This is a genomic window from Pseudooctadecabacter sp. (genome assembly GCF_965657175.1).
GTDB lineage: Bacteria > Pseudomonadota > Alphaproteobacteria > Rhodobacterales > Rhodobacteraceae > Octadecabacter.
The window spans coordinates 1-114,212 of the sequence record NZ_CBFHNH010000008.1 but is presented as its reverse complement, the minus strand read 5'-3'; the positions used below and the strand labels follow the sequence as shown (position 1 = coordinate 114,212).

Here is a 114,212-nt window from a genome sequence, read left to right as displayed (position 1 = left end):
CGTGCTATCAGATGAAACGGTGATCCCAGATGAAGTCGCCCTGCGGGACGATTTGGCTGCGGCCGCTGTGGCGCTCGAGGACCCGACTGATGCCCGTACACTGCGCTATCTGACCCAGTTTCTGGGGGGGATCGCCCGCAGCGCGGGCGACACCAACCTTGAGGCCGAGGCGAAAACACTCGCCACCCTTCAGACCAATGGAAATGCTGTGCACGGACAAGTCGCGCGAATTGCGCAGATGGTCCATGACCGCATCGCGCGGACGGCGGCACTGTAACGGGTCAGGCGGAGGATGACTGGGCAGGATCACTGGCGACCCGAACCGGCCCCGTCAGGGCCGCCAAAGACTGCCGCTGCGTACTCTGCCCGTCAAAGTTCCCGGGCGCGAGCCATGTTTGAAATGCGCCATCCAAGGCGGGCCAGTCGCCATCGGTCATGGCAAACCATGCCGTATCGCGATTGCGGCCTTTGACAATCAGGTGTTGGCGAAAAATGCCTTCCCATGAGAACCCCAGCCGCTGGGCCGCGCGGCGCGACGGCATGTTCAGCGCGTTGCACTTCCATTCATAGCGCCGGTAGCCCCGCGCGAAGGCCGCGCGCATCATCAGATACATGGCCTCTGTCGCGGCCGGTGTGCGCTGTAAACGGGGTGAGAAATTGATGTTGCCGACCTCAATCGTGCCCATGGCGGGCACCGTGTTGAGGTAGAACGCATAGCCCACCGGCCCCAGATCCGGCAGGCAGATCGCATAGCCGTGCCAGCCCTCTTTGGCGCAGGACACGACCAAGGTTTCAACAAACGCCGCCGCGTCCTCGGGCGGAGCTTCATACAGGTAATCCCAAACCTGCGGATGATCCTTGATCTGTGCCCAAAGCGCCGGCCCATGGTCGGGGGGCGAAAGAGGTTCGAGCCGCACAAACGCCCCGTCCATGGGGGTGTCGTCAGGGACAATCGCCCCCTCAAATTCAACTTTTACCCCAAGGGGTCGCATATCAGAATTCTCCATCATTCCCTCAAATGCCCCGACCTTCGCCGCCGATCCGGCAAAAAGCTGCCCCAATTGCCCCGCATACCGATCCCAGTCTCGTCACTTGGTACAAGGATTTTAAGTATGGAAAATATCGTCAAACGATTTTGGACCGAAGACGATGGCAACACCACCATTGATTGGATGGTTCTGACGGCAGGTTTGGTCCTGCTGGGTGCGGCAGTGATGGCCACAGTGGGCACGCCCGCGCAGGATTTGGCCGAAGACACCGATGCTGTGATCGAACAGATCGCCCCCTCAACCGGCGTCTAAAGCACCAAACGCGGCTCGGCCCCCATGTCGAGACCGGGGAAGATGTCGCGTTCCAACAGGCCGCGATCCAGCCCGATCAGGCCACGCATGGCCCACGCCGCATAGGCCCGCACATCGCGCGTGGGCAACAGATCACGCCCGTCATAAAGATCGCCCGACGCAAGGCCGGGCCATTGCCCCATGACCTGCCCGCCGCGCAGCGCGCCACCTGCATAAAACAGCGCCCCGCCCGTGCCGTGATCGGTTCCGCCGCTGCCGTTTTCACCTGCCGTGCGGCCAAATTCCGTCATACACAGCACCGCCGTCTTGTCCCAGACCGGGCCAAGATCGGCCTTGAGCGTTAAAATCACGTCGGCCAGCGCCTGACCACGCCGCCCCAGAATGCGCCCCTGCCGCGAATGGGTGTCCCACCCGTTGACCGAAAACGACGCAATTCGCGTGTCCCGCCGCAACCGTGACGCCGCAAACCGCGCAAGCGCCGTGGTATTGCTGGACCGGCTGGTGGACCCGGCCATCATCATCTCGGCCGCGTCCGCATCATCAGCGGCGGCGGCCTCCGCTGCGGCGGCCTCGGCGGCGATTTGCTCAACAATCTCAATGGCGTCTTCGGACGCATCGCGGAACAACGGATCATCGTGGTGCACCACATTCAGCAACGCACGCGCATTGGCCGAAATCCGCAATTCAGCCTCAGGTGACCAGCGCGCGGCGCGGGCCTCACCGGACAGAACCAACATCTGTTCGGGCCCGATGGCATAGGCAATTTCAGGCTCCAACCCCGGCGTGGTCTGTAACAGCCGGTTCAGCCAGCCATCACGCAGGCCCCCACCCTGAAGCCCCGGCAATCCGGCCTCGAGGATGTCTTGGCCGTCAAAATGGCTGCGCTTGTCGCGATAGGGCGTGGACACCGCGTGCACCGCACCAAACTCGCCCGCGTCATAGAGGGGTTTGAGGGCACCAAAGGCCGGATTGAGCCCGTAGAACCCATCCAGATCCAGCGCGCCAACGGCCTCCCCCACAGGCAAATTGGGCCGCAAGCCCGCCAAATGCGGGTCGCCATAGGGTTGGATCACATCCAACCCGTCGACGCCGCCGCGCAGGATAATCACCACCAGCCGCGTGTCCCAAGGCGCAGCCGCCAAAGCCACCGGCGTGATCCAGGGCGAGGCCGCAGCAGAGCAGCCCAAAACCGTCGCGCCGGTCAAAAAACGTCTGCGGTCCATGGTCATCTCCTTTGAAAGGCCGAGGATGCCAGTACCAACCCAATGCCGTCGGACACGGTTTCGGCGGCATGGGCGGCAAAGATCACGGCCTCGGGCGGGTTCGGGCCAAGGGCGTGAAAGACAAAATCGCGCGGGTCCGGCAAGCGGTCCAGCATCCGTTCGGGCATCTGCATGGCCCAGGTGATGCGCCCGGCCATGCCTTGTGGCGTGATCCAGGCCTCATCCTCTTCGGCCCAGCCATCGGGGCCAAGCGGTTGGTGAATGGTTTGGCCCATGGCCGTAAGGGGGCGGAAAAATTCGCGCGCAACAACGCGGTAGTCTTTGCCGGTCAGCTCCTCCGCAGGCACCGCCAGCGCCCGCAGGGAGGCGGCCACAAAACCAAAGGGCTGTTTCACGCGGCGCAATTCAGGCGCCCACGCAGCCGCGTGGGTCAACATCGCCTCATAGAGCGCGATCAACTGCCCGCCGCTGTCCAGATAGCGCGCAGCCATTGTCGCCACGAGGTCCGGATCAGGCGCAGGGCCGATAAAATGCACTACCAATTTTTGCGCCAGATGACGCGCGGTGTCGGGATGCACGGCCAGATCGTCCAGCGCCACCAACACTTGATCCAGCGTGGCCTCGCCCCCGCCGTAGGATTGGCCCAGCACGACCTCAGCCCCCGGTTCGGTCTTGTTGACCTCATAGCTGAAGCCGCGCCGCGCGGTGTAGGTCAGCCCGGTCAGAAGTTCCGCAAATTCGCGGACGTCCGTCTGGGTGTAGCTGCCGCCCGCGCCCAAGGTGTGCAGTTCCAAGACCTCACGCGCCATGTTTTCATTCAGGCCGCGCCCCGTGCGTTGGCCGACCTCACTGCCTGGACCGATGGAATGGGTCTGGCTGAGGTATTGGATCATCAGCGGGTTCATCACCGCCGCCCGCAGCATGTCTGAAAACCGGCCCGAGATATGGGGTCGCACCCGTTGTTCGATCATGGGAAAGACGTGATAGCGCCACGCGCCGTTGGTCGGGGGCGCGGTGAAATGATCCGCCCAGAACCGCACCAGGCGTTCGCGCATGCCGTCTTGCGTGGTCACATCGCGTGACAGTTGCTGCATGGTGCTTTGGGCCCAAACCTCACTCGCCTCGGCGCGCATGTCTTTGAGGGCCTGTTCCGCTGCGGCCTTCGCCTCCTCGCCTTCGGCGTTTTGGATATCGGCGGAGGCGAGCCGCATATCCCATTGGGATGGATAGAGGTCGTCAAAGATCGGGATCGGATGAGCTGCGGCGGCCACGTCCGGCCCTGACAACAGACCCAACATATCCGAAACAGAGGCCGGGGCCGCCACATCTGGCGACAAACCGTTGCCAAAGCGGACGGCAGCAAGGATCGGATCGAAGGTCATCGCGGGTCTCCTGTCTGGGGTCTAATGTGTGGACCGCCGGTGGCGCAGACAAGAGATATCCGCAATTGGCAGCAAAATGGGCGGGGAATTGTCTGCCCCGCCCACCACAACATGCGCTAAAATTCCGGAATTTTAGCCCGCCCTATGTCCACTAGGCCTAGTCCTCGGGCGGCAAAACGCGCAAGCGCAGTTCGCGCAGTTGTTCGTTCTGCGGTGCGCTTGGGGCGTTCATCATCAGATCTTCGGCGCGTTGGTTCATGGGGAACATCATCACGTCGCGCAGATTGTCCGCATCCGCCAGAAGCATCACAATCCGGTCAATACCCGCCGCACAGCCTCCGTGTGGGGGCGCGCCATATTGGAAGGCGTTCACCATGCCACCGAACCGCTTTTCGACTTCGTCCTTGCCGTAGCCTGCGATTTCAAACGCTTTGAACATGATCTCGGGGCGGTGGTTCCGGATTGCGCCGGACACCAGTTCGTAGCCGTTACAGGCCAGATCATATTGATAGCCCAGCACATCTTCGGGATTGCCCATGAGCGCGTCCATCCCGCCTTGCGGCATGGAGAACGGGTTGTGTTCAAAATCAATGGCACCGGTCTCGGCGTCGCGTTCGTAGATCGGGAAATCGACGATCCATGCAAAGGCAAAGCGGTTCGTGTCGGTCAGGCCCAACTCATCGCCGATGACCTGACGGGCTTTGCCCGCCACGGGTTCAAACGCCTTGGGTTTGCCGCCCAAGAAGAAGGCCGCGTCGCCCACGCCAAGGCCCAGCTGCTGCCGGATGGCTTCCGTGCGTTCTGGTCCGATGTTCTTGGCCAAGGGGCCTGCGGCCTCTTCGCCCAGCGTGATCTCTCCGGACTTAATAAGGGCGTTGACCTCTTTCACGGTGATCCCACGCTCTTGCGCGATGCTGTCGGGGCTTTCTTTCCGCCAGAAAATATAGCCCATCCCGGGCAGCCCTTCTTTCTGCGCGAATGCGTTCATACGGTCGCAGAACTTGCGGCTGCCGCCAGTGGGGGCGGGAATGGCGCGGACCTCGGTGCCCTCTTGTTCCAGCAGCTTGGCGAAGATCGCAAAGCCGGAACCACGGAAGTGTTCGGAACAATCCTGCATCTTGATCGGGTTGCGCAAATCGGGCTTGTCGGTGCCGTACCACTTGGCCGCATCGCGGTAGCTGATCTGTTCCCAAGTTTGGTCGACTTTACGGCCCTTGCCGAATTCTTCGAACACGCCTGCAAGAACCGGCTGGATCGTGTCGAAGACGTCCTGTTGTTCAACAAAGGACATCTCAAGGTCCAGCTGGTAAAAATCGGTGGGGGAGCGGTCGGCGCGGGGGTCTTCGTCGCGAAAACAGGGTGCGATCTGGAAATATTTGTCGTAGCCCGACACCATGATCAGCTGTTTGAACTGCTGAGGCGCCTGCGGCAGCGCATAGAACTTGCCCGGATGCAGACGGCTGGGCACCAGAAAGTCGCGCGCGCCTTCAGGGGAAGATGCCGTGATGATCGGCGTCTGGTATTCGCGGAACCCCTTGTCCCACATGCGTTTGCGCATGGAGGCCACAACGTCCGACCGCAGTTTCATGTTGTCCTGCATCACTTCGCGACGCAGGTCCAGATAGCGGTATTTCAGACGGGTTTCTTCGGGGTATTCCTGATCGCCAAAGACCATCAGGGGCAGTTCTTTGGCCGCGCCGAGGACTTCGATATCGCGGATGAACACCTCAATCTCACCGGTGGGGAGTTTGGGGTTCACAAGGCTTTCGTCGCGCGCCATGACGTTGCCGTCGATGCGGATGCACCATTCAGAGCGGACCTTTTCGATCTGCGAAAAGACAGGGCTGTCAGGGTCGGCCATGACTTGCGTGATGCCGTAGTGGTCGCGCAGGTCGATGAACAGCAAACCGCCGTGGTCGCGCACGCGGTGGACCCAGCCCGACAGGCGGACGGTTTCGCCCACATTGTCCTTGTTCAGGTCGGCGCAGGTATGGCTTCGGTAGGCGTGCATGGCGTTTCCTTCGGGCATCGGCAATCTCGTCGCGCCGATACATACCCTGACGCTTAAGAAGTCAACACATAGCGCCCGTTTTGAAAGGCTTTCGTCGCCCCGTCAGGCGGCGGCCATGGTGAATTCGAAAACGCAGGCCTCATCGCCGACGGCGTTGCAAGACACTTCGTTGCACACAAGGCGCGGATGGATCAGCGTGCTGAACAGCTTTTCAAAGAGGCTGGCGTGAAAATGGCAGACGGTCGTTTCCGCCTCTTCCCCCAAAACGATGGGGTTTTCGCGCAGAATGAAGCGGGTTTCACTTTCGACCACAAATTCGCCGGACCCCGAAAAGGTCCATGCGTTTTGCCGTGCGGTTTTGGCCAGCAACCATGCGCCCGTGGCGCGTGGCATCTTGGCCAACATCCCTTGGGCCTTGACGGTGATCTGGGTGTCCATGATCCGCTGGGCTGCCCCCGCACCCGCCTGCATTCCGATGTCTTCGGACTGATCAGGCCACAAACGGCGCACGGCCTGATGCACACGGGCGACTTTGTCTTCGCGCACCGGTTCATCGTTGTCGGGCAGGCGAAACACCTGCGCCTCTTTCAAGACCATGTCCAGATCGTCCTCCCCGCGCACATCCCTTACGGCAGCTGCCATTTCCAACAAAAGAAACGGAGCCATAAATCCGGGCCGATTGGGTCGGCGTAGTGGGGCGACTAACGGTTCTGCCATGTATCCACCTTGCAATGCGGGACCGACCACACCCGAAGGGCGACCGGATTGTAATGCTATGAAAAATAAGGGTGTCTATGGGCAGACTGCAAACTTAAAGTGACACTCAAACTGTCAACTAAAGTTTACACATTGCATGTCAGGGAACGCTGCACCGCAGCACACACGCCACATCCGATCACAGATATGGCGTATGGTTCGCTTGGTTTACAAGGTCAAAAACAGGCTAGGCGGCGGCTTTCTGCACCAGCACATCTTTAACGCGAAGCGCGTCGATGACTTTCACCCCATCTGGGAATGCGCGACCTTGGGCCAATGCGTTGGCATAGCCCAAAGTGAACAGACCAGCGGCACGGGCGGCCTCTGCGGCCTCGGGCGTGTCTTCGATCGCGATGGCGTTTTCGGGCGCCACGTTCAGATCGGTGAGAGCACGCAGATAAATGTCTGGCGCGGGTTTGCTGTGTTCAACCATCGTGGCATCCCCGATGAAATCAAAGACCGACCGCGGCAATGCGGGAAACAGCCCGCTCAGCATCAGCTCCACCGTGCGGGGCGTTGTGGACGTGGCCCAGCCCAACACCATCCCCGCATCGCGGGCGGCTTTGATCGCCTCAATCACGCCGGGACGTGGGACAATGCCTTCGTCCTCCACCATCTGTTCAAAAAATTCGACTTTGGCCTCGTGGATGGCGTCAGCGTCAACGTCCTCACCCCGGGACGCCGCGAAATCCGCAATCCGGTTCCGGCCACCGGGCTTTTGCAACATGTCCTTATAGTCGTCCTCTGACCACTCCCAATCCAGACCCGCCGCCGCAAAGGCTGCGTTGAACGCGCGGCGCTGGATATCTGACGTTTCGGCGATGGCCCCGATGGACCCGAAAATCAAAGCGGATGGTGTCATGGTGGTCTCCTGAAGGTGGGAAGGTATAGAGCATTACGCGCCAGTGGCCCGATCGGTTCCCGCCCTAGGGCATCGACGGCAAAGATTCCTACCCCGACAGCGCCCATTCCCCCTTGCGCCCTGCCCACCCATCCCTATAACGCGGACAATTTGAAAATTTCAGGGGGCGCTGCCATGCCAAAGAGAACCGACATCAAGTCGATCATGATCATCGGCGCGGGACCCATTGTTATCGGACAGGCCTGCGAATTCGACTATTCGGGCGCACAAGCGTGTAAGGCACTGCGCGAAGAAGGCTACCGCGTCATTCTGGTCAACTCCAACCCCGCCACGATCATGACTGACCCTGGTCTGGCCGATGCGACGTATATCGAACCGATCACGCCCGAGACTGTTGCCAAAATCATTGAAAAAGAACGCCCCGATGCGCTGCTGCCCACCATGGGCGGGCAGACCGGTCTGAACACCTCACTGGCGTTGGCCGACATGGGCGTGCTTGAGGAATTCGGCGTTGAGATGATCGGCGCCAAGCGCGAAGCCATTGAGATGGCCGAGGATCGCCACCTGTTCCGCGAAGCCATGGACCGTTTGGGGATCGAAAACCCCAAAGCCACCATCGTCACCGCCCCCACCATCGACAAGGATGCGGCCCGCGTCACCGACAAATTCGACATCAATGCCGGTTTGAAAATCGCCCTTGAAGCCCTCGAAGAGATCGGCCTTCCCGCCATCATCCGCCCCGCCTTCACCCTTGGCGGCACCGGCGGCGGCGTGGCCTATAACCGCGAAGAATATGAACATTTCTGCCGCACGGGCATGGAAGCCTCCCCCATGGCGCAGATCCTCGTGGACCAGTCCCTGTTGGGCTGGAAGGAATACGAGATGGAGGTGGTCCGCGACACCGCCGATAATGCCATCATCGTTTGTTCCATCGAAAACGTGGACCCGATGGGCGTGCACACCGGGGATTCCATCACCGTTGCTCCGGCGCTGACGCTCACAGACAAAGAATACCAGCTGATGCGCACCCATTCGATTAACGTGCTGCGCGAAATCGGTGTGGAAACCGGCGGATCGAACGTGCAATGGGCCGTGAACCCCGCCGACGGGCGCATGGTTGTGATTGAGATGAACCCGCGCGTGTCGCGGTCATCGGCGCTGGCGTCCAAAGCCACCGGTTTCCCGATTGCGAAAATTGCCGCCAAGCTGGCCGTTGGCTTCACGCTGGATGAATTGGACAACGACATCACCGGCGTGACGCCCGCATCGTTCGAGCCGTCGATCGACTATGTCGTCACCAAAATTCCACGTTTTGCCTTTGAGAAATTCCCAGGGTCCGAACCTTACCTGACCACCGCGATGAAATCCGTGGGCGAGGTCATGGCCATCGGCCGCACGTTCCACGAATCCATGCAAAAGGCGCTCGCGTCGATGGAAAACGGCCTGACCGGCTTCGATGATATCGTCATTGAGGGTGCCCCAGACCGCGCCGCCGTCACCAAAGCACTGGCCCAACAAACCCCCGACCGCATTCGCGTCATCGCGCAGGCCATGCGCCATGGGCTGACCAACGAGGACATTCAGGCGGTTACATCCTTTGATCCATGGTTCCTTGACCGGTTCCGCGAAATCATCGACGCCGAGGAAGGCGTCCGCGGATCCGGTCTGCCGACTGACCCCGCAGACCTGCGCGCGTTGAAAATGCTGGGCTTCACCGACGCCCGTCTGGCGACCCTTGCGGGTCTCAGCGAAGCTGAGGTTCGCAAGGTCCGCCACGGCAGCGGCGTCACCGCCGTGTTCAAACGCATCGACACCTGTGCGGCGGAATTTGAGGCCCAGACGCCCTACATGTATTCCACCTACGAAGCCCCGATGATGGGCGACGTGGAATGTGAGGCGCGCCCGTCAGATCGCAAAAAGGTCGTGATCTTGGGCGGCGGCCCGAACCGGATCGGTCAGGGCATCGAGTTTGATTACTGCTGCTGCCACGCCTGTTTCGCGCTGACCGATCAGGGCTATGAGACGATCATGGTCAACTGTAACCCTGAAACCGTGTCGACCGATTATGACACCTCGGACCGGCTGTATTTCGAGCCTCTGACGTTTGAACACGTCATGGAAATTCTGCGTGTGGAACAGCACAATGGCACGCTGCACGGCGTCATCGTCCAGTTCGGCGGGCAGACCCCGCTGAAGATCGCACAAGCGCTGGCCGACGAAGGCATCCCGATCCTTGGAACCTCGCCCGACAGCATCGACTGGGCCGAGGACCGTGAACGGTTCCAAGCGCTGGTGAATGATCTGAACCTGTTGCAACCCAAGAACGGCATCGCCTCTACCGATGCCGAAGCCCTTGAAATTGCGAAAGATATCGGCTTTCCGCTGGTAATCCGCCCGTCTTATGTGCTGGGTGGCCGCGCCATGGAAATCGTGCGCGATATGGCACAGCTTGAACGCTACATCGCCGAGGCAGTCGTGGTCTCCGGCGACAGCCCCGTGTTGCTCGACAGCTACCTGAGTGGCGCGGTCGAGGTTGACGTGGACTGCCTTTCCGACGGCAAAGACACCCATGTCGCGGGCATCATGCAGCATATCGAAGAGGCGGGCGTCCACTCCGGCGACAGCGCCTGCTGCCTGCCGCCCCACACCCTACCCGAAGACATCGTGGACGAAATCAAACGCCAGACCCGTGAACTGGCGCTGGCCCTCAAAGTCGTCGGCCTGATGAACGTGCAATTTGCGGTCAAGAACGGCGATGTCTACCTGATTGAGGTCAACCCCCGCGCCTCTCGCACCGTCCCCTTCGTCGCCAAGGCCACGGACTCAGCCGTCGCCTCTATCGCCGCGCGCCTCATGGCCGGTGAGCCGCTGTCGAACTTCCCGCTGCGAGAACCCTATGCGCCCGCCGATGATCCGATGGACGTCATGCCGCTGGGCGATGCGTTCACATTGGCCGACCCCAAAACCCCGTGGTTCAGCGTCAAAGAGGCTGTCCTGCCGTTCAACCGCTTTCCTGGCGTTGATACGATCCTCGGCCCTGAAATGCGCTCCACCGGTGAAGTGATGGGCTGGGCACGGTCATTTGACCGCGCGTTCCTAAAGGCACAGATGGGCGCAGGCGTGGATTTGCCCACCGAAGGCTGCGCGTTCCTGTCCATCAAGGACGCGGACAAAACTGGCCAACTGGTGGAAACAGCGACCATCCTGCGTGATCTTGGCATGACGCTTTACGCTACCCGTGGCACGGCAAAATGGCTGCAAGATCAAGGGATTGAGGCCACGGTCGTGAACAAAGTCTATGAGGGCGGCCGCACGGTTGCGGACCTTTTGAAAGACGGCGAAATCGCACTGGTCATGAATTCCACCGAAGGCACAGCCGCCGTCGAAGACAGCCGCTCCATCCGCGCCATCGCACTGGCCGACCGCATCCCCTATTACACAACGCTGTCGGGATCACATGCGGCGGCATTGGCGATCCGCGCCAAGGTGTCCGGTGATGTGAAGGTACGCGCGCTTCAGGGCTGATCAAAGACAATCAAGGCCCCCAACGCGGGGGCCTTGGCACATCCTGTGTCGCGAAGGTATGGGCGTTAACCGCCCAGAAGTGGCCCATTCATCAAATCATATTCCAGTTGGGCTGATTCAACGTCGTCAACCAGCGCATCAGCTGTCTGAATATGCCAATCCAGTCCGGTTTGACCGCGCTGCGTCGCCGCGCGCAGGTTTGCCGCTGCCGTGCGAGCATCGCGCGCACTGAGTTCGAGAGCACCGCCCAGATCCAGCCGCTGCTGCTGGATCTCAAGCACGGCAATATCATGTTCCTGCTGGGTGATCTGACCCTTGATCTGCTGCATGGTCAGACGGTTCAACTCCGCCTCTTGGTCAGCCAGATAGGCCGGCAAGGACTGGCGCAGCGCCGCCATTTGACCGGTTGCAGCGTTCAGCTGCCGTGCCACGTCGCCCTCAGCCACCAGCGCCACGCGCCGTGCGACCTCACGCTCACCACGCTGCGTGCCTAAAACCGCGCCTGCGGCCCCGCCAAGTGCTGCGGCGGCCACGCAATCGCGCGTACTGCTGCTGCCGGTCGCCAGTGTCACACCACAGCCCAAGGCCGCACCGACCAATGCCCCATTGATCTGCGACCGCCGCACAAGCCGATCTGCCGCTTCATTCAACGCGGCGACCTGATCTGGCACCGACGCGCCCTGAACCGTATCATCATAAAACAACAAGGCGCTGTTGTTCATCCGAGTGCTTTGCGCCACGTCGGGGGCTTGCCCGCAGGCCGCAAGCGTTAATCCCGCAGCCGCGATCAAAGAAAGCTTTAAATTCAACGCCATGCAGGTGCCTCATTGGTTCTTATTGCTCAACAGTCACCGCCCTAGGGGTGCACTGTGTCCAATGTTGGGCGTTGATTGGACATATTTCAGCACCGCATTCGCCGCCAAAACCATACGCCCCGTCATGCTTGCAATTCCCGCCTGAAACAGGCCCAATGTGCGCCAAACCTAGGGGGCAAACATGTATTCAGCAGCCATCACCGGATCGGGCGTTTTTACCCCCGAACACGTTATAACAAACGACGAATTGGTCGCGGCCTTCAATGCCCATGCGGACCTGTTCAACGCTGAAAACGCCGACGCAATCGCGGCGGGTGACATCGCAGAAAAACCCCATTCGTCATCTGACTTTATCCTTGCGGCATCGGGCATTGAGCGGCGCTATGTCCTTGATAAAACGGGCGTCCTTGACCCTACGCGCATGTTTCCGTCCCTTCCGGACCGCCGCGATGATGAACCGTCCCTAATGGCGGAAATGGCCGCTGACGCAGCCCTTCAGGCACTGGCACAGGCAGGTCGCGCCGCAGACGATGTAGACGCTGTCATTTGTGCCGCCTCCAACCACGAACGCGCCTACCCCGCGATTGCCGTGGAAATCCAACAGATGCTGGACATTCAGGGCTTTGCCTTTGACATGAACGTGGCCTGTTCTTCCGCGACGTTCGGCATTCAAACCGCAGCTGACATGATCCGGTCAGGCTCGATCCGCAGCGCACTGGTGATCTGCCCCGAGATTTGCTCCGCCCATCTGGAATGGCGCGACCGCGACTGTCATTTCATCTTTGGTGATGTGGCCACGGCGCTTTTGATTGAACGGGACGAAGACTTGCAAACCCCGCATTTCAAAATCAAATCTACCCGTCTGGCGACGCAATTCTCCAACAACATCCGCAACAACAACGGCTTTTTGCGCCGGACCCGCGACAAGATGGAAGACCGGCGCGACATGCAGTTCATGCAAAACGGCCGTAAGGTGTTCAAAGAGGTCTTGCCGCTGGTCAGCAAACACATCGCAGGCCACATGGACGACGAAGGCGTGAATGCCGATGATCTGAAACGGTTGTGGCTGCATCAGGCCAACAAATCCATGAACGACTACATCGGAAAAAAGGTCTTGGGCCGCACACCGGAAGAGGGCGAACAGCCCAATATTCTGCAGGATTACGCAAATACCTCCTCCGCCGGTTCGATCATCGCGTTTTCCAAGTATTCTGACGACCTACAGCCCGGCGACCATGGCTTGATTTGTTCGTTCGGGGCGGGCTATTCCGTAGGCTCAGTGATCTTGGAGAAAGCCGAATGAGGACTGCCCTTACACTTGCCGCTCTGACCCTGCTGGCCGCCTGCGGCGTGCCTTTCGTGCCGTTCATCTAGAATTAAGGTTAACGCGCCGCCGCCCCATCTCGCGCGCCCCGTTGGAGGCTTTCAGGGACGGCTGAAACTCTCTGGTTTTCAAATACCTCGGGGGGAGGCCGAAGGCCGGGGGGCAGCGCCCCCTTACGAACTCACCCGCTTGTGGACGTCCTCAAGGCTTTCAACCCGTTCCGAATACCGATCCACCAACATGTCCTTGCGGCCTCGGGTCATGACAGTGAACCGCGCAAGTTCTTCCATGACGTCAACGATCCGGTTATAGAGCGATGAGGGTTTCATCCGGTCGCCGTCAAATTCCTTCCATGCCATCGGCACCGAGGATTGATTGGGGATTGTCACCATCCGCATCCAACGCCCCAGAATACGCATCTGATTGACCGTGTTGAACGACTGCGAGCCGCCCGACACCTGCATCACCGCGAGCGTTTTGCCTTGAGTGGGCCGGATGCCCCCGATGGGCGCCAGCGGCAGCCAATCGATTTGGGTTTTCATTATGCCGGTCATGGCACCGTGACGTTCCGGCGATGACCAGACCATACCTTCGGACCAAAGCGCCAATTGCCGCAATTCTTCAACTTTGGGGTGATCCGCACCTGCGTCATCAGGCAAGGGCAAGCCGCTGGGATCAAAAAACTTTGTTTCACATCCCAAAGCGCGTAAGACCCGTGCGCCTTCTTCGGCGGCAGCGCGGGAATAGCTGGTGTCGCGCAAGGACCCGTACAAAAGCAGGATTCGCGGCGGGTGGTCCGGCTCATCCGGTCCGACAAGGGCCGCCATGTCCAACGGCTTAAGCTGCCCAGCCACAAGGTTGGGCATATCGGACGAGTCGATCTCAGCCACTTTCATCTTCAAGATGCAGCTTCATGTCGATCAGGACCTTTTGCAACTCAACCGTTTCGCGCAGCAGTCGTTTTGCCTCGTTCACGGTGATGATCCCGTCTTCGATGGATTGCTGGTATTCGGCCATCAACATGGCGAACCGTTGGCTAAGCGCGATGACGTCCGCGTTGATCCCGCCTTCGGAATTCTTGGGCGCGCTGTCTTTGTTTAGCGTGCTGCCATGCAATTCAGCCAAGGCGGATGTCACATGGGGATAGCTTGCGGCGGCCTCAAGCTGGGCAACAGCATCCACAGGCATGAACCGGTCCGAATGTTCGTCGGAATCGGAATAATAGCGCCCAAGCGTTGCTTTCGATTTGCCCGTCAATTCGCAGGCAGGTTCAATACCCACATCTTTCACCAAGGCTTCGGTGTGTTTTTTCAAGTAGCTGCCAATGCCAGCCATATGTCTCGTCCCTCATTTTGGTGGTGAGGGGAATGACCCCAATCTTTTCCCATAAACCACCCCATCCATTTTTGACAGATATAGAGCAATGGGTCGGTTTGAAAGACCGAACTCGACCAGATCGGCGTCCCCAACGCCGTAGGACCAAGGGAAGCGGACCCCATCCAGGGTTGAATGACAAACATTTGACTTCCGCGACCCTTGGGCCGCTGTTTCGTAAAGGCGTGTATTTGCCTGCCACTCACGGACGAAACGTCGTCGCTGGCCCTTGCAACGGGGTCAGCGGCGGGTCATTTAACGGGCCCATGGCGAAGCTCTATTTCAACTACTCCACAATGAATGCCGGCAAATCGACGGTGTTGCTGCAGGCCGCGCACAATTACGCGGAACGCGGCATGCAAACCTATTTGTTGACCGCGCAATTTGACAACCGGGCGGGCGAAGGCCGGATCGCAAGCCGGATCGGCATCGGGGCTGAGGCGGACACCTATGCCCATTCCGACGATCTGTTCCGCAAGATCGAGGCGCGTCTGGCCGCAGGCCCTTGCGCCTGCGTTTTCGTGGACGAGGCGCAGTTTCTGTCTGCCGATCAGGTCTGGCAACTGGCGCGAGCTGTGGATGATCTGGGCGTTCCGGTGATGGCGTACGGGCTGCGTGTCGATTTCATGGGGGAGCTTTTCCCCGGGTCTGCCGCCTTGCTGGCGCTGGCCGATGAAATGCGCGAGGTCCGCACGATCTGTCATTGCGGCAAGAAGGCCACCATGGTGATCCGCACGGACGCGGACGGCACTGTCGTCACCGGTGGCAATCAGGTGCAGGTGGGCGGCAATGAAACCTACGTCAGCCTATGCCGCCGTCATTGGCGGGAGGCGATGGAGGGCGACGGAGACACTTTGGTCTGAGCGCAATGCGCCTGCGGCGGGCGGGGGGCCAAAATTCTACGAATTTTGGCGGGCCTCCGGCGGGAGTATTTTGGGCAAAACGAAACAGGGGGAGCGTTAGTTCACCCGTTGCGGTGGGTCGCGCCCTTCGGACCAGGCGATGATATTGTCCAGCGCCATTTGCGCCATGGCCTGCCGGGTTTCCGCTGTGGCAGAGCCCAGATGCGGCAGCAGCACGCAGTTTTCGAGCGCGCGCAACCGTTCGGGCACGTGCGGTTCGTTTTCATAGACATCCAGACCCGCACCGGTGATCTGGCCGTCTTCAAGGGCTGCGATCAAAGCGGCCTCATCCACGACCTCACCGCGGGAAATGTTCACGAAGATGCCGCTCGGTTTCATCTGTGCCAAAGCATCAGCGTCGATGAGTTTCGTGGTGCCAGCGCCTCCCGGTGTGGCGACCACGACAAAGTCTGCGGCGGCCATGACCTCATGCAGGGACCCAAGTTGGGTTGCGGGCACCGCCGTCACTTTGGGGGAGCGGTTGTGGAACACCACGTCCATGCCGAACCCGTAGTGACACCGCGCCGCAATCGCCTGCCCGATCCGGCCCATGCCGATCACCCCAAGGGTTTTGCCTGTCACATGGGTGCCCAGCAGGCCCTTCACATCGAACCCGCCCCACGCGGCGGAGCGCACCATGCGTTCGCCCTCGCCCGCGCGTCGTGCGGTGGCTAAGAGCAACGTCAAGGCGATGTCGGCGGTGGCATCGGTGAGAACATCGGGGGTGTTGGACACGGTGACGCCAGCCGCCGCGGCCGCCTTCGTGTCGATGTGGTTGTAGCCCACACCGAAATTGCCCAGCATTTTGCAGCGGACGTCACCGGCAAAGGCGTCAGCGGTGAAGGCATCGCCCAAGGTCGGCAGGATGGCGTCGTAGGTGGCCAGCGCTTGCGCGCAATCCCGCGTGGACAGTGCGCCGCCTGCGTGGACGGTCACATCAAACAGGCTGCGGGCCTGATCCAGAACGGGGTCTGCGATGGGGCGGGTGATCAGCAGCTTCAGCACATGCGTTCTCCGATAGGGATTTCTTTGTCGGGCGCGATCAGCACAACGCCGCCGTCTGGGTCATGGGCGCCCAGCACCAGAACCTCGGACATGAAGGGGCCGATCTGGCGGGGCGGGAAATTGACGACACCCATGACCTGCCGCCCCACCAGCGTGTCGGGTGTGTAATGGGCAGTGATCTGGGCGGAGGTTTTACGCTCCCCAATCTCAGGGCCGAAATCGATCCACATTTTGATGGCGGGTTTGCGCGCCTCGGGAAACGGTTCGGCGCGGATCACACGACCCACGCGGATGTCGACCTTGAGGAAATCGTCAAAACTGATGTCAGCCATTTGCAAGCTCGCGTGATCTGTCGGCGGCGGCTTTGACCGCGCGGCGTATCAGGGCGGGGAAGCCTTCGGTGTCGTTCGTCAAGACCTCCAACGCGGCTTGGGTGGTGCCACCGGGGGAGGTTACATTGATGCGCAACTGGCTGGGGTCCTCATCCGCGTCCTCGGCCAACTGCCCTGCCCCGCCGACGGTTGCTTTGGCCAGCGCTAGGGCGAGGTCTGCGGGCAGACCCTCGGCCTCACCCGCCTGTGCCAATGTTTCAATCAGGTGGAAGACATAGGCGGGACCCGAGCCGCTGAGGGCCGTCACAGCGTCCATCTGGCCCTCGCCCTCCAGCCGGACGACCTGCCCCACAGCGGACAGCAAGGCATCGGCCATGTTCATGTCGGCGTCTGTGGCGTGGGCATTGCCGACGATCGCCGTGATCCCGCGCCCGATGGCAGCAGGCGTGTTGGGCATGGCGCGAATGATAGGGCTTTGTGCGCCCAGCGCCCCTTCAAACGTGGTGATCGCGGTGCCTGCGGCGACGGAGAGGAAGACGGTCTTACTATTGCCAAGGGCGGCCATCGTGGGCAGCGCATCACCCATCATCTGGGGTTTTACCGCGATCAGCGCCACGGCGGGCGCATCTGGCACGCCAGCGTTGATGTGCACGCCCGTGCCACGCAGCCAGTCCGACGGGTTCGGGTCCAGCACCCAGACGGAGGAGGCAGGCAGACCGCCCTTGAGCCAACCCGCAAGCATCGCGGACCCCATTTTGCCACAGCCGAGCAGGACCAGACCGTCCTGCGCCACACGTTCCATCGACATGAAAACCCCCGCTTGTTCGGCCCGACGTTAGGCCGCACAGAACGGGGGGTCAAACGGTTGTGACTGTAGGTTTAGGCCGTGCCGTAGGCTTCGGTGATGGCGACCTCAAGGGCTTCTTTGGGGGTGCGCTCGGCCCATGTGACCAGCTGGAACGCGGGATAGAACCGTTCCGCGCTAAGAACGGCGGCGTTGATCATCGTGTCGATCTGTTCGGGTCCTGCGACCTGTTCGCCGGCCAGCACCAGCCCGTAGCGGTAGACCATCAGTTTTTGTTCGGCCCAATAGGTAAACGCCCCCGCCCAGCATATGTCGTTCGTGCGGTTGAGGCATTCATAGAGCGCAGGCAAACGGTCCGCGGGCGGTTCCATTTCAAAGGTGCAGATCAGGCGCAGGGTCTGGTCATAGGCCGACCAAGCCAGCGTGATCGAATAGGTCCGCCACTGGCCTTCGACCGCGAAAGCGATCTGGTCATCGTGGATGCGGTCGAATTCCCAGTCGTGATGTTCGGCAATGTGTTCCACCAGATCAATCGGGTGAATGTCATCAACGCTGTCGTAATGTTCGGTGAGTGCCATGGGCCTGAACCCTCCTGTCCATCCAGAGCGCCCTGGCAGGGGCGGATATCTGGTGTTCTGCTCAAGGGAGTGGGTACATAGCCGCACTCCTTACCACATATCGTGGGGGCTGAGGCGGGGTTCTGTAAAGTCTTTTCTTGGGGATAAGCGTCGCGATGCCCGAATTTTCAGGGGATAAGCCTGTTTTTTCATGGGTTTGTTAACCTTTGCGGGGTCTTGTGGTCGCTTGGTACCTTGGGCAGGGTGCTTGAGACGGATTTGCGAAAGGACGCCCCATGAACATCGATCTGCTGCGCACATTGTGTCAAACGCCTGGCGTGCCCGGCCATGAGGACCGGGTGCGCGACCTGATCAAGGCGGAAACCGAGGGCCTATTTGATGACGTGACCGAAGACCCGATGGGGTCGCTGCACTGCGTGCGCCGCGCCAAAGGGGACGGTGCACCCAAGATCATGTTGCTGTGCCACATGGATGAAATCGGCTTTCTGGTCAGCCATATCAGCGACAAGGGCTTCTTGTACCTGCAGCCGGTAGGCGGGTTCGATCCGCGCAACCTGTTTTCGCGCCGCGTGCTGGTTTGCACCGAAGATGGCGATCTGAAGGGGGTGATGAACCCCGGCGGCAAGCCCATCCATATTTCGTCACCCGAAGATCGCAAGAAGGTGCCTGAGGTCGGGGAATTTTTTGTCGACACGGGGCTTGGGGAAGCCGCGAAAGAGCGTGTGAAGATCGGGGATTTCGTCGTCATGGATGAGCCGCTGATTGAGATCGGTGATAAGATCGTCAGCAAGGCCTTGGACAACCGGATCGCATGTTGGCTGGGGATTGAGGCCATTCGCGCCCTCAAGGACAGCGGTCGCGGGGCGGAGGTTCATGTGGTCTTCACCAGCCAAGAAGAAGTGGGCCTGCGCGGGGCGCGGACAGCCTCACACAGGGTGCAACCCGACATCGGGATCGGGATTGACGTGACCCTTTCCTGCGACACACCGGGCGTGCCGGACCATCTGACGACGACCGTTCAGGGCAAGGGCGTGGGCCTGCACATGCGCGACAGCAGTTTTATCGCGGACAAAGCGCTGGTGCGTGAGATGGAACAGATCGCCCAAGACAACGACATCCCCTATCAGCGCACCATGCTGGCCGCAGGCGGGTCGGATTCAGCCGCAGCGCAACAGGCAGCTTCCGGCGCGCGGGTTGTGGGGATCGCGGTGGGCACACGGTATATCCACACGGTGACCGAAATGGTCCATGCCTCCGATCTGGAGGCCGCGCGGGATTTGCTGACGGCCTATCTGGCCGCACAGGACTAGGCGTGGACGTGGCCCCAGACCTTTGAAATCACGACGGAGCCTTCGCCCACGGCGGAGGCCACCCGTTTCACCGACCCCGACCGCACATCGCCCACAGCGAAGATGCCAGGGTGCGAGGTTTCATGCCCGCCCCCAGTGGTGATGACAAACCCCCTATCGTCCAAATCCACCAGTCCCGTTAACCAACCGGTGTTGGGGGCCGCACCCACCATGACAAAAACCGCGCGGCTGTTGACCGTCCAGTCCTGTCCGGCCGCCTTGTCGCGGATCGTGACCTTTTCCAATGCGTCCCCGCCGTGCAGGCCCGTCAGTTCCGTGCGGTAGTGGATCGTGATGGCGGGGTCGGCCTCAAGCCGGGACAACAAATAGTCTGACATCGAAGACGCAAGAGACGTCCCGCGCACCAGAATATGGACGTTTTTGGCGGTTCGCGACAAATACATCGCCGCTTGTCCTGCGGAATTTCCCCCGCCGATCACGACCGCTTCGGTCTCTCCGCAAAAACGGGCTTCGGCTTCGGTGGCCGCATAATAGACGCCGATGCCTTCGAAATCTTCGAGCCGGTCAATGGGCAGGCGGCGGTACTGGACACCGGTGGCCACGACGATGGCTTTGGCGCAGACGATATCGCCATCGTCCATGGTGACACAGAACACACCGTCATCGCGTTTTTCGACGCCCACGGCGCGGCGCGGGACGGCAAATTTGGTGCCGAACTTCATCGCCTGAACTTCCCCCCGCCAGCACAAGTCGCCGCCGGAAATACCGGTGGGGAAGCCCATGTAGTTTTCGATCCGGCTTGAGGTGCCTGCCTGTCCGCCAATGGTGTGATTTTCGATCACCAAGGCGCGCATCCCTTCGGCGCCAGCATAAACGCCAGCCGCCACCCCCGCAGGGCCACCGCCCACGATCAACACGTCGAAATCGTCTTCCTTGGACACATCCACATCAAGACCCAGTAGGCGCGCCAAACCACGCGGGGTGGGGTCTGTCACAACCTCTGACGTGCCAAAGATCACCGCCGGTTCCGCGTGACTAAGGTTGCATTCATGGGCCAGCGCCTCGGCCTCATGTTCGCCCAAAGTGAGAGACCGAAAAGGAATGCGGTTGCGGCTGGCAAAGGCCGCCATATTGCGGATATCGCGGCTTTGTTCGGCGCCAATAATGGTCAGCGACGCTTCGCCGCTTTCCAGCAGACGTCGCCTGCGGGCGGCGAAAACAGTGATGATGATATCGCTCATCTCAGGCACTTGGGACATCAGGCGCAGCATGTCGTCGCGCGGCACGCAGATCAGTTCGGTGTCTTTGACGGCCCGTGCGCCCAGCAAAGCCTTCGCCCCGCTGAGAAAACTGATATCGCCAAAGAACTGGCCTGGCCCAAGGGTCGCGCCATCGCCGTAGCGGTTTTGGGTGCGCGGATCGATCGCCTCGACCTCCCCCGATATCAGGTAGTGAAACTCGTCGACGTGTTTGCCCATCTCTTGCAACACGTCCCCCGCCTTAAGGTGCCGCCGTGTGCCTGCCTTGTCCAAAGCGCGCACGTGGCTGTCGTGCAGGGGCGTGCGGATCATGGTGGCCAGATCGGCGGCAAGGGTTTCCATAGGCTATCCTTTCGTGGCGCTGAACAATCCCGTCAGGCTGCGTTGCACCAATGAGGTAATACGCGGTTTGCGTTCGGCCACAAAGGGAAGCGGGCGGCAGACCTCCATGGCAGCGACGCCCACGCGGGCGGTCAACGCCCCGTTGATAATGCCCTCACCGAACCGGCGGGACACCTTTGACAGGACCCCGCCACCGGCCACCGAACTGATCAGGTCATCGCCCACGGCCACAGCGCCCGTGGCCACCAGATGCGACAGCACCTGACGGGTCAGCCGCCATGACCCCAGCGTGCCGGACCGCCCGCCATAGATTTCCGCCACCCGGCGGATCATGCGCATATTGGCCGTCAGCGCCGTGATCACATCCGCCAAGGCCAGTGGGACAATGGCCGTGACGGTGGCGACTTGGCGGGTCGCGGCCTCGACCTCTGCGCGGGCGCGGGCATCAAGGGGCGCGAGGATCGTGGTTTCGGCCAGTCCCAACAGCCCATCCGCGTCGAAGATATCCGTCTGGCGTTCGGCAAAGGCCTCTCGCCCCCAGCGGGTGTCATCGCGACTGCGATAGAGCGCGTCGATCTGGGCGGCGGTGATGCGGGCGGCCGCAAGGCTACCGTCGGCCAAAGCCTCCGCCGCGCCTGACTGGATGCGATCCACACGGCGCAGGCGCCCGAAGGCCGCCAGTTCGCGCACCGTGATCAAAAGCAAAACGAGGCAGAACAGCGCCACCAGACCAGTGGCGATCCAGCCCAAAACGGGCGCGCGGGCGATCAGGCCGGTGACAAAATCCCATGCGGCGATCCCTGCAAAGAACACGATGATCGACGTCAAAAGCCCCCAGAACCAACGCGCCAGCCGGTTCGGACGGCCTGCCGCCATGGCCGCTGCCTGTTGCATGGCGGCGGGGGCTGCGGGTGTTTCAAGATCGGGCACGGGCGGCGCTGTGCTGGGGCTTTGCGCGTCCGTGTCGTCCAGAGCGAACATCACAGGGCCTTTGGGTGCATCGGTCATAACCTGTCCCCCAGCAAAAACTGCGCCGCCTTATCAAGGCGGATGTGTGGTGGCCCCTCGCCGGGTTTCAGCGTCAGGGGGGCCGGTGCGAAAGACATGATTTCATAATCCGCGCCAAGCCAGCCTTCGGCCCCCGCGCGCGCAGGGCCCAGCAGGTGCGCGGGGTCCACGGGCAGCGCGCCGGGATAAAAGGCCGCCTGTTTGTCGGCCCCCAACAGCTGGCCGCGCACCACGCCAAGATCGACGCCAGCGTGGTGGCGACGCTCTTCGACCGTGGTGCGCAGTGCCGCGATGGACATGGCCTGCGTTTGTGCGCCTGAGAAATCGGCGCGGTCCTTGGCGTCGCGCAGCAGGGCCTGCGTGATCGCGGTCAACTGGGGGTGTTGTTCATGGTGCAAATGGTCGGCCTTGGTCGCCGCAAACAGGATTTTGTCGATCCGGCGACCCTGAAACAGCCGCGTGAGGAAATCGTTTCGGCCGGGGCGAAAGGCGGACAGAATGTCGGCCATGGCGCGGCGCATGTCTTCAACCGCTTGAGGACCGCCATGGATCGCACCCAGCACGTCGACCAACACGATTTGACGGTCGAGCTTGGCAAAATGATCGCGAAAGAACGGGCGCACCACGTTGCGTTTGTAGCTTTCATACCGGCGTTCGAATTCCCGCCAGAGGGATTTGCGGCCCGGGTTGTCAATTGCCGGGAGCGGCGCGAAGGTCAGCACGGGCGATCCTTCCAGATCACCAGGCAAAAGGAACCGGCCCGGTGTGCAATCGGAAAAGCCCGCCTCACGCGCGGCCTTCAGATGATCGGTGAACGTCGCGGCGAGGGCTTGCGCACGCGGCTCATCCAATGCTGCCGCAGGATCTGTGTCCTCAAGGGCTTTCTCATAGACCGCCCCGCCGGGACGGCCCGCGATACGCGACAGAACTTCCGCTGACCACGTGGCGAAATCCTTGTCCATCAGGGACAGGTCCAAAAGCCACTCACCCGGGTAGTCGACGATATCAAGATGCACCGTGCGCGGGCCCTGAAACGTGCCCAACAGCCCCTGCGGCTGCACCTTCAGCGACAGGCGCAATTCCGACACCCGCCGTGTCCCGTGGGGCCAATGGGGCTGGGTCGCCGTCAGCGCCGACAGATGCGTTTCATAGTCAAACCGCGCAATCGTGTCATCGGGCTGGGGCTGCAAATATGCTGTCTGGATGTGCCCCGAGGCCGCCGCACGAAACTGCGGCATCCGCCCTCGGTTCAGCAGATTGGCCACGAGTGAGGTGATGAACACCGTCTTGCCTGCCCGACTAAGCCCCGTGACGCCAAGTCGGATGACCTGATCGGTAAAGGGGGCCGTGATCGTATCCGTGACCGCGCCCACACGCCAGATGATCCCGTCTGCAAGTGTTGTGATGACCACCGCGCGGCCCTTTCCCAAGTCGTTCATGCAAAGATAGGGGTGGATAGGGCCAAAGTGTAGGGATTGATTTTGCGCCCCCTTCCCCCTAAGCCGCGCCCATGCCCCGTTTTGCCCTGAAAATCGAATACGATGGTGCGCCATTTGTGGGCTGGCAACGCCAGCAGGCATTGACGTCGGTGCAAGGCGCGATTGAGGCGGCCTTGGCCAAACTTGAACCCCGCGACCATACGATTGCTGCCGCCGGGCGCACAGATGCAGGCGTGCATGCCTTGGGTCAGGTGGCCCATTGCGATCTGGTCAAGGACTGGAACCCGTTCCGACTGTCCGAGGCGTTGAATTACCACCTCAAACCGCAGCCTGTGTCGATCGTGGCCTGCGCGCAGGTCGCAGACGACTGGCACGCCCGCTTTTCAGCGCTTGAACGGCGCTATCTGTTCCGTTTGGTCAGCCGCCGCGCTCCGCTGGTGTTGGAGGCGGGAAAGGTTTGGCAGATCAGCCATGGGCTGGACGCAGAGGCCATGCAGGCCGGGGCCAACCGGCTGCTGGGGTATCACGATTTCACGACCTTCCGGTCCTCCATCTGTCAGGCGGACAGCCCCCTGCGGACACTGGATGAGTTGCGCGTTGAAACGGTGGCCCGCCGCGATGGCGCGCAAGAGGTTAACTTTCACGTCCGAGCGCGGTCGTTTTTGCACAACCAAGTCCGCAGCTTTGTGGGCACCTTGGAACGGGTCGGCGCGGGCGCATGGTCGCCCGACGACGTTGCTGCCGCGCTTGAAGCCCGTGACCGTGCAGCCTGCGGCCCGGTCTGCCCGCCCCATGGCCTCTATCTGGCCGGCGTCACATACTCTGAGGACCCTTTCGTCTAGTCGTTGTCCGTCAGCCCCGCCCCGGCCCCTGCAGCGCGCGAGCTTTCGGTTTCCGGCACAAGGGTCCGTGCCGCCATATCCTGCAGATGCGCCAACAGGTCCGCGCGCAAGATACGGCGCCCCAAGGCAGACGGGGCATCGCCCGTGCCTGACATCGGCTGAACCGTCACTTGGCCCGTCTCCGCCCCCTCTACGGTAAGGCCCACCTGACCGGCCAAAGCCGCGACATAACCCTGAACCAAAGCCAGTTCAGCCACCACGGTTTGCGCCTGCCCGTCTGCAACGACAGCATCCAGCGCCGCTGGAATAGCCCGCACCGCACCGCTGTCACACGGACACACCTGCAAGGCGTTCAGATCGACATAGGCCACCGCCGCTGCCAAATCCTCGGCCAGCCCCACGGGGCACCCCCCACCGCGCGCGGCCTTCAGGACCAACATCTCGACCTCGTTTGCCGACATCTCCATCACGCTCATCCCGCGAAGGTGGGCAGCCACCAATCATCTGCCGCGTCCAATTCATCGGCCAATGGCGCGCCCTGACATAGGGTGATCCGCGTCCAGCGATCCGATTTGGGGTCAAATTTGGCCGCCCCGAAAAACCCCAGCTTGCAGCGCAACATGTCAATCGGCAGACAGTCCCGTCCGATCAAATTGTCCCGAATTTCCGCATAGGGGGCAGCGTCCAGCGATTGCACCCGCCGCACCGCAGCCCGGTGTTCGGGACAGCGCGCCAATAGTGCGGCGACCGTTTCCTTGGGGTCAATATCCGCCGCCATCCGGCACACCTGCCGCGCAATATCGAGGGGACTTTCAAGCTCCGCCCCGGGGTCTTGATGACGCACCCCAAGCCGTGGTTCTGCTTTGGCTTCAGACACATACCAGAATTGGTGGCAGGCCTCGGTCGCATCATAATCACACACGGCCCAGCCCCAATCGCGATCCACCAGCGCGCGCAACGCGGCACCGGTCATGGCCGGATCAAGACGTGGACGGCGTTCGGTCGCCATGGCGTCGGTCAGATCATCCACCAGCGCGCCAAACGGTTCGATCAAAAGGGCCGCCAGCAGTTCCTGCGTGTCGATCGAATAGTCCCCCGCGATCTGAAACAACCGATCCAAGGGGCGAAGGCCCGTCATCAAATCCGGCGTCATCAGGGCCGCGATCTGGGGCCATTCCTGCCGCATCCGGTCGATCCGCGCCTGCCCGATATCATCGGGCACATCCCATTCGGCCAAATGCTGGGCCGCACGCATGGTCAGCCGGTAGATCGTCTCAATCTGCTCTGCACTCAGCGCGTCAACCGCACGCACCCGCGCCAAGGCCGTTTCGCGCGCGGTGATCCAAGCGTTCAACAACATCGGGTGGGACACCAAGAACGGCGCCATGCCAAGTCCGGTGGAATTGCCGATGCCCAGATGCCGCTTAAAACGGGCGTCCAGCGATGCACCACCCACGTGTTCCACCAGATCATGGGTGAACCCACGGATCAGCCAAACCGTTAGCATCTCCGCCATAAAGGGCCCACCAACGCCGGGACGGTGCGCAAATTCAGCGCGGTCCGCGATGCCAAACTTGCCATTGCCATAGACCGCCGTTGTGCGCATCAGATACCCTGTCTGGCGCACCAGATCGGCATTCGGTTGACGGCCTGCGCGCAGGGCCTCGACCACATGGGCAAAGAGGCGCACGGATTTGTTGGCGCGGCTCAGCACCAGATCACGCTTGGTATAGCGCGACGCCTCCTGCTTGGGCGCGGCCTCAACGATCCGTGCGATCTCTACGTCCGTTGGCACCCCATCATACAGCACATAGGCCGTGTCCCAGGCTGTGGCGATCACACGGTCCGTGCGCATTTCGGGCGGCAAATCAGAGGACACAGCGACCAGCGAATAGGTATACCCGCCCAAATCCACGGAATAGACCGCATGCCCAAAACCCTCCGCATCCATGTCCCAAACAGGCCGCGTAACCCGGGCCTCCTCAGCCGACAAACGACGCAACAAGGTCCGCAAAAATGACAACCGCGTAGGAAACGACGCCCCCATGCGCCGCAAGCGCATCACGACCTCAGGCGCACGCAACGCCACTTTCGGCACGTCTTTGCGTTCATCCAGCATGTCCGGCCTCCTGTCTTGATCCGACCTTGCGTTTCTCTGGTTCAAAAATACCTAAAATCCGAACCACCAATCCACGGACATCCCCCTCCGGCTGGACGCCCCTCAAAAAATCATGTGCGCCGCAGGCGCCCATTTTGGTCACGCGTCACCCGGGCCGAAGTTTTCGGCGTAAAAGCGATACCAATTGTCCCCCATGATCCCATCAACCTCGGCCGCCGAAAGCCCTGTTGCCAGCAACCCGTTGCGCAGATTGCCGAAATCACGGTTGTCCTCAAACCAGTCCGGCATGGGCGGGAACCCCGGCGCATCGGCAGACCCTTCGCCGTAATCCACGGCCTTCGACCACCGCCCCACACGCATCCATTCAACAATGCTGTCGGGCTGGTCCTGACACAGGTCCGTGCCGATCCCCAGATGCTTTGCCCCGTAACGATCAGCGGCCTCGGCCACCATGGTACAGAACCCCTCAAGGCTGCAGGCGGACCCGTCTTTCAAGTGATGGGGATAGACCGAAAAGCCCAACATCCCGCCCCGCGCCATCAAGGCACGCAACACGTCATCCCCGAAATTGCGTCGCGCGGGGTGCCACCACGACGGGTTGGCGTGGGTGATGGCGATGGGCCGGGCGGAGGCGTCGATGGCCTCCAACGTCGATCTGTCGCCCGAATGGCTCATGTCGATGACCAGACCCACGCGGTTCATCTCTGCCACGGCCTGTTTGCCGAACCGGGTCAGACCGGTGTCATCGTCCTCATAGCAGCCGGTCGCGAGCAAGGATTGGTTGTTGTAGGTCAACTGCATGAACCGCACACCCAACTGGTGCACGATTTCGATCAACCCAATGTCGTCCTCGATAGGACTAGGGTTCTGAAAACCAAAGAAAATCGCCGTGCGTCCACTGGCTTTGGCCACGTCGATATCGCCCGCCGTTGTGGCGCGCATGATCAGATCGGGGAAGGCCTCAAATCGGCGGTTCCAGGCTTCAAGCTGCAACACCATTTCGCGGAAACTCTCATGATACGCGATGGTGACATGAACGGCATCCACGCCGCCGTCCCGCATCTGGCGAAAGATTTTTTCGGACCAATTGGCATATTGCAGATTGTCGATCAGATAGGTCATGACGGCACCCTGCCTTTGAATGGTCTCTAACGCCAGAAAAAGTGATCGGCGGGGGAACGCCTAAGCCACTTCAGGCGTTTCGCCTGCGGCGGTTGTTCGTTATCACAATGAACACGGGGATAGAGGTGTCATCGGTTATGCGTAAATTATTGTCTCTGCTAGCAGTGTCCGTTTTGCCCCTTCCGGCCTTGTCTCAAAACGTCACTTTAGATGTGACAGGCGGCGACGCCGCACTTGCGACGCGGCTTCAAACGGCGTCCCTGACCCTTGCCCTCGAAGAAGACGGCGCAGAGGCGGCGCAGGATTATGTGGCCGCCGCGCGCGCCGACTATCGCCGGTTGCTGACGGGGCTGTATTCTGCGGGCTACTACGGCGGGACAATTTCGATCCTTGTGGACGGCATAGAAGCGTCGCGTCTTGATCCGCTGGTGCGTCGCGGGTCAGTCAGCCGCGTGGATTTGCGCGTGACAGCGGGGCCGAAATTCACCTTTGGTCGCGCCGATATTGGCCCCTTGGCCCCCGGCACAGAACTTCCCGAAGCTTTCGGTCGCGGGGAAACCGCCGAAGCCGACGTGATCTCGGACGCGGCGCGTGCAGCGGTGGGCGGTTGGCGCGATGAAGGGCGCCCCTTGGCCGATGTCACAGGACAGTCGATCACAGCCCGCCATCCGGACACGGAATTGGATGTCACCGTCACAGTGGACCCCGGCCCAAGGCTCACCTTTGGTGAGGTGTCGGTGCAGGGCAATGACGCGGTAGACACCGACCGCATATTGGCCATCGCGGGCTTTAGGTCCCGCCAGTTCAGCCCCGCCGACATCGCCGAGGCTGAGGCCAATTTACGCCGCACCGGTGCCTTTGCCTCAGCCACGGTGATCGAAGGCGACGCTGCCGTGAACGGGACCCTGCCGATCACCATTTCCGTGGTCGAACAACAGCCCCGCCGCGTGGGCGCGGGCGTGGAGTTTTCAACCGTCTCCGGTCTGACCCTGTCGGGTTTCTGGCTGCATCGCAACTTGCTGGGTGGGGCAGAACGGTTTCGCGTTGACGGCGAAATCACGGGCCTATCGGGGGGCACGGGCGGCATCGATTACAGCCTTGGTGCCACCTATCTGCGCCCCGCAACTTTCCGGTCCGACACCGACCTTTACGCCAACGCCAACATCGCCCAACTGGATGAACCGTCGTTCTTTCAGCGCGACATCTCAGCCGAGGCAGGCATCATCCGGCGCATCGGCACAGACGTCGAATTGCAGTTCGGTCTCGGCCTTGCGGCAGGTGAAGTGTCGGACGATCTGGGGGATCGGTCCTATTCGTTGATCTCCCTGCCTCTGGAAGGCACGATTGACCGGCGCAACAACGAATTCAATCCAACGTCGGGCTACTACGCCAACCTGTCCATCGCGCCCTTTGTGGGCTTTGACGGCACGGACAGCGGCGCGCGGGTGGTGGGCGACGGGCGCATTTACCGCAGCTTTGGCGAAGACGACCGTGTGACGTTGGCCTTTCGCGGGCAGATCGGGTCGATCATCGGCGCGGACGCCGACGGTGTGCCAGCCAGCTATCTGTTCTTTTCAGGCGGCGGCGGTACTGTGCGCGGACAACCCTATCAGTCACTGGCCGTCGATCTAGGGGGCGGCAACGAAATTGGCGGCACGTCCTTTTTCGGCGCCCAGATGGAGGCCCGCGTGAATGTCACCGACACCATTGGCGTCGTCGGGTTTTACGATACGGGCTTTATCGGCACCGATGAATTACCGTTTGAAAACGGCGAATGGCATGCCGGTGCGGGCCTTGGCCTGCGCTACAACACAGGCATCGGGCCGATCCGGCTGGATGTGGCGACCCCGACCACGGGCGACAGTGCCGGTGAACGGGTCGAAGTCTACATCGGGATTGGGCAGGCGTTTTGATGCGGTTTATTTTTCTTTGGGCTGCCGTTTTCTGGGCCGCCTTCACCCCGATCGAGTCCACGGCGCAATCGACCGAAGATGATCGATCGTTCATCACCGGCCTAATTGAGGACGCAATCAACAACGATGAATTAACCGTCAGGTTGATCGGCTTTCAGGGCGCGCTGAGTTCCGAGGCCACGGCGGACGCCATCACCATTGCCGATCCGGATGGTGTTTGGCTGCGCATGGAAGATCTGGTCTTCGACTGGAACCGCTCCGCCCTTCTGGCGGGACGGGTTGAAATTGAAACCCTCAGCGCGGGCGTCATCGACCTGATCCGTCTGCCCACTGCCCAACCAGGTGAGGACACACCCACCGCCGAGGCCACGCCGTTTACCCTGCCCGACCTGCCCGTATCCGTTGATATCAACGAGGTCCGCGCGGATGAAATCATTCTGACCGAGGCCCTATTGGGCGAACCGGTCCGCGCGCGTTTTGAAGGGTCCCTGACCCTCAAAGACGGTGTGGGAGAGACTGATATTCTGCTGGAACGGATCGATGCGAAGGACGGGTTTTTCGACATCGAAGCGCGCTTTGCGTCAGACACCCGCGAATTGGCGCTGATGTTGCGCGCCGAAGAAGGCCAAAACGGCATCGCAGCACGGCTTTTGAACCTGCCGGACCGCCCCTCCGTCGCGCTGACGATCACGGGCGACGCGCCCTTGGATGACTTTATGGGGGACATCGCATTGGCCACCGACGGGGTCGACCGTGTGACCGGAACCGCGCAACTGTCGCGCCCGACTGGCACGGTGGATCAGGCGTTCAAACTGGACCTGAGCGGTGACCTGCAGCCCCTGCTGGCAGATCAATACGACCGTTTCTTTGGCGTCGAAACCCGCCTGCATGTGGAAGGCACATCCTTCGGCACCGGCGGCCTGCGCCTGTCCGATCTGACCATCGCGTCCGAACAGTTGAACCTGCAAGGATCCGCCCAGCTTGACGCCCAAAACTGGCCGGAACGGATTGATCTGCGCGGCCGCCTTGGCACCGCCGACGGCACGCGCGTCCTGCTGCCCATTTCCGGCCCCTCGACCGAGGTCAGCGGCATGTCCCTGAACGTCCAGTATGACGTGAATGAGGGCAATGCATGGACCGGATCGTTCGATATCACATCGCTCCGTCGTGAGGGGCTTTCGATTGACGCACTGGCCCTGTCGGGTGGTGGCATCATCGAACCCGGTGCTGGTGCCGCACGGGGGCGGTTCAGCGCCGATCTGTCCTATGCCGCGCGCGGCTTGATGCTGGATGACCCTGCCCTGCTTGAGGCCGTGGGCCGCGACATCGAAGGCACCATCGACCTTGGCCGCGTGGAAAATGAGCCCTTTGTTCTGCGCAGTCTGACCCTGTCGGGCGCAGGCATTGAGGCGTCGGGCACGGCAATCATTCAAGGCCCCGACGACCGTTTTGCCACCCGCGCGGACCTGACGGTTGAGGCGCAGGATTTCAGCCGCTTCGCAGCCCTTTCGGGGCTGGATTTGACCGGTGAAGGCAAGATCGATCTGGACGGCACTGCACAGCCCTTTGATGGTATTTTCGACCTTGATCTGCGGGCGCAGACCCGTGATCTGGCGCTGGGGATTGATCAAGCGGATCCGCTGTTGACGGGCCTGACCGATCTGTCGCTGAGCCTTGAACGCGACACCACGGGCATCACTCTGCGCCAGATCAATCTGTCCGGCGATGCAGTGGAGGCCACGGGACAGGCCACGCTGTCCTCAACCGGTGCGGCGGCCACGTTTGTGGCACAGCTGTCCGATCTGGCGCTGATCGCCCCCGATCTGTCCGGCCCCGCCACGATTGAGGCCGATGTGTCCACGGATGAGGACGGCACAATCACCCTGACCACCACAGCCGACGCCCCCCAAGCGGATGCCACCGTGGATGCCATCGCCCGCCAGATCGAAGGGGGCTACGACGTGACCTCAACCGCCGCCGTATCGGTGAACGATTTGCGGGCCTACGGGGCGCTGGTCGGGCAGCGCCTGACGGGCGGCGTGTCGGTCAATCTGGACGGCACTTACAACACGGCGACGGGCGCTTTGCAGGCCGATGTGGCAACCCAAACCCGCGACATCGGGATCGGCACATCGACCGTAGACCGCATCCTTGCGGGTCTGGGGCGGATCAACGCCAACGTCAGCCTTAGCGAAGCGGGCCGCTTGCGGCTTGATGCTTTGGATGCGAATTTTCCGAACCTCACCCTGACGGGGGATGTGACATCTTCGGGCGCGGACACCGTGGCTGATCTATCCGTGCGGCTGCGGGATGTCGCCCTGTTGGCGTCGGATTTTTCGGGCCCGTTGACGGCGGATGTGACCGCCCGACAGGACGCCAGCGGGTGGAACGTGACAGCAGCGGCAGACGGCCCTGCGGGCACGGCCGCACAGGCGTCCGGCAAGGTCTTCAATTCCGGCCAGCTTGATTTGGACGTGACCGGATCGGCGCCCTTGGCACTGGCAAACCTTTACATCGCACCGCGTCAGATCAACGGGCGCGCGGACTTCAATCTGTCGGTCAATGGCCCCCCCGCCCTGTCATCGGTCCGTGGCCCCGTGCGGATCAGCAACGCCCGCCTTGCGGCCCCCACCCTTGGGCAAGCGGTGGAGAATTTGAACGGCGCGCTGACCCTTGCGGGCGGCACGCTGCGGATCGATTTGGCCGGACAAAGCAGTGCTGGAGGTGATCTCAGCGTGAGTGGTCCTGTTGACCTTGCGTCGCCGTTTCAGGCGGCATTGCGGGTGGGTCTGGCGGATATCGTGCTGCGTGATCCGAACCTTTACCGGACCACGGCAGACGGCGCGATCACCGTCGACGGCCCCTTGGCGGGGGGCGCGCGCATTGCCGGACGGATTGATTTGGGTGCGGCTGAAATTCAGGTCCCCACAACAGGATCAAGTGCTTTGGGCAGCCTGCCTGAGGTCACGCATCTGGGCCCGCGCACAGATGTGCGCGCCACGCTGGAACGGGCCGGTGTCGGCGTGCAGGCCGAGAGCAGCGGAACCGCTGCGGCCATGGGGCCGGGCTATCCGATTGATCTGACGATCCGCGCACCCAGCCAGATTTTCGTGCGCGGGCGGGGGCTGGACGCGGAACTTGGCGGGCAATTGCGCCTGTCTGGGACCACCAACAACATCATCCCCATCGGACGGTTTGATCTGGTCCGTGGCCGGTTGAGCATTCTGGGCCAGCGGTTTGAATTGGACGAAGGGTTTGCCCAGCTGCAGGGGGATTTCTCACCCTTTTTGCGGCTGGTGGCACGGACGGAAACCCAGACCGGCACGATTGTTAGTATCGTCGTCGAAGGCGAACCGGACACCATAGACGTGCGATTCGAAAGCACGCCGGAAATGCCGCAGGATGAGGTTCTGGCGCAGCTTTTGTTCGGGCGTGATTTGTCATCCATTTCGCCGCTACAGGCGGTGCAACTGGCCTCCGCCGTGGCGACCTTGGCGGGATCAGGCAACGGGGGCGTGATCAATTCGTTCCGTCAGGATCTCGATCTGGATGATCTGGACATCATCACCGATGAGGACGGCAATGCCGCCGTGCGGGCCGGGAAATATCTGTCCGAGAACGTCTACACGGATGTGACCGTGGGCGCAGGAGGCACGTCCGAGATCAACCTCAACATCGATATTGATCGCAATTTCACCGCACGTGGGACGGTGACGTCCGATGGTGAAACCTCGGTCGGGTTGTTTTTCGAACGCGACTATTGATGAAATTCGAATGGGCTTCGCCCATCCGATCCGGGCGCGCACTGCGCGCGCGCCCGTTTTAGGTATTTGAGAACCAGAGAATTTAGGCCGTGTTAAGCCATCAAACCCGGTGATCCGAGGGCGGGATCGTGTTCGGCCACGAAATGACCGGGAGCGATTTCGACCATGCGCGGGCGGTATTGATCCGCGTCCGGATCGTTCACCAGTTTCGACGGCATGAACCGCAGCTGCGCGCGGGTATCCAGAGGGCTGGGCAGATCACCTTCGAGGATCAGCCGTTCCTTGGCGCGTTCGACCTTTGGGTCCGGCGTGGGGACGGCGGAAATCAACGCTTTGGTATAGGGATGCGTCGCGTGATCGTAGATTTGGTCGCGGCCCGCATATTCGACCACCCGCCCCAGATAGAGGACCATGATGCGGTGGCTGACCTCACGCACAACACTGAGGTCGTGGGAGATGAACATCATCGTCAGGTCCATCTTCTTTTGCAGCTCAATCAACAGGTCAATCACCTGCGCTTGAACGGACACATCGAGGGCCGACACCGCCTCATCGCAAATCACAAGTTTGGGTTCGGTGATGATGGCGCGGGCGATGCCCACACGTTGGTTTTGGCCACCCGAGAGTTCATGCGGGTAGCGGTTGATCATGTCAGGGTCGAGGTCGACCTGCGCCAGCATTTTACGCACGCGCGCGGTGCGCTCAGTGCGGGTCATGTCGGGCCGATGCAGCTGCAGCGGCTCGGCGATGGAGGCGCCGATGGTCATGCGCGGGTTGAGCGATGCCAGCGGGTCTTGGAACACGATTTGCAGGTCTTTGCGCAAGCCCCGCATCTGGCCACGTTCCCAGCCGGAGATGTCTTGGCCCAGCCATGCGACCGTCCCGTTGGTGGGCGGGATCAGGTTGAGCACCCCGCGCGCGAGAGTGGATTTGCCGCAACCGCTTTCGCCCACCACACCCAGTGTTTCACCGGGGCGCAGGTCAAACGACACGCCATCCACCGCGCGCAACAGCTTGGTGCGACCGAACAAGCCGCCTTTCATGCGGATGGGAAAATGGACCTTCATGTCATCGACTTTGAGGATCGGGTCTTGGGGGGCAATGGGTTCAATCGACGGACGACCCCCCCGATCCAACTGGTCGATACGCGGAACGGAGGAGAGCAGCATTTTGGTATACTCATGCTGCGGGTCATAGAAAATTTGATCGACCGGTCCGGCCTCAACGATCTCACCTTTGCGCATGACGATGATGCGTTGGCACATGCGGGCGACGACGCCCATGTCGTGGGTGATCAGCGCGATGCCGGTGTTGGTCTCACGCCGCAGATCGTCCATCAGTTCGAGGACTTGGGCCTGCACTGTCACATCAAGCGCGGTGGTTGGTTCATCGGCCAACAGCAATTCAGGTTCGCAGAGCATCGCCATGGCGATCATGACGCGCTGGCGCATCCCGCCAGAGAGTTCATGCGGGTACTGGCGCATCCGGCGCGCGGCTTCGGGGATGCGGACCTTTTCGAGCCATGCGATGCACTTTTCGTCTGCCGCACGACCCGTCAGGCCTTTGTGAATTTGCAGAATTTCGCGCATCTGCTGGCCGATTTTCATCTGCGGTGTCAGGGCCGTCAGCGGGTCCTGAAAGATCATCGACATCTTGGCGCCACGGATTTTTTCCAGCTGGCGCGTTGGCATGGACAGCATGTCTTGGCCGTCAAATTCGATCATCCCCTCCGCACGGCCATTGCGCGCCAAAAGCTGCATAGCGGACAGGGCCGATTGGCTTTTGCCGGACCCGGATTCGCCGACAATGCCCAGACATTCGCCGGGGGCCACGGCAAAGGTTACGCCTTTGACAGCGTCGACCGTGCCGTCGGGGGTTTCGAATTTAACGGTCAGGTCTTTGACGGATAGAATGGGTTTGGTCATATCAACGATCCTTCGGATCGAGTGCGTCGCGCAGGCCGTCGCCCACAAAGAAGAACGCAAAAAGGGTGATAAGGAAGAACGCCAGCGGGAACAGCAACATCCATAACGTGCCGTTGTTCATCTGCCGCGCGCCCAAGTTGATCAGCGCGCCAAGGGACGTGTTGGGTTCCTGCACGCCAAGGCCAAGGTAGCTGACGAAACTTTCGAACAGGATAATCTCGGGGATTAGCAGGGTCGCATAGACGATGACGATGCCGGCCAGATTGGGCACGATGTGGCGCAGGATGATGGTGAAGGTCGGCACGCCGGAGGCCACGGCGGCCTCGACGAATTCCTTGTTCTTGATGGTCAGGGTCTGACCCCGCGCGATCCGCGCCATGTTGAGCCATGAAATCAGGCCGATGCCGATGAACAGCATCAGCAGAGATTGGCCGAAGATCACCAGCATCAGGATCAGGACAAACATAAACGGGATGGACAGCAGGATATCGACCGTCCGCATCATGATGTTGTCCACGCGCCCCCCAATGTAGCCCGACATCGCGCCGTAAAGCGTGCCGATAGACACCGCCACAAAGGACCCGACGACGCCGACCAGCAGGGAAATGCCGGTGCCTTGAACGACGCGGGCATAAAGGTCGCGACCGTCTTGATCGACGCCAAAGTAGTGGCCTGTTTCAATGGACGGGACACCGCGAAAGGCATTGGCCCCCATCAGCGAAAAGTCTACGAAATCAGGTTCATATTGCGCGATGAGGCCGCCGAAGACGGCGAAGATCGTCATCAAGATCAAGGTGATCAATCCCAGCACGGCGGCCTTGTTGCGCAAGAACCGTGCGCGGGCGTCCTGCCACAGCGACCGGCCTTTGACCGGGGCTGCAGGCAATTCTGCAAGGACATCGACTTGTCTGGCTCCAAACATCGTAAGCCCCCTTAGTACCGGATTTTCGGGTCGAGCCACGCATAGAGGATATCGACCAGAAGGTTGAACAGGATGGTCAGCGCGCCGACCAAAACAGTGATGCCCATGATGACGGCATAGTCACGGTTAAAGGCGGAATTCACGAAGAACTGCCCGATGCCGCCGGTTGAGAACGCCACGTCCACCACGACGGATCCGGTGATCATCCCCACGACGGCCACGCCCACGTAAGAAATCACAGGCAACATCGCCGGTTTCATCGCGTGCCGCCAAACGACGCGCCGCATGGGCAGGCCTTTGGCGCGGGCTGTGCGGATAAAGTTGGAATTCAACGTCTCTAACATTGAAGACCGCGTGATCCGAGCAATGGACGCCATATAGGACGTGCTGAGCGCGATGACGGGCATAATCACATGATCCCATTGGCCGCCGTTCCAACCGCCGCCCGGCAACCAAGGTTCGCCAAAGTAAAGCGCAGGCATCAGGGTGAAGAACAGCACCAGCAGTGGTGCCATGACGAAATTGGGCAACGCCTGCGCGCCGATGGTGATACCGACGGCCAGATAATCCAGCCACGTGTTCTGGCGCAACGCCGCCGCGACGCCAAGGCTGACCCCTACAACCACAGCCACCAGCGCGGACCATGCGCCATAGGTCAACGTCACAGGAAAGCCTTGGGCGATGACGTCATTCACCGTGCGGTCGCGGTACTGGAATGAGGGGCCGAAATCGAAATAGAGGACCACGTTTTTGACGTAGTCGAACATCTGTTTCCAATAGGGCTGATCCAACCCGTAGCGTTCCAGCACGTTGGCCATGACTTCGGGCGGCAGCGGGCGTTCGCTGTCGAAGGGGCCGCCGGGGGCCGCAAACATCAACACGAACGAAAAAATCACAAGGATCAACAACGTCGGCACGGCAATGGCCAGACGTCGGACGATATAGGCAAACATGGTGTGTCCCCCAATGAAACGACACGCGCCGCGCCCGATTAGGGGCGCGACGCGGTTTGTGCGGTCTAAACCTTATTCACCAGCGGTGATGTAGAGGTCTTTGGAGTACCAGTTCTGAAGGAAGTTTTCCGTGGGCCAGTTGGCCAGGTTCTCATCCTTCATGCGCACAGAAGCGTAGTGATAGATCGGCAGGATCGCTGTCTCATCCGAGGCGATTTGTTCGATCTGCTGATAGAGAGGCATCGCGTCTTCGGCGGTCTTCGCTTCGGCCAGAAGGGCGTCGATCTCTTCGTTGACGAACTTGCCGTCATTGTAAGATGAGCCGGAGTTGAACAGGTCCAGATAGGTGCTTGGCTCATTATAATCCGCACACCAGCCCGCGCGGGCGACCTGATAGTTCTGTTCACCACGGGTATCGAGGTAGGTTGCCCATTCTTGGTTTGCCAGTTCGGTTTCGACACCCAAGGTCTGCTTCCACATCTGGCCGATGGCCACCGCGATGGACCGGTGGCTGTCGGACGTGTTGTAGAGGATTTCGACCGTCAGCGGTTCACCATCGGTGCCGTATCCTGCACCGGCGATCAGCTCCTGTGCTTTGGCGTTCCGCTCTTCTTGGGTCATGTTGGCGATGTCGATGTCGGGGGTTTCCCAACCGGCCACGGCCCAGTGCGTAAAGGTGTAGGCCTCTTTCTGACCACCGGCCAGAATGTTGTCCACGATCACACCACGGTCAATTGCCAGCGACAGCGCTTCGCGCACGTCGGCGTTTTGCAGGGCAGGGTTGCCGCTATCTGTGTGGTTGATCAGGTAGTAGTAGGAACACGAGGACGGGAAGCTCAGCGCTTCACCGGGATATTCCGCACTCAACCGTGGGAACTGGCCTGCGGGCACGTCCATGACCAGATCGATTTCGCCAGCCAGATAGCGGGTCAGCGCCTGATTGCTGTCGTTGATGATCAGCGCTGTCACCTCATCGATGATGGTGTTTTCGTTGTCCCAATACATCTCATTGCGCACGCGGGTCAGCTTTTCGCCGGGCACATATTCGGACAGCACATAGGCGCCGTTGGACACGAAGTTTTCGGGCGATGTGTAGTCATCGCCACCGGCTTCAACCGCAGCGCGGTTTGCAGGGAACGTGGTCGGGAAGGTCGTCATCTGCGGGAAATAGGGGCGCGGTGCGTCGATCTGGTAAACCACAGTGCGGTCATCGGGGGCGGAGATGCCCAGCTCTTCCACAGGCATTTCACCGGCGATGACGGCAGAGGCGTTCAGCACGCCCATGACTTCGACATACCAAGAATAGGGGGAGGCCGTTTCAGGATCGGCTGCGCGCTGCAGGCCGTATACGAAATCGCCAGCAACAACAGGGTCCCCATTGGACCAGACCGCATCTTCACGCAGGGTGAAGGTGTAGGTCATACCATCGTCGGAGACCTCAAAGGATTCAGCGACACCGGGCACGGCTTCGCCAGCTGCGTTTTCGACCATCAGACCTTCAAAGAGGTCCCGCGCAACGGAGGAGCCTTCGACATCTTCCACCATCTGTGGATCGATGGAGGGGAAATCGTCGAGGATGGAATAAGAAAACGACTGTTCAGACGCCAACGCCTCACCTGTTTCGGGATGGGTCGCATGGGCATCCGCAAAGGCCGTCCCGGCGGCCAGCACCAGTGCGGCCGTGGTGGTCAGAAGTTTTGTTTTATATGTCATGAAAAGCTCCCAGTTTTTGGATGGTCCCGAATTGACGATACGGGACATCGATTTTGGTTCCCGCAACAACGCAAGATTGCACAAAGGGTCAGGGGAGTCGCGTCCAAACGCAAGAGGCTTGGGGAATTTACCAAACGGTAAATAGTCATTTTGTATGCATAGGCACAAAAATTGACCAGATTGATCAGCCCAGACCGCCCAATTTCTGGGCAAGTGACGCAATTTCATCAACGCCTTTGCCATGTCGTAGGACACTGAACACAAACGGAAATTTCCCGCGCATCCGTGTGGCATCCCGTTCCATCACACCCAGATCAGCCCCCACATAGGGCGCAAGGTCGGTTTTGTTGATGATCAAAATGTCCGATTTGGTGATGGCAGGCCCGCCTTTGCGGGGGATTTCCTCGCCCGCTGCCACGTCAATCACGTAAAGAGTAATATCCGCCAGTTCCGGCGAAAAGGTTGCCGACAGGTTGTCACCGCCACTTTCGATCAGCACCACATCAAGGTCCGGATGGCGCGCGCGCATTTCCGCGACCGCGGCCAAATTGATTGACGCATCCTCACGAATAGCCGTGTGCGGACAACCCCCCGTTTCCACCCCGATGATCCGATCTGAGGGCAACACCTGCTGGCGGACCAATTCTTCGGCGTCTTCTTGGGTGTAGATATCGTTGGTAATGACGCCGACAGAATACTGCTCCGACCAATGCCGCGCCAGTTGCGCCGTCAGCGTGGTTTTGCCCGCGCCAACGGGGCCGCCAATGCCGATCCGAAGGGGGCCGTTTGTTTTGGTCATGTGCGAAATACTCTCGAAGTCAGGGTTTCGTGGCGCATGGCGGCGATATCGCTCAGAAAGGCGGTGGATGACAGGTCCGACAGATCACCGCCTTCGGTGTCACGGGCGATCTGCTGGCAGTCGGCGGCCAGTGCCGCGATGATGGTCTGCCCGTCGGTCTGACCAATGGGGATCAACCGCTGGCCGACGGACACAAGGGAGCTGACAAAGGCTTGCAAAAACATCGCCGTCGTCAATTCAATCGGCAGGTCAACGAGTGCCGCCGCCCGTCCCACCGCCACCGGATAGGTCAAATGGCTCAGGTCATGTCCGGTCAAAGATGCGGTGATCTGAGCAAAGGCGCGGCCCAGCAAATCAGCCTCCATCAGGCGTTCCTTGGACGACGCAAAGGCGCGCAAATGGGCGTCAATCACCGCGGGGTCCGGCCCATGATAGCTTGCCGCCAGAAACAGCGCATCATTGCGCCCTGCCCCGTGGTGCAAAACGGCCTTGATCCATGCCTGCAACGACGCCGTATCGGTCACATCGCCGTCCGCAATCGCCTGTTCCAGCCCGTGCGAATAGGCAAAAGCGCCCACCGGATAGGCCGGCGAAAACCACTGGGCGAGGGTCAGAACCGGATCAATGGCCATGATCGCCACCATGACTGGCCCCGTGATCATGCCCATGGGTGCGCCCATGGCCGTAGGCCCCGCCCTCAGGCGTGAACGGCAGGGTCACATCCTCAACCTGCGCGCCCAACTTGCCCAACATATCGCGCATGACTGTGTTGGTTTGGATCAACAGATGGTCGGCGGCGATCTGGCATGGCGTATGCCGGTTGCCGATGTGCCACGCCAGCCGCACCAGATCACCGGTGACCTTCATCAACGCCTCATCTGCAGCTTGGATTTCGACGAACGTCCCCTCCGTGGTCCGCAAGGCGTCCCCGTGATCCAACGACGTGGTATGTGCAAAATCCACCAGCACCGACAATCCGCCCACGGTTTGCACCACCCGGCGACGCAAGAACCGCTCATCATAGCTCATCACGCAGACATCGACCGCGGTCGCCCATCCGCCCTTATGCGCGTGATCCTGTGCCGTCAAATCCGCCATCAGAACAAGAAATACCGCTGCGCCATGGGCAGAACGTCGGCGGGTTGACAGGTCAAAAGCTCCCCGTCCGCGCGCACCTCATAGGTTTCAGGGTTCACCTCAACCACCGGCAATGCATCGTTGAGGATCAGGTCCTTTTTGCCGATGTTGCGCGTGTTTTCCACCGCGATGGTCTGCTTGGACAGCCCCAGCCTATCGCCCAGACCGGCATCTTGCGCCGCCCCAGAAATGAAACTGACAGAAGTCTGCGGCAATGCCCCGCCCATCGCGCCAAACATGGAACGTGTATAAACGGGCTGCGGTGTGGGGATCGACGCATTCGGATCACCCATTTGCGCCACAACGATGGTGCCTGCCATCAAAACCAGTTCAGGCTTCACCCCAAACATGGCCGTATCCCAAAGGACCAAATCGGCGCGCTTGCCTTCCCCGATCGACCCGATGTGCGTGGAAATACCATGGGCAATCGCCGGATTGATCGTGTATTTCGCGATGTAGCGGCGCACGCGCATGTTGTCGTTGTCACCGGTTTCCTCGGCCAGCCGTCCGCGCTGTTTCTTCATCTTGTCGGCGGTCTGCCACGTGCGGATCAACACCTCACCCACGCGGCCCATGGCCTGACTGTCGGACGCGATGATCGAAAACGCGCCCATATCGTGCAGGATGTCTTCGGCCGCAATCGTCTCACGTCGGATACGGCTTTCGGCGAAGGCCACATCCTCGGGGATCGATTTATCGAGGTGGTGACACACCATAAGCATGTCCAGATGTTCCTCCAACGTGTTGACCGTAAAGGGTCTTGTGGGGTTGGTCGAACTGGGCAGCACATTCGCATCGCCACAAATCTTGATGATATCCGGCGCATGGCCCCCGCCCGCCCCTTCGGTGTGGAAGGCATGGATCGTGCGGCCCTTGATGGCCGCCACCGTGTTTTCCACAAAGCCACTTTCGTTCAGCGTGTCGGTGTGGATCATGACCTGCACATCCATGTCGTCCGCCACCGACAAACAGCAATCAATGGCACCGGGCGTGGTGCCCCAATCCTCATGCAGTTTCAGGCTGCACGCACCGGCATTGACCATCTCCACCAATGCCGCCGGCTGGGAGGCATTGCCCTTGCCCGACAGGCCAATGTTCATGGGGATGCCGTCGAAACTCTGCAACATGCGGCCAATATGCCAAGGCCCTGGCGTGCAGGTGGTGGCGAGCGTGCCGTGCGCAGGCCCCGTGCCGCCGCCAAAACAGGTGGTCACGCCGGAATGGAGGGAATCCTCCATCTGCTGAGGGCAAATAAAGTGGATATGGCTGTCCATGCCGCCCGCAGTCAGGATGCGCCCCTCACCGGCAATGGCCTCCGTGCCGGGGCCGACGATGATGTCGACACCGTCTTGCGTGTCGGGATTGCCCGCCTTGCCGATCTTGTGGATCAGCCCGTCACGCAAGCCCACGTCGGCTTTATAGATGCCAGTGTGGTCCACGATCAGCGCATTGGTAATGACCGTATCAACCGCACCCTCGGCGCGGGTGGTCTGTGCCTGCCCCATACCGTCGCGGATAACCTTGCCCCCGCCGAATTTGACCTCTTCCCCGTAGGTCGTGAGGTCGCGTTCTACCTCAATGATCAAATCCGTATCCGCCAGACGCACCTTGTCGCCCGTGGTCGGGCCGAACATCGCTGCGTAATCGTGCCGTGAAATTTTCGTCGCCATCCTACAAATCCCCCATCACAGCCTGGTTAAACCCGAAAATCCGCCGCGCGCCGCCAATGGCGATCAGCTGCACCTCGCGTCGCTGACCCGGTTCAAACCGCACCGCGGTTCCGGCGGCAATATCCAGACGCATCCCGCGCGCGGCATCGCGGTCAAAGTCAAGTGCGCCATTGGCCTCGGCAAAGTGGTAATGCGATCCGATCTGAACCGGTCTGTCGCCCGTATTGGCCACCATTAAGGTTAACGCCTCGCGCCCGTCGTTGAGCACCAAATCGCCCGCCGCGGGCATCACTTCTCCGGGGATCATTGCGCACCCTCCTGTTTCGTTTTGCCAAAAATACTCAAATCCATCACCGGATCGGATTGTGGACGGTCACCAGCTTGGTGCCATCTGGAAAGGTTGCTTCGACTTGCACGTCATGGATCATCTCAGGCACGCCCTCCATGCATTGATCGCGGGTGATGACCTGCGCGCCCGCCTCCATCATATCGGCGACAGACCGGCCATCGCGGGCGCCCTCAACGACCGCATCGGTGATCAGGGCAATCGCTTCGGGGTGGTTCAACGTCACGCCACGCGCCAGCCGTCTGCGGGCCACTTCGGCGGCCATCGACACCAACAGCTTGTCTTTCTCACGGGGGGTCAACTGCATCTTAAATCCTCCAGACGCGGGGCAGTGGGTCCGTGCTGAGCCGTTCCAGCACAGGGATCAGGGTTTTTCGCAACTCGAAACTGTCTTGGGCCAAAAGCCGGACGTGCAGCACGTCGTCTGCCATAAGGCTCGCCCCTGCGGTGGGCGGCAGCAGGGCGCGCACATCGGCCAGCGTGGCCTCGGCATAAGGTGCCACATAAACGACCGACGCAAGGGCCACGGCCCCACCGGCCCGGCGGTGCATCTGGGCGCTGACATCGCCCGCCAACCCAACGGCATCGCAAAACAAAGGGGTGTCGCCACGGCGGATCGTGACGGTGTCGTGAAATCTGACCTGTTCGAGAACCTCCCCACCCGCCGTGCGGCCGAACACCAAGGGTTCCACGAACAACAGCTGGGCATCGGGGGCAAGGTCGACAGTCATGCGCCGCGAAAAGGCAGCACCGTCGAATAGGATCGTCTCCTGCGGCAGCCACGACAAACGTGCGCCCGCGTCAACCGCAAGTCGGGTCGTCACGGTGCCCGGCGTATCGGAATTGGCGCGGTAGGCGCGTTCGGCGGCTTGGGTGGTGACCGTCAGATCGGTGCCCAGCCCCGCCGCAAATTGCGCGTCAAATCGGTCCCCACCGGTCACACCACCAGCCGTGTTCACCGTCACAGCCTGCAAGGCCCGTCCAGCGTGGCGTGGAAAAACCACCTTGAAAGATCCCGCTTGATGCAGACCGTCAATCACCGACCTCTTGTCGCGCGCTTTGGCCGACACACGCAAAACGCCGCGCGCACGCGGTTGGCGTTGGGCGGGCCCAAGAGGGCCCAGGTCAGGGGTGTGCAACATGGGGCGAACGTCTCATCAGTGGCCTTGGTCCTATCGCGGGGGCCCATGGGCCGCCAACGGCAAGACTGCCCCAGCGCAACAAAGCGGTAAAGCCATAATGGCTGGCCGCGCCAGACGCGTAAAATCAGATCATATTGCGTAGAAATTGTGCGCCTTGGAAACAGCAGGCCACGGCCAGCGCGCGGCTATGACCCCGTGCGACGTTCTTTCTGGAACGACAGCATCTCGGCCAGATGGTCTGTCAGGGCCGCCAGAGCAAAAGGTTTGTCGAGAAATGAATAACCTTCGGCCCGCAAATCACGGCCCGCACCACTGTTGCCTGATGCAAAGATCACAGCCGTCCCTCTCTCGGCCAATGTCCGGCCAAGGTCGAGGCTGTTTTGTCCGCCGTCCACGTTGATATCCAACAGCGCGAAATCAAAATCTAGTTCCGCAACCAGTTTCTCAGCAGCGGCCAGACGATAGGCGATGTTCACACGCGCAAATCCGAGGTCTTCGAGATGATCGCCGGTGTCCATCGCGATCAAAGGTTCATCTTCGAGGTAAAGTATCGTGCTGTCTTGAAACAAAATTTAATCCTGAGCCGCTACAGAGATTGCATCGTAGTCCATTTCCATAACAAGTTTCAGGCCAGAAGGTTCCCAAAATTGTGAGACTTTTCCTTCAAGGTTGCCTTCAATTGTCGACGCAATCAGGCGCGTGCCGAACCCTGACCGTGTGGGTTCCGTGACCTCGGGCCCGCCGGTTTCGTGCCATTCAATAACCAACCGATCGCTGTGCGCATCTGCAATTCGGGTCCACGTCACGCGCACATGACCATCGGCAGCCGACAGGGCACCATATTTTGCCGCGTTCGTAGCCAGTTCGTGAATGGCCATACCAATAGACAAGGTCGCCTCAGAACTGACACGAACTGTCGGCCCAGAAAGCGTTACCCGATCCTCGCCGTAAACGTCGATCGTCTCCAACCGGAACAACTGGTCCAGCAATGCCGACGACCACGCTTCGGCCGTGAGCAGAGAATGGGTCTGGGACAGCCCCTGAATACGTTTGTTCAACGTCTCAAACACCATGCTATCCGTGGTGGCATCGCGCGATGCGCGGTTCACCAGCGCCTTGACGTTTGACAGCATGTTTTTCACACGATGTTCAAGTTCATGCATGATGTCGCGCAGATTATCTGCGGTTGTCACCTGTTCGGTGATGTCGCGTACCGTGACCGAGACGGCGACAATTTCATCGTCGATCACAAAAGGGACCCAATCACTTTCCCACACATGCTGGGTCAGTGGATCGTTGATCGTGCTACCGGTCACGCGTATGCCCGTAATCGCTATCCCTGTTTCAAGAACCTGCCTGATCAAACCTTCGGTTTGGTCGGCCACAGCTGGAATGACCTCTCTTACGGTTTTTCCAAGATGCGCGACAATGGGCACGCCATTGATGTCCGCCAATTTCTGGTTCAGGCGGATGTAGCGCATGTCCAGCCCGATCAGCCCCATCGCCAAAGGACTTTTGGCGTAAATCTGGTTGACCTCATGGCTTTGTGCCTCGGCCTCCGCTTTGGCGGTCTGGGCGGTGACGATCGCCTCGCGTAGAAGGGTGATATCCTGAAAGGTAAAGACCACGCCGCGCTGTTTTTTTCCGTCGGGCGAAAAGGGCATGATCCGGACACGGAAAATGACCGTTTCGTCGTCCGTTTTGAATTCTTCCTGACGTTCGGTCTGGTCCCTGACCGATTGTTCGCACAATTCCAACAGGCGTTTCTGATCAATCCGCGCGTTCAAATCCTTAAGCGGGCGGCCCAAATCGGCGTCCGAAAAACTAAAGACGGTTTCGGTTTCCGGCGTGAAACGCAACAAGGTAAGATCCGCGCTGAGAAACACTGTGGGCACCTGCGTGCTGACCACAAAGTTATCAAGGTCAATGTTGACCTGGTTCAGCTCACGCAGTTTTTCCTGCAACTCATCGTTGATGGTGGTCAGTTCCTCGTTGGCGGACTGCAGTTCCTCATTCATGGACATCATTTCTTCGTTGGAACTTTTCAGTTCCTCATTCGATGTCTCAAGTTCTTCAACTGTGGTGCGAACGGCCTGTTTTGCCTCATCAAGTTCCAGTTCAAGCTGGCGCAGATAGGTGTCCTGTTTGGACCCCAGTTCTGTCGTGCCACCAGGACGGCTTTCGAGAAGTTTCAGATCGTCATCCAAAACATACAGGATCGTCCCGTCGCCCAAGCGGCGGCTGGACACGATGACCCTTTGTTCGACGCCGTTGATATCGCCCTGAAATTCAAATTCTGAGGTCGCGTTAATTTCGCCGCTGGACCGCGCAACCCGGCGGAAGGTGGGTTCAAGTTCGGGGGCGATCACTTCGAACATATTGGTGCTGATTTTGCCAGGCCGCAGCGACAAGTATCGCGTGGCGTTGGGCGACGAATAGATCAGACTGTTGCTGGCGTCCGCATGCAAATAGGCCGGTGTGAAGTGGTCGAGGACGACCCGTTCCACATCGGTGAAAGCCTCTTGCTGGCCCATCATTTCTTGTTCAGAGGCTTTGCGTTTCATCACGCCGCCAGACAACGTCCCAAGGCTAAGGGGTTTGGCCTGACCGGGTCGTCTGCGGAACAATCGCGCGCGGGCGTTGGCTTCGATGAAGTAGGTGTCGATCGCGTTGGGGTTTTCACTGGGGCCCAAAAACAGATAGCCGCCTTCGCGCAAGGCATAGTGGAACACCCGCGATGTCAGTTCCTGCAAAGGTTCCTGCAGATAAATCAACACATTGCGGCACGACACCAGATCAAGCCGCGAAAACGGCGGGTCCTTGATGAAGCTGTGGCGCGAAAAGCGAACCATTTCGCGCAGCTGTGGGCCGACTTCGTAACCGTCTTGGGCGTGTCTGAAATACCGTTCGAGCACACCGTCCGGCAAGGACATGGCGATGCTGTCCGAATAGCGCCCAAGCCGTGCGGCTGTCAGCGCCTTGTCATCAATGTCGGTGCCAAAGATTGTCACGTTCATCTGCTTGTTCACGCGACTGATTTCTTCGGCAATCAGAATGGCAAGGGAATAGGCCTCTTCACCGGTCGAACAACCCGCAACCCACACCCGCAGATCGCCGTGCTCGCTTGTCTTGGCGATCAGTTCAGGGATGACCAGTGACCTGAGGGTTTCAAAATGATCGGTGTCGCGGAAAAAACTGGTGACGTTGATCAGCAAATCCTGAAACAGGATATCCGCCTCATTCTTGGTTTCGACCAAGTATGACAGGTAGTCGCGCGGCGTCTGGATGTTGAGGACAGACATCCGCACCGCCACCCGGCGGCGCATCGTGGCCTCTTTATATTCGCTGAAATCATGGCCGGTCCGAAATCGCACATGGCGCATGATACGGTCCAGAAAACCGCCGTGTTCGTCTGAACTGTCAATCGTTTGCGACCGCAGGCTGAAATAATCGCGGACGACGTCGATAATTTCAGCGGCCCCCACGACCACATCCGCCGTGTTTTGCTGGATCACGCTTTGCGGCATGCCATCGTATTGCGCTTCTTCGGGGTTTTGCACGAAGACAAGACCACCCTGCCCCTTCACCTCACGGGCGCCATTGGCCCCGTCGCTGCCGGTGCCGGACAAAATGACGGCCACCGCGTTCTCTCCGTGGGCGATGGACAGGGACGTGAAAAAACGGTCAATCGGCCTGCGCAGCCCCCGCGGCGATGAGAATTCAACCAGCTTAAGGACGTCGCCATCCATTTCAAGTTCATGGCCCGGAGGCATCAGGTAGATATGCCCCCGTTCAATTTTCATCCCGTCTTCGATGCTGTGAACAGGTGTCAGTGTTTTTGCGGACACAAGCTCCGGCATCAGGCTTTCATGATCCGGATCGAGGTGCTGCACAAGAACCAGAACCATGTCATGTTCATCAGGCAGACCCTTCAACAAGGACTTGAACGCCTCAAGCCCGCCCGCGGATGCGCCAACGCCCACCACGATAGGTCTGTCTTGATCTTCCGTTTCCTCAAACATATGCGCGGGTTACTTTTCTGTTTGAAATACCGGTGATATGATTACACGGTTCAGCATGACTGACGAGGTTAAAATACAGCTGACCGCATTGGATGCCATTCTGGGCGACCTTCCATACGCGGTGACCTTGTCGGACCTGACCGTGCCGGATTGTCCGCTGATCTATATGAACCGCAAATTCAAGGACATGACCGGCAGCACCCATCGCCAACTGGGCCAGAACTGCCGCTACCTTCAGGGCGACTTTGACAATTACAACACCCGCCTTGAAATTCGCCGCGCCCTGTTCGGTGAGGACCGCACGCAGGTCATCTTGCGGAACCGACGTCTGAACCGGGAGCCGTTTTTCAACATGCTGATGCTGGAAACCATGGGCAGGATCGGTGTCTTTTCCAAACTGGTCCTCGGCGTGCAATTCGAACTCCCCGAGAGCGAGGCCCTACATTTGCTTCGGGACGTCGAGGCCACCCAGACATGGGGCATCCGCAACAAAGACATCCTTGATCACGCCTTGCGTCTGCGTCTTGACCAGCGCCGCACGGTCATGGATTGAACGATCCTTCTGCTGAAGTCTTGGGACATGATGCGCAAGATTAGATATGGCGACAGGTCAGATGCTTAGGCCCAAATTTGACCCGTGCCCTTATCTGAATAGCGCGGGGTGTGATTTTGCGATCTGTCCCGCCAGCCCATCAAAGGTGTCTTGCGCATAAAGCGTAATGTCCGTGCCGTCGAATGCGGCGAGGTCATGTTTGTCCGCCGCATCCAAGCCAGGCCCCGGTGTGCGCAATCCGACGGCCACGATCCGGCCGGGATGGCGGCCAATCACAGCGCGGTAAATTCGGGCGTCGTGTTGGCCGGTGTCGCCCAGCAAAATGGCTGGCAGGTCGGGCTTGGCGGCAAGGATCGTATCGATGCTCTCCCCTTTGTGGTTGCCATGTCCTTCGGTGATGAATTTCGTTTCACTCAGCCCCAGATCCCGCAAAAACATCGGCCCTTTGACCAGCCCTGTATTGTCAAACACATCGCTTAGGAAATCATGTAAATTCCAGGGGGAAGAACTGACATAAAACACCGGATTGCGGCCGTCTTCATGCAGCTGTTGCATCAGCGCGATGCTGTCGGCAAAGACTTCACGCGTGGCAGAATTGCCCGTGAAGGACGTGTAAAGATTCTTGATGAGGGAATAGGCACCGGTGCGTAGCATGGTGTCGTCAATGTCCGAAATTACCATAAACCGCGCGTCGGGATGGGGCACCATGACGGGGCACGCGACAGGGGAACCACCGTCCACGGACACGAGGCGGGTCGACCAGCCCGGCTGGGCGCTGCGGGGCAGTTGCAGAGTGAAATATCCCTCCTCATCCGTGCGGGTTGCGACGTCGCCTGATCGGACATCTGCATTGGCGACCTCATCGGTCAAAAACAACGCCAGCATGTCGCGCAGATTGGCGAGCTTTGATTGCGTTTTCAAAGGCGCGTCGCGGTGCAGATGGGACAAGACCCGCCCGCGCAAAACGATCCCGTCTGGGGTGGCGTATCCGATGTAGGGATCAACCTTTCGCCCTGCCCCCGTGCGGTGAAAGAACCGGTCGAAACTGCGTTCGGCGCGCAGGGACAAGCGGTGGAGCATGTGTTTGATCATGATGCATCCTTTGTGGCGTTCGTGCGTCCAACGCGCGAGCACCGCAAAAGTGCCATCACCCTTCGATTTCGGCGGAGACTTCCGTCACGAGGGCGTAATCAATCAATTGCTGGGGCAGCAGCACGTAAATTTCATCAGGCGGTGTCACAAGGGCGTGCTGCATGACTTCGGGGTCCACGCCCATATCGATCAGATAGGTCATCACCTGCCCCTGCCCGCGCTGGATGTCTTCAACGGCCAGAAAGGCGGGCAGGATCGTGTTGGTGTCAAAGAAATGCTGGTGCACGCCCACTTGCGCGTCGTCATCCACGGTGCGGGTGACTCCGGCGGACAGCACGTAGGGACAGGCGGACAGGCAGATGTCGCCGGCCTCCATCACGGTGGCCATGCCTTCATCACGCAGGCGCTGCCCGATGGTCAGGGCATCTGACACCGACCCGCCGGGGGAATTGAGGCGCAGGGTTTCCGGGGGCGCGCGTCCTGCGGTGTCTTCGGCCAACAAATAATCCTCGAACCGGTCCGCATCACCGGGCGCGATCCGCCCCGTCAGCGTCAAAAACACACCATTGCGGTCAAAGGCCAAACGGTCCGGCATATCCCCGGTTGAGGTAAAGGGCCGCGCGGGATTGCCGTCACGCGCAGGCGAAAGCGGCATGTCAGCAGGCCTGTAGCGGCGCGTCTGGTCACCGGGATTCACCGGCGTATCAAACCGCGGTTGGGTCGACGGCAGGCCAATCTGAGGAATGACACGCCACAGATCACCCCCCATCAGCAACACCGCAAGGATCAGCTGCACACCCAAGACGCCATAAATCATCCGCCGCACGGGGTGGTGGCTTTCATCGGTGTCGTCTTCGGGCTGATCGGTCATGTGTTGTCGGGGCCTGATTTGGCAGCAGGGTCCGCTGTCTCAACAGGACCGGGCAGCGGTTTGGGCAGGTCAGCGGCGTTGTTTTTGGCGCGGCTCATCGCGGCCTCCATATCGCCCACGGCGTTTAGCGCCGCGCGCAACTCCGCGATGGTCATTGTGTCTTCGACACCGACCCGCGACTTGCCGGACCGGATCGCAGCATGGGTGATCGCAAGGATGAACACCAAAACGGCTGGCAACAGATCAATCGCGATGGCCCCAGCCCAACTGGGCACAAAGTTTTCGGCATAGCGGATGACCGCGTCCGCGGTGCTGATCGGGGTATAGATCGTCTCGGACGGGGGCGGCATGGCGATGACGCCTTCGGCGGCACGGCGCAGGGTTTCGGCGCGTTGGCCCAACAACTGCAGGACCGACTGGATCGTGGATTGCTGGCCTGCGCGGCTGGCGGCTGTGCTGCCGTCAAGTTCGGGCAACACGACGGAGGCGGACAAATCCTGTGCGGCCCGGCTCACCAACGGGGCTACGGACAGCTGGCGCAACTGGGTGATGACGCCCGACAGGCGCACGGCTTCTTCGGAAAACTGGACGGAGCGGACTTCGATCGGGCCCGGTTCCACCGTCAACTGCCGCATCCGGCTGAGGATCGCGTTGCCTTCGGCAAAGGCTGCGTTGACCAGCGGCTGTTGGCTGCCGATTTGCGCCTCCAGCCCCGCCAATTCGTCCGATTTCTGCCGCAGCAGGCGGAACACCGCCCCGCGTCCAGCGAGGCCTGACAGATCGCCGGTGGCTTCCTGTTCGCTGAGGTCCTCAAACGACTGGCGCACGCGGGCCACGTCCCGTTCAAGGCCTTGGGCGGACACCGCGATCTCATTGGCGCGTTCAAGAGCGGTTTGATAATCCTGCACCGTGCGCGCCAAGTGTTGCTCCACCGCAGCCGCCCCCGCCAAGGCCGCCGCATTCAGCCACGACGACATGGCGATAATCGCCAGCGACCCGAACAGCATCGACACAAACAGACCCATCCGCGCGCCCACAGTCCGCACCGCAGGCAAAAGCCGCATGAGGTAGGACCAGAACACGAAAATGCCGACAGACACGGCGATGGAATAACTGATCGCGGCAAAAAAGCTCAGCGCGCCGTTGTCATCCAAAAGCGACGTCACCCCAAGGTAGGTGTAGATGCCGGACGCCACCGCCAACACGCCCAAAGCGGCGGCAGAAAAGCTATCGAGCCACCGGATATGCCCCTCAAGCTCCGTCGCGTAGCGCACGCCCTGCGCCTCCGCATGGGTCAATCGTTCGTCTGTCATGATGCCGCCCCCAAGTTCAGTGCCCTGATATATGGGGCAAAATCCGCCCAGCGCAATCGGTGGCGAATGTCTCGCGCCCGTTCGGCGGAGGATCGCACAAGCAGGATCGGCCTGGCCGCTTGCTCTTATAGCCTACCTAGTGGTAGGCAGGCGACACCAAAGCCGCAGGAAAGGCCGCACAAATGGAACTGAACGCAGATTTCGACAGCCGCGTCGTTGTTCATTCGGATCAAACGGAATGGGTCCCCTCCCCCATGCCGGGCGTCGACCGCCGTATGCTGGACCGCATCGGCGGTGAAGTCGCCCGCGCCACGACCATCGTCCGCTATGCGCCGGGCAGTGCCTTTTCCGAACACACCCATACGGGCGGCGAGGAGTTCATCGTCCTAAGCGGAGTCTTTCAGGATGAACACGGGGATTTCCCCGAAGGCACCTATGTGCGCAATCCCCCCACGTCCGCCCATACGCCGGGGTCCGCGCCGGGCTGTGTGATCTTCGTGAAACTGTGGCAGTTTGACATGGATGACCGCACACAGTTCCGCAAAACCATGGCCGATGAATTGGGTGAGGCAACGCAGGGCGTCGCCACCGCCGAACTCCACCGTGATGCGCGGGAGGTCGTGACGTACCATCACCTTGCCCCCGGTGCGGTCCTCAGCAAATCCGCCGAAGGCGGGCTTGAGATGTTGGTCATCGACGGCGCAATTTCCGAAGGCGGGGACGATCTGGTTATAAACAGCTGGCTGCGCCTGCCTACGGGCAGCAACTTGGTCGCCACGGCCGGTGCGGACGGGGCCAAGGTCTGGATCAAAACCGGTCATCTCCCCTTCGCCCAAGCCCCCAACACGTAAAGCCAAAGTCCTGAAAGGGCAGCCATGAAGACGATCATCATCGGTGGCGGTTTAAGCGGTCTGGCGCTGGCCGCCACCTTGGACAAAGCCGGGGCCGATTTTACCGTGTTCGAAGCCCGCGACCGCTTTGGCGGGCGCATCCTGACGGAACATCACGGCGGCGCGGCCTTTGATCTTGGCCCCGCATGGTTCTGGCCGGGCCAGCCGCGCATTGCGGCGTTGATCGATCAGCTGGGGCTGGAAAAATTCGACCAATATGCGACCGGTGATCTGACGTTCGAAGATGAAACAGGCCAGATCCATCGCGGTCAGGGTTTTGCATCTATGCAAGGATCCTGGCGGCTGAAAAACGGGTTCGGCGCTTTGATCGATGCCCTGGTCGCGGACATCAGCGCAGAGAGTGCGCACCTCAACGCGTCGGTGCGGTCGTTGGAAAACACCCCCAACGGGGTGCGTGTGACGCAGGTCAACGGAACCAGCCATCTAGCGGACCGCGTGGTTCTGGCGCTGCCGCCGCGTCTGGCCAGCACGCTGACCTTCACACCGGCCTTGCCCGACGATGTCCAGCAATCCATGATCGACATTCCCACGTGGATGGCCGGTCAGGCCAAAACGGTGGCCATATATGCCACCCCCTTTTGGCGCGACACCGGCCTGTCCGGCGACGCCATGAGCCGCCGTGGCCCCATGATCGAAGTGCATGACGCATCCCCCGCTGTTGGCGGCCCTTATGCCCTGTTCGGTTTCATCGGTGTCCCCCCGCAAGCGCGCATTGACGATCAGGCGTTGAAGAAATCGGCGCTGTCGCAACTCATCCGCTTGTTTGGCCCCGCCGCCGCCGAACCTGAGGCCATGTTTGTCACAGACTGGGCCCGCGCCCCGCGCACGTCGACGCCCTACGACCAAGCGCCCCTTTATGCCCATCCGACCTATGGGCTGCCGCCGCAGATGAATGGTCTTTGGGATGGCAAATTGATCCTGTCGGGCACTGAGACCGCGCCGCAGTTTGGCGGCTACCTTGAAGGGGCGTTGGAAGCGGCAGACATCACCGCCCGTTCGCTATTGACCCCAGAGAGCGGCCCATGACCGACACGAAAACCGCCCTTCTGCGCAGTGCCGAACACGCGGTTCGCACCAAAGGCTTTGACGGGTTCAGCTACGCCGATCTCGCCGCCGATGTGGGCATCCGCAAGGCCAGCATCCATCACCATTTTCCGGCCAAGGCCGATCTGTCTTTGGCCGTCATGCAGCAGTATCACGACCGCTTCGAAGCCCTTTGCGCGCAGATCGACGCGACACCGGCCAGCGGTGCGGCCCGACTGCGTGCGATGGCTGATCAATACCGCGCGGCCCTAGGTGGGGGCGACACCTTATGTCTGTGTGTGGCCTTCAGCATCAGCGCGGACAGGGTGCGCGTCGATGTTCGTGCGGCCATGGCGGCCTTCCGTGCGATGATGGTCGATTGGCTGACGGCGGCCTTTGCCCGTGGCCGAGACGACGGCACGATCGCGCAGGTTTCTCACCCTCGCGAGGACGCCACAGCCATGCTGGCCCTTCTCGAAGGCGCGCAACTTGCAGCGCGTGCGCAACGTGATCCCACGCGGTTCGATGCCGCCCTTCGTCCGCTTTTGGCCCGTTTGGGCTGAACTGTTACAACGGCACACGCAGACCTGACTTGTCGGTCCGGTCCATTCCATGCAGAACCCTTGCAACCGAATGAAGGAGCCCCCCATGCGCGCAGCCGACGTCATCGCCCAACGCCTTTACGCAGCAGGGTGCCGATACGCCTTCGGCATGCCGGGGGGGGAGGTTCTGACCCTTCTGGATGCGTTGGACAAAGCTGGCATCACCTTCATCCTGTGCCGCCACGAAAACGCAGCAGGCTTTATGGCCGAAGGCGTCTATCACCGCACCGGCGCGCCGGGGATTTTGCTGGCCACCGTTGGACCCGGTGCCCTGAACGGGATCAATGTGGTGGAAAATGCGCGTCAGGACAGGGTGCCGATGATTGTGCTGACGGGCTGCGTGGATGCGGATCAGGCGCAAACCTACACCCATCAGGTCCTCGATCAGCCGCAGGTGTTTCGCGCGATCACCAAGGCGACCGTTACCCTGACCGCCGGCGCAGCCCATGTCACCATCGACAAGGCCGTGGGCATCGCCACCGAAGGCCGCCCCGGCCCCGTGCATATTGATGTGCCGATCTCGGTGGCGGATGCCCCTGCGACGGGCAGCGGCATCTTGCGGCCAGACGCCCTGCCGATGGTGCCCGCAGACGCTGCCTTGCAAGAGGCCCGCACGGCATTGGCCCACGCCAAACGCCCGCTGATCGTCGCGGGCCTTGATGTGGCATCGGACGCGGGGGCCGCGATTGTCACACGTGCCGCCGAAACCCTGCAAGCCCCCGTCATCACCACCTACAAGGCAAAAGGCACCTTGGCGGAGGACCACCCCCTGTCGCTGGGCGGCGCGGGTCTGTCCCCGAAGGCCGACACGATCCTGATGCCGCTGATTGCACAGGCCGATGTGGTGGTGTTGATCGGCTATGACCCCATAGAAATGCGCCCCGGCTGGCAAAATCCGTGGGACCCCGCGACCCAGACGGTGATCGACATCACCGCCGCGCCCAACCACCATTACATGCACCACGCGACCCATAATTTCGTTGGTGATCCGGTGGCCACCACGGCGGCGATGCTGCCAGACACAGCCCTGTCCGGCTGGCCCGATGATGCCGTGACACAGGCCAAATCTGCCCTGACGCAAGCCTTTTCGCCCCGCGACGATTGGGGCCCTGCCCGTGCGATCGCCATTTGCCAAGACGCCCTGCCGGACGATGTGCTCCTCACCGCTGACAGCGGCGCGCACCGCATTCTTCTGAGCCAGATGTGGCAGGCGAAATACCCCAAGACCCTGACCCAATCGTCGGGCTTTTGCACCATGGGCTGCGCCGTACCGCTGGCCATGGGCGCCCAAATCGCCGCCCCCGACCGCACTGTGGTGTCGTTCAGCGGTGACGCCGGTTTCCTGATGTGCGTGGGCGATCTCGCCACGGCGGCAGAGAACAAACTAGCCACCATCTTTGTGGTCTTCGTTGATGCTTCGCTTGCGTTGATCGAATTGAAACAACGGGGCCGTCAGTTGAAAAACACCGGCGTGGACTTTGCCCGTTCTGATGTGGCCGCAATAGGACGCGCCTTTGGCGGGGACGGCTATACCGTTGATAACGCAAATGATCTGCGCGCGGCTCTGGCGCAGGCGCAAGCCTCTGACCGGTTTTCGGTGATCGCGGTGGAGATCGACAAGGGGGCCTATGATGGCGCATTCTAACGGTACTGCCGGCGCCCTTGACGGGGTGCTTGTCCTTGATCTGACCCGCATCCTTGCAGGACCGACCGCCACACAAATGCTGGGCGATCTGGGCGCGACGGTCATCAAGATCGAAAACCCCGCAACAGGCGGCGACGACACCCGCACGTGGGGCCCGCCCTATGTGGACACCCCCACCGGCGACAGCGATCTAAGCGCCTATTTCCTCGCCGCCAATCGCAACAAATACTCCGTCGCGGCGGACCTCAGCACCCAAGACGGGCAAGCCACGGTGCGCAAAATTGCGGCCCAAGCACAGATCGTGATCGAGAATTACAAACCCGGTGGATTGGCCAAATACGGGCTGGATTATGCGGCCCTGTCGGCCTTGAACCCCGCACTCGTCTATTGCTCAATCTCGGGGTTTGGGCAGACCGGCCCGAACAGCCACCGCCCCGGGTATGACCTGATGGCGCAGGGTTTTGGCGGGATCATGTCGCTCACCGGCGATCCGACCGGCAGTCCTATGAAGGTCGGTGTGGGCATAGCGGATGTGATGTGCGGGATGAATGCCACGATCGGGATGCTCGCCGCGCTGCGCCATGCAGAGGCCACGGGCGAAGGCCAGCACATTGATCTGGCACTTGTGGACAGCCAGATGGCGTGGCTGATCAACGAAGGCACCAATTATCTGGCGTCCGGCCAAAATCCGCAGCGGCGCGGCAATGGCCATCCGAACATCGTCCCCTATGACGTCTTTGCGACCTGCGACGGGCATATCATTCTTGCCGTTGGCAATGACCGCCAGTTTCAGGCCCTGTGCGCGGCCTTTGGACGGGATGATCTGGCGCAAGACGCCCGATTCCAGACCAACCCCCTGCGGATCGAACACCGCATGCCGTTGACCGCCGCGATCACTGAAACATTCAGTGCCCGCACGGCGGCTGAGGTCCTCGAAGTGTTGCAGACCGCCGGTGTGCCGTGCGGGCCGATCCATACGGTGGAACAGGCGCTGACATCGGATCAGGCCAAGGCCCGCGACACAGTGGTGTCCGTTGCGTCCCCCGATGCCACCCATGGACAGGTTGAATTGCTCGGGAATCCCATAAAATTCTCGAAAACACCTGTGACATACGCCAAAGCGCCGCCGCGGTTCGGCGCGGACACAGACGATCTGGATGACATCCTTGCGGCCCATGCCGCAGGCCAGTCATCACAAAAAGTTCAGGACTGATAACATTTCCGCGCCATAACAGACTGGTGAGGGGCGTCACCGGTCCTGCCCCTGTATCAAGCTGACAACCGCGCCTCCCCGCGCCTATCATAGGTTGTCCGATGCTTACCGATATTTGTTTGTGCCCCACCAGTCTGTCCAAGCCAGAAGCGAGGGACGCGTGGAACGGCGTGATCCACGGCATTTTGTCCCACGGGCGGTCCACGGGCGATCATCTGACAAATCTGTTAGCCGCAGAGCCGGACTTCGCCATGGCCCACGCCATGAAGGGTTTGGCCTGTCTGATGTTGGGCCGCCGCGAACTGGTCCAGACCGCCCGCGACGCCCATGGGGAGGCCGTGCGTCTTGTGGCACAGGGCGGTGCGTTGGAACGCGAACGCCTTTGGGTGCAGGCCTTGGGCGATTGGTTGGGTGGACGTCCAAGCGTTGCGATCAAACGGATGGAGGGTTGCCTGACACTTGCGCCCACGGATACGATTTCGATGAAACTGTCCCACGGCATCCGGTTCATGCTGGGCGACAGCCACGGAATGCTGCGGTCGGTGGAAAACACCCTGCCCGCCCACGGCCCCGATCATCCGCTGTATGGCTATGTGCTGGGCTGTCATGCCTTTGCGCTGGAAGAAACCGGCCAGTATGACCGCGCCGAACGTCAAGGCCTGCGCGGGCTGCATTTCGCCCGCGATGACGCATGGGGGCTGCATGCGGTGGCCCATGTCTATGACATGACCCACCTAACCGACCAAGGCATCGCGCTGATCGACAGCAATGCCGCCGCTTGGGATCATTGCAACAACTTCCGCTTCCATGTGTGGTGGCACAAGGCGCTGTTGCATCTGGATCAGGGCGACATTGCCACAGTGCTAGACCTGTACGACACCAAAGTGCGGGACGAAAAAACCGACGACTACCGCGACTTTTCCAACGCCTCATCCTTGCTGATGCGGCTTGAGATTGAGGGCATCGATGTGGGCGACCGCTGGGCCGAACTGGCCGATCTAGCCGAAAAACGCACCGATGATGGCTGCCTGACCTTTGCCGATATGCACTACATGCTGGCGCTGATTGGTGAGAGGCCAGAGGCCGCGAACCGCCTGTTGGCCCGTGTGGCCGCCGACGCGGGCCCTCAGGACGACACATCTGCCGTGATGATGACACCGGGCATGGCCACGTCCAAGGGCCTCGCCGCTTTTGGGGATGCCAACTACGATCAGGCCTTTGCCCACCTGCAACGCGCCCAGCCGGATTTCCAGACGATGGGTGGCAGCCACGCCCAGCGCGATATCTTTGAACGCCTCACGATTGAGGCAGGCCTGCGTGCAGGCCGTGTGAATGAGGCCAAGACGCTATTGCAGGCCCGCACGGCCTTGCGTAACGGTCACGAAGACACCTTTGCTGCGACCCGCATGGCCCAGATTGGAAAAATGCAAACGCTCTGCTCCGCGCATACTGCGGCTGAGTAAGTATTGACGAGTATGTTCACGTGACTTTGCCCGCCACCCCGCCGGTCTCTGCGCCGGTTCCCAAGACCGTCAGGGATGTCCGCCTCGATTTCTTTCGGGGCGTTGCGATGTTCATCATCCTGTTCGCCCATACGCCGGGCAATTGGGTCACCCTGTGGATCCCAGCGCGCTGGGGCTTTTCGGACGCGACCGAGATGTTCGTTTTCAGCTCAGGCATGGCGAGTGCAATCGCCTTTGGCGCGACGTTCGACCGGGCGGGCCTTTTGCTGGGATCTGCCCGTGTGGTGTTCCGCATCTGGCAGGTCTATTGGGCGCATATCGGGACGTTTTTTGCGACCGCCGCCCTGATGGTCTATTTCACCGATCTAAACATCACGGGCCGCAATTACTGGGGCAATCTGAACCTGTGGATGTTGTTTGTCGAAAGCGACATGTGGGAAAATCCTAACATTTTGCTCAGCGTCATGACCCTGCAATGGGTGCCGAACCTGTTTGATATTCTGCCCATGTATATGGTGATTTTGGCGATGATGCCGGTGGTGGTGCTGCTGGGTCGCATCCACTTTGGTCTTGTGGTGGCTGCATCCTTGATCACGTGGGTCTTCGCCCAACGCGCCCTGTCGGACGCTTACGGCCTGCCCTATTTCAACTTCACGGCTGAACCTTGGGTGGGCGATGACGACTGGCAACGCCGCTGGTTTTTGAACCCCTTTGGCTGGCAGTTGGCGTTCTTCACCGGCTTTGCCTTTATGCGCGGCTGGCTGCCCAAACCGCCTGTCACATGGTGGCTTATTGCGGTCTGTGTGGTGATCGTTGCCGCAAACATCCCCTATTCCAACATCGGCGTGCGGGAACTTGATTTCGATTTTGCGCGCGACTGGCGGAGGGACAATGCCGCGTGGTTCTCAAAATCCGATTTCGGCATTTTGCGGTTCATGCAGTTCCTTGCCCTTGCGTATCTGGGCTGGGTCATCGCGGGCGACAAAGGCAACCGCATCCGCGCTGGCGCGTCGTGGCTGGGCCGCTTGTGGGCGCCTGTGTTGGCTGCCATCCTGAAGGTCGGGCAGCAGTCGTTGGCCGTGTTCGTCGTGTCCATTTTGGTCGGTCGCAGCTTGGGCTTTGTTCTGGACGTTGTGGGCAAATCCTATTGGACGATGACATGGGTCAACGCCCTTGGGATTGCTCTGTTGATCGCCACAGCCTACGGCGCGGCGTGGATGAAAAAGCAACCTTGGCGCGTGGCGAGGCCCCATGCTGCGGCGTGACTTCATAGCCTCCCTTGTGGCGCTCGCCGCGACGCCTGCATGGTCGCAGGATGCACCCTTGCGTGCCATCGAACTTGGCGATGCCACGCCCTTTGATGCCGCAGACGTGACGGCCTTGGCCCGTGATCTTGCGACCCGCGCCTATCAGGCCCCGCCCAGTATTCCGCCCGAATGGACGGATATCACCTACGAAGACTATATCTCCATCTGGTTTGCCGACCGCTATGCGCTGTGGAACGGCGAACAGACGACGCCGCTGCGTCTTGATGTCTTTGCCCCCGGCCTTTATTTTCCGACCCCCGTCCGTATCGCCGTCGTCGAAGACGGCATGGCGCGGCCCACGCTGTTCAACCTTGATCTGTTCGACAAAACGGACAAGTTCCCCGATCTGCCTGTCGATGACACCTTGGGCTTTTCCGGCCTGCGGTTGCGGGCCGAACTGGAACACACCGGCATCTATCAGGAATTCGCCGTCTTTCAGGGGGCCAGCTATTTCCGCGCCATCGGCACGGGCAACACCTACGGGTTGTCAGCACGCGGTTTGGCCATTGATACCGCCGAACCCACGGGTGAGGAATTCCCCGATTTTCGGGCCTTCTGGCTGGAAAAACCGCGCGAGGGGGAGGCCACCTTTACCCTTCATGCCCTTCTCGACAGTCCCAGTTGCACCGGTGCCTACCGCTTCGATATCACACCGGGTGCGCGTCAGGTCATGGACATCACCGCACGCATTTTTGCCCGTGAAGACATGGACCACGTGGGCATCGCGCCGCTGACGTCGATGTTTCAATACGACCAGACCAACCGTCACCGGTTCAGCGATTTCCGCCCTGCCGTGCATGACAATGACGGCCTGCAGATCGTCAACGGTGCGGGTGAAACGATCTGGCGGCCCTTGGCCAACCCCAAGGCGCTCCAGATCAGTGCCTTTGTCGACACCAATCCGCAAGGCTTTGGTCTGTTGCAGCGCGCGCAGGACTACAGCGATTTTGCCGATCTGCAGGCGCTGTATCACAACCGCCCTGGTGCGTGGATCGAACCCAAGGGCGATTGGGGTCGCGGGTCTGTCACTTTGGTGGAAATCCCCACAGAATCAGAGATTTACGACAACATCGTCTGCTATTGGCGCCCCGACGGCGGTCTGGCGGCCGGATCCGAGACCGAACTGTCGTACCGTCTGACATGGGGCCGCGACATGACCCATGGCAGCGGACTGCCCGTGCTAAACACCATGATCGGATCGGGGTTCGACAACCGTGGCACCGTCGTCGTCATCGACTTTGCGGATAGCGCCGATGTGCCCGATGATCTGTCCGACATCGACATCCGCCTGTCGTCCTCCGCGGGGGAGCTGACACCGGGCGTGTTGCAGCGCAACCCACTGACCAATGGCCCCCGCCTCGCGTTCAATTTTGACGCAGGCGACGCGACCCTGATCGAATTTCGCGCGCAATTGCGGCTGGCGGGTGCCCCGCTGAGCGAAGTGTGGCTCTACCGGTGGACCGCATGACGCCCTACGCCGCAGCCCACATGCCCCCGCGCGCTCCGCTGCAGATGCCCGCGCAGACCTTTGCGCAACCGGGTGCGATCCGGCAGATGACAGGGCCGCGGCGGATGGTCGACAAAATCTGGCGGCTCGCGGCCTTTTTACCGACCCTGCTACTGACGACAGTGCTGTGCCTGTCCGTGGCCGATTACTTCGGCCAAGGCGGCGTCGCCTTGGCCGAAGGGGTGGTGCTGGGCCTTGTGGCCCTGACGTTCATTTGGCTGGCCTTTTCGGTCAACACCGCCGTTCTGGGTGCGCTGCGCATGGCCTTGGTGCGCACATCCACGCAGCCCGCGCGCCCCCACGCGCCTCAAGACATCGCGCTGCTTGTGCCTGTCTACAATGAAACGGCGTGGGACGTGTTCGGCAATGCCTCTGCCATGCTCAAAGAACTGCGATCCGGCCCGCAGGGCGACCGCTACACCTTGTTCATCCTGTCGGACACAGGCGATGCGGCCCTTGCCGCCCAAGAAGAACGCGCCTTCGCCGCCCTTCAGGGCGAAGTCTTTCCCGCCAAAATCGCCTATTACCGCCGCCGCGCCGACAACATCGACAAGAAGGTCGGCAACATCACTGACTGGATCGAAAACTGGGGTGCGGCCTATGAGGCGATGGTCATCCTCGACGCCGACAGTTTGATGAGCGGGGCCGCCATCCGCCAACTGGCGCATGCGCTGGCAGATGACCCGGACGCAGGTCTGATCCAAAGCCGCCCCACCCTGATTGGGGCCAGCACATTGTTCGGCCGCGTGCAGCAGTTTTCCAATTCCGTCTACGGCTGGCTGTCCGCCGAAGGGCTGACCAGTTGGGCGCAGCACGAAGGCAACTATTGGGGCCACAACGCCATCATCCGCACCCGCGCCTTCGCCCAAAGCGCGCGCCTGCCCTATCTGCGGGGGCGCAAGGGTGCCAAACATCTGATCTTGAGCCACGATTTCGTCGAGGCCGGAATGCTGCGCCGCGCAGGCTGGGCCGTTCGGCTATTGCCCCGCATGGGCGGCAGTTTTGAGGAAACGCCCCAGACGTTGATCGACTACGCCCTGCGCGACCGCCGCTGGTGTCACGGCAACATGCAGCACCTGCGTCTGCTGGCTGCACGGGGATTTCACGTGATCTCTCGGCTGCATCTGTTGCAAGGGGCGCTTGCGTTTTTGATGTCGCCTGCGTGGCTTGCCGTGGTGATCTTGTGGTCCTTTGTGGGCACAACGCCGGCCCCGCCCAGCGCGTATTTTTCAAGCTCCAACCCGTTGATGCCGATCTGGCCCGTGCAACAGATCGACGTGGCGTGGATTTATCTGGCCTTTGTCTATGGCATGTTGCTGTGCCCCAAGGTGATCGGCGCGATCATTTTTGGCCTGCGCCGTCGGACCCGCGCGGCCTATGGATCGCCGCGCATGTACGTGGGATCGATCCTGTTTGAGCTGGTCTTGTCCGTTCTTTATGCCCCGATCATGATGGTCCAAGGCACCATCGCGACGATCTTTGCGGCCCTTGGTCGCCAGCCTGCGTGGACGCCGCAGAACCGTGGCATCGCAGGCTACAGCTGGCGCGAAACGGCGCGGTTTCACTGGGTGGAAACGGTGCTGGGCGCGGCCCTGATCACAGGCGTGATTTTTGCCAATGTGTCGTGGCTGATCCTGCCTATTGCGATCAGTCTGGCCGCAGCTGTCCCGCTGTCCCGCCTCAGCGCTCTGCCGATCACGCGGCTGTCCAAAGGTGCGTTGCAACTGGACACGCCGCACACCTTGATCGAACCCCATATCGTCCGGTTGGCGCGGCGCGAACGCGAGGCGATGAAGAAAACCCTATCGGACCCTGCCGCCTCAATCGCGGCAGAATGACCTAGAACGTTTCAAACCAATCCACGACCAGATCAGGCCAGCTTTGCGGGATCACATGTCCACGCGCAAAGACGGCCAACCTCAGGTCCGACGTTCGCGCACATTGGTCCCAAACCCGCAGCCAATAGTCCCCCTGCACCGCTGTTCGGTCCGGATCGGAATAATCACAGCCGTTGGCCTGCCGGAACACATCCATCGCAACGAAAATATCGCCTTGGGCGAAGGCATCGGGGTCGCTCAGCGGCAGTTGGTTCACCACGCGACCTTCAAGCGGGACGGTGCCATCGGTCCAGCCGTGGGTGTGCAACATTTTCACGGGCCCCGCGCAGGCCGAAGGATGGGGCCGCCAGAACGACCCGCCAAGAGGGGCATAGGCGTTGAAGGCGTCGGGCCTGTCGCAAGCCGTGTAGGCGACCATCGACCCGCCGATGGAAAACCCTGCAAGGATGATACGATCCGGGTCGAGACCCAGCCGCGACGTCGCGTCATCGCGCACGGCTTCAAGATGGTCCATCTCTGCGGTTTGTGCGTCCATGGTGCGGGGGTGAAAATTCCACCGACGGCCAGAGGCCCCGTCGCGGGGCTGTCCGTCAGGCGCAATGACCGCATAGCCGCGCGCCAGATAGGCATTGACCATGCCCGTATTGCGCAAAGCGCCCGCGCCACTTCCGCCGAACCCATGGATGAAGATCACCGCAGGTGCAGGGCCATCCCCATCCGGTACGGCCACATAATAGTCCCGACCATCAACCGTGCAGGCCGTGTCCATAGAACAGGCCGCAGCCCCACCAGACAGGCCAAGGCCGGCCAAGGCTGCCAAAATCACCCGCTTCATGGCTGCACCACGGGCAGACCGCGCCCCAGCCAACCGGGGCCCGCACGGGACCCCAACATGCCTTCGGGCACGTCAATGATCGTGCCGATACCGGCCTGCGTCAGGCGCTTGGTCGTCCGTGCGGATCGCACGCCACGGGCACAGATCACCGCAATTGGCTGATCGCCCCTGCGCGCTGCCTGCACTTGGGCCACGAAATCCTCCGCGCGCATATCGATCCCGACGCCATGTTCCCCGATCCCCGTCGCGGCCCATTCATCGGGGCGACGGATGTCCACCAGCAGAATGTCACCTGCGGCAGCGGCCGCATGGGCCTCGGCCGGGGTCATGACCGGTCCGTCGGCCTGCGCGGCCCCCACGTTGAGCATCATCGCTGCCGCGCCCGCGCCAACGCCCCCCAAAATCAAGACCCGCCGTCGTGTCAGCACATTTTGCATCCCGCACCCTCACAGATGTGTGTTTCGCTTTTGTTGACCATGCATGGTTAAAGCGGCGTTGATAAGACACCTGACCCGTCACATTGACGTGTCCAAATGCGCGAACCGATCATGCCACAGCACAAAATCTCCGCCGCCCTTTTGACGATCCGCCTGACGATAGCAGCGTTCCTTGGGGTCTGGGCCTCTTTGAAATTCTACCGTCCCGAATGGTTCGAAAACGTCTTTACGAATATGTACGGGCTGGACTTCGTCACCCGTGATCTGTCGACCTATGTGGGCGGCCTGCAACTGGTGATCGTGGCGCTTTTTGCGTTGGGGTTGTTTCGCACTTTCAGCTACGGCGCGCTGGTCTTGATGCAGGGCGCCGGTGTGCTGGGATCACTGCCGAACCTGATGAATTTCACCAGCTACCCCAACAACCTTATGTGGGCCGCTGTCCCTGCTTTGGGTGCCGCTGTGGCGCTGTTCATTCTACGCCATGAAGACGGGTTCAGCCTCGACGCCCTGCGCGCCGCGCGCGCGGGTTAGGCCTTTCGATCAAGGGCTTTTGTTAACTCAGCGCTAAGGGTTTCGTACGTGAACGGCTTTTTGATCACGGCTGAAGGCGGGTATTCTGCCAAAATGCTTTCCACATCGCCGTAACCCGTGGCCAAAACATAGGGAATGCCCAGTTCATAAAGCTTTTGTGCCACCGGCAAGGACGTTTGGTTGCCAAGGTTCACGTCAAGAACCGCCGCCGTAATATCGCCGATCTTGATCGCCTCAAGCGCGTCTTCCACGCGGCTGGTCAGCGCCACATCAGTCGCCCCATTGTCGGTCAAAATGTCAGAGGCATCCAGCGCGATGACCATGTTGTCTTCAAGAACCAGAACAGGCCCGGACAGGATCGACCCGGTCCGCACATCGTCGTCATCAAGTGGTGCGTCATCTGAGGGGGCGGACAACGTCCCTGCCGTCACAAACCGTGACGGGATCATCACGTCAGCCTCAAACCCGGCGAGTCTATAGCTAGTGTCGACTTTGCCGCCCAGTTCGAAAGGCACTGTGCGTTCAATGATCGTCGACCCGAACCCGCGCCGCTTGGGGGCCTGAACGGGGGGGCCGCCCTTTTCGCGCCATTTCAAAATCAGCGCACCGTCCTCGGCGATCTGCAGGTCGATCCAAAGCTTGCCCGACTGATCCGTCAACGCGCCGTATTTGGCGGAATTCGTGACCAGTTCATGAACCACAAGCGCCATGGTCGAAAACGCCTCAGGGGCCAGCAAGGGCGCATCGCCGGTGATGTTCACACGGCCCTTTTGACCGGACAGAAAGGCATCCACCTCAACCTCAATCAGGTCGCGCAATGCACTGGGTGACCATTCCTGCCGCGTCAGTTGATCATGGGCGCGCGCCATGGATTGAATACGACCGTCCAACACCTTGGTGTAACTTTCCAAAGAGGCCGTGCTGGATTTACTTTGCGACACCAACCCCTGAATCAGGTTCAGGATATTGCGCACACGGTGATTGAGTTCGGCCACCAGCAATTCCTGCTTTTCAGAGGCCTCCTTGCGGTCGGCGTTGGCCTCATCCGTGAGCTTCAGTACGATCTCAATCAGGGAAATGCGCAACGCCTCGGCGGCGCGCAGTTCACTTTCGCTCCAGACGGAGGAGGTTTCACGCACCATCTCAGACCAGGTATCAAAACTTTTGCGCGGTGTCAGGCGCACCCCGTTTGGCCCGACTTCGACCGGTTTTTCGGGGTTACCGGCCCATTTGACCGATTTCACGATCTCACGGCGGAAGAACACGATGTAATCACGAGGTGTGCGCGAAATCGGCACCGCCATCAGGCCTGCCACACGGTCTGCCATGGTTTCCGCGGCGGGATAGGTGGACGACAAATGATGAGTGTGGAACACCTTGCCCAAGGGCGCTGTGTTCAAAAACCGCGCCAGCCGCTTGAATTCATCATCCGTCGGGGCCGATCCGCGCGCGGTGTAGCGCCCTTCCGAAAAGATACCGACACCGTCGCAACTGACGATCTGGGTCAGTTCATCTGCGATCACATCAAAACTGTTGATCAGATCGCCCCCCGCCGACAGGCGCACCATCAAACGATCATGCAAGGTCCGCGCGTCGCGTTCTTCGTCGCGGATTTCGTCTTCGACTTTGCGGCTGAGTTCGTAGGAAAAATATTGGGCGAACAGTTCAATCGCAGTGCGGCGTTCGTAATCGATGTAATTTGGCGTCTTGTGGTGGCACGCGAACAGCCCCCACAATTCCCCATCCTTCAGGATCGACACCGACATGGAGGCCGTGACCCCCATATTGCGCAGATATTCCAGATGGATTGGCGATACCGCCCGCGTCACCGCAAGCGACAGGTCAAGCCTGTCACCGCTTGGATTTTTCGCAGGCACAATCTGCGAAACCTCTCCATCCACATCCGAGATCAGACGCAAAATACTGCGTTTATAGAGAGCACGCGCCTGTTTGGGGATGTCGCTGGCCGGATAGCGCAGGCCCAAAAACGGCTCCATGTCTGGGGCGGCCCGTTCTGCGATCACTTCGCCGGATCCGTCTTCGGCAAAGCGGTAGACCATCACACGGTCAAAGCCTGACAAAACCTGCATCGCGGTCGCAGCTTCTTTGGCGGCCGCCATCACGGTGTCTTTGCGCGAAACCCGCGCGATCAGCGGTTGCACAAGTGCCAGATCATCGCGATTTTTTTGGTCTGCTTTGGGTTCAAATTCGAAAATGAACGTCTCACCCGTGGTATGGATCGACACATCAAACTGCGTGCCGTTTTTTCAGCACATCATAGCCAAACAAGCGGCTGACGCACCCCGCGGCGGTGCTGATCTGCAATTTGGACCGCACGTCGTGAATTGTCTGATCATCCATCAGAACGCTCAGCCGTTGACCCACGGCTTCGTTCGGATCAAGGCCCAACATCTGGATGCAGTTTTCGGACATGTGATTGATCATCATGTCCGAGGACGTGGAGATCAGACATCCATAGGATTGCACCTGTCCCAACAGATGGATCGGTTCTTTGTCACAATTCGTCAGATCCACGTGCATGTCGTCGTCTATATCGAAATCTGTCTGGCTCATGATGCGAGTACCTTCGGTGTGGCGTGGTCAGATGCAGCCCCCTGCGCGGTCTGCAAAAAGAGACGGAACAGCGTGGCTGTGTCCCGCGAAATGGTCGCGGCCCGTGTGCTGTCAGGGGGCACGGCCGCAAGCAGGTCGCAGACCTCACGCCAGCGTCCCTTGACGGGTTCAAGGCTGAAATAGGCATCGGCGGCCAAGACATTCGGATCATCGGAGGACGCCCAGCGCCGCCCCAAAACTTTGCTGCCCAGCCGAGATCCTTCGACAAGGTACGCCATCGCCAATGGATCAACTGCGGCGTCTAACCCGATTGTCGCACAGGAGGGACGCGCGCCCAGACGCCGCAAATCTGCGTCGATCCGGTCGATCATATCGGTCAGGCCTGCCTGCAATTCCGCGTCATTGTCACTGGCTATCCGCATCTGGGAAAAACAGGCGTGGTGAATATCAAGAAAGCCCGTCAATCCCGCCTGTGTTGCCACATCAAATCCCGACAACGCGGTGTCAACACGGGTGTGATCCAGCTGCGTTTTGTCCTTCAGGATATGTCGAAAATCCAATGCCATCGTTGGAAAATGTGCCCCATCCCATCTGCCAGAGCCTTCAACATAGGAGAGAACGACGATAAACGTCCAGCCTTCCTTACAGTCAGCGTACTTTTTAGTTTACACACTGTTGGCGGCCAAAGCCTAAAGCGCGAGGGCCTCAAGCAGGGCAGTGCGGTCGGTTTGGGCTTTGGGGAACGCGCTTTTGATTTCGCCGCGCTGCATCACATGAAAAAAGTCGGCATTGGCGAAGGCGAATTCGAAATTCTGCTCCACCAGCACGATCGCCATATCCCCCCGGGACCGCAACACATCGATCGTGCGGCCAATCATTTGAATGATATTGGGCTGAATGCCCTCGGTCGGTTCATCCAGCAAAAGCACCTTTGGCCGCGCAATCAAGGCCCGCGCGATCGACAACTGCTGTTGTTGACCGCCCGACAAATCCCCGCCGCGACGGGCCTTCATGTCCGACAGCACCGGAAACAGTTCATAGATGTCATCGGGGACTCTGTGGGCCGATTTGGGCAGGCAGGCAAAACCCGTTTGAAGATTTTCCTCGACCGTCATCAGCGGAAAAATCTCACGGCCTTGGGGGACGTAGCCAACGCCCGCCTTGGCCGCCAACGCAGCCTTGCCCGAGGGCAGCCTCTGCCCGTCCAAAGTCACCGTCCCTTCTGCAAAGGGGTGGCGGCCCGCAATCGCCTTAAGCAGACTGGTCTTGCCCACACCATTGGTGCCCGTCACACAGGTCACCTGCCCGACGGGGGCTGTCAGCGTCACGTCATGCAAAATCTGGCTTTGCCCGTATTTGAGGGTGAGGCCCGTAATCTCAAGCATCTGATCGTCCCAAATAAACATCCACCACAGTCGGGTCCTTCGTTACATGATCAAGCGACCCTTCCGCCAAAACCGACCCTTCGTGCAACACCGTCACCTTGCACCCCAAACGGCGCACAAATTCCATGTCATGTTCCACCACAATCACCGCACGGGTTTCCGCCGCCTTGCGCAGAATATCCGTGGTGTGTTCGCGTTCATGCGCTGTCATGCCAGCGGCGGGTTCATCGACCAACAAAAGCCGTGGGCTTTGGGCCAGCAGCATCCCGATCTCAAGCCATTGTTTTTGCCCGTGGCTCAGCTCCCCCGCGGGGCGGGTCAGATGATCGGTCAGGTTGATGTCTTCGGCGATGTCCTCAATCCGGGCGGCGCCTGCGGCGGTCTTGCGGTAGAACAGCACGGCGAAGGGACCGCGCGGATTTTTCAGCGCCATGGCAAGGTTTTCGCGCACGGTCTGCGCCTCAAACACGGTGGGCTTTTGGAACTTGCGGCCAATGCCCAACATGGCAATCTGGCTTTCGGACATGCCAAGAAGGGACCGGTTGTCTTCCCCGAACAAGATCTTGCCTTCGTCCGGTTTGGTCTTGCCCGTGATGATATCCATGAAGGTGGTTTTGCCCGCCCCGTTGGGGCCAATGACGGCACGCAACTCCGGTTCACCGATCTGCAGGGACAGATTGTTGATGGCCTTGAACCCGTCAAAGGATTTCGTGATGCCGGACATTTCCAGAAGCGATTTCATGATTTGCGCACCAATTTATCAAAGAGCCCGCCGATGCCTTGAGGCGCGAACAAGGTGACGGCCACAAAGGTCAGCCCCAACAGCACCAGCCACCAATCGACCCAATTGATGACATAGAACCCAAGGTCCACGCTGGGCGCGCCCCCGCCTGTGAACCAGCTGGACAACAAAGACACCACAGCCGCCCCGATGACCGCCCCATAAAGCCGCCCCCGCCCGCCAATGGCGACCCAGACCGCCAGATAGATCGACGCGATGGGCGCGATTTCCGCCGGATTGATGATCCCCGCCTGCGGGTAATACAGCGCCCCTGCGATCCCCGCGATCACCGCCGTCAGCGTGAAGACGAAGAGTTTATAACTTTCCACGTGGTAGCCCAAGAACCGCACGCGGCTTTCATCGTCGCGAATGGCCTGAATGATGTTGCCCAGCTTGCTGTCCGTGATCCAAGCAAACAGCAGGTAGCCCAGCGCAAGTGCGGCCGCCGAGGCCAGAAAGAACGCGATAGACACAACGTCCTGGCCGGTGTCTTCAAACCCTGGAATGTTCTGCAGGCCCGACAGGCCGTTGTTGCCGCGCAGCCCGCTGTCATTTTGAAAGAGGTACAGCGCCAGCGCCAAAGTCATGGCTTGGGTCAAGATGGACAGATAAACCCCGTTCACGCGGCTGCGAAACGCCAGCCAGCCAAAGACCAGCGCCAAAAGGCCGGGCACCAACACCACCAGCGCCAGTTGGATCCACAAGTGATCGGCAAAGGCCCATAGCATGGGAAATTCCGATGACCCCACGACGCCGAAAATCTGGTTGCCAATGGCGTCCGACACCTCTTGCGGGGTGGGCGGAATGACCTGCCCCGCAAGGCTGTCGATCACGATGATTTCCGTGCGCGCATACATCAGCCACATGCCGATGGCATAGCCGCCGATGCCAAAGAAGGCGAAGTGCCCAAGGCTTAGGATGCCGCAATATCCCCAGACCACATCCATCGCGATGGCGACCAGACACAGGCACAGCGTCTTGCCCAAGGTTTTGACAAAGGACGTCGATATCAGGCCCACGCCCGATGCCTCCGACATGACCGCGACGATGGCTGTGAACAGCCCCAAGGCGGCGAGGAAATACAGCACCGAAGGGTTGCGCGCGATAAAGGATTTACGTGTTGATGTCATGGTTTAATCCGCCGCAGCACGGCCCTTGGGCGCGACAATGCCCTTGGGTCGGAATTGAATGAACAAAATGATGAACAAGATCATGTAGGTCTGGGCCGCGAGCGTGTTGGACGGGTTCAGGAATTCGATCCCCTTTTGCAAGAACCCGATCAGACCGGCACCCGCCAAGGTGCCCCACACGTTTCCAACCCCGCCCACAACCACGGTCATGAAGGACTGCACGATGTAATCCGCGCCCATCTCTGACGTGACTTTTGCATAGAGCCCGATGGCCACACCGGCCACGCCCGCAATCCCTGATCCCAACCCGAAGGTCAGCATGTTGATGCGGTCAGGGTTGATCCCCATGGACGCCGCCATACCGGGGTTTTGCGTGACCGCCCGCACCTCAAGCCCCAGCCGCGTGCGTTTGAGGATATAAAGCAACGCCACCAGAAAGATCAGCGCCATCACGAAGATCGCAATGCGGATCGTGCTGATTTGGATGACGTCAGAAATCACCCAAGCGCCGCTCAGCCAGTCAGGCGATGTGAGGGGGCGTGCCTGCGTGCCAAAGATGTTCTTGGCAATCTGTTGCAGGGCGATGGAAATGCCGAAGGTGGCCAACAATGTCTCAAGCGGGCGGTGATAAAGATGGCGAATGATTAACCTCTCCATCGCCACCCCTGCCCCAAAGGTCAGCGCAAAGGCCAGCGGCAAAGCGACCAGAATGGACACGGTGTAATCCGGCACAAACAGCTGCACCACATAGCCTGTATAGGCCCCCATCATGATGAATTCGCCATGCGCCATGTTGATGACGCCCATTTGACCAAAAGTAATGGCAAGCCCGATAGCCGCTAGAAAATAAATCGATGCAAGCGACAGCCCGTCCAACGTCATATCCACCGTTTGCGCCCAGCCCACGCGGGTCTCGACTTTGTCGAGGGTCGCGCGGGCGGCTTGGGTCACGGCGGTGTCGGTTTCGACATATTGGGCGAAAAAGACATGGGATTGCAGGGCTGCGGCAACGTCGTCTTGCGTCACCAAAGGCGGCACCAGATCGGCGCTGGCCAAAGTGGCATAGGCGTCTTCACGCGCCGCGTTGGTATTCAGCGATGCGATGGGCACCGTGCCAACACGACCCTCTGCGATATTGGCCTCAAGGGCTGCGCGGATGTCACCGGCGCTGACCAAAGCGGGGGCCAGACCCGCGTCGACCAGAATCTGATAAGACGCCTCGGGCGCGTCTGCGGGGTCGTAGAGTTCAGCGATATTCACGTCAGGCAGGGTTTCGGCGACCTCATCCGTCGTTGCCAAAATCTGGCTGAGCACCGCGCGTGCCTCAACCGAGGTGTCAGCGGCCAGTGTTTCGATCGCTGTCACACGTGCCGCACTGTCCTCACCAAAACGGGCGGTCAAGAAGGTGATGAGTTGCTCTTTGCGGGCACGGATGTCTGCGTCGTCTTCGCCCTCCAGCGATGCGATTAAGGGTGCGAGTTGTTCGGCCTCCCCCCTGCGCGCGATACTCTCCAACGCAGCCTGTCGGCGCGCAGGGTCGGGATCAGACAGTTGGAACTGCACGAGGGCCGTGCCGATCACCCGCCGCACGCCGCCGTTGGGGCGCAACTGGGTAAAGCCGTCAGCCGCCACCGATGCTTCATCGCCTGTGTCCACATCGCGAATGATCAGGGCATCGCCCTCTTCGGCACCAATGTAAAACAGCCCCGTGGCATCATCCTGCCAAACGTTCCGTCCGGCCCATTCTTCCAAAAACACGGGCACTTGCGGCAGGCCAGAGGCCACCAGATCATCCAACATCACACTGACCGAACGACGCGACGGCTTGGCCACCTCTTCGGCATGGGTCTGCAGCAAGGCCTGTAAATCTTGAGCCGCGACGCTGACGGCAGACAGCAGCATCAGGATCATGCCGAACACAAGGCGCATCATCGGGGGGACTTTCTGAATTCGGGGATAGGTCTTCGAGGGATAGGGCGCGGCAAGAACCGCCGCGCCCCACCGCACGTCTTAGTAGTTCGAGGTCAGCTGAACGCAGGTCTCGGTTTCGGTGTTGTACATGCCGCAACCAAGGTCCTTCCAATCGGAGGTCAGGACAGCAGATTCAGGCAGGTAGTCCGTCCATGCGTCGCCAGGCACTTCGGATGTCTGGCTGATGATGTCGAACTGGCCGTCCGCTGTGATCTCACCGATCAGAACAGGCTTGGCGAGGTGGTGGTTCGGCAACATGACCGCTGTGCCGCCTGTCAGGTTCGGGAATTCCTGCCCGTACATGGCGGTGCGGACCGCATCCACGTCTGTGGTGCCTGCGTCTTCAACGGCGTTCACCCACATGTTAAAGCCGATGTAGTGGGCTTCCATCGGGTCGTTGGTCACACGCTCATCGCCCATGGCGGCCTTCCAGGCGGCCACCCATTCGTCGTTCAGCTCGGATTCAGCCGACTGGAAGTAGTTCCAAGCGGCCAAGTGACCCACGAGGTCGGATGTATCCAGACCCGACAGCTCTTCCTCACCCACGGAGAAGGCGACCACTGGAATATCGTCGGCGGAAATGCCAGCCGCTGCCAGTTCTTTGTAGAAGCCGATGTTGGCGTCGCCGTTGATGGTGGAAATCACGCCCACTTGGCTGCCGTCTGCGCCCAGTTCAACCACGTCGGCCACGATCGTGGACCAATCGGAATGACCAAAGGGTGTGTAGTTCACGAAGATGTCGTCGGCAGCGATGCCGTTGTCGATCAGGTATTGTTCAAGAATGTTGTTGGTCGTGCGCGGGTAGACATAGTCCGTGCCCAGCAGCGCGAACTTTTCAACGCCCAGTTCTTCAAGGAAGTAGTCCGTCGCAGGGATCGCCTGTTGGTTGGGCGCGGCACCTGTGTAGAACACGTTGCGTGAGGATTCTTCGCCTTCGTACTGCACGGGGTAGAACATCAGCCCGTTCAATTCTTCCAGAACCGGCAGCGCAGATTTGCGCGACACGGAGGTCCACGACCCGAAGATCACGTCGACTTCGGACACGGTCAGCAGCTCACGCGCTTTTTCCGCAAACAAAGGCCAGTCAGAAGCCGGGTCAACGACGACGGCTTCGATTTCACACCCCAGAAGGCCGCCTGCTTCGTTTTGCTGGGCGATCAGCAGTTCCATCGTATCTTTGAGGGTGGTCTCGGAAATGGCCATCGTGCCGGACAGTGAATGCAACACGCCGACTTTGATCGGGTCGGCACATTCTGCCGCGGCAGCGCTGGCAACCATCAGGCCGAATGCTGTGGACAGGGTAAGTTTTGTGGTGGTCTTCATGGATGTATCCCCATTGGGCGTGCGGTCATCCGGGCGCGGGTCTTGACGTTGTCCCCCCAAAGCCCGATCTATTCCGCACAGCGATTGCTGTAGTTGCGGGTGGGATTGATCCTGCAAGACGCCCCACTCGCGACGCTTTCCGATTGAAAGCCCGTGCACCATCCGTCGAGACCTTTTGAGGGGCAAGTTTGCGCCAAGACGCTTTGACCATGATGGGCCAAGCCGCCTCATTTTTACGCGCGGTAAGTTTAGACGTCTAAAAATTGGGCGACAGTTTGGCGCAGTTTTGATCAATTCAACCGGAGTATGTCGCCAAATCTTGATGAAGCTGACGAAATTGCACCCCGAAAGTGCGCCCTTTGATCATCTGGTCGATCTGCACCGTGCCGACAGTATGCCGACAGACAGGTGCACCCCAACCGCGATGCAACCGAGCCAGACCCAGATCGCGCCAGCTCATGAATTGAGCAATTTCGATGGTGTGGGTGGCGGAGACGAAGGGATTCGAACCCTCGAGACCCTTCCGGGCCTACTCCCTTAGCAGGGGAGCGCCTTCGACCACTCGGCCACGTCTCCGTTGACCCGTTTAGCGACGGGGCTGGTGGGGGGCAAGTCGGAAATGTGCGCTTTTGTGCAGGTTTGACAAATGTCGCGCGCGCAGTGAGCAGATGAGCAATGCCCCCATGCTCACACCGGTGCCTTATGTGTTGAACAAGAAGTGCAGGACATCACCGTCCTTGACGGTATATCCCTTGCCTTCTGCACGCATTTTGCCTGCTTCCTTGGCGGGCTGTTCCCCCCCTAATTCCACAAAATCATCATAGGCAATGGTTTCTGCGCGAATGAAGCCCTTTTCAAAATCGCCGTGGATCACGCCAGCGGCCTGTGGCGCCAATGTGCCCTGCTTGATCGTCCATGCGCGGGCCTCTTTTGGGCCGACGGTAAAATACGTCTCAAGGTGCAGCAATTCGTAGCCTGCCTTGATCAGGCGATCCAGACCGGCCTCTTTGAGGCCCATTTCTTCCAAGAACATCTCAGCCTCGTTATCTTCCAACTGGCTGATTTCCTCTTCGATCTGGGCAGAGATAATCACATGGCTGTTGCCCTGTGCGGCGGCCATTTCGGCCACGGCGGCGGAGTGTTGATTGCCCTCGGACGCTTCGGCCTCACCGACGTTACAGACGTACAGTACGGGCTTCGTGGTCAGCAGTTGCAACATTTTCCACGCCTTGCGGTCGTCGTCGTCCACGTCAACCACACGGGCAGGTTTGCCATCCTCAAGGGTCGCCTTGGCGAGTTCCATCAGCCGTTGCTGTTGCACTGCCTCTTTGTCGCCACCACGGACCTTGCGCACGATGTTTTGCAGACGTTTCTCGATGCTTTCCAGATCGGCCAGCATCAGTTCCGTTTCAATTGTTTCGGCATCGGCCACAGGATCAACGCGACCGTCCACGTGGGTCACGTCACCGTCTTCAAAACAGCGCAGCACATGGGCGATGGCATCGGTTTCGCGGATGTTGGCCAGAAACTGGTTGCCCAGCCCCTCCCCTTTGCTGGCGCCCTTCACAAGGCCCGCAATATCCACAAAGGTCATCCGCGTTGGAATGATGGATTTAGAGTTCGCGATGCCAGCCAAGGTGTCCAGACGTGCATCAGGCACGGCGACTTCACCCACGTTGGGTTCAATCGTACAAAACGGGAAATTCGCGGCCTGCGCTGCCGCCGTGCGGGTCAATGCATTGAAAAGTGTGGACTTTCCGACGTTCGGCAGCCCGACAATACCCATTTTGAAACCCATGACGACGCTCCTTTGATGTGTCAGCCGCGCTTCTAATTGGCACGGGGGCGACCCGCAAGCGCCCCAATGAAATAAGGGGCATTGATTTTCCCGCGCCCCTGCGCCAAACCGCATGGGGTTTTCGTGAAAGGATCGCAGGACATGACACGCATTGACGCCAAATTCGCTGAACTGGCGGCTCAGGGGAAAAAGGCATTTGTGGCCTATGTGATGGCGGGCGATCCCGATTACGACACCTCGCTTGAGATCGTGAAAGGCCTGCCCGGTGCGGGTGTTGATGTGATCGAACTGGGTCTGCCCTTCACCGACCCTATGGCCGACGGATCGACGATCCAGCTGGCGGGCCAACGGGCGCTGGACGGCGGCATGACCCTTGATCAGACCCTGAATATTGCGCGCGAACTGCGCAAAACTGACGACACAACACCCGTCGTTATGATGGGCTATTACAATCCGATCTATTCGCGCGGGGTTGATACCTTCCTTGCCCAAGCCAAAGAGGCAGGCATCGACGGGCTGATCATCGTGGATTTGCCACCCGAAGAAGATGATGAGCTGTGTATCCCCGCCCAAAAGGCCGGCTTGAACTTCATCCGTCTGGCCACGCCCACGACCGATGCAAAACGTCTGCCCAAAGTGCTGCAGAACACCTCCGGCTTTGTTTACTACGTCTCCGTCACGGGAACGACAGGCGCTGCCGCGGCCCAAGCCGCCGATGTGGCACCGGAGGTTGCGCGGATCAAATCCTCCACCGATTTGCCGGTGATTGTCGGCTTTGGTGTCCGCACGCCGGAAACCGCACAAGACATCGCAGGCGTGGCCGACGGCACCGTCGTTGGCTCCGCTATTGTTGAAAAGATCGGCGCAGGTGAGCCTGTGGCCGACGTCTTGGCGTTTGTGAAATCCCTAGCTGATGGCGCCCACCGCGCCTGAGGGGTGGCAAACTCTTGAAAAGAGTTTGAGGACATTTTCTCGTTGAGAAAATGGGCCCACCGAAGACTTGCGCCGAATTGCCCGAATTGGTAAGTCATTCATACCAATTCAGCGAAAAGGCCATGCCATGCCCGTGATCACCACCATTGATGACCTGAAACGTCTGCACAAACGGCGCACGCCTAAAATGTTCTATGATTATTGCGAAAGCGGATCATGGACCGAACAAACCTTTCGCGACAACGAAAGCGATTTTGACAAGATCCGCCTGCGCCAGCGTATCGCCGTCGATATGACGAACCGCACGACCGCCAGCAAATTGATAGGACAGGATGTGACCATGCCGCTGGCCCTCGCCCCTGTGGGGCTGACGGGCATGCAGCGCGCAGATGGTGAGATTAAGGCCGCCCGCGCGGCTGAGAAATTCGGCGTGCCGTTTACGTTGTCCACCATGTCCATCTGTTCGATCGAGGACGTGGCCGAACACACTGAAAAACCGTTCTGGTTCCAGCTGTATGTGATGCGGGATGAAGAATATGTCGACAACATCATCGAACGGGCCAAACGCGCGGGCTGTTCGGCGCTGGTTCTTACGCTTGATCTGCAAATCCTCGGTCAGCGGCACAAGGACCTCAAAAATGGGCTGACCGCACCGCCCAAAATGACCCCCCCCGTGATTGCCGATCTGGCTACCAAATGGCGTTGGGGGATTGAAATGTTGCAAACGAAACGACGCAGTTTCGGCAATATCGTGGGGCACGCGAAGGGTGTCGACAATATGAATTCACTGTCGTCTTGGACGGCCGAGCAATTCGACCCGCGCTTGGATTGGAATACCGTGCGCAAACTGAAGGAAAAGTGGGGCGGCAAGCTGATCCTGAAGGGGATTTTGGACGTAGACGACGCCAAAATGGCGGCCGAGGTGGGGGCAGACGCCATCATCGTGTCGAACCACGGCGGCCGACAGCTGGATGGGGCGCTGTCGTCCATCCGCATGTTGCCCAGCATCGTGCAGGCAGTGGGCGATAAGGTCGAAATCCACCTTGATAGCGGCATCCGGTCGGGTCAGGACATGCTCAAAGCGCTCGCGATGGGGGCCAAGGGGGTCATGATTGGCCGCGCCTACATCCATGGCCTCGGTGCCATGGGCGAAGCTGGCGTGACGAAGGCGTTAGAGGTCATCCACCGCGAACTCGACATCACCATGGCGCTGTGTGGACGCCGCGATGTGAACACCTTTGATCGCGATATGTTGCTGGTGCCTGAGGATTTTGAAGGCCGCTGGGCCTAACGCCTTCACCCTGCCCACAAAGGGCTTTTCAAACAGGGGAATCCGTCCTATAGGCACGGCTTCACTTGGGGCCACCTGTGGTCCTGACATGGCAAAGTGGGTCGCCCCGAGACTACGGCGACGCGCGAATTGAAAGGATTATAAAATGGCTGGTCAAGTTCCAGATTTCGAAGCAACCTTGCGCACCAACACCGGTAAGGGCGCTGCCCGTCAAGCGCGCCGCGACGGCCTTGTGCCTGGCGTTGTCTACGGTGGCGGTGAAGACCCCATCGCGATCAACGTGCCCTTCAACGTTCTGTTCAAGAAGTTGAAAGCTGGCCGTTTCCTGTCCACTCTGTTCAACCTGAAGGTTGAAGGCCACGACGACGTCCGTGTCATCTGCCGGAACGTGCAGCGTGATGTGGTCAAGGATCTGCCGACGCACCTCGACTTTATGCGCCTGAAGCGCACCACCAAAATCAACCTGTTCATCGGTGTGGAATTCACCGGCGAAGACGCATGCCCCGGCTTGAAAAAGGGCGGCATTCTGACAGTTGTCCGTCCCGAGGTTGAACTGGTCGTGACGGCCGGTGACATTCCTGAGAACATCACTGTTGATCTGTCCGGCCTCGAAGTCGGTGATACGATCACCATCAACTCCGTTGATCTGCCAGCCGGCGCGAAAGCCACGATCGACCGTGACTTCGTGATCGCGAACATTCAGGCACCGTCTACTCTGGCCTCCGATGATGAGGACGAGGGCGAAGAGGTTGCTGCCGACGAAGTACCTGCGGAAAACGTTGAAGAGTAAATCTTCACGCTTCCATCCATCGACAAAGGGCGCGCCGCACGGCGCGCCCTTTTTGTTTGTCGATGAGTGTCAATGGGTCAGGCAGACTTGATCTTGTTGAGGACATCACGGGCAGGCGTCGGGCGGCCAAGGTGATACCCCTGCCCCAGTTCAACACCGATGCGGCGTAGTGTCTGACGCTCGGCCTCGGTCTCGATCCCTTCGGCGACGACTTTCGCTTGGGTGTCCGCCGCGAATTTGACCATGGCCGAAGCCAAAGACCGCCGCGCCACATCTTGGTCCACGTTTTGAGTGAGCGACATATCAAGTTTGATCACGTCGGGGCGCAGACGGATGATCTGCTGCAAACCGGAATATCCGGCCCCTGCGTCATCGACTGCGATCCGAATGTTCATGTCCCGAAGCCGGTCAATTTCCATGAGCAGCACATCCAGGTCTTCAATCGCGGAGTGTTCGGTGATTTCCATGATGATATTGCGCCCATCGCGGTCGGGAACCAATGATGCGATCTGCCCGGTCGCCAGTGTCTTCGCGGAGGTGTTCACAGACAGGTAGCAGTCCGGAGGCATGTCAGGCAGGAGGCCAAACGCGCGTTCAATCACATCCAATTCCAACTGAACCTGAAGCCCCACATCCGCTGCATCCTGAAACCACAGATTCGGTGGGCGATAGGGGACGTGTTCAAACCGGCACAACGCCTCATACCCGGCGATGCTCTGATCTTTGAGGCATTGGATCGGTTGCAGCGATATATCAAAGGCGCCGGTGCGGCGGATGTCTTCGATAGCGTTTCGTTTGGCGATCGTTTGTTCTTCGCCGTCCAACGTCGTGTTCACATCGTCTGCCACAAGGGCCGCGAAGGCTTTAACCACCTCAAGATCGCGGTTGTTGAGAGACAGGCGAGGCGACCGCCCAAGGATGCAAAACATCCCGTAAACAGATTTGTCTGTGCGCCAGATCGGCACACTGACATGGGCGCGCACAGGAATTTGGGACGTAAACGCGATTTCATCGCACAGTGGGATGTCCTTGGTATCGCGGATCAATTCAGGCAACCGGCCTTCCAGAATATGCAGGCAATAGACCTCATCCAGTTCAAAGACGTCCCCTACGGATGCGAAATGTTCAAAACCCGGCGCATCAACCGCGCGCAATTCCATCTGATGGCCCTTAATCTCAGACAAAAAGGCGATGTCCATATCCAGATGGTTGCGCAAAAACGCAAGTGTATTGGCTTTCAGATCGCCCGCCTCAGGCACCATTCTTGGCACAAGGGCAATTGCGGCGGGGGCAACACCAGTCATGAATGTTTCTCCAGAATTATGGGGCCCGTTGTGACGCAATAAACTCAACAAGTGGTTACCAATCCAACCAAAAATTCCGGCAATTTTTCCGAAAATCCGCAGGGCTAGGCGTAGGTCCTTCAAGCCGCTATAGAGCGCCCCATGAAACTTTTTGTTGGTCTTGGAAATCCTGGCGCGAAATACGCAGCCAATCGTCATAACATCGGCTTTATGGCCCTCGACCGGATCGCGGACGATCACGGCTTCGCCCCGTGGCGCGGAAAATTTCAAGGACAGCTGAGCGAAGGTAAACTTGGCAGTGCCAAGGTAATCCTTCTCAAACCCACGACCTTCATGAACCTGTCTGGCCAATCCGTGGGCGAGGCGATGCGGTTCTTCAAACTCGACAGCACCGACGTCACCGTCTTTCATGACGAGATCGATCTGGCACCCGCCAAGGTCAAAGTCAAAGCAGGTGGCGGCCACGCGGGCCACAACGGGTTGCGGTCCATTCACCAACATATTGGGCCGCACTATGACCGCGTGCGTCTTGGTGTGGGCCATCCGGGCCACAAGGACCGCGTGCCGGGCTATGTGTTGTCCGACTTTGCTAAGGCCGAGGCCGATTGGCTGGACGATGTGATGCGCGGCCTGTCCGACGGGGCCGCCAAACTGGCGGCAGGCGACGGGCCGGGCTTTTTGAACGCGGTGGCCCTGCGGGTGACACCGCCCCGGTCGTCCACCACCACGCCCAAACCCAAAGCGCGCCCCAAGGACACACCGCCCGTCCCGGGCACGGATACGCCGCCTGCCCCGGGCACGGATACGCCGCCCGTCCCGGGCACGGATACGCCGCCCGTCCCGGGCACGGATACGCCGCCCGTCCCGGGCGAGGACACCCGCACACCGCTGCAAAAGCTGGCCGACAAATTCCGCTAAGCGGCAGGCTTGCCGCGCTGCGGGGACCGTGCGACCCTTCGTGAAAACGGGTGGGGTCATGAAAAGAAGTCTTCGATATCTGGCATGGGGTCTGGGCGCCCTTTTGATCGCGGCGCTCATCATCGGGGTCTGGCAACGCGAACGGGTCTCGCGCCTGTTGGCTGTCAATTCCCTCTTTGCGGAAGACAAGATCGTCCAGAACTTCACCTCGATGGATGACCTGTTCCTGAGCACCGAAATGCCGCCAGCCAGCGACACCGTAAACCGCCTGCAATCAGGCGCGCCGATGGACATGCCCGCTGGATTTGCCGCGTGGACCCAAGACCGCGCCGTCACAGCCATTATCGTGGCGCAGAACGGCGTCATCCGGCACGAAAGCTATCCGCTGACAGCGGATGGCGAAGACGACCCTGCCGCGTCGCGCCGGATCAGTTGGTCGGTGGCCAAAAGCTTCCTCGCAACGCTGATGGGTGTGCTGCATGAAGACGACACGATCCCCGATCTGGACGCGCCGGTGACGGACTATGTCCCCACCCTCAACGGGTCCGCCTATGACGGGGCGACCATTCGCGACGTGCTGCAAATGTCGTCAGGCGTGACCTTTGATGAGGATTATCTGGACTTCTGGTCGGACATCAACCGCATGGGCCGCGTGCTGGCGCTGGGCCGGTCGATGGATGGGTTCGCTGAAGGGTTGGATGGGACTTTCGCGGTCCCAGGCACCGATTGGCAATATGTCTCCATCGACACCCATGTCATCGGCATGGTGATCCGTGGGGCAACGGGGCGGAGCATTCCCGACCTTTTGAACGAAAAGGTACTGACGCCGCTAAAACCGACCGCGACACCCTACTACCTGACAGACGGCTACGGGGTCGCTTTTGTGTTGGGAGGACTGAACCTGACAACCCACGACTATGCGCTGTTCGGTCATATGATCGCGTCTGGCGGGATCGCCTTTGGCACACGCATCGTTTCCGAGGACTGGATTGAGGAGGCGACGCAGGCCTCCGCCAACACCGATCCCAGCGAATTCGGCTATGGATACCAATGGTGGATCCCACCGGGGTCAACGGACGGGCAATTCCTCGCGCGCGGCATATATGGTCAATATATCTATATCGATCGCCCCCGCGGCGTCGTGATTGCCGTCAACGCCGCCGACCGCGGGTTCCGCAATGCGGGCGTGTCCGACAGCAATATCGCGATGTTCCGCCAAATCGCCGAGGTTTTGAAAGAATGAGACCTGATCCTTCCCGCAATGTTCTGGGTGAACCACTCCAGACCTGTTCCACCGACCCGATGACCGGATACTTTCGCAATGGCACCTGTGACACCTGCCAGCAGGACACCGGCAGTCACACCGTTTGCGCTGTGCTGACGGCGGAGTTTTTGGCCTATTCGAAATACGTCGGAAACGACCTCAGCACGCCACGGCCTGAATTCAACTTTCCGGGTCTGAACCCCGGCGACGGCTGGTGTCTGTGTGCGTCACGCTTCCTTCAGGCCCATGACGAAGGCTGCGCGCCGCAGGTGAACCTTGCGGCCACCCATGAACGCGCTTTGGATATCGTGCCGCTTGCGGTGCTGGAACAACACGCGCTGGACCGTGATTGAAGCGCAGCGGATCATCTGTGCCTTGGCCTTTGTCCTCAGCCCTGTCTGGGCGCTGGCACAATCGCCCACTGCCGCGAGCAGGCCACGGCCAACGCCCGCCTGCTGGCCATCCCAGGCGCGGCTGAGCTGGTCGATCTATGCCCCGCAGACATCTACAAATCCGAACAATCCATCTGGAACCGCTTGACCGGGTCTACCGCGTTTGAAACCCGCGCCAGCTGCCGCGCCGATTTCCTGACCTGTCTGGACGCATGCACAGACAACGCCGATGCGCGCGCCTGCCTACAGGTGAGCATCCTGCTTGAGCAGACGGACAACGACGACCTGAAGCTTGCCGCACGCTACGGCCACGCTGTGGCCTGTGCTGGCGGCCAACGATCAGGCTGTACCAACCGCGGCGGCGGTATTCGCAATGTCCGTGTCGACGGCGACCGCCTGTCCCAGCTGTCCTTGGACGAAAAGGCCAGTTGTCTCTTCGACCCCTTTACTTTGCCGTGCAAAGACGGCGACGCTTGGGGCTGTGCGATGCTGGGACAGGCCTATCTCCAGGGCGAAAGGACCGCCGAAAACACCACCCGCGCGGCCACATTATACACCCAAACCTGCACGATGGTGGCGGGGCCTGAGGTGTCTTCCTGCGCCTTTGCAACCCGCAGGCTGGACCAGATCGGCCAAAACTAGGCTGAGCGTTCAGACGGGCTGGCCATCACCGGCCCGTCCATCAAATCCTCGATAAACAGGCTCAACAATTGGGAGCGTCCGCTGACCCCCGCCTTGCGGTAAATCGCATTGGTCTGCGCTTTGACCGTGCCCTCGGACGTCTCACGCAGGCCAGCAATCTCAGCCGTGGACATGCCCTTGATGGAAAACAGCGCCACATCCCGTTCCGCGCTGGTCAAATCCCAAGTCGAGAATTTCTCATCCACCAGTTCCATAAACGCCCCCGACGCCACCCGCAGTTGGTCTTCGATGCGTGCCGTGCGTCGATGCATCTCGCGCATGACATAGACCGATATCGCGACCCCGAGGACCAGCCCCACAATCGCGCCGATTTCAATCACTTCGTGCAGGCGCCAACTGAGGGGTGACAACCCCAGCACGGACACCAACACATCCCACGAGAAGAAAACCGCGCAGAGGATTTGCACAGTGAAAATCACATAAAGAAGGGTCGGACGGGACATTGTCTGATCTTACCTAGTCATCATCGTCATCGTCATCATAGTCATCGTCGTCGTCGGCATCGTCATCATCGTCGTCGTCCCGGTCGTCATCGTCGTCCCGGTCGTCATCGTCGTCCCGGTCGTCGCCGTCGTCTCGGTCGTCGCCGTCGTCTCGGTCGTCCCCATCATCGTCGTCGCCGTCATCATCAGATGCCTCCCCGTCGTCGCCGTCATCATCCGCAGCGTTTGCGCCCGATGACCCGCCGTTGCCGCCAAACCCGCCGTTTGGATTGACCAATCTGGGGGCTGCGCTGCTGCTGCCATCAATCTCTTTCCAGTAATCGCGCAGGATCACGCCGGTGGATGGCACAAAAACAATCTCGCGTCGGTGCGTGTCGCTGACCGCAACCACGCGGATACGGCCCAGTAGGGTCCGGTTGACCTCAATCTGGCCAAATCCTTGATCCCGCAACTGGCTGACAACCTGATCCTGAACGGACTGGGCCGCACCAGCCATCGGGGCTGCCGCGAGAAAAAGTGCGAGGGCGATAGGTCTAAACATCTTGCGTCCTTCTTGATGGGCCCCGCCATAGGCGGGACCCCTTGTGTGGCCTGTTCAGGCCTTAATCGTCGTCTTCATCGTCATCATCTTCGTCTTCGTCGTCATCATCATCGTCGTCATCATCATCGTCGGCTTCGTCTTCGTCATCTTCGTCGTCATCGTCATCGTCCTCATCGCGGTCATCAGCGTCGTCGTCATCCAGATCATCGTCATCGTCATCGTCATCGTCATCCAGATCATCGTCATCAAGGTCGTCGTCATCAAGGTCGTCGTCATCGCCGTCGTCCAAGACCCACTCTTGCGACACGATCAGACCAGTCTCTAGATCATAGATCACTTCATAGGTCCGGCCATCCCGTTCGGCCTCAACTTCAAGCTCGGACCCATCGCGATCAAATTCGATCTCGTCGAACCCTTGCGCCAGCAACTGCGCTTCGATCTGCTCTTCCGCGCTTTGAGCGAAAGCTGGCAGCGCCGCGAGGGACATCAGGGCGGTGGAAATCATCAGTGTCTTTTTCATGTCGTGTTCCTTTCTGAACTGGTCATCCAACGCGGCCAATCCGCGCCGTTGCCCTGACATGAAGCGTTTTTTGTGGCATCCTCTATTGGTATTCGGTTTATTCGGGCGCCCGTAAACCCGCGAAATATCCGTCTAAACCTCAGTTTATGCCCATCCAACAAAAACGCCCGCCTTGGCGATCAAACCAAGACGGGCGGCATTTGAGACGGGGTCTTAGGGGGGTTACTGGACGCTGCGCCCCTCGGGGCCATCCATGTCAAACCCAAGGTGACGGGCCACCGTAAAGATATCCTTGTCGCCGCGGCCACACATATTCATGACCAACAAGTGGTCCTTTGGCAGCTCCGGCGCGATCTTCATGACATGGGCCAACGCGTGGCTGGGCTCCAACGCTGGAATGATGCCTTCCAGCGCGCAAGACAGCTGGAACGCCTCCAACGCCTCAACATCGGTAATCGAGACATATTTCGCGCGGCCAATCTCGTGTAGCCAGCTGTGTTCCGGCCCAATGCCCGGATAATCCAGACCTGCGGAAATCGAATAGCCTTCCAAAATCTGCCCGTCATCGTCTTGCAACAAATAGGTCCGGTTGCCGTGCAGCACACCAGGACGACCGCCCGTCAACGACGCGCAATGTTCCATCTTTGCATTCACGCCTTTGCCGCCGGCCTCGACCCCAATGATGTTGACGCTTGTGTCATCCAGAAACGGGAAAAACAGCCCCATGGCGTTGGACCCGCCACCGATGGCCGCAATGATCGTGTCTGGCAAACGCCCCTCGGCGGCCTGCATCTGTTCCTTGGTTTCCTTACCAATGATGGCCTGAAAATCACGGACCATGGCCGGATAGGGGTGCGGCCCAGCAACGGTGCCGATGCAATAAAACGTATCGCGCACATGGGTCACCCAGTCGCGCAATGCGTCGTTCATGGCGTCTTTGAGGGTCCCACGACCAGAGGTCACAGGGATCACTTCCGCGCCCAAAAGCTTCATACGGAACACATTCGGAGCCTGACGTTCCACGTCATGGGCACCCATATAAACAACGCACTTCAGCCCGAATTTGGCACAGACCGTGGCCGTCGCGACACCGTGCTGGCCCGCACCGGTTTCTGCAATGATCCGCGTTTTGCCCATGCGGCGCGCCAGAATAATCTGGCCCAGCACGTTGTTGATCTTGTGGGCCCCGGTGTGGTTCAGCTCATCACGTTTGAGGTAGATCTTCGCACCGCCCAAATGCTCGGTCAGTCGTTCTGCAAAATACAAAGGCGACGGGCGGCCCACGTAATGGGTCCACAGATCGTGCATTTCCGCCCAGAAACTGTCGTCCGTCTTGGCGTGCTCATACTGTTCCTCAAGTTCAAGGATCAGCGGCATCAAGGTCTCAGACACAAAGCGCCCGCCGAAATCACCAAACCGGCCCTTTTCATCGGGGCCATTCATAAAGGAATTAAACAGATCGTCAGGCATTGCGCGTCTCCCTACCAGGCTGGGCATGAATATAACGCCCCGCCGTCATGGTAAAGCGCAACACTGCCGCAGGGCGCAGACTTTCCTTGAAAGTCTGTCCTCAAATCCTCCTTGAGGATTTGACCCCGTCCACCGTCATCCGAACCGGATCACAATTGCAGAAAATGACCACCTGACCTGCATTTTCGACCGCTGAAAATCCGCGCCGCCGCAGTTCACGTTCAAACAAATCGCGACCGACCATGTTTTCCATATCGCGCACGCGGCGCCGCACAACGCCACCATCACGGGCTGCCTTTGCATCAAACAGGTGACGGAACCACATGGCTGGCGTCTGGGGAATCAAAGCATGTTTCATGCTTTGACCCTGCCCCGATCACGGTAAACGCGGGGTTAAAGGTCAGCGACCGCCTGCCCAAATGCCGCGATCTTTGCAGGGTCTTTCACACCGGGCGAACTTTCCAACGAAGACGACAAATCCACCTGACGCGCACCTGTCAACCGCACGGCTTCACCGACGTTATCGGGCGTCAGCCCACCGGCCAGCATCCACGGTTTCGTCCAGTATTTTCGATCCGCCAAAAGCCGCCAGTCAAACGACAGGCCATTTCCGCCCGGCAAATCGCCCCCTTTGGGGGGCTTGGCGTCGATCAACAGCTGGTCGGCGACCTCGGAATAGACGTCGATCTTGGTCAGATCGCCTGCGTCAGCCACGCCTATGGCTTTCATCACAGGCAGCCCGTAGCGCGCGCGCACGTCTGCCACACGTTCAGGTGTCTCGGACCCATGCATCTGCACCATATCAATCGCCACGCGGTCCAGCAGGTCATCCAGAAAGGCATCGTCGGCGTTCACCACCAAGGCAACTTTCACGATGCCCATGGGCACCTCAACCGCGAGGGCCGCAGCCTCGTCTATGGTGACATTGCGCGGGGATTTTTCGAAAAACACGAAGCCTACGTAGCCCGCCCCAGCCTGCGCCGCAGCCGCAACATCTTCGGCGGTCCGAAGACCGCACATCTTGATCCGAATGTCAGTGGACATGGAAATCAGCTGGCTTTGTCGAGCAAGGCGACGACTTCGTCCTTGCCTTCGTGCTTTTGATCTTTCAGCGCATCGATCTCACGCTGCAGGGCCTCAACCTTTCGGGATTTGGCTCGGGCATCAGACCGCATGTTGTGCTCACGCACCCATTCCCACAAGAACCCGATCAACAGGCCGATGCCGACACCGATAAACAGCGCCATAAACATGGGCAGCTGGATATCAGGCGAAATGCCGAGCGGGCCTGCCAGAACCTCAGGCATAGCGCGCAGTGTTACGATATCGCGGTTGGCCATCCCGAGGATGACCAAACAAATGGCCACAAGGCCCCAGAACGTCAGTTTGATATATTTCATATCGCCTACTTACTTCCCGTTTAGCCGGTCCCGCAAGAGCTTACCAGTCTTGAAAAACGGCACGTGTTTCTCGTCTACCTGAACGGCTTCCCCCGTCCGCGGGTTCCGTCCCAATCGCGCATCGCGCTTTTTCACCGAAAACGCGCCAAAGCCGCGCAGTTCAACACGGTCGCCTTCGGCCATGGCCTCAATGACGCGGTCAAAAATGGTGTTCACAATCCGCTCAACGTCACGTTGGTAAAGGTGCGGGTTCTCTTCGGCAATCTTATCGATCAACTCGGAACGGATCATAATATCTTCCTCTTGCGGCAGTCTTTTCGGGGGCCTTCAATACACCCCCCTGACGCAGAACTATAGGACGGATTGCCCAACCAAGAAAGAACGACATACGGGGAATTGCGTGCGATATCAGTCGTTTTCGTGAAAGATTCACGTTCAATGCAGCCGACATCTACGCTGCAGTGCAAAAAGAAGGGTCGGATCGGCCCCGCCTTTGGTTGCGATTCGCACACCCGTCATACGCAAAAGCCCCGCCGGTTTTCACCAACGGGGCCCTGCAATGTCAGCGCTTAAAAGCGACGATTACTCGTCGTCGCCTTTGTTCAGCGCGGCGCCGAGGATATCACCCAAGGACGCACCAGAATCGGAGGAGCCGAACTGCTCAACCGCTTCTTTTTCTTCCGCGATCTCACGTGCTTTGATCGACAGACCCAAACGGCGGGTCTTGGCGTCGATGTTGGTCACACGCACGTCGACCTTGTCGCCCACGCCGAAACGCTCAGGGCGCTGCTCGGCACGGTCACGGGACAGATCGGAACGACGGATGAAGGATTTCGCACCTTCATAGTCGACCTCGATGCCGCCGTCTTCGATCTTCGTGACTTCCACCGTGATGATGGACCCACGTTTCACGTCGCCGGTTGCATCTGCAAACGGATCACCGTCCATGGCTTTGATGGAGAGCGAAATACGCTCTTTCTCGACGTCCACTTCGGTGACCTTGGCATTGACCATGTCGCCCTTGCGGTAGTCGCCGATCACGTCTTCGCCACGGCCTTCCCATGTCAGGTCGGACAGGTGAACCATGCCGTCGATGTCGCCTTCGAGGCCAACAAACAGACCGAATTCGGTGATGTTCTTGACTTCACCTTCGACTTCCGTGCCCTCGGGGTGGGTTTCTGCAAACACTTCCCATGGGTTACGCTGGGTCTGCTTGAGGCCCAGAGAGACGCGGCGCTTGGCTTCGTCGATTTCCAGCACCATGACTTCCACTTCCTGAGAGGTGGAAACGATCTTGCCGGGGTGTACGTTCTTCTTGGTCCAAGACATCTCGGACACGTGAACCAGACCTTCAACGCCAGCTTCAAGTTCAACAAACGCACCGTAATCGGTGATGTTGGTCACGCGGCCCGTGTGGACAGAATCCAGCGGGTACTTGGCGGCCACGGCATCCCATGGGTCTGCCTGCAGCTGCTTCATGCCGAGGCTGATGCGATGCGTGTCTTTGTTGATCTTGATCACCTGAACCTTGATCGTCTCACCGATGGAGAGGATCTCGGACGGGTGGTTCACACGGCGCCATGCCATGTCTGTGACGTGCAGCAGGCCGTCTACGCCGCCCAGGTCAACGAACGCACCGTATTCGGTGATGTTTTTGACCACGCCGTCGACTTCCTGACCTTCGGTGAGGTTGCCGATGACTTCAGCGCGCTGTTCGGCACGTGATTCTTCAAGGATGGCACGACGGGACACAACGATGTTGCCACGACGACGGTCCATTTTCAGGATCTGGAATGGCTGCTTGAGACCCATCAGAGGGCCCGCATCGCGCACGGGGCGCACGTCCACTTGGGAGCCGGGCAGGAACGCAACAGCGCCGCCCAGATCGACAGTGAAGCCGCCTTTGACGCGACCAAAGATTGCGCCTTCGACGCGCTCTTCGTCTGCATATGCTTTCTCAAGGCGATCCCATGCTTCCTCACGGCGGGCCATCTCACGGGAGATGACAGCTTCGCCACGGGCGTTCTCGGAGGAGCGAAGGAACACTTCGACATCGTCACCGACAGCAATTTCAGGGGCTTCGCCAGGGTTTGCGAATTCTTTGACGTCAACGCGGCCTTCCATTTTGTAGCCGACGTCGATGATGGCCTGGCCATTTTCGACTGCGATGACTTTACCTTTTACGACGGAGCCTTCTTGCGGCGTGTCGATTTCGAAGCTTTCGTTCAGGAGTGCTTCAAACTCATCCATTGATACGTTCTGAGCCATGTGGCGTCTGTTTCCTGGTATCTGTGTTGGCCTGCGCGAGGGGGTCGCCCCCGCCGGACTTGGTTTCAAAAATGTTGGGGGGTCTTCAAACACCAAACAGGGCCGGAAACTCCGACCCTGCCCGTTGTGTGTTCTGACGACCCATCAACTGTGCGCGCGTATAGGGCGGAATGGCGTGTGAGGCAAGGGGTTGTCCCTTAGGGGACAGATCAGATGCGAAAAGGGCAACCAATGCCGGCTGCCCTTTGATACATTCTTGACCGCCCATTTCAGGCCCCGGCCTTAAAACCCGTAAGAGATCCGCAGGCCAAAAGTCTCGGAATCGAATGTCCCACCACCCAAGGCTGTATCAACCTCGGTCTCGATCGCCAGATATTCCGCACTCAGCCGCAGATTATCAGTCATGGCGTATGCCACACCTAAACCGATCAGCGTTTCGTCAGCGTCCACGCTGCCCCGCTGACCCGAAACCGACAGGTCAGTCTGACCAACACCAACAGTCGCGTAGGGCATCACCTGCCCCAGATCGTAGCCCGCAATCGCCTTCAGACGCAGGCTGTCTGCGTCCAAGTCCGCCGAGTTCCCGCTAACCGAATAGGTGCTAAGCATGTATTCCATTTCACCACCGATGACGAATGACCCGAGGTCACGCAAATACCCGGCATGGACACCGTAGCCTTCGACATCGCCATCAATCCCGTTTGCCTCAACCGACCCAACTGCCGCCTGACCGCCGACATAAAACCCGGTCCAGTCAAACGGGATGGTCGTTGGCACAACGGGGACCGCAAGCGGCTCTGCAATAATTGGTTCAGATAGGTTTCCCGCCCATGCGACGCCGCCGATCATGGCAAAGGTTAAAGCGGCAATAGAAGTTCTCAGCATTTCATATCCTCATAGAATTGGGTCAGTGCGACCGATGAGGAGTCCCTATCGCAGCCAAAATTAAGTTTCAATATGAAACTTAATTATTCCTAATGACGCCGCCAAACCCCATCAGTTTTGCCTGTAAACAAAAGGCCCAACCTATCTTAAGTGCGCATTAGGCACTAATATCCCTTGACACGGCGGCCTGCGGTCTATCTGCATCGGATAAGGAAAGCACTTCATCACTCGGGGAAGGACGATGGCAAAATTAAGCGACATGGCGCGCCTGAAAGAGCTTCTTTTGAGCATGGAAAAAGACCTCGGCATGGATGATCTCAGTGGTGTACAGAAAAACATCGTTTATGCCGCGACCATGCTGGTGAACAAAAAGGACGAGTTCGAAACAGAAGCGATCCGCAATCACGCCCTTCTACGTGACGTGTCGCGCAGCAGCTTTTTCAGGGCGCTCAAAAACCTCACCGACGCCGGATATATCAAACACCGCGATGGCACCCAGCGCGCATCCTATCAACTTTTGAAAAAGTAAGCGGCTGCACACCCTATGCTGTCTCGATTTCATCACGTCACGATGACCTTTATCGTGGTGTCCATCGCCTACATCTTGGCCTCATTTGTCGCGCTCGGCGTGCTGGCGCCGCTTTATGAACCCTATACGGCCGACATACCGCCCTACGTGAACTTGGTGTTCCTGCCCCATGGTGTGCGCGTTCTGGCCGCGTGGTTATTGGGCTGGCGCGCCATCCCGTATCTTTACCCATCAACGTATCTGTGCGCGTTGATTTATGCGGAACCGACAGGATTGTTCGGAGAAGCGGTGCTCGGCCCGATGATTGGCCTAGTGGCCACAGTCTTCATATTCTGGTGCGCCAAAAAACTGCGCTCGGACCTGCGCGAGGCCCTAGAGGGTCCCGCGAACTGGCGTGATATCATGTTGATCGGCTGCCTTGCATCGGTCGTCAACATGACGATGATCGCCCTTGGCACAGGTGACTGGAATCTAGGAATTTTAGGCATTTTTTTTGGCGATGTGACGGGAATGATCGCCTGCATGATGGTCCTGATGATCGCATTCAAGATGATGCGCGGCCCTCAATCCTAGTGCTCAGCCCCCAACCCAACAAAAAAGGCCGCGCATCCCTTTCAGGATGCACGGCCTCGCAAAACTCTCGAAGATCAACCGTCCTCAGTTGGCCCACCGGCTTCTTTCCAGCCTGGAAACCCGCCAATATTCGTGACGTTCTGATAGCCCATGTCGATTAGCGTCTTGCCAGACAACGCTGCCTGACCACCCGCGCCGCAGATCAGATAAATCTCCGCGTCTTTCTGAAACACCGGATCATACAACGCTCCACCGCTGGATCGGCCTTGAACTCGATCATACCGCGCGGGATGCGATGGGCGCCTTTGATCGTGCCGCTTTTGGCAATATCGCCGCTGTCACGCACGTCGATGAACGTCCCACCACCCGCGTTATATTTCGCGATGGCCGCTTTCGCGTCCAGTTTGGGCACCACGGCGTTGGCTTCATTAAGATAGTCTTTCGCGGATTTCATGTCGCATCTCCTTTGATATTCACCATTTCACGTAACCCACCTGCGTCACAATACAACCGTCTGGGTCGGCGGGCGGGCGCATTTGCTCCGTCAGGGGCAAACAGTCCCGCACGGCAGACCCTACTCGTCGCCGATCATTAAGGCGTCCACGCTTTCAATCTCCGGCATGGCGCGGCCAGCGATCCCTTGCAAATCCCCGTGCATGCCCACGGTCGACGCGATCACCAGATCAATCTGCTTGGCGCGCAGGGCCCATGACCGCTCCATGAACTTGCGTTCTTTGGCCAGTTCCACCTGCATGTCTTCAAACTTCTCGACAATGGCATCCACCCGCTGTTTGAACTGCGTGCCGGTCAGATAGTCATAAACCAACTCCGCCTTCGTCTCTTGCCCCATGGCGCGCGATTTCGCCCCCGCCACCTCCAGCAATCCCTGCCGCAACGATGTGGCCAATGGCACCGCATAGCGCGGCGCGCAGACCCAGATGCCGTTGACGATGCCGAAACTTTCCACCCCGTCTGGCAGCGCGGCTGAGGTGATGACCGCGATCTCGCACCCCGCTTCCCGCTGGTCATTGCGCAACTTGGCCAGCCATGCGGGCGACCAGTTCTTGGTGCGCTTGCTTTCCCACAAAATGCTGCCCGCCACGCCCGATTGCGTCATCACGTCCTGACGCACATCGGCCCCGTTCACGCCTTTGCCTACGGGCGTAAATCCGTCCATCGGAAAGGCCTGCGCCAACGTGTCTTCAAGAACCATCTCCGCTGCTTCCCCTTGGGTTTGCATCGACCCTTGGGTGGCGCGTTTTTGCAAATCCTCGATCCGCTTGGTCAGGGCATCAATCTTTTGCGCCTGCTCTGCCTCTTTCAGCGACGCCTTTTCCTGCGCCTCTTTCGCCAGTTTCTCCGCCATGTCCGCCCGTTCAGAGGCGAGCATCTTTTGCACCGTCACGTCCAACTCCGCCTCACGGTCGGCCAACGCCTGTTCGCGCCGCATCGCTGCCGCTTGCGCGGCCTGCGCCTCGCGCAGTTTGGCGTCCTGCACCTTGACCCTTTCGGCCAGCGCCGCCTGCTCTGTCGCGGCTTCGGCCTTTGCGGCCTCCAACGCTGCGCGCTTGGCGTCTTCGACCGCACGGGCTGCCTTCTCCTCTTGGCGCGCCAAAGTCTCGGCAAAGCGTTTTTGATTGTCCGCCAACAGGGGACCGGCCAGTTGCTCTGTTAGTTCAATCTCGTTTGAACAGGTGGGACAGGTGATTTTCAGATCGGACATCGGCGTTCTCCTCATGGTCGGGGTCAAGGGGTAGCACGCAAAATCCGAACGCACCATGAACATCGAAGCCCCATTGCGTCCGGGATCCCACCCCCTATTGTGCGCGCCATGCGCTGCCTGACTGCCATTCTGGCCCTGATGCCCCTGACCCTCACGGCGGGTGACGACCTGCATCCGCGCCTGTTTAATTATGACGCGACGCTGGCCACCTGCATCAGTGATCCAAACGCGCCCGATCTGGCGCAATCCTGCGCAGACGCTCTGACGTCAGCCTATATCCTGCGCCGCGCTATCGCCCGTGCGGCGGCCTTATGCACGGACCTGCCGCTGCAAGACTGCCCTGCCCCGTTTGAGGACGAGGGCCTGCCTGCCATCGCCGTGCGCATCGCCACCGATGTGGGCTGCGACGCCACGCCTGTAGCCGATTTGGACGGCACACCACTTTCACCCGATCACTGTATTTCCATCGCGGCGGACATCATGTTCGACGAAGGCGTGGTGCCGCTGGACACGGGCCTTGCCTGCATCCGGGGCCACGATTGTGCCGACATCGCGGCCCTCAACGCCGCGTTCTGGACGCAAACCGTCACGGCACTTGCCAGCGATGACCCCACGATCCGCGATCTGCAAACCCGTAACGCCACCGCCTGCGCGGCAGAGGCCACACCGACCGCCACCCAGACCTGCATTGCCACCCGTAGCACGGACCTCTGGGCCGATATGATGAACGAGGACCGCTAACCATGGGTGAACTTTATCTGGTGCGCCACGGCCAAGCCAATTCCGGTGCGAAGACCGAAGAAGAGTACGATAGGCTGTCAGACCTCGGCCACCGTCAGGCGCAGCTTTTGGGCACGTGGATGCGCGATCACGAAGCGCCCTTCGATCAGGTCCTTGCCGGGTCCATGCGCCGTCACCGCGAAACAGCGCAGGGCATGGGCTACACCCCGGACATCACCGACCCGCGCCTGAACGAAATGGAATATTTCGCATTGGCCCGCGATATGCTGACGGAACACGGGGTCAATCCTCCCTCCACGCCTGAGGATTTCGCCGCCCACATGCCCCAGACCTTGGCCGCGTGGGAACAGGCCACCATCAAAGGAGGGGAGCCGTTCGCCACGTTCGAGGCCCGCATCATGGCCGCCCTGTCCGAGGCCGCGAAACCGGGCAAACGGGTGTTGTGTGTAACGTCAGGCGGGGTGATTTCCATGGTGATGCGCGTGGCGCTTGGCCTCAGCACTGATCAAATGGCGCATATGTTGCTGCCAATTTACAATTCATCCCTGCACAAATTCCGCATCCGGCCCGAGGGAACGTTTCTGACGGCCTTCAACGCCATCCCCCATCTGGACCCTCCCCATCTGGCCGATCACCGTACCAACCTGTAGGCGCGCAAGCGCAGGTCAGATATCCTGGCCGCGCCCCAAAAGATCCTCAAACAGGTCCTGAAAAATCTCGGTTGAATCGCCGCCGTTGAACACATTGGCCCCACCGGAATAGAGCGTCCCATACGTCCGGGCGAGGTTCACCGTCTGCACCAACCCCGACAACAGTTGTTCACGTTCCAGCGGGCTGAGAGGGTGAATGAACACGCCCCAAACACGGCCCTGCGCCACGGCGTAGCGAGCATCGAGCGCCGTGTCGAAATTGGCCTGCATCATGCGCGACATTTCCTCCGCTGAGACATCTTCAACACTGGCGATGGGCACCATCGCGCGCATCCGGTCGGCACCGGGCGCCATGACGATCAGTACGGGGATGTCCTCCAACGTCAGTTCAATCCCACCAGGGGTCAGCTGCGCGTCGGGATCAATATCCAGCACGATTTCGGCAATGCGTTGGGCCGTCATCGCCCCCTCTTGGGCAAAAACGGGGGCGGCAAAACAGATGACGATCGATAGTATGGCAGCGCGAAACATAGGACGGGAACCTCAATCTAGGGTGGGTTCCATCAGGTTAGCCCAAGGGCTCATCACTCACAAAGCACCGCTGCGTGACTGCTCCACCAAAGCGATGGCCTGCGCCACGGCTTCCTCAATTGAAAGGGTCGATGTGTCCAACAGGGCCGCGTCGTCAGCGGCCACCATCGGGGCCTCTGCCCGACCGGCATCGCGCGCATCGCGGGCCTTCACGTCTGCCAGAACCTGATCGTAGGTGTCCGGCTGTCCCTTGCCCGACAATTCCTTGAAGCGCCGCGCGGCGCGTGTTTCGGCGGAGGCTGTCACGAACAACTTCGCATCGGCATCGGGGCAAATCACCGTCCCAATGTCGCGCCCGTCCAAAACGGCGCCGCCCTCACGGCGTGCAAAATCGCGCTGAAACGCCACCAACGCCGCACGGACATCGGCAATCACGGCCACCTTGCTGGCCGCCTGCGCCACAGCCGAGGTCCGCAAATCGCCTGCGTCCAAATCCTGCGCCGTCAAGGTCTGGGCCGCCTCAACCGGGTCCAGCCCGTCCAATACACGCTTGCCCACCGCACGGTAGAGCAGCCCCGTGTCCAGATGCGCAAAGCCGAAATGCGCGGCCACCGCCTTGGATATCGTGCCCTTGCCTGCCGCCGCAGGGCCGTCAATCGCCACACAAAATGTCATCGCGCCCACCTCAAATGCACCAGCAAGACCAGCGCACACAGATAAAGCGACGAAAACTTCGCCATGGTCAGATGACTCGCCACCTCAACCCATGTGTCCTGGGGCGAGCCAAGAATACGCGCAATCGCGGCGTTTTCACCCAGATCAATCGCCGCATAAATCACTGCAAGAAACGCCACCGCATAGCGCATCCAGCCCCCACGCCAGCCTGTCAGGATCAGCCATGCCGCGAAGGCCACAACGAACACGCGGTCCCAAACGGTCAAGACCTGCCCATAGCTTGCCAAACCCTCGGCCCGCAACGCGCCGGTGAACCCCGCGATACTGTCAGCGGTATATCCCATCAGGCGAAAGTCCGGCGGCCAGTGCCAATCCGCACCGGGCAACACCGACACATACAAAAGCGCTCCACAGACCAGATAGCTGACCAAAGCCACCCAACCCAAAGTGCGCCGTGCGCCGATCATCCGCGGTTCGTCCGCTTAATGCCTGCGCCCAGCTGGGTCATCAGACCCTCAAAAATCGGGAAAGACGTGGCAATAGGGCCGCCATCATCCACGGTCATGGGCTTTTCCGTGGCCAGCCCCATCACCAGAAACGACATGGCAATCCGGTGATCCAGACGGCTTTCGACAGTGGCTCCACCGGGCACGTTGCCAAAGCCGCGACCAGTGACGATCCACCAATCCTCGCCCTCGTCGACGTCCACACCCGCCGCACGGAGGCCCTTGGCCATGGCATCGATCCGGTCGCTTTCCTTGACGCGCAATTCCTTGACGCCGCGCATAACGGTCTGACCTTGGGCAAAAGCCGCCACCACCGACAACACAGGATATTCATCAATCATCGATGCGGCACGTGCGGGCGGCACTTCGATGCCGCGCATATCCGGCGAATACTTCGCCCGAAGGTCCGCCACAGGTTCCCCGCCCTCTTCGCGCATGTTCTCAAACGTCAGATCCGCGCCCATCTCTTGCAAGGTATAGAACAGCCCGGCGCGCGTGGGGTTCAGCCCGATGTTGGGCACCAAAACGTCCGATCCTTCGGACAACAGCGCCGCACACACCGGAAACGCGGCAGAGCTGGGATCGCGCGGCACCACGATCGTCTGCGGCGCAAGTTCCGGCTGGCCAGTCAAAGTGATGACGCGGCCCTCGTCCGTATCTTCTACGGTCAGTTCTGCGCCGAAGCCCGCCAACATCCGCTCCGTATGATCGCGGGTGGCCTCTTTCTCGATCACGACCGTCTGGCCCGGCGCGTTCAGCCCCGCCAGCAGAACCGCCGATTTCACCTGCGCCGACGGCACCGGCACCACATAGCGCACTGGCACAGGCGCCGACGCCCCCACCAATGTCATCGGCAACCGCCCGCCTGCGCGCCCAACGGCCTGACAGCCGAACAGCGCCAACGGGTCCGTCACCCGCCCCATGGGCCGCGAATTCAGCGACGCATCGCCCGTGAACGTGACCGCAATATCAGACGTCGCCATGGTTCCCATGATCAGCCGCACACCGGTGCCCGAATTGCCGCAATCAATCACTTGGTCAGGCTCCGCAAATCCGCCGACGCCCACACCATGCACAGACCATTCACCGCCACCGTGGTTGATCACCTCAGCGCCAAACGCCTCCATCGCGCGCCCCGTGTCCAGCACGTCCTGCCCCTCCAGCAGCCCGGTGATGCGCGTCTCGCCTACGGCCATAGCGCCAAGGATCAACGACCGATGGGAGATCGACTTGTCGCCAGGCACATGGGCCTCACCGCGCAGTGGCCCGCCCTTGCGGGAGGTCATCTGAATAGGGTCACCGTGGCTCGACATGATCTGGTCCTTCTAAACGTCACCACCTGATAAACCGCGCATGGGGCAAGGTCCACGCCCCCCGCTTCTTTGGTTCAAAAATATGCAAATCCGCGGCGCAGCCGCGCGGGTCGGATGTGCTTTGCACATTCGAACCCGAATACTCACGTCTTGCGGAACGTCAGATAATGAGGCGTCCGCCCTTCGCGCAGGGCCTTTTGTTCATACCGAGTGGACAGCCAATCCCCCCAAGGCCTGCGCCAATCCTCAGGCCCCTCGGCCAACCACTCAAACCCGTGGCGCGGCACTTCTTCGAGGGTCTGGCGCACATAATCGGGAATATCCGTGGCCACCCGAAACTCCGATCCGGGCTTCAGAACCCGCGCCAAAGGCTCCAGATGTTCGGGCGTCACGAACCGGCGACGGTGATGGCGCGCTTTGGGCCACGGATCGGGGTAAAGCAGAAATGCCTTGGAAATCGACACCTCTGGCAACACATCAAACATATCGCGCACATCATCGGGATGAATGCGCAGATTGTCGACGTTGGCGCGGCGCACCTTGCCCAACAACATCGCCACGCCGTTGATGTATGGCTCACACCCGATGATGCCCACATCCGGATTGCTGGCCGCTTGATGGATCACGTGTTCGCCACCACCAAATCCGACCTCAAGCCAGACATCTTTGCCGCCAAACAACGCGCCCAGATTCAATGGCGTCCGGTCGGGATTGTCGTCCCAACTGACAGGACCGGGCGACAAAGCGTCCAGATCTTCAGCCAAATACCCTTCTTGGCTTTTCTTCAGATGCTTGCCCTTCAGGCGGCCATAAAAATTGCGGTGGGGTCGGGTGGGATGTGTCATGGGCCTTCCCTTACCCGCCTCGCGCTGCGTCCTCAAGGGAAACGCAAAGGGGCGGCGCGCAAGCGCCGCCCCCCTGTCGAAACAAAAGTCTTAAACAGACTTTTTCAGCGCCTCGACCAAATCAGTCCGCTCCCATGAGAAACCGCCATCGGCTTCGGGCGCGCGGCCAAAGTGGCCATAGGCCGCCGTGCGCTGATAGATCGGCTTGTTCATCTCAAGGGCGGTGCGAATACCGCGCGGGGTCAGGTCCATGACCTGCGGGATCGCGGCCTCAATCGCAGCATCGGCCACTTGGCCCGTGCCATGAGTGTCCACATAGATCGACAAAGGTGCTGCCACGCCAATCGCATAGGACAGCTGCACCGTGCATTTGTCCGCCATGCCGGCAGCCACGATATTCTTAGCCAGATAGCGCGATGCATAGGCGGCGGAACGGTCAACCTTGGTCGGGTCTTTGCCAGAGAACGCGCCACCACCATGGGGGGCGGCCCCGCCATAAGTGTCGACGATGATTTTGCGACCGGTCAGACCTGCGTCACCATCCGGCCCGCCGATCACGAACTTGCCGGTGGGGTTCACGTGCCACTTGGTATCGCCGGAAATCCAACCCTCGGGCAGGACCTCACGGATATAGGGTTCCACCACAGCACGCACATCGGCGCTGGTCATGGCCTCGTCCAGATGCTGCGTGGACAGCACGATCGACGACACGCCCACGGGGCGGCCATCTTGATAAATCACCGACAGCTGGGATTTCGCGTCCGGGCCCAACGTGGGTTCGGTCCCGTCTTTGCGGACCTCAGCCAAGCGCCGCAAAATCGCGTGGGAAAACTGGATCGGCGCAGGCATCAGTGCTTCGGTTTCATTTGTGGCATAGCCAAACATGATCCCTTGGTCGCCTGCCCCTTCGTCCCCGCGTTCGCCAGTTACACCTTGGGCAATATGTGCGGACTGTTCGTGCAGCAGATTGGTAACTTCACAGGTGTTCCAGTGGAACTTGTCCTGCTCGTAACCGATGTCTTTGATGCAATCTCGGGCGATCTGATCGACCTTGCCCATGTATTCAGCCAGCTTGGCCTGATCGGTCAGACCAACCTCACCGCCGATGACGACGCGATTGGTTGTGGCGAAGGTTTCGCAAGCCACACGGGCCAGCGGGTCTTCTGCCAGAAAGGCGTCCAGAATAGCGTCCGAAATCCGGTCACAGACCTTATCGGGGTGGCCCTCCGACACAGATTCCGAGGTGAAGGTATAATTGTTACGTGCCATGAAAGTGCTCCGTTGGATTTACCAGGCCACGTCAGGAAGCCGTTGTGGACGGCATAAGATGTACCGCCGCTACGTGCCTGCCTGCCCGCCGTCAACGACAAACCGTCTGCGGGTGGCGACACCCGCAAGAGTGCAGAGACCAAGCAACACTGCCAAAGGCCAATCCCCGATCCGCGCATAGACCGTCGCAGGCAAAGCCCGTGGCACAGCGGCGTCCAGATAACCCGCCTCGTTCAGTGCCAAGTCCGCGACGATTGCGCCGCGGGCGTCGATCACAGCCGAGATGCCCGTGTTGGCAGACCGGATCACCGGCACGCCTTGTTCAATCGCCCGCGCACGGGCCTGCACCAGATGCTGACGCGGGCCGGGCCCTTGCCCGAACCATGCGTCATTGGTCAAGATCAATAGCACGTCGGGCCGGTCGGTGCCTGTGCTGATTTCTTCAGGGAAAATTCCTTCGTAGCAGATTAAAACGCGGACACGGCCCAACCCGTCCACATCCAACAGGCCCTGTCCCGCGCCGGGTGTAAAACCTGCCACCTGATCGACCAACACGCTCAGCCCCAAGGGGCGCAGGACGGACGCAAAGGGAATGTATTCCCCAAATGGGACCAGATGTGATTTGTCATAAATGTCGGCCACCGTCGTCGGGCCTTCCAACACCACCGCTGAATTATAATAGGCCCCCTGCCACGCGCGCTGGATGCCCGCGACCACAGGGGCCCCGCGCGCGGCTTCGGCCATTTGCACAAACAGCGGACCCGCTGTGTCGACCAGCGCGGGAACAGAGGTTTCGGGCCACACGACCACATCGGCGGCCTCACCCGCCTGCGTCAGATCAAGGGCGCGGTTGTAAAACACACCCATCCAATCACGGTCCCATTTCAAGTGTTGGGGCGCATTGGGCTGGATGACCCGAACGATCTGATCGGTGGGATCAGGGGCGGAAGGCGTCAGAGCACCCAAGCCCATAGTGGCAAACAACACGCCTACCAAAGCAGGCCAGATTAACGTCCAACCGCGCACCAGACTATAGGCTGTCACGCAGGCCACGGCGGCCACCAAAAAGGTCAGCCCATAGGGCCCGACCCAGGCAAACCACACATCCCATACCGACCCGATGAGCGCATAAGACGGCAAACCCCAAGGAAAGCCCGTGAACAGGTGGCCCCGTGCCAGTTCCGCCAGCGCCATCAACACCGCCAGCCACAATACCGCCACCGGTCGCGGCCCCGCCAGGGCTCGCGCGCCCCACGCCGCCAATGCCCAGAACAGCGCCAGCCCGCCCGCCATCAGGAAAATCGCAAAGGGCGCCATCCAGCCGTGCCGCGCCACGTCCACCAAGAACGGCTCGACGATCCAGCGCAGGGTCACGGCGAAATAGCCCAGCCCGAACAGCCAGCCCGCAACCGCCGCACCTCGGCGTGAACGGGGCAGTGCCAAAGCGAACACAACAAGGGCCACCAGAACAGGCCAACCCGCCACGAATGGCTCATGGCCAAGCGCCATGAACGCCCCGAACAACAGCGGCACACCCCATCGCAGGATGCGGGAACGGCCCTCAAGCCAAGGCCCAAGTCTGGAAGGATGGCGCATGGGCTTAACTGTTGGCATGGGCGTCAAGACGCACGCGCAGGCGTTTGATCCGGCGGGGATCGGCCTCGATGACCTCGAACTCCGGCCCGTCGGGATGGCGGATCAATTCGCCACGCGCGGGCACGTGACCTGCCAGCATGAAGACCAGACCGCCCAGACTGTCGATTTCTTCCTCGTCGATTTCTGCGTGTTCGGTGAGGGGCATTCCGATCTCGGCCTCGAATTCGTCCAGCGGCGTGCGGGCTTCGGCCAAATAGATGCCCGGCTTTTCCAAGGAGAACATGGCCGCTTCATCAGCGTCATGTTCGTCCTCGATGTCGCCCACCACCTGTTCCAACAGGTCCTCAATCGTCAAAAGGCCATCGGTGCCGCCATATTCGTCAATGACCAGCGCCATGTGGATGCGGTCATTTTGCATCTTTTGCAGCAAAACACCCAAGGGCATGGACGGCGGCACGAACAACAAATCCCGCGACAGATCGCGCAGATCGAACGTCTTCGATTTGCCGTTGAACCCGTACATCAGGGCAAAATCCTTGAGGTTCACAAACCCGATGGGCGTGTCCAAGGTGCCGTCAAAAACAGGCAGACGGGTCAACCCGCTTTCGCGGAAGACCTGCACGAGATCATCGCGGCTGATGGTGACGGGAACGGCGGTGATTTCCGCCTTGGGGATCATCACGTCCTCAACCCGTTTGCGGCGCAGGTTCATCAGTCCGCGCGCCTCGGTCGGCACGAAACCGGCCACGGGCGTGATGTCGTCGGGGGTGTCTGTCGGGCTTAACGCTTCGACAATGCGGCCCAAAAAGCCGACGCTGCGGGGTTCGGGGGTGTCGTCTGGCTGCGCGCTGTGCGCCGCGCTAGAAGATCCGTCTGTGGTGTCGCCCATCTTCTCCAAGTCCAAAAAGGGCCGCCATACACGCGCGCCCGAGGTAACGTTGCTTACAAATATGGGTCAGGGATGTCCAGTTTGCCAAGGATTTCTGTCTCCAACCCTTCCATCAGCGCCGCATCGCCATCGCGGATGTGATCAAAGCCCAACAAATGAAGGGTTCCGTGGACCATCAAATGAGTGACGTGATGGTCAAATGGTTTGCCCGCCGCAGCGGCCTCAGCTGCACAGGTGTCATAGGAAATGGCGATATCGCCCAGTTCGGCATCCATCGGCAGCTGTGGGGGGGCGGGCATGTCGCCCTCCGCCATGGCCCCGCGTTCGTCGCTGGGCCACGACAGCACATTGGTCGGCTGGCCCTTTTGGCGGAAATCTTCATTGAGCGCTGCAATGCGGGTGTCATCGCAAGCCAGCACGCTGATCTCAAAATCCGATGGGTCCAGTCCAGCGCCTGTCAGGGCTGCGGAACACGCCTGATCCGCAAGCGGCTGCAAATCCGCCCAGCGCGGGTCTTCGATGACAATATCAACCGTCACGCGCCGTCCTTCGTCGGCAACCGGCGGGGGGTCGTGGGGCCATAACCTTCGTCACCCAAGACCGAGGCCCGCACTGCGACCGCACCCCCGCCTGCATCGCGCCAAACCGTTTCGACCCAATCGGCCGCCACATCGACAATCACATCATTCACCGAAAAAGCAGTGACAAAAGGATCGAACATCGGCACGCGCGGCTCACGGCCCGCCGCAGTTATCCGTGTGGCGAAAAGTTCACGCCATGGGCCTACAGCTTTGTTCAAAACGTAGATGTCCGGTCCGGACAAATGCACCATCACTGTGAATTGTCCGTCCGGTTCCTGCGCCGGATGCACCATGACATCGATGCCGGTGGTTTTGTCGGGCAGCGCGTCGAATAGACCGCGCAAGGACGCCACCGCCTCACCTGAATGATTGGACAGAACGGCGGCCAGCCGCGCGCGGTACGCAGGCTCGTCCCGCGTGTCATCCAGCGGATCGGCGTGCGACACAGATGCTGCCGTCGTAGTATCGGTCTGAGTGCCGCGCAAAATGCGCCGTATCCAAGATAAAACTTCCATGCTGCCTGCGCGCCTACTTCGGGTCGTCGCGGTCGTAGGCCTCAATGATGGCGGCGACCAGCGGGTGGCGCACCACGTCTTTGGAGGTGAAGTAGTTGAAGCTGATCTTGGGGATGTTTTTCAGCAGCCGTTCCGCATCGCGCAGGCCCGAATCCACACCGCGCGGAAGATCGATCTGGGTGCGGTCGCCGGTGATGACCATGCGCGACCCCTCGCCCAGACGGGTCAGAAACATCTTCATCTGCATGGTCGTGGCGTTCTGCGCCTCATCCAGCACCACAAAGGCGCGGGCCAATGTCCGCCCCCGCATAAAGGCCAGCGGGGCAATTTCGATCTTCTTTTCCTCGATCAGTTTTTCCACCTGTTTGGCAGGCAGAAAATCATTCAGCGCATCGTAAAGCGGCTGCATGTAGGGATCGACCTTGTCCTTCATGTCACCGGGCAAGTAGCCCAGTTTTTCACCTGCTTCGACGGCCGGACGGCTCAGGATGATCTTGTCCACATGGCCGCCAATAAACAGGTTCACCCCCACGGCGACTGCCAGATAGGTTTTACCCGTCCCTGCGGGACCAATACCAAAGGCCAATTCGTTGTTGAACAGAGACCTGACGTAGGCCTTCTGTGCCTCCGTACGCGGCTCAACCATCTTTTTGCGGGTCTTGATTTCCACGCGGTCGCCGGGGATCAGATCCATCTGGTCGCCCGCCGGGGATCCGGTGCCTTTTTCCGACGCGCCCATCCGGACCTCACGGTCGATGTCTGCAGCCTCAACAGCGCGCCCCGCCTCAAGCCGTTCGTAGAGGGCCGTCAGAACCTCACCCGCCTCGCGGCTGGCCTCAGCCTCTCCGTGGATAGACAGCTGGTTGCCGCGACGCAGGATTTGCACGCCCAGCTTAAGCTCAATTTCAGCGAGGTGGCGGTCATGTTCGCCGCACAGATCAATCAGCAAGAAGTTGTCAGGGAATTCCAAGACCACGGGCGCCGCGTCTTGTTCATAGGGGGTGGGGGGCAACGTTGTGGTGGCCAATCAATTCTCCAAGGTTTGTCTGTGTCGATGGTGGCCGGTTGCACAGACAGGCGCAAGACACGACCGGCTATTGTCATCAGATTGAAACGAAAAAGGGGCCGCGGATGTTCCCGCGACCCCTTTGCAAAGTGTTTTGCCCAAAATCACAGCGGATCCGGGACGTCCGTACCTTGATTGAACGGACCCACAGCAGTGGAGGGCGGCGCAACACCGGAACACACCGGACGGCCATCCGGCGTCAGACGCTCGGACAGATACCCTTCGATACCGTCGTCGATGATCCAGTGGTCACAGCCGTTGGGGTCAACCCAGATACCGGCGACCAGCTGTGTCAGGGATTTTTCATCCCGGCCAGCGTCCACGAAACGTTCAGCGCCCGTACGGTTGCCGCCTTCGATGTTCAGCGCGGTGATAAGCTGTTCGCCACACCCGCTGACGGACAGCGCCATCACGGTCAGAGCGGAGAATTTAAGTGCTTTCATCTGTCCTTCTCCTTAGCGAATGCAGTAGAGTTCTACGCGGCGGTTTTCTGCACGTCCAGCGGCGGTGTGGTTGTCGGCGCGCGGGCGACGCTCACCAAAGCCTTTGACGTCAACGACACGAACGCCGGCATCCTGTGCAATACCAGCGACCATCTGGGCGCGGCGGTTGGACAGGTCCATGTTATATTCGTCAGATGCGTTGCTGTCGGTGTGACCATAGATCAGAAACCCGAAGGCATTGGCCTGCTGGAAGAACGCCATCAATCGCTGCTTGTCATCTCGGGTAATCCACTCTTCGTCGTTTTCAAACAGCGTGTCCGTCGGGATCACACCGCAGATTTCAGAGCGCATGCAGACGGGCGAGCCATCGCGGTTCCGGCGGGGGGGACATGTAGCCCTCAAACCCGTCGTCCATAACCCAGTGCGTGCAGCCATCCGGGTCAACCCAGATCGTTGGCTCATAGCTTTGGCCGGTGATGGTTTGCTGTGCCGCAGCAGGCGTGGCCATGGCCAGCGCCCCCGCAAATGCAAGGCCCAGGCCCGCCAGCAGAAATTTCGTCTTACTTGTTTTCATTGGACCCATGCCCCTTTTAAACTGTCCGCGACCCCCGAGCACCCCAATGCCCCAAGCCGCCCTCACTGTCACATTATGTGCACATGGTTACCAAACTTTAGCCATAAAGAAAGGAAAAATCGCTACATATTGTGTCTAATTGGGCAACAAAACAGCGCCTTTGGGGCCGATTGTCCGTCGCTCAGCCGATATTGACGCAAAAGTTCAAGGCGTTGGAGACCGCAGTTAAGACGTAGCGTCAGCCTAGACGATTTCGCCGCCCAGCGAATTCGTCTCCGATTTCAGGACACGAACGTCGCGCAAATCCCCCACTTGCACGTCCTGCGTGTTGGCGAACACAGCGTGCAAATATTCTGATTTGCCAATCATCTGTCCGTCTTCACGACCGGCTTTTTCAAACAACACCTTTACGGTTTTGCCGATCATGCTGTCCTGCGTGGCGCGTTGCTGATCGCGCAACAGGGCCTGAAGCCGTTGCAAGCGGTCGTCCATGACGTCATCAGGCAGCTGCGGCTTTTCAGCGGCGGGCGTGCCGGGACGGGTGGAATATTTGAACGAATAGGCCTGCCCGTAGTGCACGGTGCGGATCAAATCCAAGGTGTCTTCGAAGTCGGCCTCTGTTTCACCGGGGAAGCCCACAATGAAATCGCCCGACAACAACAGATCAGGGCGCGCATCGCGGATACGTTCGATCAGGCGGAAGTAATCGTCGCGGCTGTGCTTACGGTTCATCGCCTTGAGGATGCCGTCAGACCCCGACTGAACAGGCAGATGCAGATAGGGCATCAGCTTGTCGCAGGTTCCATGGGCCTCGATCAGGGCGTCATCCATGTCGTTGGGGTGCGATGTGGTAAAGCGGATGCGTTCCAGCCCGTCGACCTTATCAAGGGCCCAGATCAACCCGGCCAAACCGCCGTCGTGGCCGTGATAGGCGTTCACGTTCTGGCCCAGCAGCGTGATTTCCTTGACGCCTGCCTCAACCAGTTCCTGTGCCTCGCGGATAATCCTCTCCGCCGGGCGGCTGACCTCAGCGCCACGGGTGTAGGGGACAACGCAAAAAGCGCAAAACTTGTCGCAGCCTTCCTGCACGGTCAAAAACGCTGTTGGCCCACGTTTGATTTTGGCGCGTTTGCGCAGGGTGTCGAATTTGTCGTCTTCGGGGAAATCCGTATCCAGCGCCTTGTGCCCATCGGCCACGGCTTTCTCCATCGCCGGAAGGCGGTGATAGCTTTGTGGCCCCACGACCAGATCGACCATGGGCTGACGGCGCATGATTTCTTCGCCTTCGGCCTGTGCCACACAGCCCGCCACGCCGATTTTCAGATCAGGATTGGCCGCCTTCAGCCCCTTGAACCGCCCCAGTTCCGAATAGACCTTTTCGGCGGCTTTTTCACGGATGTGACAGGTGTTCAGCAGGATCATATCCGCCTCATCGGCGGTCTTGGTTTCGACGTAGCCCTCGCCGCCCAGCGCTTCGACCATGCGTTCGCTGTCATAGACGTTCATCTGGCAGCCGTAGGTCTTAATAAACAGCTTCTTGGGGGTCTTCGGTGTCTGGGTCATGGCGGGGGCCTTTGGTCCAAAATCACGGGGGCAAGGGTGTGCAATTTCGCCGCCATCTATCCCACCCAAGGCCCGCTTGCAATGAGACGCGATTGACTGGATATTAACACCACTCAGGCAAGGCACCGTCATGATCCACCACAAAGATTTGTCCAGCTTTCTCAAAGAGGGCGCATCGGCCCTCAAAAAGGGGCCAGTGGCGTTGATCTTTGCCGAAGACGAAGTCGAACTGGACGCCACAATCCGCCACAACATCGCCGCGGGCTTTAGGCACACCGTCGTTTTTGCCATGCCGGAATTTACCATCGCAGAGGACGTGGCAGACAAGATCATCCGCGTGTCCTACAACATGCTGACCCCCGGCGCGCTGGAAACGGCGGTGAACGGGGTGATGAAGGCCACCGGCGATATCTGGATCTACTACTGCTACAATTCGGAATTTCTGTTCCACCCCTTCTGCGAACATCGCACTGTGGGGGAGATGATCGCCTTCAACGTTGAGGAACGCCGCGACACGATACTGACCTACGTCATCGATCTGTATGCCAGCGATCTTGAGGCTGACTTGAACGCGGTGAATATTGAAACCGCCCATCTGGACAAAACCGGCTATTACGCACTGGCCCGTAAGGACCGTTGGAACAATGATCTGGACCGTCAGATGGATTTCTTTGGCGGATTGCGCTGGCGGTTCGAAGAACACATCCCCGCCCCGCGCCGCAAGATCGACCGTGTGTCGCTGTTCCGCAATAAACCGGGCCTCGTGTTTGAGGCCGACCACACCTTTAACGACCCTGAATACAACACCTATGCCTGCCCGTGGCATCACAACCTGACCGCAGCGGTCTGCTCATTCCGAACCGCCAAAGCCTTGAAACGCAATCCCGGTAGCACCTTCGATATTCATACCTTCACATGGCACAATTCCATTCCGTTTGAATGGCACTCACAACAGCTGCTGGATTTGGGACTGATGGAGCCCGGGCAGTGGTTCTGAAGGGCGATGCGTCAGGCCACCGCCACGCCTAAAGCGCGCCCTTGGGGCAGATCACGATGCGCTGAACTATAGGCCCAATCGCGCGGGTCCTGCACAAACCCCATCCGCACTGGTGCTGCTTCAATAAAGGCGCGACGCAGCGGGATCGCTTCCCAATTGAGGATCGTAAACTCCGCCGCGCCGTCCCAGATCGCCCCGGTGTCATCCAAATGGCTTTCAAATGTGGATTGAATCACTGCCATCGCCTGCCGCATCCCGAATTCACCGGTGTTGAACACCGCCAAAAGCTGCATCTGTGCGGGCAGGACCACGGCGGCATCCAAGGAGAAATCCCAACGCGTGCGCGCCACCGCCACGCAATCGCGCAGCAGCCGCACCTCACGCAGGAGCAGATCAGACGACGGGTCTTTAAGGGTGAACTTCATCGCAACCGGCATGGGCCGAAGTGCGTCAACGGACAAAGGGCGTGTGAGTGTGGTGTGATATGACATGGACGCACTGTTGCGCATCCATCGTTAACAGCTGGTAAAAGTGCCGCGAAAAATCAGCTGCGGCGCAGCCGAATCACAACATCGACCGACGCAATCTCGGCCCCTTCGGGCGCATCGGGGACCCGCGCAATTTCAAGCTGTTCAGCAGGGGCGTCTGACAGACGATTGTCATCTTCCCAATAAAAATGGGGGTGATCGGTCATATTGGTGTCGAAATAGCTTTTCGATCCATCCACGGTAATTTCGCGCAGCAGGCCTGCATCACAAAAAGCGCGCAGGGTGTTGTAAACCGTCGCGAGGGACACTTTCTCACCGGACTTTCCAGCCGCTTCAAACAGGCTTTCGGCAGTCACATGTCGATCCCGCCCGTCGCCCACCAGCAAACCCGCCAAGGCCACCCGCTGACGCGTCGGGCGCAAACCCGCACCCGAAAGCCATGTGGCCCCCCGTTCGGTACGCGTATCTGTCTGTGTCGAAGCATCTGTCATCAAGGCATCCTTTGATTAGGACTATAATATGGGGGAACGTGCCGTTCTTTCAATCGCAAATGCGAATAGGTCGCAATCGCCCTCCCCTTGCCCCCCAGCCGCCACCTCTGTTAGGGGACGAAAACGCCAGTAACCAAGGGAACCCCGGCCAATGTCCGACTATCCAACCTCTTTTGACCGCGACGACCTTCTCAAATGTGCCCGTGGCGAACTTTTCGGCCCCGGCAACGCGCAACTGCCCGAACCACCCATGCTGATGATGGACCGCATCACCGACATTTCAGGCGACGGCGGTGCCCACGGCAAAGGCCATGTTCTGGCTGAATTCGACATCACGCCGGACCTGTGGTTTTTCGAATGCCATTTCCCTGGCAACCCGATCATGCCTGGCTGTCTGGGCCTTGACGGTCTGTGGCAGCTGACCGGTTTCAACCTTGGCTGGCGCGGTTGGACAGGGCGCGGCTATGCCTTGGGGGTGGGTGAAATCAAACTCAAATCCATGGTTCGCCCTGATGCGAAACTGCTGACCTATGAAATTGACTTCACCAAAGCCATCCAGACCCGCCGCCTGACGATGGGCGTGGCCGATGGCATCGTCAAAGTCGACGGTGAACTGGCCTATGAAGTCAAAGACATGAAGGTCGCGCTGAGCGAAAGCTAAGCCGCCCGGGCCAAGGTGTAAAAAAAGGCGACCCATCGCAATGGGCCGCCTTTTCCACTTGCCCACCACGGCACGTGTTCGCTTGGAACGGTATTAGGTCATAAAGATTGCCTTTGCGTTGACGAATTCACGCATCCCAAATCCACCGTGTTCACGGCCATACCCTGAATTTTTAACGCCACCGAACGGCATCGCTGGGTCAGCTGCGCCAAAATTGTTGATCCGCACCATGCCGGTGTCGAAATACTTGCGCGCCAGTTCAAGGGCGTGGTCTTCGTCTTTGCAAAAGATACCGCCCCCCAATCCATAGCGGCTGTCATTGGCGATGCGCATGGCGTCTTCGTCGTCCTTGGCACGGATAACGGAGGCCACAGGGCCGAAAATCTCGTCATCATACGCAGGCATGCCGGGGGTGACGTCCGCCAGAACCGTGGGCGCATAATAGGCGCCAGTCCGGTCCAGAACCTCACCACCGCACAAGACCTTTGCACCGGCCTTCACGCTGTCTTCTACTTGGCCTTTTACGGTGTTCATCTGGTCTTCGCTGGACAGCGGGCCAAGCTCGGTCGCGTCATCCATCGGATCGCCCACTTTCATCTTGGACATCTCTGCCACGAAAGCATCGGCAAAGGCGTCATAGACCTTATCGGTCACCACAAACCGCTTGGCCGACACGCAGGTCTGGCCGTTGTTAAACAGACGTCCCATGACGGAGTATTTCACCGCTGTCTCAATATCGGCATCCTCAAGCACCAGATAGGCATCGTTCGATCCCAGCTCCAAGACGGTCGTCTTCCAAGCCTCTGTCGCTTTGGTCCCAATGTGGCGGCCCGCCCCATCGCTGCCGGTCATAGTCACGCCACGGATTTTATCGTGGGCGATAACGTCATCGCTGGTGTCGTGATCGATTATGATGACCTGAAACAGGTCTTTGGGCAGGCCTGCCTCGATACACAATTCCCGCAGGCGCAGGGCCGTGCCGGTGCAAATCTCGGCGTGTTTCAACACACAGCCGTTGCCCGCCATGATGGCTGCGGCCAGCACGCGCATGGGCTGGTAGACGGGAAAATTCCACGGCTGGATCGAATAAATCACGCCAATGGGCTGATAGGTAACAAGCCCACGATGGCCGTCGCCCCATGTGCGGTCTTCATCGGCCAACTCCTGCGGCCCGTTGTCGGCTGTATATTCACAGATGGCGGCGCACAATTCGGTCTCTGTCACGCCGTCCTTTTTCAATTTGCCAACCTCGCGGGTCATCAAGGTGGCCAGATCATCGGCATTGTCGCGCAGCACAGTCGCGATTTTGCGCAGCACGTCGCCGCGGTCTTCGTGGGAGGTCTCGCGCCACTTCAAAAACGCGGCATGGCTGGCTTCGATCGCGTCAAACGCCTCCGCTTTGGACATGACAGTGTAAGTGTTGATGGTCTTGGCGGTGGCGGGGTTAATGATTTCGATCTTCGACATGGGGTTCTCCGTTCACTGGGCTACCCCACAAACGGACGCTGTGCCGACTAAGTTCCACAGCGCGCTGCCCTTGCCCCTCCCCGTCCCCTCACATAAACCCGAAACAAAGCCACCAACGGGAGCCGTCCATGCGCAGAGTCGTCATCACAGGTCTGGGGATTGTATCCCCCATCGGGAACACCGCCGCCGAAGTCGATGCAGCCTTGCGCGCAGGCACCTCAGGCATCGTGGCCAGCGATGAAATGCGCGATCACGGGTTCCGCAGCCAAGTGGCCGGCACCCTGAAGATCGACATCGCGGATCACGTGGACAAACGCACCTTGCGCTTCATGGGGCCAGGTGCCGCCTATGCCCACATCGCTATGGGCCAAGCGATTGAGGACGCCGGCCTGACCGAGGACCAGATCGTGAACCCGATGACCGGCCTGATCGCAGGGTCCGGCGGGCCATCGACATCGGCCATGTTTGCCGCCCACAAGGTCGTGGAAAACACAGGTGCCACGAAACGGATCGGGCCCTTTGCCGTGCCTAAAACCATGTCCTCGACGGTCAGCGCCAATCTGGCGACGGCTTATAAAATCAAAGGCATGAACTTCTCCATCACCTCGGCCTGTTCCACGTCTTTGCACTGCATCGGCATGGCCGCCCAGCAGATCGCCTTGGGCAATCAGCACATCATGTTCGGCGGCGGCGGTGAAGAACTTGACTGGACGCTCAGCTGCCTGTTCGACGCCATGGGCGCGATGAGCAGCAAGTACAACGACACGCCCGAAAAAGCTTCCCGCGCCTTTGACGCCAACCGCGACGGGTTTGTTATTGCAGGCGGCGGCGCGATGGTCGTGCTCGAAAGCCTCGACAGTGCATTGGCGCGCGGGGCGAAAATCTACGCCGAAGTCACCGGCTTTGCCGCGACCTCAGACGGGGCCGATATGGTGGCCCCCTCCGGCGAAGGCGGCGAACGCGCCATGCGCGGTGCGCTCAAAACCCTGCCCGAAGGCCGCAGCGTCAGCTATATCAACGCCCACGGCACATCGACACCTGTGGGCGACGTGGGTGAGGTCGAGGCCGTGCGCCGTGTCTTTGGCACAGGCACTACGCCCCCCATCAGTTCCACCAAATCCATGACCGGCCACTCCCAAGGGGCCACCGGCGCGCAAGAGGCCGTCTATTGCCTGCTGGCCCTGCAAGGCGACTATATCATCCCCTCGATCAACGTCGAAACCCTGGACCCCGCGATCAACGAAGGTGAAATCGCCACCACGTTCAAAGCGGATGCGGGGCTGGATACGGTGATGACCAATTCCTTCGGCTTCGGCGGCACCAACGGGTCGATGTTGCTGAGCAAATATCGCGACTAGGTTGATAGGCGGCTTTGCGGACTAAGCCGCAGTTCATTCTGTGAAGTGGAAGGACCGCAGACACTTTACTTGAACTTCGTATCAATCCTCGAAATATCGCCCGTCGATTGCCTTTGAATACCTTAGAAAGGCCGCAACACTATCGAATATGAACCTCGCTTCTTCCATCTCAACCAACTCAGGATTGTCGTGGGCGAAAGAGCGATTGTTTCGAACAGGATTCATGGCTTCAAAAACGCTAATGGAGCTTTTGACGATCCTCTTAGACAAAAGAGTGAGGTCGCGTTGTTCACTTAGCAGTTTCACATACCGCGCAACGCGTGAGTGTAATGGATCGTCTTTCCCGCACTCTCCCCTTTCATGTTTTCTGACAAGAGAAGCAAACCGTTTCATGCAATATGTGTGGAGACGGTCAATGCCAGCTTGTGGTTTTTTGGCGTCTAGATCACGCCGTATCGAAGCGACCAACTCCTCAAGCGTCTCACTTGGTTCAAATGCTTCAATCGCAGATGTATCGATCGCATCAGCACGCCCCTCGATCCTAGCAATGGTGGAGAAATAGAGTTCGCGTGCCTTCTCGGCATCATTTACGGGTGGAGCAAACTCCATGTCTTCGCGGTATTCCCACATTTCGCGAAGCAATTTTGCTTTGATGCTGGAAGCACCTCGTTCAATAAAGGCGCGGAGGCGTTTGGCTTTTGAAGATCCACGTCCACTAAACAGGTTAGATTTTTCTTGCGGATCAATGTCTATTGTTTCGTAGAAAAAATCGTCGAAGGTTCGCCCCCTGAAGTCGAGTACGTAACCTGATTCCATCTCTAGGACGCTCTCAAGATTATCGCGCCCGTTGCGCGGAATCATTTTTTCGTATTTTCGGTTTCCAATCATATTGATCGGATATCATTTCTATTTTGGCGTCGAGAGGAGAAAGCCCAAGGCAGGCATTGGTGTATGACGCATCAATCTGAAATTCGGGCTCATACCCAACATCCACTCCCCCCC

Annotated in this window: 111 protein-coding genes, 1 tRNA gene, 1 pseudogene and 1 riboswitch (1 of these 114 running past the window's edge); of the genes and pseudogenes, 34 read left to right on the top strand and 79 right to left on the bottom strand. The window is 59.9% G+C overall.

The genetic code is table 11. The features are described 5' to 3' along the window. Positions 1 to 277, top strand: the final stretch of a protein-coding gene (locus tag ACTG36_RS09045; RefSeq protein ID WP_375281284.1) for a response regulator. It extends 440 nt beyond the left edge of the window; the window shows 277 of its 717 coding nt (coding positions 441-717); its start codon lies beyond the left edge, outside the window; it ends in the stop codon at positions 275 to 277. 4 nt (positions 278 to 281) lie between these two features. Here the strand turns inward: ACTG36_RS09045 and ACTG36_RS09040 are convergent, their stop codons facing one another. Next, positions 282 to 1,010: a GNAT family N-acetyltransferase gene (locus ACTG36_RS09040; protein WP_375281285.1), complete on the bottom strand. Its 729-nt coding sequence runs from the start codon at positions 1,008 to 1,010 to the stop codon at positions 282 to 284. Positions 1,011 to 1,112: 102 nt separating this feature from the next. Between ACTG36_RS09040 and ACTG36_RS09035 the strand changes: the two genes are divergently transcribed. Beyond that, on the top strand, positions 1,113 to 1,301 hold the full coding sequence (locus tag ACTG36_RS09035) for a hypothetical protein (RefSeq protein ID WP_375281286.1): 189 nt from the start codon (positions 1,113 to 1,115) through the stop codon (positions 1,299 to 1,301). On the opposite strand, the gene ACTG36_RS09030 is transcribed toward ACTG36_RS09035, so the two are convergent. From ACTG36_RS09030 to ACTG36_RS09010, 5 genes are all read right to left on the bottom strand, one after another. After that, entirely contained in the window at positions 1,298 to 2,524 is a 1,227-nt protein-coding gene (locus ACTG36_RS09030; protein ID WP_375281287.1) for a DUF1501 domain-containing protein, read from the bottom strand. The two genes, ACTG36_RS09035 and ACTG36_RS09030, sit on opposite strands and share 4 nt — an antisense overlap. A 2-nt stretch (positions 2,525 to 2,526) precedes the next feature. Then, a complete protein-coding gene (locus ACTG36_RS09025; protein WP_375281288.1) occupies positions 2,527 to 3,906 on the bottom strand; it encodes a DUF1800 domain-containing protein in 1,380 nt (459 codons plus the stop codon). A gap of 157 nt (positions 3,907 to 4,063) precedes the next feature. Then, positions 4,064 to 5,917, bottom strand: a complete 1,854-nt coding sequence (gene aspS / locus ACTG36_RS09020) for an aspartate--tRNA ligase (RefSeq protein ID WP_375281289.1) — start codon at positions 5,915 to 5,917, stop codon at positions 4,064 to 4,066. 102 nt (positions 5,918 to 6,019) lie between these two features. Continuing rightward, on the bottom strand, positions 6,020 to 6,583 hold the full coding sequence (bchJ, locus tag ACTG36_RS09015) for a bacteriochlorophyll 4-vinyl reductase (protein WP_375281290.1): 564 nt from the start codon (positions 6,581 to 6,583) through the stop codon (positions 6,020 to 6,022). Between the two features lie 277 nt (positions 6,584 to 6,860). Beyond that, positions 6,861 to 7,535 (bottom strand): HAD-IA family hydrolase, encoded by a 675-nt coding sequence (locus ACTG36_RS09010; RefSeq protein WP_375281291.1) that lies wholly within the window; start codon positions 7,533 to 7,535, stop codon positions 6,861 to 6,863. Between the two features lie 174 nt (positions 7,536 to 7,709). On the opposite strand from ACTG36_RS09010, the gene carB reads away from it, so the two are divergent. Further along, positions 7,710 to 11,060, top strand: coding sequence for a carbamoyl-phosphate synthase large subunit (gene carB, locus ACTG36_RS09005; protein ID WP_375281292.1), 3,351 nt, complete (start codon positions 7,710 to 7,712; stop codon positions 11,058 to 11,060). Positions 11,061 to 11,125: 65 nt separating this feature from the next. Here carB and ACTG36_RS09000 read toward each other — a convergent pair whose 3' ends face one another. Continuing rightward, positions 11,126 to 11,875, bottom strand: a complete 750-nt coding sequence (locus ACTG36_RS09000) for a hypothetical protein (RefSeq protein WP_375281293.1) — start codon at positions 11,873 to 11,875, stop codon at positions 11,126 to 11,128. Between the two features lie 181 nt (positions 11,876 to 12,056). Between ACTG36_RS09000 and ACTG36_RS08995 the strand changes: the two genes are divergently transcribed. Continuing rightward, entirely contained in the window at positions 12,057 to 13,178 is a 1,122-nt protein-coding gene (locus tag ACTG36_RS08995; RefSeq protein ID WP_375281294.1) for a beta-ketoacyl-ACP synthase III, read from the top strand. A gap of 194 nt (positions 13,179 to 13,372) precedes the next feature. Here ACTG36_RS08995 and arsH read toward each other — a convergent pair whose 3' ends face one another. Together arsH and ACTG36_RS08985 are read right to left on the bottom strand one after the other, a co-directional pair. Next, the gene (gene arsH / locus ACTG36_RS08990) at positions 13,373 to 14,065 is read right to left on the bottom strand and encodes an arsenical resistance protein ArsH (RefSeq protein ID WP_439142086.1); all 693 of its coding nucleotides are present in this window, start codon (positions 14,063 to 14,065) and stop codon (positions 13,373 to 13,375) included. 16 nt (positions 14,066 to 14,081) lie between these two features. Beyond that, complete coding sequence (locus ACTG36_RS08985) at positions 14,082 to 14,534, bottom strand: hypothetical protein (RefSeq protein ID WP_375281295.1); 453 nt, start codon at positions 14,532 to 14,534, stop codon at positions 14,082 to 14,084. Positions 14,535 to 14,839: 305 nt separating this feature from the next. On the opposite strand from ACTG36_RS08985, the gene ACTG36_RS08980 reads away from it, so the two are divergent. Beyond that, on the top strand, positions 14,840 to 15,436 hold the full coding sequence (locus tag ACTG36_RS08980; RefSeq protein ID WP_375281296.1) for a thymidine kinase: 597 nt from the start codon (positions 14,840 to 14,842) through the stop codon (positions 15,434 to 15,436). 96 nt (positions 15,437 to 15,532) lie between these two features. Here ACTG36_RS08980 and ACTG36_RS08975 read toward each other — a convergent pair whose 3' ends face one another. From ACTG36_RS08975 to ACTG36_RS08960, 4 genes are all read right to left on the bottom strand, one after another. Next, positions 15,533 to 16,480 (bottom strand): 2-hydroxyacid dehydrogenase, encoded by a 948-nt coding sequence (locus ACTG36_RS08975; RefSeq protein ID WP_375281297.1) that lies wholly within the window; start codon positions 16,478 to 16,480, stop codon positions 15,533 to 15,535. Then, positions 16,474 to 16,812, bottom strand: a complete 339-nt coding sequence (locus ACTG36_RS08970) for a tRNA-binding protein (RefSeq protein ID WP_375281298.1) — start codon at positions 16,810 to 16,812, stop codon at positions 16,474 to 16,476. Before ACTG36_RS08970 ends, ACTG36_RS08975 begins: the two co-directional genes overlap by 7 nt. Further along, positions 16,805 to 17,620: a pyrroline-5-carboxylate reductase gene (proC, locus tag ACTG36_RS08965; RefSeq protein ID WP_375281299.1), complete on the bottom strand. Its 816-nt coding sequence runs from the start codon at positions 17,618 to 17,620 to the stop codon at positions 16,805 to 16,807. Before proC ends, ACTG36_RS08970 begins: the two co-directional genes overlap by 8 nt. 71 nt (positions 17,621 to 17,691) lie before the next feature. After that, positions 17,692 to 18,195: a YbjN domain-containing protein gene (locus ACTG36_RS08960; RefSeq protein WP_375281300.1), complete on the bottom strand. Its 504-nt coding sequence runs from the start codon at positions 18,193 to 18,195 to the stop codon at positions 17,692 to 17,694. A 275-nt stretch (positions 18,196 to 18,470) separates the two neighbouring features. On the opposite strand from ACTG36_RS08960, the gene ACTG36_RS08955 reads away from it, so the two are divergent. Further along, positions 18,471 to 19,505, top strand: a complete 1,035-nt coding sequence (locus tag ACTG36_RS08955; RefSeq protein WP_375281301.1) for a M42 family metallopeptidase — start codon at positions 18,471 to 18,473, stop codon at positions 19,503 to 19,505. Here the strand turns inward: ACTG36_RS08955 and ACTG36_RS08950 are convergent. The 3 genes from ACTG36_RS08950 to ACTG36_RS08940 are packed head-to-tail and all read right to left on the bottom strand — an operon-like array spanning position 19,502 to position 23,526. After that, positions 19,502 to 21,106: an FAD-dependent oxidoreductase gene (locus ACTG36_RS08950; protein WP_439142059.1), complete on the bottom strand. Its 1,605-nt coding sequence runs from the start codon at positions 21,104 to 21,106 to the stop codon at positions 19,502 to 19,504. The two genes, ACTG36_RS08955 and ACTG36_RS08950, sit on opposite strands and share 4 nt — an antisense overlap. Positions 21,107 to 21,109: 3 nt before the next feature. After that, positions 21,110 to 22,114 (bottom strand): YcjF family protein, encoded by a 1,005-nt coding sequence (locus ACTG36_RS08945; protein WP_439142057.1) that lies wholly within the window; start codon positions 22,112 to 22,114, stop codon positions 21,110 to 21,112. Continuing rightward, a complete protein-coding gene (locus ACTG36_RS08940) occupies positions 22,111 to 23,526 on the bottom strand; it encodes a YcjX family protein (RefSeq protein ID WP_375281202.1) in 1,416 nt (471 codons plus the stop codon). Before ACTG36_RS08940 ends, ACTG36_RS08945 begins: the two co-directional genes overlap by 4 nt. A 98-nt stretch (positions 23,527 to 23,624) precedes the next feature. Between ACTG36_RS08940 and truA the strand changes: the two genes are divergently transcribed. After that, the gene (gene truA / locus ACTG36_RS08935; protein WP_375281203.1) at positions 23,625 to 24,395 is read left to right on the top strand and encodes a tRNA pseudouridine(38-40) synthase TruA; all 771 of its coding nucleotides are present in this window, start codon (positions 23,625 to 23,627) and stop codon (positions 24,393 to 24,395) included. Here the strand turns inward: truA and ACTG36_RS08930 are convergent. The 3 genes from ACTG36_RS08930 to ACTG36_RS08920 all read right to left on the bottom strand — a co-directional run bounded on the left by ACTG36_RS08930 (position 24,392) and on the right by ACTG36_RS08920 (position 27,636). Beyond that, positions 24,392 to 24,862: a DUF3726 domain-containing protein gene (locus ACTG36_RS08930; RefSeq protein ID WP_375281204.1), complete on the bottom strand. Its 471-nt coding sequence runs from the start codon at positions 24,860 to 24,862 to the stop codon at positions 24,392 to 24,394. The two genes, truA and ACTG36_RS08930, sit on opposite strands and share 4 nt — an antisense overlap. A 5-nt stretch (positions 24,863 to 24,867) precedes the next feature. Continuing rightward, positions 24,868 to 26,514 carry a hypothetical protein gene (locus ACTG36_RS08925; RefSeq protein ID WP_375281205.1) on the bottom strand — a complete coding sequence of 549 codons (1,647 nt, stop codon included), beginning with the start codon at positions 26,512 to 26,514 and terminating at the stop codon, positions 24,868 to 24,870. A 138-nt stretch (positions 26,515 to 26,652) separates the two neighbouring features. Beyond that, positions 26,653 to 27,636 (bottom strand): membrane dipeptidase, encoded by a 984-nt coding sequence (locus ACTG36_RS08920; RefSeq protein WP_439142054.1) that lies wholly within the window; start codon positions 27,634 to 27,636, stop codon positions 26,653 to 26,655. A gap of 137 nt (positions 27,637 to 27,773) precedes the next feature. On the opposite strand from ACTG36_RS08920, the gene ACTG36_RS08915 reads away from it, so the two are divergent. Next, complete coding sequence (locus ACTG36_RS08915; RefSeq protein WP_375281207.1) at positions 27,774 to 29,549, top strand: autotransporter assembly complex protein TamA; 1,776 nt, start codon at positions 27,774 to 27,776, stop codon at positions 29,547 to 29,549. After that, positions 29,549 to 33,313, top strand: a complete 3,765-nt coding sequence (locus ACTG36_RS08910; protein WP_439142052.1) for a translocation/assembly module TamB domain-containing protein — start codon at positions 29,549 to 29,551, stop codon at positions 33,311 to 33,313. Before ACTG36_RS08915 ends, ACTG36_RS08910 begins: the two co-directional genes overlap by 1 nt. A 92-nt stretch (positions 33,314 to 33,405) precedes the next feature. Here ACTG36_RS08910 and ACTG36_RS08905 read toward each other — a convergent pair whose 3' ends face one another. The 13 genes from ACTG36_RS08905 to ACTG36_RS08845 all read right to left on the bottom strand — a co-directional run bounded on the left by ACTG36_RS08905 (position 33,406) and on the right by ACTG36_RS08845 (position 47,942). Further along, complete coding sequence (locus tag ACTG36_RS08905; RefSeq protein ID WP_375281209.1) at positions 33,406 to 35,238, bottom strand: ABC transporter ATP-binding protein; 1,833 nt, start codon at positions 35,236 to 35,238, stop codon at positions 33,406 to 33,408. A gap of 1 nt (position 35,239) precedes the next feature. Then, positions 35,240 to 36,160: an ABC transporter permease subunit gene (locus ACTG36_RS08900; RefSeq protein ID WP_439142049.1), complete on the bottom strand. Its 921-nt coding sequence runs from the start codon at positions 36,158 to 36,160 to the stop codon at positions 35,240 to 35,242. 11 nt (positions 36,161 to 36,171) lie between these two features. Beyond that, positions 36,172 to 37,113 carry an oligopeptide ABC transporter permease OppB gene (oppB, locus tag ACTG36_RS08895; RefSeq protein WP_375281211.1) on the bottom strand — a complete coding sequence of 314 codons (942 nt, stop codon included), beginning with the start codon at positions 37,111 to 37,113 and terminating at the stop codon, positions 36,172 to 36,174. 72 nt (positions 37,114 to 37,185) lie between these two features. Further along, positions 37,186 to 38,826: a peptide ABC transporter substrate-binding protein gene (locus tag ACTG36_RS08890; RefSeq protein ID WP_375281212.1), complete on the bottom strand. Its 1,641-nt coding sequence runs from the start codon at positions 38,824 to 38,826 to the stop codon at positions 37,186 to 37,188. 184 nt (positions 38,827 to 39,010) lie between these two features. Further along, positions 39,011 to 39,625 (bottom strand): urease accessory protein UreG, encoded by a 615-nt coding sequence (gene ureG / locus ACTG36_RS08885; RefSeq protein ID WP_375281213.1) that lies wholly within the window; start codon positions 39,623 to 39,625, stop codon positions 39,011 to 39,013. Next, a complete protein-coding gene (locus ACTG36_RS08880) occupies positions 39,622 to 40,293 on the bottom strand; it encodes an urease accessory protein UreF (protein ID WP_375281214.1) in 672 nt (223 codons plus the stop codon). Before ACTG36_RS08880 ends, ureG begins: the two co-directional genes overlap by 4 nt. Next, positions 40,247 to 40,723, bottom strand: coding sequence for an urease accessory protein UreE (locus ACTG36_RS08875; protein ID WP_375281215.1), 477 nt, complete (start codon positions 40,721 to 40,723; stop codon positions 40,247 to 40,249). The genes ACTG36_RS08880 and ACTG36_RS08875 overlap by 47 nt, the downstream gene beginning before the upstream one ends. Then, entirely contained in the window at positions 40,723 to 42,432 is a 1,710-nt protein-coding gene (ureC, locus tag ACTG36_RS08870) for an urease subunit alpha (RefSeq protein WP_439142046.1), read from the bottom strand. Before ureC ends, ACTG36_RS08875 begins: the two co-directional genes overlap by 1 nt. A 1-nt stretch (position 42,433) precedes the next feature. Beyond that, entirely contained in the window at positions 42,434 to 42,739 is a 306-nt protein-coding gene (locus ACTG36_RS08865; protein ID WP_375281217.1) for an urease subunit beta, read from the bottom strand. 43 nt (positions 42,740 to 42,782) lie between these two features. Further along, positions 42,783 to 43,085, bottom strand: a complete 303-nt coding sequence (locus tag ACTG36_RS08860; RefSeq protein WP_439142043.1) for an urease subunit gamma — start codon at positions 43,083 to 43,085, stop codon at positions 42,783 to 42,785. A gap of 1 nt (position 43,086) precedes the next feature. Continuing rightward, positions 43,087 to 43,782 (bottom strand): urease accessory protein UreD, encoded by a 696-nt coding sequence (locus ACTG36_RS08855; protein ID WP_439142041.1) that lies wholly within the window; start codon positions 43,780 to 43,782, stop codon positions 43,087 to 43,089. Positions 43,783 to 44,105: 323 nt separating this feature from the next. Further along, the gene (locus ACTG36_RS08850; RefSeq protein ID WP_375281220.1) at positions 44,106 to 44,489 is read right to left on the bottom strand and encodes a response regulator; all 384 of its coding nucleotides are present in this window, start codon (positions 44,487 to 44,489) and stop codon (positions 44,106 to 44,108) included. Between the two features lie 3 nt (positions 44,490 to 44,492). Continuing rightward, the gene (locus ACTG36_RS08845; protein WP_439142039.1) at positions 44,493 to 47,942 is read right to left on the bottom strand and encodes a CheR family methyltransferase; all 3,450 of its coding nucleotides are present in this window, start codon (positions 47,940 to 47,942) and stop codon (positions 44,493 to 44,495) included. A 55-nt stretch (positions 47,943 to 47,997) separates the two neighbouring features. On the opposite strand from ACTG36_RS08845, the gene ACTG36_RS08840 reads away from it, so the two are divergent. Next, positions 47,998 to 48,495, top strand: a complete 498-nt coding sequence (locus ACTG36_RS08840) for a PAS domain-containing protein (protein WP_375281223.1) — start codon at positions 47,998 to 48,000, stop codon at positions 48,493 to 48,495. 90 nt (positions 48,496 to 48,585) lie between these two features. On the opposite strand, the gene ACTG36_RS08835 is transcribed toward ACTG36_RS08840, so the two are convergent. From ACTG36_RS08835 to ACTG36_RS08825, 3 genes are read right to left on the bottom strand one after another with little or no spacing between them, the layout of a single operon-like run. Then, entirely contained in the window at positions 48,586 to 49,587 is a 1,002-nt protein-coding gene (locus ACTG36_RS08835; RefSeq protein ID WP_375281224.1) for a phosphatase domain-containing protein, read from the bottom strand. A 55-nt stretch (positions 49,588 to 49,642) separates the two neighbouring features. Beyond that, on the bottom strand, positions 49,643 to 50,458 hold the full coding sequence (locus tag ACTG36_RS08830) for a hypothetical protein (protein WP_375281225.1): 816 nt from the start codon (positions 50,456 to 50,458) through the stop codon (positions 49,643 to 49,645). Further along, positions 50,455 to 51,771, bottom strand: a complete 1,317-nt coding sequence (locus ACTG36_RS08825) for a hypothetical protein (RefSeq protein WP_375281226.1) — start codon at positions 51,769 to 51,771, stop codon at positions 50,455 to 50,457. Before ACTG36_RS08825 ends, ACTG36_RS08830 begins: the two co-directional genes overlap by 4 nt. A gap of 182 nt (positions 51,772 to 51,953) precedes the next feature. Here ACTG36_RS08825 and ACTG36_RS08820 point away from each other — a divergent pair, with 182 nt between their 5' ends. From ACTG36_RS08820 to mdoH, 9 genes are all read left to right on the top strand, one after another. Next, positions 51,954 to 52,622, top strand: coding sequence for a cupin domain-containing protein (locus ACTG36_RS08820; protein ID WP_375281227.1), 669 nt, complete (start codon positions 51,954 to 51,956; stop codon positions 52,620 to 52,622). 24 nt (positions 52,623 to 52,646) lie between these two features. Next, positions 52,647 to 53,708, top strand: coding sequence for a flavin monoamine oxidase family protein (locus ACTG36_RS08815; RefSeq protein WP_375281228.1), 1,062 nt, complete (start codon positions 52,647 to 52,649; stop codon positions 53,706 to 53,708). Then, positions 53,705 to 54,268: a TetR/AcrR family transcriptional regulator gene (locus tag ACTG36_RS08810; protein ID WP_375281229.1), complete on the top strand. Its 564-nt coding sequence runs from the start codon at positions 53,705 to 53,707 to the stop codon at positions 54,266 to 54,268. The genes ACTG36_RS08815 and ACTG36_RS08810 overlap by 4 nt, the downstream gene beginning before the upstream one ends. A gap of 70 nt (positions 54,269 to 54,338) precedes the next feature. Then, positions 54,339 to 55,952, top strand: a complete 1,614-nt coding sequence (locus tag ACTG36_RS08805; protein ID WP_375281230.1) for a thiamine pyrophosphate-binding protein — start codon at positions 54,339 to 54,341, stop codon at positions 55,950 to 55,952. After that, positions 55,939 to 57,165: a CaiB/BaiF CoA transferase family protein gene (locus ACTG36_RS08800; RefSeq protein ID WP_375281231.1), complete on the top strand. Its 1,227-nt coding sequence runs from the start codon at positions 55,939 to 55,941 to the stop codon at positions 57,163 to 57,165. Before ACTG36_RS08805 ends, ACTG36_RS08800 begins: the two co-directional genes overlap by 14 nt. A gap of 101 nt (positions 57,166 to 57,266) precedes the next feature. Beyond that, a complete protein-coding gene (locus tag ACTG36_RS08795; protein WP_375281232.1) occupies positions 57,267 to 58,628 on the top strand; it encodes a tetratricopeptide repeat protein in 1,362 nt (453 codons plus the stop codon). A 20-nt stretch (positions 58,629 to 58,648) separates the two neighbouring features. Further along, positions 58,649 to 59,893, top strand: a complete 1,245-nt coding sequence (locus ACTG36_RS08790; RefSeq protein ID WP_375281233.1) for an OpgC family protein — start codon at positions 58,649 to 58,651, stop codon at positions 59,891 to 59,893. Beyond that, the gene (locus ACTG36_RS08785) at positions 59,880 to 61,403 is read left to right on the top strand and encodes a glucan biosynthesis protein (protein WP_375281234.1); all 1,524 of its coding nucleotides are present in this window, start codon (positions 59,880 to 59,882) and stop codon (positions 61,401 to 61,403) included. The genes ACTG36_RS08790 and ACTG36_RS08785 overlap by 14 nt, the downstream gene beginning before the upstream one ends. Continuing rightward, positions 61,400 to 63,280 carry a glucans biosynthesis glucosyltransferase MdoH gene (gene mdoH, locus ACTG36_RS08780; protein ID WP_375281235.1) on the top strand — a complete coding sequence of 627 codons (1,881 nt, stop codon included), beginning with the start codon at positions 61,400 to 61,402 and terminating at the stop codon, positions 63,278 to 63,280. Before ACTG36_RS08785 ends, mdoH begins: the two co-directional genes overlap by 4 nt. 1 nt (position 63,281) lies before the next feature. Here the strand turns inward: mdoH and ACTG36_RS08775 are convergent, their stop codons facing one another. Both ACTG36_RS08775 and ACTG36_RS08770 read right to left on the bottom strand, forming a co-directional pair. Further along, positions 63,282 to 64,115, bottom strand: a complete 834-nt coding sequence (locus tag ACTG36_RS08775; RefSeq protein WP_375281236.1) for an alpha/beta hydrolase family esterase — start codon at positions 64,113 to 64,115, stop codon at positions 63,282 to 63,284. Next, positions 64,112 to 64,552 (bottom strand): rhodanese-like domain-containing protein, encoded by a 441-nt coding sequence (locus tag ACTG36_RS08770; protein ID WP_375281237.1) that lies wholly within the window; start codon positions 64,550 to 64,552, stop codon positions 64,112 to 64,114. The genes ACTG36_RS08775 and ACTG36_RS08770 overlap by 4 nt, the downstream gene beginning before the upstream one ends. Before the next feature lie 111 nt (positions 64,553 to 64,663). Here ACTG36_RS08770 and ACTG36_RS08765 point away from each other — a divergent pair, with 111 nt between their 5' ends. Then, on the top strand, positions 64,664 to 65,083 hold the full coding sequence (locus ACTG36_RS08765; RefSeq protein WP_375281238.1) for a hypothetical protein: 420 nt from the start codon (positions 64,664 to 64,666) through the stop codon (positions 65,081 to 65,083). On the opposite strand, the gene ACTG36_RS08760 is transcribed toward ACTG36_RS08765, so the two are convergent. The 10 genes from ACTG36_RS08760 to ychF form a co-directional block, all read right to left on the bottom strand. Next, the gene (locus ACTG36_RS08760; protein ID WP_375281239.1) at positions 65,080 to 67,329 is read right to left on the bottom strand and encodes an HWE histidine kinase domain-containing protein; all 2,250 of its coding nucleotides are present in this window, start codon (positions 67,327 to 67,329) and stop codon (positions 65,080 to 65,082) included. The genes ACTG36_RS08765 and ACTG36_RS08760 overlap by 4 nt on opposite strands. Before the next feature lies 1 nt (position 67,330). Continuing rightward, positions 67,331 to 67,657 (bottom strand): hypothetical protein, encoded by a 327-nt coding sequence (locus ACTG36_RS08755; protein ID WP_375281240.1) that lies wholly within the window; start codon positions 67,655 to 67,657, stop codon positions 67,331 to 67,333. Further along, positions 67,654 to 68,223 (bottom strand): hypothetical protein, encoded by a 570-nt coding sequence (locus tag ACTG36_RS08750; RefSeq protein WP_375281241.1) that lies wholly within the window; start codon positions 68,221 to 68,223, stop codon positions 67,654 to 67,656. Before ACTG36_RS08750 ends, ACTG36_RS08755 begins: the two co-directional genes overlap by 4 nt. Before the next feature lie 123 nt (positions 68,224 to 68,346). Further along, a complete protein-coding gene (gene urtE / locus ACTG36_RS08745) occupies positions 68,347 to 69,042 on the bottom strand; it encodes an urea ABC transporter ATP-binding subunit UrtE (RefSeq protein ID WP_375281246.1) in 696 nt (231 codons plus the stop codon). Beyond that, on the bottom strand, positions 69,035 to 69,784 hold the full coding sequence (gene urtD / locus ACTG36_RS08740) for an urea ABC transporter ATP-binding protein UrtD (protein ID WP_375281242.1): 750 nt from the start codon (positions 69,782 to 69,784) through the stop codon (positions 69,035 to 69,037). The genes urtE and urtD overlap by 8 nt, the downstream gene beginning before the upstream one ends. Further along, positions 69,781 to 70,953 carry an urea ABC transporter permease subunit UrtC gene (gene urtC, locus ACTG36_RS08735; protein WP_375281243.1) on the bottom strand — a complete coding sequence of 391 codons (1,173 nt, stop codon included), beginning with the start codon at positions 70,951 to 70,953 and terminating at the stop codon, positions 69,781 to 69,783. The genes urtD and urtC overlap by 4 nt, the downstream gene beginning before the upstream one ends. Positions 70,954 to 70,956: 3 nt before the next feature. Next, entirely contained in the window at positions 70,957 to 72,885 is a 1,929-nt protein-coding gene (urtB, locus tag ACTG36_RS08730) for an urea ABC transporter permease subunit UrtB (protein ID WP_375281244.1), read from the bottom strand. A gap of 78 nt (positions 72,886 to 72,963) precedes the next feature. After that, the gene (gene urtA / locus ACTG36_RS08725; protein ID WP_439142031.1) at positions 72,964 to 74,247 is read right to left on the bottom strand and encodes an urea ABC transporter substrate-binding protein; all 1,284 of its coding nucleotides are present in this window, start codon (positions 74,245 to 74,247) and stop codon (positions 72,964 to 72,966) included. Between the two features lie 486 nt (positions 74,248 to 74,733). Continuing rightward, a tRNA-Ser gene (locus tag ACTG36_RS08720) sits at positions 74,734 to 74,823 on the bottom strand. Between the two features lie 124 nt (positions 74,824 to 74,947). Further along, the gene (gene ychF, locus ACTG36_RS08715; protein WP_375279910.1) at positions 74,948 to 76,045 is read right to left on the bottom strand and encodes a redox-regulated ATPase YchF; all 1,098 of its coding nucleotides are present in this window, start codon (positions 76,043 to 76,045) and stop codon (positions 74,948 to 74,950) included. Between the two features lie 141 nt (positions 76,046 to 76,186). Between ychF and trpA the strand changes: the two genes are divergently transcribed. From trpA to ACTG36_RS08700, 3 genes are all read left to right on the top strand, one after another. Continuing rightward, entirely contained in the window at positions 76,187 to 76,978 is a 792-nt protein-coding gene (trpA, locus tag ACTG36_RS08710; RefSeq protein ID WP_375279909.1) for a tryptophan synthase subunit alpha, read from the top strand. Between the two features lie 127 nt (positions 76,979 to 77,105). Next, complete coding sequence (locus ACTG36_RS08705; protein ID WP_375279908.1) at positions 77,106 to 78,269, top strand: alpha-hydroxy acid oxidase; 1,164 nt, start codon at positions 77,106 to 77,108, stop codon at positions 78,267 to 78,269. A 145-nt stretch (positions 78,270 to 78,414) separates the two neighbouring features. Then, the gene (locus ACTG36_RS08700; protein WP_375279907.1) at positions 78,415 to 79,059 is read left to right on the top strand and encodes a 50S ribosomal protein L25/general stress protein Ctc; all 645 of its coding nucleotides are present in this window, start codon (positions 78,415 to 78,417) and stop codon (positions 79,057 to 79,059) included. A 77-nt stretch (positions 79,060 to 79,136) separates the two neighbouring features. On the opposite strand, the gene ACTG36_RS08695 is transcribed toward ACTG36_RS08700, so the two are convergent. After that, complete coding sequence (locus tag ACTG36_RS08695) at positions 79,137 to 80,363, bottom strand: sensor domain-containing phosphodiesterase (RefSeq protein WP_375279906.1); 1,227 nt, start codon at positions 80,361 to 80,363, stop codon at positions 79,137 to 79,139. Positions 80,364 to 80,504: 141 nt separating this feature from the next. On the opposite strand from ACTG36_RS08695, the gene pth reads away from it, so the two are divergent. From pth to ACTG36_RS08675, 4 genes are all read left to right on the top strand, one after another. After that, complete coding sequence (gene pth, locus ACTG36_RS08690; RefSeq protein ID WP_439142026.1) at positions 80,505 to 81,281, top strand: aminoacyl-tRNA hydrolase; 777 nt, start codon at positions 80,505 to 80,507, stop codon at positions 81,279 to 81,281. Positions 81,282 to 81,339: 58 nt separating this feature from the next. Next, a complete protein-coding gene (locus ACTG36_RS08685) occupies positions 81,340 to 82,524 on the top strand; it encodes a serine hydrolase domain-containing protein (RefSeq protein WP_375279904.1) in 1,185 nt (394 codons plus the stop codon). After that, on the top strand, positions 82,521 to 82,898 hold the full coding sequence (locus tag ACTG36_RS08680; RefSeq protein WP_375279903.1) for a DUF2237 family protein: 378 nt from the start codon (positions 82,521 to 82,523) through the stop codon (positions 82,896 to 82,898). The genes ACTG36_RS08685 and ACTG36_RS08680 overlap by 4 nt, the downstream gene beginning before the upstream one ends. Positions 82,899 to 83,081: 183 nt before the next feature. Beyond that, the gene (locus ACTG36_RS08675; RefSeq protein ID WP_439142024.1) at positions 83,082 to 83,579 is read left to right on the top strand and encodes a hypothetical protein; all 498 of its coding nucleotides are present in this window, start codon (positions 83,082 to 83,084) and stop codon (positions 83,577 to 83,579) included. Here ACTG36_RS08675 and ACTG36_RS08670 read toward each other — a convergent pair. From ACTG36_RS08670 to ACTG36_RS08625, 10 genes are all read right to left on the bottom strand, one after another. Then, the gene (locus tag ACTG36_RS08670) at positions 83,576 to 84,082 is read right to left on the bottom strand and encodes a helix-turn-helix transcriptional regulator (RefSeq protein WP_375279901.1); all 507 of its coding nucleotides are present in this window, start codon (positions 84,080 to 84,082) and stop codon (positions 83,576 to 83,578) included. The two genes, ACTG36_RS08675 and ACTG36_RS08670, sit on opposite strands and share 4 nt — an antisense overlap. A 13-nt stretch (positions 84,083 to 84,095) precedes the next feature. Further along, complete coding sequence (locus tag ACTG36_RS08665) at positions 84,096 to 84,623, bottom strand: hypothetical protein (protein WP_375279900.1); 528 nt, start codon at positions 84,621 to 84,623, stop codon at positions 84,096 to 84,098. Between the two features lie 61 nt (positions 84,624 to 84,684). Continuing rightward, a complete protein-coding gene (locus ACTG36_RS08660; protein WP_375279899.1) occupies positions 84,685 to 85,143 on the bottom strand; it encodes a PepSY domain-containing protein in 459 nt (152 codons plus the stop codon). A 222-nt stretch (positions 85,144 to 85,365) separates the two neighbouring features. After that, positions 85,366 to 86,613: a tryptophan synthase subunit beta gene (trpB, locus tag ACTG36_RS08655; protein WP_375279898.1), complete on the bottom strand. Its 1,248-nt coding sequence runs from the start codon at positions 86,611 to 86,613 to the stop codon at positions 85,366 to 85,368. 100 nt (positions 86,614 to 86,713) lie between these two features. Continuing rightward, positions 86,714 to 86,971, bottom strand: a complete 258-nt coding sequence (locus ACTG36_RS08650; protein WP_375279897.1) for an N-(5'-phosphoribosyl)anthranilate isomerase — start codon at positions 86,969 to 86,971, stop codon at positions 86,714 to 86,716. A gap of 35 nt (positions 86,972 to 87,006) precedes the next feature. Further along, positions 87,007 to 87,657, bottom strand: coding sequence for a phosphoribosylanthranilate isomerase (locus tag ACTG36_RS08645; protein ID WP_375279896.1), 651 nt, complete (start codon positions 87,655 to 87,657; stop codon positions 87,007 to 87,009). A gap of 5 nt (positions 87,658 to 87,662) precedes the next feature. Continuing rightward, entirely contained in the window at positions 87,663 to 88,013 is a 351-nt protein-coding gene (locus tag ACTG36_RS08640; protein ID WP_375279895.1) for a LapA family protein, read from the bottom strand. A gap of 9 nt (positions 88,014 to 88,022) precedes the next feature. Then, complete coding sequence (gene ihfB / locus ACTG36_RS08635) at positions 88,023 to 88,304, bottom strand: integration host factor subunit beta (RefSeq protein ID WP_375279894.1); 282 nt, start codon at positions 88,302 to 88,304, stop codon at positions 88,023 to 88,025. A gap of 291 nt (positions 88,305 to 88,595) precedes the next feature. After that, entirely contained in the window at positions 88,596 to 90,281 is a 1,686-nt protein-coding gene (gene rpsA / locus ACTG36_RS08630; protein WP_375279893.1) for a 30S ribosomal protein S1, read from the bottom strand. Positions 90,282 to 90,563: 282 nt separating this feature from the next. After that, positions 90,564 to 91,166 carry an outer membrane protein gene (locus ACTG36_RS08625; protein ID WP_439142020.1) on the bottom strand — a complete coding sequence of 201 codons (603 nt, stop codon included), beginning with the start codon at positions 91,164 to 91,166 and terminating at the stop codon, positions 90,564 to 90,566. A 259-nt stretch (positions 91,167 to 91,425) separates the two neighbouring features. On the opposite strand from ACTG36_RS08625, the gene ACTG36_RS08620 reads away from it, so the two are divergent. Both ACTG36_RS08620 and ACTG36_RS08615 read left to right on the top strand, forming a co-directional pair. Further along, a complete protein-coding gene (locus tag ACTG36_RS08620) occupies positions 91,426 to 91,695 on the top strand; it encodes a MarR family transcriptional regulator (protein ID WP_375279890.1) in 270 nt (89 codons plus the stop codon). A gap of 54 nt (positions 91,696 to 91,749) precedes the next feature. Further along, a complete protein-coding gene (locus ACTG36_RS08615; protein ID WP_375279889.1) occupies positions 91,750 to 92,268 on the top strand; it encodes a hypothetical protein in 519 nt (172 codons plus the stop codon). A 74-nt stretch (positions 92,269 to 92,342) separates the two neighbouring features. On the opposite strand, the pseudogene ACTG36_RS08610 reads toward ACTG36_RS08615, so the two are convergent. Together ACTG36_RS08610 and ACTG36_RS08605 are read right to left on the bottom strand one after the other, a co-directional pair. Beyond that, a pseudogene (locus ACTG36_RS08610) lies at positions 92,343 to 92,722 on the bottom strand (rhodanese-like domain-containing protein). 120 nt (positions 92,723 to 92,842) lie between these two features. Then, positions 92,843 to 93,991 (bottom strand): DUF2130 domain-containing protein, encoded by a 1,149-nt coding sequence (locus tag ACTG36_RS08605; protein ID WP_375279888.1) that lies wholly within the window; start codon positions 93,989 to 93,991, stop codon positions 92,843 to 92,845. A gap of 108 nt (positions 93,992 to 94,099) precedes the next feature. Between ACTG36_RS08605 and ACTG36_RS08600 the strand changes: the two genes are divergently transcribed. Together ACTG36_RS08600 and ACTG36_RS08595 are read left to right on the top strand one after the other, a co-directional pair. Next, positions 94,100 to 94,732, top strand: coding sequence for a hypothetical protein (locus tag ACTG36_RS08600; protein ID WP_375279887.1), 633 nt, complete (start codon positions 94,100 to 94,102; stop codon positions 94,730 to 94,732). Between the two features lie 2 nt (positions 94,733 to 94,734). Continuing rightward, a complete protein-coding gene (locus tag ACTG36_RS08595) occupies positions 94,735 to 95,382 on the top strand; it encodes a histidine phosphatase family protein (protein WP_375279886.1) in 648 nt (215 codons plus the stop codon). Between the two features lie 15 nt (positions 95,383 to 95,397). Here ACTG36_RS08595 and ACTG36_RS08590 read toward each other — a convergent pair whose 3' ends face one another. From ACTG36_RS08590 to miaB, 15 genes are all read right to left on the bottom strand, one after another. Beyond that, on the bottom strand, positions 95,398 to 95,913 hold the full coding sequence (locus ACTG36_RS08590) for a hypothetical protein (RefSeq protein WP_439142017.1): 516 nt from the start codon (positions 95,911 to 95,913) through the stop codon (positions 95,398 to 95,400). A gap of 57 nt (positions 95,914 to 95,970) precedes the next feature. Continuing rightward, complete coding sequence (locus tag ACTG36_RS08585; RefSeq protein WP_375279884.1) at positions 95,971 to 96,588, bottom strand: (d)CMP kinase; 618 nt, start codon at positions 96,586 to 96,588, stop codon at positions 95,971 to 95,973. Next, entirely contained in the window at positions 96,585 to 97,055 is a 471-nt protein-coding gene (locus tag ACTG36_RS08580; protein ID WP_375279883.1) for a hypothetical protein, read from the bottom strand. The genes ACTG36_RS08585 and ACTG36_RS08580 overlap by 4 nt, the downstream gene beginning before the upstream one ends. Next, positions 97,052 to 98,407: a 3-phosphoshikimate 1-carboxyvinyltransferase gene (gene aroA, locus ACTG36_RS08575; protein ID WP_375279882.1), complete on the bottom strand. Its 1,356-nt coding sequence runs from the start codon at positions 98,405 to 98,407 to the stop codon at positions 97,052 to 97,054. The genes ACTG36_RS08580 and aroA overlap by 4 nt, the downstream gene beginning before the upstream one ends. Positions 98,408 to 98,550: 143 nt before the next feature. Further along, entirely contained in the window at positions 98,551 to 99,252 is a 702-nt protein-coding gene (trmB, locus tag ACTG36_RS08570; protein WP_375279881.1) for a tRNA (guanine(46)-N(7))-methyltransferase TrmB, read from the bottom strand. A 90-nt stretch (positions 99,253 to 99,342) separates the two neighbouring features. Then, positions 99,343 to 100,521: a methionine adenosyltransferase gene (metK, locus tag ACTG36_RS08565; RefSeq protein ID WP_375279880.1), complete on the bottom strand. Its 1,179-nt coding sequence runs from the start codon at positions 100,519 to 100,521 to the stop codon at positions 99,343 to 99,345. Positions 100,522 to 100,526: 5 nt separating this feature from the next. Next, positions 100,527 to 100,575, bottom strand: a riboswitch (SAM-SAH riboswitch). A 15-nt stretch (positions 100,576 to 100,590) separates the two neighbouring features. Next, positions 100,591 to 102,117, bottom strand: coding sequence for an apolipoprotein N-acyltransferase (gene lnt / locus ACTG36_RS08560; RefSeq protein ID WP_375279879.1), 1,527 nt, complete (start codon positions 102,115 to 102,117; stop codon positions 100,591 to 100,593). A gap of 4 nt (positions 102,118 to 102,121) precedes the next feature. Beyond that, complete coding sequence (locus tag ACTG36_RS08555) at positions 102,122 to 103,006, bottom strand: hemolysin family protein (protein WP_375279878.1); 885 nt, start codon at positions 103,004 to 103,006, stop codon at positions 102,122 to 102,124. Positions 103,007 to 103,059: 53 nt separating this feature from the next. Then, on the bottom strand, positions 103,060 to 103,545 hold the full coding sequence (ybeY, locus tag ACTG36_RS08550; protein WP_375279877.1) for an rRNA maturation RNase YbeY: 486 nt from the start codon (positions 103,543 to 103,545) through the stop codon (positions 103,060 to 103,062). Further along, positions 103,542 to 104,102, bottom strand: a complete 561-nt coding sequence (locus ACTG36_RS08545) for a DUF6389 family protein (protein WP_375279876.1) — start codon at positions 104,100 to 104,102, stop codon at positions 103,542 to 103,544. Before ACTG36_RS08545 ends, ybeY begins: the two co-directional genes overlap by 4 nt. A gap of 13 nt (positions 104,103 to 104,115) precedes the next feature. Beyond that, a complete protein-coding gene (locus tag ACTG36_RS08540) occupies positions 104,116 to 105,129 on the bottom strand; it encodes a PhoH family protein (RefSeq protein WP_375279875.1) in 1,014 nt (337 codons plus the stop codon). A gap of 143 nt (positions 105,130 to 105,272) precedes the next feature. Then, positions 105,273 to 105,611: a hypothetical protein gene (locus ACTG36_RS08535; RefSeq protein ID WP_375279874.1), complete on the bottom strand. Its 339-nt coding sequence runs from the start codon at positions 105,609 to 105,611 to the stop codon at positions 105,273 to 105,275. A gap of 12 nt (positions 105,612 to 105,623) precedes the next feature. Then, complete coding sequence (locus ACTG36_RS08530; protein WP_375279873.1) at positions 105,624 to 105,962, bottom strand: OmpA family protein; 339 nt, start codon at positions 105,960 to 105,962, stop codon at positions 105,624 to 105,626. Continuing rightward, positions 105,952 to 106,185 (bottom strand): hypothetical protein, encoded by a 234-nt coding sequence (locus ACTG36_RS08525; protein ID WP_375279872.1) that lies wholly within the window; start codon positions 106,183 to 106,185, stop codon positions 105,952 to 105,954. The genes ACTG36_RS08530 and ACTG36_RS08525 overlap by 11 nt, the downstream gene beginning before the upstream one ends. Before the next feature lie 243 nt (positions 106,186 to 106,428). Next, positions 106,429 to 107,748, bottom strand: coding sequence for a tRNA (N6-isopentenyl adenosine(37)-C2)-methylthiotransferase MiaB (gene miaB / locus ACTG36_RS08520; protein WP_375279871.1), 1,320 nt, complete (start codon positions 107,746 to 107,748; stop codon positions 106,429 to 106,431). Between the two features lie 133 nt (positions 107,749 to 107,881). On the opposite strand from miaB, the gene ACTG36_RS08515 reads away from it, so the two are divergent. Continuing rightward, positions 107,882 to 108,745, top strand: a complete 864-nt coding sequence (locus ACTG36_RS08515) for a hypothetical protein (RefSeq protein ID WP_375279918.1) — start codon at positions 107,882 to 107,884, stop codon at positions 108,743 to 108,745. A gap of 11 nt (positions 108,746 to 108,756) precedes the next feature. Here ACTG36_RS08515 and ACTG36_RS08510 read toward each other — a convergent pair whose 3' ends face one another. Beyond that, positions 108,757 to 109,236 carry a hypothetical protein gene (locus ACTG36_RS08510; protein WP_375279870.1) on the bottom strand — a complete coding sequence of 160 codons (480 nt, stop codon included), beginning with the start codon at positions 109,234 to 109,236 and terminating at the stop codon, positions 108,757 to 108,759. A gap of 53 nt (positions 109,237 to 109,289) precedes the next feature. Further along, complete coding sequence (gene irrA / locus ACTG36_RS08505; RefSeq protein WP_375279869.1) at positions 109,290 to 109,724, bottom strand: iron response transcriptional regulator IrrA; 435 nt, start codon at positions 109,722 to 109,724, stop codon at positions 109,290 to 109,292. Between the two features lie 151 nt (positions 109,725 to 109,875). On the opposite strand from irrA, the gene fabA reads away from it, so the two are divergent. Next, positions 109,876 to 110,385 carry a bifunctional 3-hydroxydecanoyl-ACP dehydratase/trans-2-decenoyl-ACP isomerase gene (gene fabA / locus ACTG36_RS08500; protein WP_375279868.1) on the top strand — a complete coding sequence of 170 codons (510 nt, stop codon included), beginning with the start codon at positions 109,876 to 109,878 and terminating at the stop codon, positions 110,383 to 110,385. Between the two features lie 93 nt (positions 110,386 to 110,478). Here the strand turns inward: fabA and ACTG36_RS08495 are convergent, their stop codons facing one another. Further along, positions 110,479 to 111,852 (bottom strand): NAD-dependent succinate-semialdehyde dehydrogenase, encoded by a 1,374-nt coding sequence (locus ACTG36_RS08495; protein ID WP_439142010.1) that lies wholly within the window; start codon positions 111,850 to 111,852, stop codon positions 110,479 to 110,481. 128 nt (positions 111,853 to 111,980) lie between these two features. On the opposite strand from ACTG36_RS08495, the gene ACTG36_RS08490 reads away from it, so the two are divergent. Continuing rightward, positions 111,981 to 113,210, top strand: coding sequence for a beta-ketoacyl synthase N-terminal-like domain-containing protein (locus ACTG36_RS08490; RefSeq protein WP_439142008.1), 1,230 nt, complete (start codon positions 111,981 to 111,983; stop codon positions 113,208 to 113,210). An 81-nt stretch (positions 113,211 to 113,291) separates the two neighbouring features. On the opposite strand, the gene ACTG36_RS08485 is transcribed toward ACTG36_RS08490, so the two are convergent. Further along, positions 113,292 to 114,071 (bottom strand): abortive infection family protein, encoded by a 780-nt coding sequence (locus ACTG36_RS08485; protein ID WP_375279865.1) that lies wholly within the window; start codon positions 114,069 to 114,071, stop codon positions 113,292 to 113,294. Positions 114,072 to 114,212 lie beyond the last annotated feature (141 nt).

Coding starts and splice junctions, on each gene's coding strand:
- ACTG36_RS08820 (WP_375281227.1), top strand. CDS start 51,954: ATGGAACTGAACGCAGATTTCGACAGCCGCGTCGTTGTTCATTCGGAT.
- miaB (WP_375279871.1), bottom strand. CDS start 107,748: ATGACCCAGACACCGAAGACCCCCAAGAAGCTGTTTATTAAGACCTAC.
- bchJ (WP_375281290.1), bottom strand. CDS start 6,583: ATGGCTCCGTTTCTTTTGTTGGAAATGGCAGCTGCCGTAAGGGATGTG.
- ACTG36_RS08925 (WP_375281205.1), bottom strand. CDS start 26,514: ATGCTGGATGAACGCAAAGACGTGCCGAAAGTGGCGTTGCGTGCGCCT.
- ACTG36_RS08645 (WP_375279896.1), bottom strand. CDS start 87,657: ATGTCCACTGACATTCGGATCAAGATGTGCGGTCTTCGGACCGCCGAA.
- trpB (WP_375279898.1), bottom strand. CDS start 86,613: ATGCCTGACGATCTGTTTAATTCCTTTATGAATGGCCCCGATGAAAAG.
- ACTG36_RS08980 (WP_375281296.1), top strand. CDS start 14,840: ATGGCGAAGCTCTATTTCAACTACTCCACAATGAATGCCGGCAAATCG.
- aroA (WP_375279882.1), bottom strand. CDS start 98,407: ATGTCGAGCCACGGTGACCCTATTCAGATGACCTCCCGCAAGGGCGGG.
- oppB (WP_375281211.1), bottom strand. CDS start 37,113: ATGTTTGCCTATATCGTCCGACGTCTGGCCATTGCCGTGCCGACGTTG.
- ACTG36_RS09010 (WP_375281291.1), bottom strand. CDS start 7,535: ATGACACCATCCGCTTTGATTTTCGGGTCCATCGGGGCCATCGCCGAA.
- urtB (WP_375281244.1), bottom strand. CDS start 72,885: ATGATGCGCCTTGTGTTCGGCATGATCCTGATGCTGCTGTCTGCCGTC.
- ACTG36_RS08785 (WP_375281234.1), top strand. CDS start 59,880: ATGCTGCGGCGTGACTTCATAGCCTCCCTTGTGGCGCTCGCCGCGACG.
- ACTG36_RS08625 (WP_439142020.1), bottom strand. CDS start 91,166: ATGCTGAGAACTTCTATTGCCGCTTTAACCTTTGCCATGATCGGCGGC.
- ACTG36_RS09030 (WP_375281287.1), bottom strand. CDS start 2,524: ATGGACCGCAGACGTTTTTTGACCGGCGCGACGGTTTTGGGCTGCTCT.
- ACTG36_RS08530 (WP_375279873.1), bottom strand. CDS start 105,962: ATGCGCTCTGAAATCTGCGGTGTGATCCCGACGGACACGCTGTTTGAA.
- ACTG36_RS08945 (WP_439142057.1), bottom strand. CDS start 22,114: ATGACCGATGCACCCAAAGGCCCTGTGATGTTCGCTCTGGACGACACG.
- ACTG36_RS08595 (WP_375279886.1), top strand. CDS start 94,735: ATGGGTGAACTTTATCTGGTGCGCCACGGCCAAGCCAATTCCGGTGCG.
- pth (WP_439142026.1), top strand. CDS start 80,505: ATGAAACTTTTTGTTGGTCTTGGAAATCCTGGCGCGAAATACGCAGCC.
- ACTG36_RS08815 (WP_375281228.1), top strand. CDS start 52,647: ATGAAGACGATCATCATCGGTGGCGGTTTAAGCGGTCTGGCGCTGGCC.
- ACTG36_RS08900 (WP_439142049.1), bottom strand. CDS start 36,160: ATGTTTGGAGCCAGACAAGTCGATGTCCTTGCAGAATTGCCTGCAGCC.
- ACTG36_RS08535 (WP_375279874.1), bottom strand. CDS start 105,611: ATGAAAGCACTTAAATTCTCCGCTCTGACCGTGATGGCGCTGTCCGTC.
- trpA (WP_375279909.1), top strand. CDS start 76,187: ATGACACGCATTGACGCCAAATTCGCTGAACTGGCGGCTCAGGGGAAA.
- ACTG36_RS08955 (WP_375281301.1), top strand. CDS start 18,471: ATGAACATCGATCTGCTGCGCACATTGTGTCAAACGCCTGGCGTGCCC.
- ACTG36_RS08860 (WP_439142043.1), bottom strand. CDS start 43,085: ATGCAGTTGACCCCCCGTGAGAAAGACAAGCTGTTGGTGTCGATGGCC.
- ACTG36_RS08665 (WP_375279900.1), bottom strand. CDS start 84,623: ATGTTTAGACCTATCGCCCTCGCACTTTTTCTCGCGGCAGCCCCGATG.
- aspS (WP_375281289.1), bottom strand. CDS start 5,917: ATGCACGCCTACCGAAGCCATACCTGCGCCGACCTGAACAAGGACAAT.
- ACTG36_RS08600 (WP_375279887.1), top strand. CDS start 94,100: ATGCGCTGCCTGACTGCCATTCTGGCCCTGATGCCCCTGACCCTCACG.
- ACTG36_RS08650 (WP_375279897.1), bottom strand. CDS start 86,971: ATGAAACATGCTTTGATTCCCCAGACGCCAGCCATGTGGTTCCGTCAC.
- ACTG36_RS08700 (WP_375279907.1), top strand. CDS start 78,415: ATGGCTGGTCAAGTTCCAGATTTCGAAGCAACCTTGCGCACCAACACC.
- ureC (WP_439142046.1), bottom strand. CDS start 42,432: ATGGCGACGAAAATTTCACGGCACGATTACGCAGCGATGTTCGGCCCG.
- ACTG36_RS08840 (WP_375281223.1), top strand. CDS start 47,998: ATGACTGACGAGGTTAAAATACAGCTGACCGCATTGGATGCCATTCTG.
- ACTG36_RS08485 (WP_375279865.1), bottom strand. CDS start 114,071: ATGATTCCGCGCAACGGGCGCGATAATCTTGAGAGCGTCCTAGAGATG.
- ACTG36_RS08585 (WP_375279884.1), bottom strand. CDS start 96,588: ATGACATTTTGTGTGGCGATTGACGGCCCTGCGGCGGCAGGCAAGGGC.
- ACTG36_RS08525 (WP_375279872.1), bottom strand. CDS start 106,185: ATGAAAACAAGTAAGACGAAATTTCTGCTGGCGGGCCTGGGCCTTGCA.
- ACTG36_RS08805 (WP_375281230.1), top strand. CDS start 54,339: ATGAAGGAGCCCCCCATGCGCGCAGCCGACGTCATCGCCCAACGCCTT.
- ACTG36_RS08970 (WP_375281298.1), bottom strand. CDS start 16,812: ATGGCTGACATCAGTTTTGACGATTTCCTCAAGGTCGACATCCGCGTG.
- ACTG36_RS08705 (WP_375279908.1), top strand. CDS start 77,106: ATGCCCGTGATCACCACCATTGATGACCTGAAACGTCTGCACAAACGG.
- ACTG36_RS08640 (WP_375279895.1), bottom strand. CDS start 88,013: ATGAAATATATCAAACTGACGTTCTGGGGCCTTGTGGCCATTTGTTTG.
- ACTG36_RS08930 (WP_375281204.1), bottom strand. CDS start 24,862: ATGGAGATGTCGGCAAACGAGGTCGAGATGTTGGTCCTGAAGGCCGCG.
- ACTG36_RS08510 (WP_375279870.1), bottom strand. CDS start 109,236: ATGTCATATCACACCACACTCACACGCCCTTTGTCCGTTGACGCACTT.
- ACTG36_RS08960 (WP_375281300.1), bottom strand. CDS start 18,195: ATGGCACTCACCGAACATTACGACAGCGTTGATGACATTCACCCGATT.
- ACTG36_RS09000 (WP_375281293.1), bottom strand. CDS start 11,875: ATGGCGTTGAATTTAAAGCTTTCTTTGATCGCGGCTGCGGGATTAACG.
- ACTG36_RS08660 (WP_375279899.1), bottom strand. CDS start 85,143: ATGAAAAAGACACTGATGATTTCCACCGCCCTGATGTCCCTCGCGGCG.
- trmB (WP_375279881.1), bottom strand. CDS start 99,252: ATGACACATCCCACCCGACCCCACCGCAATTTTTATGGCCGCCTGAAG.
- truA (WP_375281203.1), top strand. CDS start 23,625: ATGCCCCGTTTTGCCCTGAAAATCGAATACGATGGTGCGCCATTTGTG.
- ACTG36_RS08590 (WP_439142017.1), bottom strand. CDS start 95,913: ATGTTTCGCGCTGCCATACTATCGATCGTCATCTGTTTTGCCGCCCCC.
- ureG (WP_375281213.1), bottom strand. CDS start 39,625: ATGACCAAAACAAACGGCCCCCTTCGGATCGGCATTGGCGGCCCCGTT.
- ychF (WP_375279910.1), bottom strand. CDS start 76,045: ATGGGTTTCAAAATGGGTATTGTCGGGCTGCCGAACGTCGGAAAGTCC.
- ACTG36_RS08750 (WP_375281241.1), bottom strand. CDS start 68,223: ATGGCATTGGATTTTCGACATATCCTGAAGGACAAAACGCAGCTGGAT.
- ACTG36_RS08490 (WP_439142008.1), top strand. CDS start 111,981: ATGCGCAGAGTCGTCATCACAGGTCTGGGGATTGTATCCCCCATCGGG.
- ACTG36_RS09040 (WP_375281285.1), bottom strand. CDS start 1,010: ATGATGGAGAATTCTGATATGCGACCCCTTGGGGTAAAAGTTGAATTT.
- lnt (WP_375279879.1), bottom strand. CDS start 102,117: ATGCGCCATCCTTCCAGACTTGGGCCTTGGCTTGAGGGCCGTTCCCGC.
- ACTG36_RS09025 (WP_375281288.1), bottom strand. CDS start 3,906: ATGACCTTCGATCCGATCCTTGCTGCCGTCCGCTTTGGCAACGGTTTG.
- ACTG36_RS08685 (WP_375279904.1), top strand. CDS start 81,340: ATGAAAAGAAGTCTTCGATATCTGGCATGGGGTCTGGGCGCCCTTTTG.
- ACTG36_RS08915 (WP_375281207.1), top strand. CDS start 27,774: ATGCGTAAATTATTGTCTCTGCTAGCAGTGTCCGTTTTGCCCCTTCCG.
- ACTG36_RS08995 (WP_375281294.1), top strand. CDS start 12,057: ATGTATTCAGCAGCCATCACCGGATCGGGCGTTTTTACCCCCGAACAC.
- metK (WP_375279880.1), bottom strand. CDS start 100,521: ATGGCACGTAACAATTATACCTTCACCTCGGAATCTGTGTCGGAGGGC.
- urtE (WP_375281246.1), bottom strand. CDS start 69,042: ATGCTTGAGATTACGGGCCTCACCCTCAAATACGGGCAAAGCCAGATT.
- ACTG36_RS09035 (WP_375281286.1), top strand. CDS start 1,113: ATGGAAAATATCGTCAAACGATTTTGGACCGAAGACGATGGCAACACC.
- ACTG36_RS08795 (WP_375281232.1), top strand. CDS start 57,267: ATGCTTACCGATATTTGTTTGTGCCCCACCAGTCTGTCCAAGCCAGAA.
- urtD (WP_375281242.1), bottom strand. CDS start 69,784: ATGAAATCGCTTCTGGAAATGTCCGGCATCACGAAATCCTTTGACGGG.
- ACTG36_RS08865 (WP_375281217.1), bottom strand. CDS start 42,739: ATGATCCCCGGAGAAGTGATGCCCGCGGCGGGCGATTTGGTGCTCAAC.
- ACTG36_RS08875 (WP_375281215.1), bottom strand. CDS start 40,723: ATGGCGGATTTGACGGCACAGGATCACGCGCATAAGGGCGGATGGGCG.
- ACTG36_RS08825 (WP_375281226.1), bottom strand. CDS start 51,771: ATGACAGACGAACGATTGACCCATGCGGAGGCGCAGGGCGTGCGCTAC.
- ACTG36_RS08605 (WP_375279888.1), bottom strand. CDS start 93,991: ATGTCCGATCTGAAAATCACCTGTCCCACCTGTTCAAACGAGATTGAA.
- ACTG36_RS08765 (WP_375281238.1), top strand. CDS start 64,664: ATGCCACAGCACAAAATCTCCGCCGCCCTTTTGACGATCCGCCTGACG.
- ACTG36_RS08670 (WP_375279901.1), bottom strand. CDS start 84,082: ATGTCCCGTCCGACCCTTCTTTATGTGATTTTCACTGTGCAAATCCTC.
- fabA (WP_375279868.1), top strand. CDS start 109,876: ATGTCCGACTATCCAACCTCTTTTGACCGCGACGACCTTCTCAAATGT.
- rpsA (WP_375279893.1), bottom strand. CDS start 90,281: ATGGCTCAGAACGTATCAATGGATGAGTTTGAAGCACTCCTGAACGAA.
- ACTG36_RS08845 (WP_439142039.1), bottom strand. CDS start 47,942: ATGTTTGAGGAAACGGAAGATCAAGACAGACCTATCGTGGTGGGCGTT.
- ACTG36_RS08800 (WP_375281231.1), top strand. CDS start 55,939: ATGGCGCATTCTAACGGTACTGCCGGCGCCCTTGACGGGGTGCTTGTC.
- ACTG36_RS08545 (WP_375279876.1), bottom strand. CDS start 104,102: ATGGAAGTTTTATCTTGGATACGGCGCATTTTGCGCGGCACTCAGACC.
- ACTG36_RS08880 (WP_375281214.1), bottom strand. CDS start 40,293: ATGGGCATGATCACGGGGCCAGTCATGGTGGCGATCATGGCCATTGAT.
- urtA (WP_439142031.1), bottom strand. CDS start 74,247: ATGAAGACCACCACAAAACTTACCCTGTCCACAGCATTCGGCCTGATG.
- ACTG36_RS08555 (WP_375279878.1), bottom strand. CDS start 103,006: ATGGGCGACACCACAGACGGATCTTCTAGCGCGGCGCACAGCGCGCAG.
- urtC (WP_375281243.1), bottom strand. CDS start 70,953: ATGACATCAACACGTAAATCCTTTATCGCGCGCAACCCTTCGGTGCTG.
- ACTG36_RS08950 (WP_439142059.1), bottom strand. CDS start 21,106: ATGGAAACCCTTGCCGCCGATCTGGCCACCATGATCCGCACGCCCCTG.
- ACTG36_RS08680 (WP_375279903.1), top strand. CDS start 82,521: ATGAGACCTGATCCTTCCCGCAATGTTCTGGGTGAACCACTCCAGACC.
- ACTG36_RS08890 (WP_375281212.1), bottom strand. CDS start 38,826: ATGACATATAAAACAAAACTTCTGACCACCACGGCCGCACTGGTGCTG.
- ihfB (WP_375279894.1), bottom strand. CDS start 88,304: ATGATCCGTTCCGAGTTGATCGATAAGATTGCCGAAGAGAACCCGCAC.
- ACTG36_RS08985 (WP_375281295.1), bottom strand. CDS start 14,534: ATGGCTGGCATTGGCAGCTACTTGAAAAAACACACCGAAGCCTTGGTG.
- ACTG36_RS08830 (WP_375281225.1), bottom strand. CDS start 50,458: ATGACCGATCAGCCCGAAGACGACACCGATGAAAGCCACCACCCCGTG.
- ACTG36_RS08495 (WP_439142010.1), bottom strand. CDS start 111,852: ATGTCGAAGATCGAAATCATTAACCCCGCCACCGCCAAGACCATCAAC.
- irrA (WP_375279869.1), bottom strand. CDS start 109,724: ATGACAGATGCTTCGACACAGACAGATACGCGTACCGAACGGGGGGCC.
- proC (WP_375281299.1), bottom strand. CDS start 17,620: ATGTCGATGGAACGTGTGGCGCAGGACGGTCTGGTCCTGCTCGGCTGT.
- ACTG36_RS08695 (WP_375279906.1), bottom strand. CDS start 80,363: ATGACTGGTGTTGCCCCCGCCGCAATTGCCCTTGTGCCAAGAATGGTG.
- ACTG36_RS08835 (WP_375281224.1), bottom strand. CDS start 49,587: ATGATCAAACACATGCTCCACCGCTTGTCCCTGCGCGCCGAACGCAGT.
- ACTG36_RS08775 (WP_375281236.1), bottom strand. CDS start 64,115: ATGAAGCGGGTGATTTTGGCAGCCTTGGCCGGCCTTGGCCTGTCTGGT.
- ACTG36_RS08910 (WP_439142052.1), top strand. CDS start 29,549: ATGCGGTTTATTTTTCTTTGGGCTGCCGTTTTCTGGGCCGCCTTCACC.
- carB (WP_375281292.1), top strand. CDS start 7,710: ATGCCAAAGAGAACCGACATCAAGTCGATCATGATCATCGGCGCGGGA.
- ACTG36_RS08905 (WP_375281209.1), bottom strand. CDS start 35,238: ATGACCAAACCCATTCTATCCGTCAAAGACCTGACCGTTAAATTCGAA.
- mdoH (WP_375281235.1), top strand. CDS start 61,400: ATGACGCCCTACGCCGCAGCCCACATGCCCCCGCGCGCTCCGCTGCAG.
- ACTG36_RS08620 (WP_375279890.1), top strand. CDS start 91,426: ATGGCGCGCCTGAAAGAGCTTCTTTTGAGCATGGAAAAAGACCTCGGC.
- ACTG36_RS08920 (WP_439142054.1), bottom strand. CDS start 27,636: ATGACCTATCTGATCGACAATCTGCAATATGCCAATTGGTCCGAAAAA.
- ACTG36_RS08770 (WP_375281237.1), bottom strand. CDS start 64,552: ATGCAAAATGTGCTGACACGACGGCGGGTCTTGATTTTGGGGGGCGTT.
- ACTG36_RS08755 (WP_375281240.1), bottom strand. CDS start 67,657: ATGAGCCAGACAGATTTCGATATAGACGACGACATGCACGTGGATCTG.
- arsH (WP_439142086.1), bottom strand. CDS start 14,065: ATGCCCAACCTTGTGGCTGGGCAGCTTAAGCCGTTGGACATGGCGGCC.
- ACTG36_RS08580 (WP_375279883.1), bottom strand. CDS start 97,055: ATGATCGGCGCACGGCGCACTTTGGGTTGGGTGGCTTTGGTCAGCTAT.
- ACTG36_RS08810 (WP_375281229.1), top strand. CDS start 53,705: ATGACCGACACGAAAACCGCCCTTCTGCGCAGTGCCGAACACGCGGTT.